Origin of the sequence: Streptomyces sp. NPDC051913 (assembly GCF_044593635.1) — a bacterium.
In the GTDB taxonomy this organism is placed as follows: Bacteria; Actinomycetota; Actinomycetes; order Streptomycetales; family Streptomycetaceae; genus Streptomyces.
The window spans coordinates 1-112971 of the sequence record NZ_JBIUCI010000006.1; the positions used below are offsets into that span (position 1 = coordinate 1).

General features: G+C 71.4%; 103 protein-coding genes, 1 rRNA gene and 2 pseudogenes (1 of these 106 only partly in view). 63 read left to right on the top strand and 43 right to left on the bottom strand.

The annotated features are described in order from the left end of the window. The 3 genes from rrf to ACIHIX_RS19335 all read left to right on the top strand — a co-directional run. Positions 1-92, top strand: a 5S ribosomal RNA gene (gene rrf / locus ACIHIX_RS19325); the annotation flags it as partial. Between the two features lie 190 nt (positions 93-282). Then, positions 283-1506 carry a hypothetical protein gene (locus ACIHIX_RS19330; protein WP_399958542.1) on the top strand — a complete coding sequence of 408 codons (1224 nt, stop codon included), beginning with the start codon at positions 283-285 and terminating at the stop codon, positions 1504-1506. After that, complete coding sequence (locus tag ACIHIX_RS19335; protein WP_399958545.1) at positions 1443-2246, top strand: tetratricopeptide repeat protein; 804 nt, start codon at positions 1443-1445, stop codon at positions 2244-2246. Before ACIHIX_RS19330 ends, ACIHIX_RS19335 begins: the two co-directional genes overlap by 64 nt. Before the next feature lie 55 nt (positions 2247-2301). Here the strand turns inward: ACIHIX_RS19335 and ACIHIX_RS19340 are convergent, their stop codons facing one another. Continuing rightward, positions 2302-3594, bottom strand: a complete 1293-nt coding sequence (locus tag ACIHIX_RS19340; protein ID WP_399957350.1) for a DUF1015 domain-containing protein — start codon at positions 3592-3594, stop codon at positions 2302-2304. A gap of 72 nt (positions 3595-3666) precedes the next feature. Between ACIHIX_RS19340 and ACIHIX_RS19345 the strand changes: the two genes are divergently transcribed. From ACIHIX_RS19345 to ACIHIX_RS19360, 4 genes are all read left to right on the top strand, one after another. Next, the gene (locus ACIHIX_RS19345) at positions 3667-4695 is read left to right on the top strand and encodes an HAD hydrolase-like protein (RefSeq protein WP_399957353.1); all 1029 of its coding nucleotides are present in this window, start codon (positions 3667-3669) and stop codon (positions 4693-4695) included. A 78-nt stretch (positions 4696-4773) separates the two neighbouring features. Next, complete coding sequence (locus ACIHIX_RS19350; RefSeq protein ID WP_399957356.1) at positions 4774-5817, top strand: FecCD family ABC transporter permease; 1044 nt, start codon at positions 4774-4776, stop codon at positions 5815-5817. Beyond that, positions 5814-6878, top strand: a complete 1065-nt coding sequence (locus ACIHIX_RS19355; protein ID WP_399957359.1) for a FecCD family ABC transporter permease — start codon at positions 5814-5816, stop codon at positions 6876-6878. The genes ACIHIX_RS19350 and ACIHIX_RS19355 overlap by 4 nt, the downstream gene beginning before the upstream one ends. Then, positions 6875-7753: an ABC transporter ATP-binding protein gene (locus tag ACIHIX_RS19360; RefSeq protein WP_399957361.1), complete on the top strand. Its 879-nt coding sequence runs from the start codon at positions 6875-6877 to the stop codon at positions 7751-7753. The genes ACIHIX_RS19355 and ACIHIX_RS19360 overlap by 4 nt, the downstream gene beginning before the upstream one ends. On the opposite strand, the gene ACIHIX_RS19365 is transcribed toward ACIHIX_RS19360, so the two are convergent. Further along, positions 7737-8084, bottom strand: a complete 348-nt coding sequence (locus tag ACIHIX_RS19365) for an SCP2 sterol-binding domain-containing protein (protein ID WP_399957364.1) — start codon at positions 8082-8084, stop codon at positions 7737-7739. The two genes, ACIHIX_RS19360 and ACIHIX_RS19365, sit on opposite strands and share 17 nt — an antisense overlap. A 42-nt stretch (positions 8085-8126) precedes the next feature. Here ACIHIX_RS19365 and ACIHIX_RS19370 point away from each other — a divergent pair, with 42 nt between their 5' ends. The 5 genes from ACIHIX_RS19370 to ACIHIX_RS19390 all read left to right on the top strand — a co-directional run bounded on the left by ACIHIX_RS19370 (position 8127) and on the right by ACIHIX_RS19390 (position 13399). Then, the gene (locus tag ACIHIX_RS19370; RefSeq protein WP_399957367.1) at positions 8127-8396 is read left to right on the top strand and encodes a hypothetical protein; all 270 of its coding nucleotides are present in this window, start codon (positions 8127-8129) and stop codon (positions 8394-8396) included. Between the two features lie 7 nt (positions 8397-8403). Beyond that, positions 8404-9219 (top strand): TlyA family RNA methyltransferase, encoded by an 816-nt coding sequence (locus tag ACIHIX_RS19375; protein WP_399957370.1) that lies wholly within the window; start codon positions 8404-8406, stop codon positions 9217-9219. Next, the gene (locus tag ACIHIX_RS19380; protein ID WP_079312609.1) at positions 9216-10121 is read left to right on the top strand and encodes an NAD kinase; all 906 of its coding nucleotides are present in this window, start codon (positions 9216-9218) and stop codon (positions 10119-10121) included. The genes ACIHIX_RS19375 and ACIHIX_RS19380 overlap by 4 nt, the downstream gene beginning before the upstream one ends. A gap of 156 nt (positions 10122-10277) precedes the next feature. Continuing rightward, entirely contained in the window at positions 10278-11999 is a 1722-nt protein-coding gene (recN, locus tag ACIHIX_RS19385; protein WP_399958548.1) for a DNA repair protein RecN, read from the top strand. 263 nt (positions 12000-12262) lie between these two features. Further along, on the top strand, positions 12263-13399 hold the full coding sequence (locus ACIHIX_RS19390; RefSeq protein WP_399957374.1) for a glycosyltransferase family 4 protein: 1137 nt from the start codon (positions 12263-12265) through the stop codon (positions 13397-13399). On the opposite strand, the gene ACIHIX_RS19395 is transcribed toward ACIHIX_RS19390, so the two are convergent. The 4 genes from ACIHIX_RS19395 to ACIHIX_RS19410 all read right to left on the bottom strand — a co-directional run bounded on the left by ACIHIX_RS19395 (position 13396) and on the right by ACIHIX_RS19410 (position 18928). Continuing rightward, complete coding sequence (locus tag ACIHIX_RS19395) at positions 13396-15027, bottom strand: PucR family transcriptional regulator (protein WP_399957376.1); 1632 nt, start codon at positions 15025-15027, stop codon at positions 13396-13398. The genes ACIHIX_RS19390 and ACIHIX_RS19395 overlap by 4 nt on opposite strands. A gap of 46 nt (positions 15028-15073) precedes the next feature. Continuing rightward, entirely contained in the window at positions 15074-16456 is a 1383-nt protein-coding gene (locus ACIHIX_RS19400; protein ID WP_399957379.1) for an FAD-binding protein, read from the bottom strand. A 101-nt stretch (positions 16457-16557) separates the two neighbouring features. After that, positions 16558-17703 carry an ArgE/DapE family deacylase gene (locus ACIHIX_RS19405; RefSeq protein WP_399957382.1) on the bottom strand — a complete coding sequence of 382 codons (1146 nt, stop codon included), beginning with the start codon at positions 17701-17703 and terminating at the stop codon, positions 16558-16560. Between the two features lie 163 nt (positions 17704-17866). Further along, positions 17867-18928 carry a pyridoxal-phosphate dependent enzyme gene (locus tag ACIHIX_RS19410; protein ID WP_399957385.1) on the bottom strand — a complete coding sequence of 354 codons (1062 nt, stop codon included), beginning with the start codon at positions 18926-18928 and terminating at the stop codon, positions 17867-17869. 95 nt (positions 18929-19023) lie between these two features. On the opposite strand from ACIHIX_RS19410, the gene ACIHIX_RS19415 reads away from it, so the two are divergent. Further along, complete coding sequence (locus ACIHIX_RS19415; RefSeq protein ID WP_399957388.1) at positions 19024-19959, top strand: LysR family transcriptional regulator; 936 nt, start codon at positions 19024-19026, stop codon at positions 19957-19959. Here the strand turns inward: ACIHIX_RS19415 and ACIHIX_RS19420 are convergent. After that, entirely contained in the window at positions 19910-21712 is a 1803-nt protein-coding gene (locus ACIHIX_RS19420; RefSeq protein WP_399958551.1) for a glycoside hydrolase family 15 protein, read from the bottom strand. The two genes, ACIHIX_RS19415 and ACIHIX_RS19420, sit on opposite strands and share 50 nt — an antisense overlap. Before the next feature lie 510 nt (positions 21713-22222). Here ACIHIX_RS19420 and ACIHIX_RS19425 point away from each other — a divergent pair. The 11 genes from ACIHIX_RS19425 to ACIHIX_RS19475 all read left to right on the top strand — a co-directional run bounded on the left by ACIHIX_RS19425 (position 22223) and on the right by ACIHIX_RS19475 (position 33934). Beyond that, the gene (locus tag ACIHIX_RS19425; protein ID WP_329340800.1) at positions 22223-23890 is read left to right on the top strand and encodes a CTP synthase; all 1668 of its coding nucleotides are present in this window, start codon (positions 22223-22225) and stop codon (positions 23888-23890) included. A gap of 86 nt (positions 23891-23976) precedes the next feature. Then, complete coding sequence (locus ACIHIX_RS19430) at positions 23977-24603, top strand: NUDIX domain-containing protein (RefSeq protein WP_399957391.1); 627 nt, start codon at positions 23977-23979, stop codon at positions 24601-24603. Positions 24604-24850: 247 nt separating this feature from the next. Beyond that, positions 24851-26914 carry a tetratricopeptide repeat protein gene (locus ACIHIX_RS19435; protein WP_399957394.1) on the top strand — a complete coding sequence of 688 codons (2064 nt, stop codon included), beginning with the start codon at positions 24851-24853 and terminating at the stop codon, positions 26912-26914. A gap of 144 nt (positions 26915-27058) precedes the next feature. Then, complete coding sequence (ald, locus tag ACIHIX_RS19440) at positions 27059-28174, top strand: alanine dehydrogenase (protein ID WP_399957397.1); 1116 nt, start codon at positions 27059-27061, stop codon at positions 28172-28174. 412 nt (positions 28175-28586) lie between these two features. Further along, positions 28587-29723: a ParA family protein gene (locus ACIHIX_RS19445; RefSeq protein WP_329340808.1), complete on the top strand. Its 1137-nt coding sequence runs from the start codon at positions 28587-28589 to the stop codon at positions 29721-29723. Next, a complete protein-coding gene (locus ACIHIX_RS19450) occupies positions 29708-30274 on the top strand; it encodes a hypothetical protein (RefSeq protein ID WP_399957400.1) in 567 nt (188 codons plus the stop codon). The genes ACIHIX_RS19445 and ACIHIX_RS19450 overlap by 16 nt, the downstream gene beginning before the upstream one ends. A gap of 18 nt (positions 30275-30292) precedes the next feature. Continuing rightward, on the top strand, positions 30293-31243 hold the full coding sequence (locus ACIHIX_RS19455) for a segregation and condensation protein A (protein ID WP_399957403.1): 951 nt from the start codon (positions 30293-30295) through the stop codon (positions 31241-31243). Continuing rightward, complete coding sequence (gene scpB, locus ACIHIX_RS19460; RefSeq protein WP_399957406.1) at positions 31240-31890, top strand: SMC-Scp complex subunit ScpB; 651 nt, start codon at positions 31240-31242, stop codon at positions 31888-31890. The genes ACIHIX_RS19455 and scpB overlap by 4 nt, the downstream gene beginning before the upstream one ends. Before the next feature lie 11 nt (positions 31891-31901). Continuing rightward, on the top strand, positions 31902-33032 hold the full coding sequence (locus tag ACIHIX_RS19465) for a pseudouridine synthase (RefSeq protein WP_399957409.1): 1131 nt from the start codon (positions 31902-31904) through the stop codon (positions 33030-33032). A 108-nt stretch (positions 33033-33140) separates the two neighbouring features. Beyond that, the gene (locus ACIHIX_RS19470) at positions 33141-33392 is read left to right on the top strand and encodes a hypothetical protein (protein ID WP_399957412.1); all 252 of its coding nucleotides are present in this window, start codon (positions 33141-33143) and stop codon (positions 33390-33392) included. Then, complete coding sequence (locus ACIHIX_RS19475) at positions 33389-33934, top strand: TIGR03086 family metal-binding protein (protein WP_399957415.1); 546 nt, start codon at positions 33389-33391, stop codon at positions 33932-33934. The genes ACIHIX_RS19470 and ACIHIX_RS19475 overlap by 4 nt, the downstream gene beginning before the upstream one ends. A gap of 408 nt (positions 33935-34342) precedes the next feature. Here the strand turns inward: ACIHIX_RS19475 and ACIHIX_RS19480 are convergent, their stop codons facing one another. Then, on the bottom strand, positions 34343-35236 hold the full coding sequence (locus ACIHIX_RS19480; protein WP_399958553.1) for a DUF72 domain-containing protein: 894 nt from the start codon (positions 35234-35236) through the stop codon (positions 34343-34345). A 102-nt stretch (positions 35237-35338) separates the two neighbouring features. Here ACIHIX_RS19480 and ACIHIX_RS19485 point away from each other — a divergent pair, with 102 nt between their 5' ends. Together ACIHIX_RS19485 and ACIHIX_RS19490 are read left to right on the top strand one after the other, a co-directional pair. Beyond that, positions 35339-36058: an NUDIX hydrolase gene (locus ACIHIX_RS19485; protein ID WP_399957418.1), complete on the top strand. Its 720-nt coding sequence runs from the start codon at positions 35339-35341 to the stop codon at positions 36056-36058. Continuing rightward, complete coding sequence (locus tag ACIHIX_RS19490) at positions 36055-37074, top strand: ADP-ribosylglycohydrolase family protein (protein ID WP_399957421.1); 1020 nt, start codon at positions 36055-36057, stop codon at positions 37072-37074. The genes ACIHIX_RS19485 and ACIHIX_RS19490 overlap by 4 nt, the downstream gene beginning before the upstream one ends. Before the next feature lie 9 nt (positions 37075-37083). Here ACIHIX_RS19490 and ACIHIX_RS19495 read toward each other — a convergent pair whose 3' ends face one another. Genes ACIHIX_RS19495 through ACIHIX_RS19505 form a run of 3 tightly spaced genes read right to left on the bottom strand, consistent with a single transcriptional unit; the run spans position 37084 to position 38758 of the window. After that, the gene (locus tag ACIHIX_RS19495) at positions 37084-37497 is read right to left on the bottom strand and encodes a Rieske (2Fe-2S) protein (RefSeq protein WP_399957424.1); all 414 of its coding nucleotides are present in this window, start codon (positions 37495-37497) and stop codon (positions 37084-37086) included. Then, the gene (locus tag ACIHIX_RS19500) at positions 37494-38075 is read right to left on the bottom strand and encodes a DUF6529 family protein (protein WP_399957427.1); all 582 of its coding nucleotides are present in this window, start codon (positions 38073-38075) and stop codon (positions 37494-37496) included. Before ACIHIX_RS19500 ends, ACIHIX_RS19495 begins: the two co-directional genes overlap by 4 nt. Before the next feature lie 26 nt (positions 38076-38101). Further along, complete coding sequence (locus ACIHIX_RS19505; protein ID WP_399957430.1) at positions 38102-38758, bottom strand: hypothetical protein; 657 nt, start codon at positions 38756-38758, stop codon at positions 38102-38104. Positions 38759-38910: 152 nt separating this feature from the next. Here ACIHIX_RS19505 and ACIHIX_RS19510 point away from each other — a divergent pair, with 152 nt between their 5' ends. The 6 genes from ACIHIX_RS19510 to der all read left to right on the top strand — a co-directional run bounded on the left by ACIHIX_RS19510 (position 38911) and on the right by der (position 43862). Then, the gene (locus ACIHIX_RS19510) at positions 38911-39315 is read left to right on the top strand and encodes a YidB family protein (protein WP_399957433.1); all 405 of its coding nucleotides are present in this window, start codon (positions 38911-38913) and stop codon (positions 39313-39315) included. Between the two features lie 99 nt (positions 39316-39414). Then, positions 39415-39783, top strand: a complete 369-nt coding sequence (gene aroH / locus ACIHIX_RS19515) for a chorismate mutase (protein ID WP_399957435.1) — start codon at positions 39415-39417, stop codon at positions 39781-39783. Then, positions 39780-40865: a prephenate dehydrogenase gene (locus ACIHIX_RS19520; protein ID WP_399957438.1), complete on the top strand. Its 1086-nt coding sequence runs from the start codon at positions 39780-39782 to the stop codon at positions 40863-40865. Before aroH ends, ACIHIX_RS19520 begins: the two co-directional genes overlap by 4 nt. 110 nt (positions 40866-40975) lie before the next feature. Next, the gene (gene cmk, locus ACIHIX_RS19525; RefSeq protein WP_399957441.1) at positions 40976-41662 is read left to right on the top strand and encodes a (d)CMP kinase; all 687 of its coding nucleotides are present in this window, start codon (positions 40976-40978) and stop codon (positions 41660-41662) included. Beyond that, complete coding sequence (locus ACIHIX_RS19530) at positions 41620-42303, top strand: lysophospholipid acyltransferase family protein (protein WP_399957444.1); 684 nt, start codon at positions 41620-41622, stop codon at positions 42301-42303. Before cmk ends, ACIHIX_RS19530 begins: the two co-directional genes overlap by 43 nt. Positions 42304-42383: 80 nt before the next feature. Next, the gene (gene der, locus ACIHIX_RS19535) at positions 42384-43862 is read left to right on the top strand and encodes a ribosome biogenesis GTPase Der (RefSeq protein WP_399957447.1); all 1479 of its coding nucleotides are present in this window, start codon (positions 42384-42386) and stop codon (positions 43860-43862) included. Positions 43863-43918: 56 nt separating this feature from the next. Here der and ACIHIX_RS19540 read toward each other — a convergent pair whose 3' ends face one another. Together ACIHIX_RS19540 and ACIHIX_RS19545 are read right to left on the bottom strand one after the other, a co-directional pair. Next, entirely contained in the window at positions 43919-44314 is a 396-nt protein-coding gene (locus ACIHIX_RS19540; RefSeq protein ID WP_399957449.1) for a hypothetical protein, read from the bottom strand. A 65-nt stretch (positions 44315-44379) separates the two neighbouring features. Next, positions 44380-45162 (bottom strand): hypothetical protein, encoded by a 783-nt coding sequence (locus tag ACIHIX_RS19545; protein WP_399957452.1) that lies wholly within the window; start codon positions 45160-45162, stop codon positions 44380-44382. 308 nt (positions 45163-45470) lie between these two features. On the opposite strand from ACIHIX_RS19545, the gene ACIHIX_RS19550 reads away from it, so the two are divergent. Continuing rightward, the gene (locus ACIHIX_RS19550) at positions 45471-46109 is read left to right on the top strand and encodes a transglycosylase family protein (protein ID WP_399957455.1); all 639 of its coding nucleotides are present in this window, start codon (positions 45471-45473) and stop codon (positions 46107-46109) included. Here ACIHIX_RS19550 and ACIHIX_RS19555 read toward each other — a convergent pair. The 3 genes from ACIHIX_RS19555 to ACIHIX_RS19565 are packed head-to-tail and all read right to left on the bottom strand — an operon-like array spanning position 46081 to position 49965. Continuing rightward, entirely contained in the window at positions 46081-46734 is a 654-nt protein-coding gene (locus ACIHIX_RS19555) for an ABC transporter ATP-binding protein (protein WP_399957458.1), read from the bottom strand. The two genes, ACIHIX_RS19550 and ACIHIX_RS19555, sit on opposite strands and share 29 nt — an antisense overlap. Beyond that, the gene (locus ACIHIX_RS19560; RefSeq protein WP_399957460.1) at positions 46731-49484 is read right to left on the bottom strand and encodes an ATP-binding cassette domain-containing protein; all 2754 of its coding nucleotides are present in this window, start codon (positions 49482-49484) and stop codon (positions 46731-46733) included. The genes ACIHIX_RS19555 and ACIHIX_RS19560 overlap by 4 nt, the downstream gene beginning before the upstream one ends. A 13-nt stretch (positions 49485-49497) precedes the next feature. Beyond that, a complete protein-coding gene (locus tag ACIHIX_RS19565; protein WP_399957463.1) occupies positions 49498-49965 on the bottom strand; it encodes a hypothetical protein in 468 nt (155 codons plus the stop codon). Between the two features lie 123 nt (positions 49966-50088). On the opposite strand from ACIHIX_RS19565, the gene ACIHIX_RS19570 reads away from it, so the two are divergent. The 4 genes and pseudogenes from ACIHIX_RS19570 (at position 50089) to ACIHIX_RS19585 (ending at position 53426) form a co-directional block, all read left to right on the top strand. Next, positions 50089-50640, top strand: a complete 552-nt coding sequence (locus ACIHIX_RS19570; RefSeq protein ID WP_399957466.1) for a hypothetical protein — start codon at positions 50089-50091, stop codon at positions 50638-50640. Next, positions 50609-51907: an ABC transporter substrate-binding protein gene (locus ACIHIX_RS19575; protein WP_399957469.1), complete on the top strand. Its 1299-nt coding sequence runs from the start codon at positions 50609-50611 to the stop codon at positions 51905-51907. Before ACIHIX_RS19570 ends, ACIHIX_RS19575 begins: the two co-directional genes overlap by 32 nt. 63 nt (positions 51908-51970) lie before the next feature. Further along, a pseudogene (locus ACIHIX_RS19580) lies at positions 51971-52315 on the top strand (hypothetical protein); the annotation flags it as partial. A 70-nt stretch (positions 52316-52385) separates the two neighbouring features. Then, positions 52386-53426 (top strand): helix-turn-helix transcriptional regulator, encoded by a 1041-nt coding sequence (locus ACIHIX_RS19585; protein ID WP_399957471.1) that lies wholly within the window; start codon positions 52386-52388, stop codon positions 53424-53426. 43 nt (positions 53427-53469) lie between these two features. Here ACIHIX_RS19585 and ctaD read toward each other — a convergent pair. Further along, positions 53470-55041, bottom strand: a pseudogene (gene ctaD, locus ACIHIX_RS19590) (cytochrome c oxidase subunit I); the annotation flags it as partial. 362 nt (positions 55042-55403) lie between these two features. Between ctaD and ACIHIX_RS19595 the strand changes: the two are divergent. Next, complete coding sequence (locus ACIHIX_RS19595) at positions 55404-55619, top strand: I78 family peptidase inhibitor (protein WP_307032708.1); 216 nt, start codon at positions 55404-55406, stop codon at positions 55617-55619. A gap of 87 nt (positions 55620-55706) precedes the next feature. Here the strand turns inward: ACIHIX_RS19595 and ACIHIX_RS19600 are convergent, their stop codons facing one another. Both ACIHIX_RS19600 and ACIHIX_RS19605 read right to left on the bottom strand, forming a co-directional pair. Beyond that, positions 55707-56702 carry a phosphatase PAP2 family protein gene (locus ACIHIX_RS19600; RefSeq protein ID WP_399957475.1) on the bottom strand — a complete coding sequence of 332 codons (996 nt, stop codon included), beginning with the start codon at positions 56700-56702 and terminating at the stop codon, positions 55707-55709. 237 nt (positions 56703-56939) lie between these two features. Further along, positions 56940-58157, bottom strand: coding sequence for a mannosyltransferase family protein (locus ACIHIX_RS19605; RefSeq protein ID WP_399957478.1), 1218 nt, complete (start codon positions 58155-58157; stop codon positions 56940-56942). 260 nt (positions 58158-58417) lie between these two features. Here ACIHIX_RS19605 and ACIHIX_RS19610 point away from each other — a divergent pair, with 260 nt between their 5' ends. Together ACIHIX_RS19610 and ACIHIX_RS19615 are read left to right on the top strand one after the other, a co-directional pair. Continuing rightward, positions 58418-60013: an MFS transporter gene (locus ACIHIX_RS19610; RefSeq protein ID WP_399957481.1), complete on the top strand. Its 1596-nt coding sequence runs from the start codon at positions 58418-58420 to the stop codon at positions 60011-60013. Between the two features lie 143 nt (positions 60014-60156). Then, the gene (locus ACIHIX_RS19615; RefSeq protein ID WP_399957484.1) at positions 60157-61347 is read left to right on the top strand and encodes an acyl-CoA dehydrogenase family protein; all 1191 of its coding nucleotides are present in this window, start codon (positions 60157-60159) and stop codon (positions 61345-61347) included. Between the two features lie 36 nt (positions 61348-61383). Here ACIHIX_RS19615 and ACIHIX_RS19620 read toward each other — a convergent pair whose 3' ends face one another. Next, a complete protein-coding gene (locus ACIHIX_RS19620) occupies positions 61384-61824 on the bottom strand; it encodes a cell division protein SepF (RefSeq protein WP_059196663.1) in 441 nt (146 codons plus the stop codon). 300 nt (positions 61825-62124) lie between these two features. Between ACIHIX_RS19620 and ACIHIX_RS19625 the strand changes: the two genes are divergently transcribed. Beyond that, on the top strand, positions 62125-63291 hold the full coding sequence (locus ACIHIX_RS19625; protein WP_399957488.1) for a DUF5685 family protein: 1167 nt from the start codon (positions 62125-62127) through the stop codon (positions 63289-63291). A 9-nt stretch (positions 63292-63300) separates the two neighbouring features. Here ACIHIX_RS19625 and ACIHIX_RS19630 read toward each other — a convergent pair whose 3' ends face one another. Further along, positions 63301-64245, bottom strand: a complete 945-nt coding sequence (locus ACIHIX_RS19630) for an ABC transporter substrate-binding protein (protein WP_399957491.1) — start codon at positions 64243-64245, stop codon at positions 63301-63303. A 379-nt stretch (positions 64246-64624) separates the two neighbouring features. On the opposite strand from ACIHIX_RS19630, the gene ACIHIX_RS19635 reads away from it, so the two are divergent. From ACIHIX_RS19635 to ACIHIX_RS19675, 9 genes are all read left to right on the top strand, one after another. After that, the gene (locus ACIHIX_RS19635) at positions 64625-65482 is read left to right on the top strand and encodes an amino acid ABC transporter permease (RefSeq protein ID WP_399957494.1); all 858 of its coding nucleotides are present in this window, start codon (positions 64625-64627) and stop codon (positions 65480-65482) included. After that, on the top strand, positions 65479-67254 hold the full coding sequence (locus ACIHIX_RS19640; protein WP_399957497.1) for an FAD/NAD(P)-binding protein: 1776 nt from the start codon (positions 65479-65481) through the stop codon (positions 67252-67254). Before ACIHIX_RS19635 ends, ACIHIX_RS19640 begins: the two co-directional genes overlap by 4 nt. Positions 67255-67324: 70 nt before the next feature. Then, a complete protein-coding gene (locus ACIHIX_RS19645) occupies positions 67325-68086 on the top strand; it encodes an amino acid ABC transporter ATP-binding protein (protein WP_399957500.1) in 762 nt (253 codons plus the stop codon). After that, complete coding sequence (locus ACIHIX_RS19650) at positions 68086-69141, top strand: LLM class flavin-dependent oxidoreductase (RefSeq protein WP_399957503.1); 1056 nt, start codon at positions 68086-68088, stop codon at positions 69139-69141. Before ACIHIX_RS19645 ends, ACIHIX_RS19650 begins: the two co-directional genes overlap by 1 nt. Beyond that, on the top strand, positions 69138-70430 hold the full coding sequence (locus tag ACIHIX_RS19655) for an NtaA/DmoA family FMN-dependent monooxygenase (protein ID WP_399957505.1): 1293 nt from the start codon (positions 69138-69140) through the stop codon (positions 70428-70430). Before ACIHIX_RS19650 ends, ACIHIX_RS19655 begins: the two co-directional genes overlap by 4 nt. A 5-nt stretch (positions 70431-70435) precedes the next feature. Then, complete coding sequence (locus ACIHIX_RS19660) at positions 70436-71206, top strand: DUF1684 domain-containing protein (protein ID WP_399957507.1); 771 nt, start codon at positions 70436-70438, stop codon at positions 71204-71206. 207 nt (positions 71207-71413) lie between these two features. Then, positions 71414-72316 carry a S1 family peptidase gene (locus ACIHIX_RS19665; RefSeq protein WP_399957509.1) on the top strand — a complete coding sequence of 301 codons (903 nt, stop codon included), beginning with the start codon at positions 71414-71416 and terminating at the stop codon, positions 72314-72316. 154 nt (positions 72317-72470) lie between these two features. Next, on the top strand, positions 72471-73328 hold the full coding sequence (locus ACIHIX_RS19670) for a slipin family protein (RefSeq protein WP_399958556.1): 858 nt from the start codon (positions 72471-72473) through the stop codon (positions 73326-73328). Between the two features lie 233 nt (positions 73329-73561). After that, the gene (locus tag ACIHIX_RS19675) at positions 73562-74644 is read left to right on the top strand and encodes a S1 family peptidase (protein ID WP_399957511.1); all 1083 of its coding nucleotides are present in this window, start codon (positions 73562-73564) and stop codon (positions 74642-74644) included. A gap of 114 nt (positions 74645-74758) precedes the next feature. On the opposite strand, the gene ACIHIX_RS19680 is transcribed toward ACIHIX_RS19675, so the two are convergent. After that, a complete protein-coding gene (locus tag ACIHIX_RS19680) occupies positions 74759-75808 on the bottom strand; it encodes a DUF3533 domain-containing protein (RefSeq protein ID WP_399957514.1) in 1050 nt (349 codons plus the stop codon). A gap of 133 nt (positions 75809-75941) precedes the next feature. Between ACIHIX_RS19680 and ACIHIX_RS19685 the strand changes: the two genes are divergently transcribed. Both ACIHIX_RS19685 and ACIHIX_RS19690 read left to right on the top strand, forming a co-directional pair. Beyond that, positions 75942-79364 (top strand): DNA polymerase III subunit alpha, encoded by a 3423-nt coding sequence (locus ACIHIX_RS19685; RefSeq protein ID WP_399957517.1) that lies wholly within the window; start codon positions 75942-75944, stop codon positions 79362-79364. Then, positions 79361-80329, top strand: a complete 969-nt coding sequence (locus tag ACIHIX_RS19690) for a DNA polymerase thumb domain-containing protein (RefSeq protein ID WP_399957519.1) — start codon at positions 79361-79363, stop codon at positions 80327-80329. Before ACIHIX_RS19685 ends, ACIHIX_RS19690 begins: the two co-directional genes overlap by 4 nt. 18 nt (positions 80330-80347) lie before the next feature. Here ACIHIX_RS19690 and ACIHIX_RS19695 read toward each other — a convergent pair whose 3' ends face one another. Next, a complete protein-coding gene (locus ACIHIX_RS19695; RefSeq protein WP_399957522.1) occupies positions 80348-80722 on the bottom strand; it encodes a cupin domain-containing protein in 375 nt (124 codons plus the stop codon). Positions 80723-80815: 93 nt separating this feature from the next. On the opposite strand from ACIHIX_RS19695, the gene ACIHIX_RS19700 reads away from it, so the two are divergent. Next, positions 80816-81259: a MarR family winged helix-turn-helix transcriptional regulator gene (locus ACIHIX_RS19700; RefSeq protein WP_399957524.1), complete on the top strand. Its 444-nt coding sequence runs from the start codon at positions 80816-80818 to the stop codon at positions 81257-81259. A 172-nt stretch (positions 81260-81431) separates the two neighbouring features. After that, positions 81432-82292, top strand: coding sequence for an esterase/lipase family protein (locus ACIHIX_RS19705; RefSeq protein ID WP_399957527.1), 861 nt, complete (start codon positions 81432-81434; stop codon positions 82290-82292). Positions 82293-82344: 52 nt separating this feature from the next. Here ACIHIX_RS19705 and ACIHIX_RS19710 read toward each other — a convergent pair whose 3' ends face one another. Further along, positions 82345-83349 (bottom strand): lytic polysaccharide monooxygenase, encoded by a 1005-nt coding sequence (locus ACIHIX_RS19710; protein ID WP_399957530.1) that lies wholly within the window; start codon positions 83347-83349, stop codon positions 82345-82347. Positions 83350-83489: 140 nt separating this feature from the next. On the opposite strand from ACIHIX_RS19710, the gene ACIHIX_RS19715 reads away from it, so the two are divergent. Next, positions 83490-83951 carry a GNAT family N-acetyltransferase gene (locus tag ACIHIX_RS19715; protein ID WP_399957534.1) on the top strand — a complete coding sequence of 154 codons (462 nt, stop codon included), beginning with the start codon at positions 83490-83492 and terminating at the stop codon, positions 83949-83951. A gap of 8 nt (positions 83952-83959) precedes the next feature. Here the strand turns inward: ACIHIX_RS19715 and ACIHIX_RS19720 are convergent, their stop codons facing one another. Further along, entirely contained in the window at positions 83960-84094 is a 135-nt protein-coding gene (locus tag ACIHIX_RS19720) for a hypothetical protein (RefSeq protein WP_020139373.1), read from the bottom strand. Between the two features lie 173 nt (positions 84095-84267). On the opposite strand from ACIHIX_RS19720, the gene ACIHIX_RS19725 reads away from it, so the two are divergent. Next, a complete protein-coding gene (locus tag ACIHIX_RS19725; RefSeq protein ID WP_399957537.1) occupies positions 84268-84891 on the top strand; it encodes a class I SAM-dependent methyltransferase in 624 nt (207 codons plus the stop codon). On the opposite strand, the gene ACIHIX_RS19730 is transcribed toward ACIHIX_RS19725, so the two are convergent. Then, positions 84888-85391 (bottom strand): DUF402 domain-containing protein, encoded by a 504-nt coding sequence (locus ACIHIX_RS19730; RefSeq protein WP_399957540.1) that lies wholly within the window; start codon positions 85389-85391, stop codon positions 84888-84890. The genes ACIHIX_RS19725 and ACIHIX_RS19730 overlap by 4 nt on opposite strands. Further along, a complete protein-coding gene (locus tag ACIHIX_RS19735) occupies positions 85372-86301 on the bottom strand; it encodes a GNAT family N-acetyltransferase (RefSeq protein ID WP_399957543.1) in 930 nt (309 codons plus the stop codon). Before ACIHIX_RS19735 ends, ACIHIX_RS19730 begins: the two co-directional genes overlap by 20 nt. 95 nt (positions 86302-86396) lie before the next feature. On the opposite strand from ACIHIX_RS19735, the gene ACIHIX_RS19740 reads away from it, so the two are divergent. Next, positions 86397-86768 carry a GntR family transcriptional regulator gene (locus ACIHIX_RS19740; protein WP_399957546.1) on the top strand — a complete coding sequence of 124 codons (372 nt, stop codon included), beginning with the start codon at positions 86397-86399 and terminating at the stop codon, positions 86766-86768. A 65-nt stretch (positions 86769-86833) separates the two neighbouring features. Here the strand turns inward: ACIHIX_RS19740 and ACIHIX_RS19745 are convergent, their stop codons facing one another. Next, positions 86834-87556 carry a DUF72 domain-containing protein gene (locus ACIHIX_RS19745; RefSeq protein WP_399957549.1) on the bottom strand — a complete coding sequence of 241 codons (723 nt, stop codon included), beginning with the start codon at positions 87554-87556 and terminating at the stop codon, positions 86834-86836. A 16-nt stretch (positions 87557-87572) separates the two neighbouring features. Continuing rightward, a complete protein-coding gene (locus ACIHIX_RS19750) occupies positions 87573-88667 on the bottom strand; it encodes a DUF5925 domain-containing protein (protein WP_399957552.1) in 1095 nt (364 codons plus the stop codon). Positions 88668-88825: 158 nt separating this feature from the next. On the opposite strand from ACIHIX_RS19750, the gene ACIHIX_RS19755 reads away from it, so the two are divergent. Then, positions 88826-90247, top strand: coding sequence for a xylan 1,4-beta-xylosidase (locus ACIHIX_RS19755; RefSeq protein ID WP_399957556.1), 1422 nt, complete (start codon positions 88826-88828; stop codon positions 90245-90247). Positions 90248-90268: 21 nt separating this feature from the next. On the opposite strand, the gene ACIHIX_RS19760 is transcribed toward ACIHIX_RS19755, so the two are convergent. The 7 genes from ACIHIX_RS19760 to ACIHIX_RS19790 form a co-directional block, all read right to left on the bottom strand. Beyond that, positions 90269-94090, bottom strand: coding sequence for a lipopolysaccharide biosynthesis protein (locus ACIHIX_RS19760; protein WP_399957558.1), 3822 nt, complete (start codon positions 94088-94090; stop codon positions 90269-90271). Further along, positions 94083-94874 carry a polysaccharide deacetylase family protein gene (locus tag ACIHIX_RS19765; protein WP_399957561.1) on the bottom strand — a complete coding sequence of 264 codons (792 nt, stop codon included), beginning with the start codon at positions 94872-94874 and terminating at the stop codon, positions 94083-94085. Before ACIHIX_RS19765 ends, ACIHIX_RS19760 begins: the two co-directional genes overlap by 8 nt. Continuing rightward, positions 94871-95857, bottom strand: a complete 987-nt coding sequence (locus ACIHIX_RS19770; RefSeq protein WP_399957564.1) for a glycosyltransferase family 2 protein — start codon at positions 95855-95857, stop codon at positions 94871-94873. Before ACIHIX_RS19770 ends, ACIHIX_RS19765 begins: the two co-directional genes overlap by 4 nt. Then, positions 95854-96675 (bottom strand): glycosyltransferase family 2 protein, encoded by an 822-nt coding sequence (locus ACIHIX_RS19775; protein ID WP_399957568.1) that lies wholly within the window; start codon positions 96673-96675, stop codon positions 95854-95856. The genes ACIHIX_RS19770 and ACIHIX_RS19775 overlap by 4 nt, the downstream gene beginning before the upstream one ends. Positions 96676-97051: 376 nt before the next feature. Continuing rightward, positions 97052-98149 carry a GNAT family N-acetyltransferase gene (locus tag ACIHIX_RS19780; RefSeq protein WP_399957571.1) on the bottom strand — a complete coding sequence of 366 codons (1098 nt, stop codon included), beginning with the start codon at positions 98147-98149 and terminating at the stop codon, positions 97052-97054. Between the two features lies 1 nt (position 98150). Further along, positions 98151-98585: a hypothetical protein gene (locus ACIHIX_RS19785; protein ID WP_399957574.1), complete on the bottom strand. Its 435-nt coding sequence runs from the start codon at positions 98583-98585 to the stop codon at positions 98151-98153. Positions 98586-98751: 166 nt separating this feature from the next. Continuing rightward, a complete protein-coding gene (locus ACIHIX_RS19790; protein ID WP_399957577.1) occupies positions 98752-99963 on the bottom strand; it encodes a S8 family peptidase in 1212 nt (403 codons plus the stop codon). 316 nt (positions 99964-100279) lie between these two features. Here ACIHIX_RS19790 and ACIHIX_RS19795 point away from each other — a divergent pair, with 316 nt between their 5' ends. Further along, positions 100280-101074, top strand: coding sequence for an SGNH/GDSL hydrolase family protein (locus ACIHIX_RS19795; RefSeq protein ID WP_399957580.1), 795 nt, complete (start codon positions 100280-100282; stop codon positions 101072-101074). A 3-nt stretch (positions 101075-101077) separates the two neighbouring features. Here the strand turns inward: ACIHIX_RS19795 and ACIHIX_RS19800 are convergent, their stop codons facing one another. The 4 genes from ACIHIX_RS19800 to ACIHIX_RS19815 form a co-directional block, all read right to left on the bottom strand. After that, positions 101078-102667 carry a serine/threonine-protein kinase gene (locus ACIHIX_RS19800; RefSeq protein WP_399957582.1) on the bottom strand — a complete coding sequence of 530 codons (1590 nt, stop codon included), beginning with the start codon at positions 102665-102667 and terminating at the stop codon, positions 101078-101080. Positions 102668-102751: 84 nt separating this feature from the next. After that, positions 102752-104308, bottom strand: coding sequence for a sulfite exporter TauE/SafE family protein (locus ACIHIX_RS19805; protein ID WP_399957585.1), 1557 nt, complete (start codon positions 104306-104308; stop codon positions 102752-102754). Beyond that, positions 104305-105774: a tetratricopeptide repeat protein gene (locus tag ACIHIX_RS19810; protein WP_399958558.1), complete on the bottom strand. Its 1470-nt coding sequence runs from the start codon at positions 105772-105774 to the stop codon at positions 104305-104307. The genes ACIHIX_RS19805 and ACIHIX_RS19810 overlap by 4 nt, the downstream gene beginning before the upstream one ends. Before the next feature lie 12 nt (positions 105775-105786). Further along, positions 105787-107322, bottom strand: a complete 1536-nt coding sequence (locus ACIHIX_RS19815; protein ID WP_399957588.1) for a DUF4331 domain-containing protein — start codon at positions 107320-107322, stop codon at positions 105787-105789. Between the two features lie 208 nt (positions 107323-107530). Here ACIHIX_RS19815 and ACIHIX_RS19820 point away from each other — a divergent pair, with 208 nt between their 5' ends. From ACIHIX_RS19820 to ACIHIX_RS19830, 3 genes are all read left to right on the top strand, one after another. Beyond that, on the top strand, positions 107531-108073 hold the full coding sequence (locus tag ACIHIX_RS19820; RefSeq protein ID WP_399957591.1) for a sigma-70 family RNA polymerase sigma factor: 543 nt from the start codon (positions 107531-107533) through the stop codon (positions 108071-108073). A 14-nt stretch (positions 108074-108087) separates the two neighbouring features. Beyond that, the gene (locus ACIHIX_RS19825; protein WP_399958561.1) at positions 108088-108900 is read left to right on the top strand and encodes an anti-sigma factor domain-containing protein; all 813 of its coding nucleotides are present in this window, start codon (positions 108088-108090) and stop codon (positions 108898-108900) included. Between the two features lie 126 nt (positions 108901-109026). Then, on the top strand, positions 109027-109296 hold the full coding sequence (locus ACIHIX_RS19830; RefSeq protein WP_399957594.1) for a hypothetical protein: 270 nt from the start codon (positions 109027-109029) through the stop codon (positions 109294-109296). A gap of 234 nt (positions 109297-109530) precedes the next feature. On the opposite strand, the gene ACIHIX_RS19835 is transcribed toward ACIHIX_RS19830, so the two are convergent. Further along, positions 109531-110313 (bottom strand): ABC transporter permease, encoded by a 783-nt coding sequence (locus ACIHIX_RS19835; RefSeq protein WP_399957597.1) that lies wholly within the window; start codon positions 110311-110313, stop codon positions 109531-109533. Further along, positions 110310-111260, bottom strand: coding sequence for an ATP-binding cassette domain-containing protein (locus tag ACIHIX_RS19840; RefSeq protein ID WP_399957600.1), 951 nt, complete (start codon positions 111258-111260; stop codon positions 110310-110312). Before ACIHIX_RS19840 ends, ACIHIX_RS19835 begins: the two co-directional genes overlap by 4 nt. 63 nt (positions 111261-111323) lie before the next feature. Here ACIHIX_RS19840 and ACIHIX_RS19845 point away from each other — a divergent pair, with 63 nt between their 5' ends. Further along, positions 111324-112040, top strand: a complete 717-nt coding sequence (locus tag ACIHIX_RS19845) for a TetR/AcrR family transcriptional regulator (RefSeq protein WP_399957603.1) — start codon at positions 111324-111326, stop codon at positions 112038-112040. On the opposite strand, the gene ACIHIX_RS19850 is transcribed toward ACIHIX_RS19845, so the two are convergent. Then, on the bottom strand, positions 112037-112971 hold the 3' portion of the coding sequence (locus ACIHIX_RS19850) for a type ISP restriction/modification enzyme (protein ID WP_399957606.1). It continues 220 nt past the right edge of the window; the window shows 935 of its 1155 coding nt (coding positions 221-1155); the start codon falls outside the window, past its right edge; its stop codon occupies positions 112037-112039. The two genes, ACIHIX_RS19845 and ACIHIX_RS19850, sit on opposite strands and share 4 nt — an antisense overlap.

Genomic DNA, 112971 nt, shown 5'->3' on the forward strand with positions numbered 1-112971 from the left:
CGCCCGGTTACATTCCGAACCCGGAAGCTAAGCCTTACAGCGCCGATGGTACTGCAGGGGGGACCCTGTGGGAGAGTAGGACGCCGCCGAACAATCTTTGGAAGGACCCCTGGTCCCAGCGTTCAGCTGGGACCAGGGGTCCTTTTGTTTTTACAATGCTTGCAGTACCGAGACAGGAGTCACCCATGTCCACCAACTCTCCCGACGATCGACCGGAGCGCGACCAGCGGCGACGGGACAGTGGTGACCGCGGCGATCGCGGTGACCGTGGCGGATACCGCGGTGGCGACCGGGGTGACCGCGGCGACCGTGGTGGCTTCCGGCGCGATGACAACCGCGGTGCCGACAGCCGCGGTGGTGGCTACCCCCGACGCGACGACAGCCGGGGCGACAACCGGGGCGGTGGCTACGGCCGGCGTGACGACCGGGGCGATCGTGGCGGGGACCGCGGTGGCTTCCGGCGTGACGACAACCGTGGCGGCGACAACCGCGGTGGCGGCTACCCCCGACGCGACGACCGGCGCGACGACCGGCGTGACGGTGACCGCGGGCCTCGTCCGGCCTTCCGACGTGACGACCGTCCGAGCGGGCCGCGCCGTGACGACCGTGACCGTGGCTTCCGCCGGGATGGTGACCGCCCTGCCTTCCAGCGGGACGACCGTGACCGCGGCCAGCGTCGTGACGACGACCGTGGGTCGCGTCCGGCCCCCCGTCGGGACGACAACCGAGGCGGTGGCTACGGCCGGCGTGACGACCGGGGCGATCGTGGCGGGGACCGTGGTGGCTTCCGGCGCGATGACAACCGTGGCGGCGACAACCGCGGTGGCGGCTACCCCCGACGCGACGACCGCCGCGACGACCGGCGTGACGACCGACGTGACAGCGACCGGGGTGGCTTCCGCAGGGACGACCGTGACCGCGACCGCGGCGGGTTCCGCAATGACGACCGTGACCGTGGTTTCCGGCGTGACGACCGGGGCGATCGTGGCGGGGACCGTGGAGGTTTCCGGCGCGACGACAACCGTGGCGGCGGATACGAGCGCCGCGACGACCGGCGGGATGACCGCCGTGGCGACGACCGTGGGCCGCGTCCGGCGTTCCGTCGGGACGACAATCGTGGCGACGACCGTGGGCCGCGCCCTGCCTTCCGCCGCGACGACAACCGTGGCGGCGACAGCCGCGGTGGCGGCTACCCTCGCCGTGACGACCGCCGTGACGACCGCCGTGACGACCGGCGTGACAACGACCGGGGTGGCTTCCGTGGCAGGGACGACCGCGGTGGACCTCGTCGGGATGACCGCGGTGGCCGCCCCGGTGGGTTCCGTGGGCGGGACGACCGGCGTGACGACAACCGTGGCGGCTATGGCCGTGACGACCGGCGTGGCGGCGGCCGTTTCCGGGACGACCGGGACCGGGACAGGGACCGTGAGCCGATCAAGCGGCTGCCGATCCCCGAGGACGTCACGGGCGACGAGATCGACGGCGACGTACGCCAGGAGCTGCTGAGCCTGCCGAAGACGCTCGCTGAGGACGTGGCCAAGAACCTGGTCATGGTCGCTCGGCTCATCGACGAGGACCCCGAGCGCGCGTACGCGTACTCCAAGATCGCGCTGCGACTCGCCTCGCGCGTGGCAGCCGTACGTGAGGCGGCCGGGTTCGCGGCGTACGCCAACCAGAAGTACTCCGAGGCGCTGGCCGAGTTCCGGGCCGCGCGGCGGATGACCGGCAGCGCGGAGCTGTGGCCGGTCATGGCCGACTGTGAGCGTGGGCTCGGGCGGCCGGAGAAGGCGCTGGACATGGCCGGGGCGCCCGAGGTGAACAAGCTGGACAAGGCCGGGCAGGTCGAGATGCGGCTCGTCGCGGCTGGTGCCCGGCGTGACATGGGGCAGCTGGACGCGGCCATCGTGACGCTGCAGAGCCCCGAACTGGCCGCCAACTCGGTGCAGCCGTGGACCGCGCGCCTGCGGTACGCCTACGCCGACGCGCTGCTCGCCGCCGGCCGTGAGGACGAGGCGCGGGAGTGGTTCGCCAAGGCCGTCGAGTCCGACAAGGACGGCAGCACGGACGCCTCGGACCGGCTCGCCGAGTTGGACGGTGTCGAGTTCGTCGACGCCATCGACGAGAACGAGAACGAGGGCGACAGCGAGGTCCGGAGCGGCGGGGACGTCGAGGTCGTCGAGGTAGTCGAGGCTGAGGACGACGAGGACGACGACGAGGACGAAGACGAGGACGACGACAAGGACTGACGTCCATGAGTGAAAGGGCGGGACCCCGGCACCGGGGTCCCGCCCTTTCACGTGTTCAGAGCTCCAGCGCGCGCAGGACCAGGCCCGACGCCGGCTTCGGGCCGAAGGACGTCGACTTGCGGGGCATCGTGACGCCCTGCCGGGCCAGGTCGCGGACGACCTCCTCGCGGACCGGGTGCAGGAGCACGGCCGTACCGCCGTCGCGTTCCGCCTTGCGGACGGTGGCGGCGGTGTCGTGGATGTAGGCGATGCGGGTGGGGTCGTCCTCGGGGATGCGCCAGACGTGGGCGAGGAGCGTGGCGTGCAGGACGGTCGCGTCCAGGGTGCGCCAGGCCGCGGGGCGGTCGGGTGGGATCGTGCGGGTGAGCAGGTCCGGGTCCGGGTGGTCCACGAGGTGGAAGGCGCCGTCGCCGGCGAGGAGGAAGGCGTTGCCCGCGCAGGCGGCGTCGGCCAGCACATCGAGTGCCTCGGGCAGAGGGACGTCGAGGCGTCGTACGCGGAACAGGCTGTCGAGTGAAGCCAGGGCGTCCGCCACCGGCAGGCCGTGCAGGAGGCGGTGGATGGCGCGGACGCGGAGCGGATAGCGGGCCGTGTCGACCAGGAGGACGAGGCCGTAGTCCCAGGGGCTGGGGGAGGGGTTCTCCGCGCGGAGGCGGCGGTATGTCGCCCAGCGGTGGTGGCCGTCGGCGATGAGGGCCTGGTGGTGGGCGAGGTCGGACTGGATGCGGGCCAGGTCCGCGGGGTCGGTGACGGACCACAGGCGGTGGCTGTAGCCGTCCTCGGTGGTGGTGGAGAGAAGCGGTTCCTGCCCGGCTGTACGTTCGACCACGGCGGTGGTGTCGGCGGTGGTGCCGTTGCCGCGGTAGGTCAGGAGCAGGGGCTCCAGGTTCGCGGAGGTGGCGCGCATCAGGGCCGCGCGGTCGGCGACGACGTGCGGCATGACGTCCTCGTGGGGCAGGACCACCTGGTCCGCGGGGTCCGAGACGCGCAGGGCGCCGATGATGCCGCGTTGCAGCAGGCCGGCGCCGTCGCGCTGCTCGTACACGTACAGGCCCGGCACCGGGTCGGCGGCGAGGACGCCGTCGGCGAGCCAGCGGCGCAGGGTCGCGGCGGCCTGTTCGTTGCGGGCGGCGGGGGTGGTCGCCTGGGGGAGGATCAGGCGGACGATGTTGTGCGGGTCGTTGGACTGCAGGTGGTAGAGGCCGTCGGGGCGTACGACGACGTCGTACGGCGGTGACGTCACGGCGGCCAGACTGCCGACCCGGTCGGGGTCGTAGCGAAGGCCTCGGAACGGGGTGAGTTCCAGGCCCCGGCGCGCCATTGCTTCCGAGTGACCTGCGGTGTTCATCCCGGCATCGTACGTGTGTCAGTGGCGTGCGAGATGATCGGGGGAAAGCCGTCGAGCGAGGAGCGATGTGGAATGAGCCAGAGCGTCAGGACGAGGCCCGAGGGCAGTGGCCAGGCCCTGAGCGAGGCGTACGACACCGCGCTGCTCGACCTCGACGGTGTGGTGTACGCGGGTGGGAACGCGATCGTGTACGCGGTCGATTCGCTGGCCACCGCTCGGGCCGGTGGGATGCACCTCGCCTACGTCACCAACAACGCGCTGCGGACGCCCGACACCGTGGCGGAGCATCTGACCGAGCTGGGGATACCGACCGGGGCCGATGACGTGATCACGTCCGCCCAGGCCGTCGCGCGGCTGATCAGCGAGCAGGTACCGGCCGGTTCGCGCGTCCTCGTGATCGGCGGGGAGGGGCTGCGGGTCGCCTTGCGGGAGCGGGGGCTCGTGCCGGTGGAGTCGGCGGACGACGATCCGGCGGCCGTGGTGCAGGGATTCGGTGGGCCCGATCTGCCGTGGGGGCGGTTCGCGGAGGCTTCGTACGCCGTCGCGCGCGGGGTGCCGTGGTTCGCGTCCAACACCGATCTGACGATTCCGAGCGGACGGGGCATCGCGCCGGGCAACGGGGCCGCGGTGGAGGTCGTGCGGATCGCGACCGGGGCCGAGCCGCAGGTGGCGGGGAAGCCGTTGCCGCCGATGCACCGGGAGACGATCCTGCGGACCGGTGCCGTACGGCCGCTGGTGGTGGGGGACCGGCTGGACACGGACATCGAGGGGGCGTTCAACGGAGAGGTCGACTCGCTGCTCGTGCTGACCGGTGTGACGGACGGGGCGCAGCTGCTGGCCGCGCCGCCCCAGCACCGGCCGACCTATGTCGACGCCGATCTGCGGGGGTTGCTGACCGGGCAGCCCGAGGTCGTCGAGGCGGACGGTGGCTTCCGGTGCGGGGGGTGGATCGCCACGGCCGCGGGCGAGCGGCTGGAACTGGCCGGTGACGGGGAGGCGTTGGACGGGCTGCGCGCGTTGTGTGCGGCGGCCTGGACGGCGGCGGGCGACGGGGCGTGCGAGCTGGACGGGGGGAAGGCGCTGGCGCGGCTGGGTCTCTGAGGCCCTTCGCGGGTGGGCTTCCTGTGAAGCCGGGCAGCGGGATCGTGGCCTGATCGGAGGGTAGGCTAACCTAACTGCGTGTTGGTCGACAGTCCTCCCGAACAGCGCGCGGAAACCGCCCCCGCGCCCCCAACCCGCCGGGCGATACGGGTCCTTGGGTTGCTCGTGTCCGTTGTGATCCTGGTGTTCGTCGCATTGGCGAGCATCGCGATCGGGGCGAAAGAGCTGTCCCTGGAGCAGGTGTGGCACGGCCTGTTCGAGGACTCCGGGACCTACGGCGACGTCGTGGTGACCGAGCGGCTGTGGCGAACCCTGCTCGGGCTGCTGGCGGGGGCCGCGCTCGGGCTCGCCGGGGCGGTCCTCCAGGCGCTCACCCGTAATCCGCTGGCCGACCCGGGGCTGCTCGGGATCAACGCGGGTGCGTCCGCTGCGGTCGTCACCGCCATGACGTACTTCGGGGTCACGAGCCTGAGCGGGTATGTGTGGTTCGCGTTCTTCGGGGCGGCCGCGGTCGGGGCGCTGGTCTGGTTCCTCGGGGGGAGTCGGGGGGCGACGCCGGTGCGGCTGGCGCTCGCCGGTACGGCGATCAGCGCCGCGCTCTACGGCTACCTCCAGGCCGTGATGATCACGGACGAGGCGGCGCTCGGCAAGATGCGCTTCTGGACCGTGGGTTCGCTGACCTCCGCGAGCGAGTCGACGATCCTTCAGGTGCTGCCGTTCCTCGCGGGCGGCACGCTCCTCGCCCTGGCGCTCGCCCGGCCGCTCAACGCCATGGAGATGGGCGACGACACGGCACGGGCCCTCGGCGCCAACCTCAACCGGACGCGGGCGCTGTCGATGCTCGCCGCCGTCGTGCTGTGCGGGGCGGCGACCGCGGCCTGCGGGCCGATCGTGTTCGTCGGCCTGATGGTCCCGCATGTCGTGCGCTCGTTCACCGGGCCCGACCTGCGCTGGATCCTGCCGTACGCGGCGATCCTGTCGCCCGTGCTGCTGCTCGGCGCCGATGTCATCGGCCGGGTGGTCGCCCGGCCCTCGGAGCTTCAGGTCGGGATTGTCACCGCGATCATCGGTGGCCCGGTCTTCATCTTTCTGGTACGACGGCGGAGGACGGCGCAGCTGTGAAGACCAACCGTGCCGAGCGCTCCCCTCGCGCCAACCGTGCCGTCAGGACGCCCGGCGGCCTGTCGTTCCGGCTCGACGTCCGGGCCCTCGTCGTCGTACTCCTTCTGCTGGCCGCCGCGCTCGCGGCGAGCGTCGTGCTGATCGGCACCGGCGACTTCCCGATCTCGGCCGGGGACGTGCTCAGGACGCTGATGGGCGACGGGAACGCGGGGCAGGAGTTCATCGTCAACGAGCTGCGGCTGCCGCGTGTCCTGGTCGGGCTGCTCGTGGGCGCCTCGCTGGGACTCGGCGGGGCGCTGTTCCAGGCCGTGTCGCGCAACCCGCTGGGCAGTCCGGACATCCTCGGGCTCGGGCAGGGGGCGACGGCCGGGGCGCTCACCGTGATCGTGCTGTTCTCCGGAAGCGCGGGCGAGGTCACCGTCGGCGCCCTGGTCGGCGGCCTCGGTGCGGGACTCGCCATCTATCTGCTCGCCTGGAAACAGGGGGTGCACGGATACCGGCTCGTCCTGGTCGGCATCGGCGTGTCCGCGATCCTCACGGCCGTCAACGGCTATCTGCTGACCAAGTCCACCATCACCGAGGCCGCCCAGGCCGTCGTCTGGATGACCGGCTCGCTCAGCGGGCGGGACTGGGAGCAGGTGTGGCCGCTGCTGTGGCTGTGCGCCGTGCTGGTCCCGCTGGTCCTCGGCAACGCGCGGGCGCTCAGGATGATGGAGATGGGCGACGACGTGTCCCACGCCCTCGGCGTGCGCGTCGAGCGCACCAGGGCGCTGCTGATGGTGGCCGCCGTGCTGCTCACCGCGACCGCGACCGCCGCCGCGGGCCCCGTCAGCTTCGTGGCGCTCACCGCGCCGCAGCTCGCCCGGCGGCTGACCCGCTCGCCCGGCCCGAACCTGCTGCCGTCGCTCTGCATGGGCGCGGCCCTGCTGGTCACGGCCGACTGGCTCTCGCAGAAGGTCTTCGGCGCCGACCAGATGCCGGTGGGTGTGGTCACCGGTGTGCTCGGTGGCGTGTATCTGCTGTGGCTTCTGGTCACCGAGCGGAAGGCGGGCCGGATATGAGCGCCGCCGACCGCGCCGACCGCACCCTGAACAACCGAAGGAGCACCGTGAACCGCCTCTCCGCCGAGGACGTCACCCTCGCCTACGACCAGCGCGTCATCGCCGAGCAGCTGTCGGTGGAGATCCCCGACAACTCCTTCACGGTGATCGTCGGCCCGAACGCGTGCGGCAAGTCCACGCTGCTGCGGGCGCTGTCGCGGATGCTGAAGCCGAGTCAGGGCCGGGTGCTGCTCGACGGGCAGGTCATCCAGTCGATGCCCGCGAAGAAGGTCGCGCGGACCCTGGGGCTGCTGCCGCAGTCGTCGATCGCGCCGGACGGGATCACCGTCGGCGACCTGGTCGGGCGCGGCCGGTACCCGCATCAGGGGCTGCTGCGCCAGTGGTCGACCGAGGACGAGAGGGTGGTCCAGGAGTCGATGGCGCAGACCGGCGTCGCCGAGCTCGCCGACCGGTACGTGGACGAGCTGTCCGGCGGTCAGCGCCAGCGCGTGTGGATCGCGATGGCGCTCGCCCAGCAGACGCCGCTGCTGCTCCTGGACGAGCCGACGACCTACCTGGACATCCAGCACCAGATCGACGTCCTGGACCTGTGTGCCGAGCTGCACGAGGAGCAGGGGCGCACGCTGGTGGCCGTGCTGCACGACCTCAACCACGCCGCGCGCTACGCCACCCACCTGATCGCCCTCAAGGGCGGCAGTGTCATCGCCGAGGGCGCACCGAACGACATCGTCACGGCCGAGCTGGTCGAGGAGGTCTTCGGGCTGCGCTGTCAGGTGATCGACGACCCGGAGACGGGGACGCCGCTGGTGGTGCCGGCCGCGCGCAAGGCACGCGCGCGGGACGAGGCGCGTGTGGCGGTCAGAGAAGCTTCCTGAGCTGGAACAGGTCGCGCAGACCGGCCTCCAGCTTCACCCGCCCCGAGCCCCAGGCCTTCGCGAAGTTCAGCTCGCCGTCCACCAGGGCGATCAGATCGTCGCCGGTCATGGTCAGCCTGATCTGCGCCTTCTCCTTCGGCGGGCCCTGGAGCGTGTCGTGCACGACGATCCGGCCGCCGGTCATCCTGCCGACGAACGTGACGTCCAGGTCGGTGATCCGGCAGCTCACCGAGCGGTCCAGGGCCGCCGCGGTCGCGGCGTCCCCCTCGGCGCGCTGCATGGTGTCCGAGAGCTTTTCGAGTGCGGCGCGGCACTCCTCGATCGTGGCCATCGCGATCGACGGTACAGCAGCCCTTCGGGGTAGCGTCGGGGCATGAGTGACGCAGCCCCGGAGACGGAGGCCCTCCAGGAGCCGGAGTACGACCCCGCCGCCCCGGCCCCCCTGAACGTCCCCCGCACCCCCACCGGCAACCCCGAGGTCGACGCCCAGCTGGAGCGGCTGGCCGATGCCGACCACCTCGCCACGGACGGACACGTCGAGGTGTACGAGGATGTACACCGGGGGCTGCGTGACGCGCTGACCGCGCTCGACGCCCGGCCGGGGCCTCCGGCGCCCTCATCGTCGTACGAACACAGGAGCTGAACCGAACGTGGCAGGAGTCGCACGTCTTCGTCTTGACGCGGAGCTGGTCCGGCGGAAGCTCGCGCGCTCGCGCGAGCACGCCAGTCAGCTGATCGCGGCCGGACGGGTCACCGTCGGCAGGACCGTCGCGACCAAGCCCGCCACACAGGTGGAGAAGGCGGCCGCGATCGTGGTTCAGGACGACGACGGCGATCCCGACTACGTGTCCAGGGGCGGGCACAAGCTCGCGGGCGCGCTGGCGGTGTTCGGGCCGCGGGGGCTCGTCGTCGAGGGGCGGCGGGCACTGGACGCCGGCGCGTCGACCGGCGGGTTCACCGATGTGCTGCTGCGGAACGGGGCCGCGCATGTAGTCGCCGTGGACGTCGGGTACGGGCAACTCGCGTGGACTCTGCGGAGCGATGAACGCGTCACCGTCAAGGACCGTACGAACGTACGCGAGTTGACGCTTGAAGCGATCGATGGGGAACCTGTGGATCTTGTCGTGGGGGATCTGTCCTTCATCCCGCTCGGGCTGGTGCTGCCGGCCCTGGCGCGGTGCGTGAAGCCGGACGCCGACCTGGTGATGATGGTCAAGCCGCAGTTCGAGGTGGGGAAGGAACGGCTGGGCAGTGGGGGAGTCGTACGGAGCACGCAGCTGCGGGCGGAGGCCGTGCGGGGAGTGGCCGAGAAGGCGTGGGAACTCGGGCTCGGGGTGAACGGGGTCACGGCCAGTCCGTTGCCCGGACCCTCGGGCAATGTCGAATACTTTCTGTGGCTGCGTGCCGGGGCGCCCGCCCTGGATCCGGCCGACGTTGACCGTGCAGTGGCGGAGGGGCCTCGTTGACACAGAACCGAGCTCGTACTGTTTTCCTGCTCGCCCACACCGGTCGGCCTGCGGCGATCCGCAGCGCCGAGCTGGTCGTGAAGGGGCTGCTGCGCGAGGGCATCGGCGTACGGGTACTGGAGTACGAGGCCGCCGACCTGCCGCTTCCGGAGGAAGTGGAGCTGGTCAAGGAGGCGACTCCGCAGTGCCTCGACGGGTGCGAGCTGCTGATCGTGCTGGGCGGGGACGGGACGCTGCTGCGCGGCGCCGAGTTCGCCCGGGCGTCCGGGGTGCCGATGCTGGGCGTCAACCTCGGGCGGGTGGGCTTCCTCGCCGAGGCCGAGCGGGACGACCTCGACAAGGTCGTCGACCGGGTGGTCACGAAGTCGTACGAGGTCGAGGAGCGGATGACCGTCGATGTCGTCGTGCACAGCAACGGGGACATCGTGCACACCGACTGGGCGCTGAACGAGGCGGCGGTGCAGAAGGCCGGCGCCGAGAAGCTGCTTGAGGTGGTCCTGGAGATCGACGGGCGGCCGGTCACCGGGTTCGGGTGCGACGGCATCGTCCTGTCGACGCCGACCGGGTCCACCGCTTATGCGTTTTCCGCTGGTGGGCCTGTGGTGTGGCCTGAGGTCGAGGCCTTGTTGATGGTGCCGATCAGTGCGCATGCGTTGTTCGCGAAGCCGCTGGTGACCTCGCCGGACTCTGTGCTGGCCGTGGAGGTTCTGCCGCATATTCCGCCGGGGGTGCTGTGGTGTGACGGGCGGCGGACGGTCGAGTTGCCGCCGGGGGCGAGGGTCGAGGTGCGGCGGGGGGCCGTGCCGGTGCGGCTTGCTCGGCTGCACCATGCGTCCTTCACCGACCGGCTTGTGGCGAAGTTCGCGTTGCCTGTTTCCGGGTGGCGAGGGGCTCCGCACTAGAGCTCGGGTGTTCGAGGTGCGTTGGCGGGTGCGGGTGGATCGTGGTTGCTCGCGCAGTTCCCCGCGCCCCTTCGGGGGCGCTTCCCTCCCCCGGGTGACAGGGCGCCTCGCACTCTCGCGCCCTTACCTCGTAAGGTCTTCACCGTGCTGGAAGAGATGCGGATACGGTCGCTCGGAGTCATCGACGATGCCGTCGTCGAACTGTCGCCCGGGTTCACGGCTGTCACCGGTGAGACGGGTGCGGGCAAGACCATGGTGGTCACCAGCCTGGGGCTGCTGCTCGGTGGGCGGGCGGACCCGGCGCTCGTGCGGATCGGGGCCGAGAAGGCGGTCGTGGAGGGGCGGATCACCGTCCCCGCGGGTGCCACGGCCGTCGTACGGGCCGAAGAGGCCGGGGCCGAGCTCGACGACGGGGCGCTGCTGATCAGCCGTACCGTTTCCGCCGAAGGGCGGTCCCGGGCGCACCTGGGCGGGCGGAGCGTGCCGGTGGGTGTCCTCGCGGAGCTCGCCGACGAGCTGGTCGCCGTGCACGGGCAGACCGATCAGCAGGGCCTGCTGAAGCTGTCCCGGCAGCGGCAGGCGCTGGACCGGTACGCCGGGGACGCCGTCGCCGTGCCGCTCGCCAAGTACGGCGAGGCCTACCGGCGGCTGCGGGCCGTCGCCGTCGAGCTCGACGAGATCACCACGCGCGCGCGTGAGCGGGCCCAGGAAGCCGACATGCTGCGCTACGGCCTCGACGAGATCGCCGGTGTCGAGCCGCGCGCGGGCGAGGACGCCGAGCTGGCCGAGGAGGCCGAGCGGCTCGGGCACGCCGAGGCGCTGTCGTCCGCCGCCACGGCCGCGCACGCGGCCCTCGCCGGGAACCCCGAGGACCCCGAGGGCATCGACGCCGCGACGCTGGTGGCGGGGGCCCAGCGGGCCCTGGACGCCGTACGGTCGTACGACCCCGCCCTCGCCGCGCTCACCGACCGGATCGGGGAGATCGGGATCCTGCTGGGGGACGTGGCCGGGGAGCTGGCGGGGTACGCCGACGATCTCGAAGCCGATCCCCTGCGGCTGGCGGCCGTCGAGGAACGGCGGGCCGCGCTCACGGCACTGACCCGGAAGTACGGCGAGGACGTCGCCGCCGTGCTGACGTGGGCCGAGCAGAGTGCCGCGCGGCTGACCGAGCTGGACGGGGACGACGAGCGGATCGGGGAGCTCACCGACGAGCGGGACGCGTTGCGGGCCGAACTGGGTGGGCTGGCGCAGGCGTTGACCGACGCACGGGCGGAGGCGGCCTCGCGGTTCGCCGCTGCCGTGACCGCCGAGCTGGCCTCGCTGGCCATGCCGCACGCGCGGGTGTCCTTCGACATCCGGCAGACCGAGGACGCGGAGGGCGTCGAGGTCGGCGGCCGGGCTGTCGCGTACGGCCCTTCCGGTGTCGACGAGGTGGAGCTGCTGCTCGCCCCGCACCCCGGCGCTCCGCCGCGGCCCATCGCCAAGGGGGCCTCCGGAGGTGAGCTCTCGCGCGTGATGCTCGCCGTGGAGGTGGTCTTCGCGGGGACCGATCCGGTACCGACCTATCTCTTCGACGAGGTCGACGCCGGTGTCGGCGGCAAGGCGGCGGTCGAGATCGGGCGGCGGCTCGCGAAGCTGGCCAAGTCCGCGCAGGTCGTGGTCGTCACCCATCTGCCGCAGGTGGCGGCCTTCGCCGACCGGCAGCTGCTGGTCGAGAAGACGAACGACGGGTCCGTCACGCGCTCCGGGGTGAAGGTGCTCGAAGGGGAGGAGCGGGTGCGGGAGTTGTCCCGGATGCTGGCGGGCCAGGAGGATTCGGAGACGGCTCGGGCTCATGCTGAGGAGTTGTTGGCGGCGGCGAAGGGGGACGGCGGGTAGGCCTTCCCGCCGCCCCGCGGGCCTTGGGGCGAGGCGGCCGTCGGCGGTGCCGGAGTACGGGCTTTTCTCACCCGTGTGAGTGACCCTCCCCACCTCCACCCCGAACCCGCACACTCCCGGCGTTCCCGGAACACCCGTGCGTACTGGCATCCTTGGGCCAGCACGCAGTACGCGTAGGAAGCGCGCGCGGTACACCCCTCCGCCCGACAGCTTCTGTACGTTTCCTCGTGACCGCCCGACGCCGAACCAGGAGCCCCGGCCACGTGAGCCACGTGAGCAGCCACTCACCGCACGGTCAGTCACCGCTGCGCACCGTGCAGGTGCTCGGCGGCGGCAACGCCGGCAGCAGCGCGCATGTGCGCTCGCTGACGTCCGGGCTCGTCGCGAGGGGCGTGAAGGTCACCGTGTGCGCCCCCGTCGAGGCGGATCGCCTCTACGACTTCACGGGCGCCGGTGCCGACCACGTGCACGTGCCGAGAAGCAGCGACCCCGGCTCCGTGTCCGCGCTGCGAGCGGCCTGCTCCGACGCCGATCTCGTCCACGCGCACGGGCTGCACGCTTCGTTCCGGGCCGTCCTCGCGCTGAGCGGGCGGAGTACTCCGCTCGTCGTGACCTGGCACGACCGGGCGCACGCGGAGGGCGCGCGGGCCCATCTCGTGCGGCTGCTGGAGCGGCGGGTCGTGAAGGCCGCGTCCGTGGTGCTGGGCGCGACCTCGGCCCTCGTCGACCGGGCCCGCACCACCGGTGCCCGGGACGCGCGCCTCGCCGCCGTCGCCCTGCCCGGTCCCCGCGGGGCCGTGCGGCTGGAGGACCCCGACCGGCCGCGGCCCAAGGTGCGGGCCGAACTCGGTGCCACCGGGCGGCCGTTGCTGATGGCTGTCGGATCGCTCGACCGGCATCGCGGCTACGACACCCTGCTCGACGCCTCGCGCGCGTGGCGGGCGCTCGATCCGGTGCCGCTCGTCGTGATCGCCGGGGAGGGGGCGCTGCGGGGCGAATTGCAGCGCCGGATCGAGGACGAGGAGCTGCCCGTCCGGCTGATCGGCCGACGCGACGACATCACCGAGCTGCTCGCCGCCGCCGATCTCGCCCTGGTGTGCAGCAGTTGGGAATCGCGCTCCCTCCTGGCCCAGGAAGCCCTCCACGCGCGCGTGCCGCTCGTCGCGACCGCCGTCGGCGGCATGCCCGAACTCGTGGGCGACGCCGCCGAGCTCGTGCCGTACGGGGATGTCCAGGCGCTCGCGGACGCCGTGGTGCGCTTGCTCGGTGATCCGGCGCAGTGCGAGGAGCTGCGGGGCAAGGGCGTACGGCAGGCCGCGACTTGGCCGACGGAGGACGAGACCGTCGCTCAAGTGCTCAGTGTGTACGACGAGTTGACCCAGCCGCGCCCGCTGGTCTAGAGGACGTGCCTGCGGGCTCGCAGGGCCAGGCTCAACGCCAGCACCGTCTGCGGGTCGTCGAGGTCGGTGCCCAGCAACTCGCCGATGCGGGCGAGGCGGTTGTAGAGCGTCTGGCGGTTGAGATGGAGCTCGCGTGCCGTCTCCGCCTTGCGGCCCGCGTGGGCGAGGTAGGTCTCCAGGGTCGGCAGCAGCGGCGGCTTGGAGCGGGCGTCGTGGTCCCGTACCGGGCCGATCGCGCGGTCGACGAAGGCCGCGAGGTCGGGATGGTCGCGCAGCCGCCACAGCAGCAGGTCGATGTCGAGGCGCCGGGCGTCGTACCAGGGGCGGTCCGACAGGCCCTGGGCCGCCGTCGCCGTCTCCGCCGCGTGCCGCAGCCCCGCCGAGGCCGCCGCCCAGCCGCCCGCCACGCCGACCACGACCACCGGTGGCTGGGCTCCGGGCCGCTGCATCCCGGCCCGCTCCACACCCGCCCGCAGCGCCGCCGCGACCCGGTCCGCGACCGCCGACCGCTCCGAATCCGAACGCAGGCCCAGCAGGACCAGGACACGGCCCTCGACGGGTCGTACGCCCAGCAGCACCGGAACGCCCACCGAGGCCAGCTCCTCCGACACCGCCCGGGCCAGCACCGCCCAGCCGCCGCCGGGGGAGAGGGTGTCGCCGAGCCGCATCACCACCGGCATCAACGGGCCGGCGCCCGGCTTGAAGCCCAGCACGCGCGCCTGCGCGGGCGCGTCCTCCGCGGTGATCCGGCCCTCGGCGAGGTCGGTCAGGAAGTCGCCGCGGCCCCGCGCGGCCAGCTCCTCCTCCTGGCGGGCCTGCATCAGGACGACGGCGAGGATGCCCGCGGCCCGCTCGGCCGCCATCCGGTGCACGGGGACCAGCGGGGCCCGGACGGGGAGCAGGACGAGCCGCGCCCGTACCGAACCCGTCCCCGGGCCGCCGCCGGGCACGTCCACCAGTACGGACCCGGCCGGCGGAGCGTCCTTGTGCTGGCCGCGCAGCCCTTCCCAGACCTGGAGCGGGTCCGCGCCCTCGGGCCCGGCCCCGGCCGCGTACAGCAGCTGGCCGTCGGTCGTCTCCAGGAAGACGGGGTTGTCGCTGAAGTCGGCCAGGATGCCCAGCACCTGGGGCACCCCGCCGCCGCCCAGCAGGGCCTCGGTACAGCGGCGGTGCACTTCCTCGGCGCGCTGGAGGAGGGCGTAGTGGCCGTTGACGATCTCGGTGTGGATCTCCTCCGTGACCGTCACGAACGGCACCTCGCGATGGAGTTGGACGAGGGGGAGGCCGGTCGTGCGGGCCGTGTCGACGAGGGCGGCGGGCAGCCGGGTGAAGCGGGGGCCGAGTTCGATGACGAGGGCCGCGATGCCGCGCTCGGCGAGCGTGCGGACGAACGCGCGCTGCTCGGCCGGACGCGTGCCGAGGCCGTAGCCGGTGGTCAGCAGGAGTTCGCCGCCTTTCAGCAGGGACGCGATGTTGGGCACCTCGCCCGCGTGCACCCAGCGCACCGACCGGTTCAGTCGGTCGGCGCCCGCGAGGATCTCGGGCAGGCCGCTGCGCAGGCCGGGCAGCTCCAGTGCCCGCTGAACGGTGATGCCGGCGGCGCCCTGGCGGTCGAATCTGCTGTCCATGAGCCGGACGGTACCCGCGCACATGCTTCGACGACATCTCCGCCGATCATGCCGGTCTGATGTTGTGGTTGAAGCGGAAGACGTTGTCCGGGTCGTACCGCCGCTTCAGCGCCGCCAGCCGCGCGGTGTTCTCGGCACCGACCCCGGCCACGACCCGCTCGTCGCCCTCGTCGCCGATGAAGTTCAGGTAGACCGCGCCGGTGCTCCACGGGCGGGCGTCCGCGCGGACGTCCCTCACCCACTGGATCACCCGCTCGTCGTCCGCCGGGTCCTCCCACATCGCGAAGGGATGCACGGCCCACGGCGCGTCCCGGTACGGCACCGGGTACTCACGCGGCCCGTCGGCGATCGCCCCGCCCTGCGGGAAGAGGACATGGATGGTGCCGGTCGGCACCGGCATGGACGCCGCCCGGGCGCAGAAGACGTCCAGGAACGCGTCCGGCGCCTCCCGCAGATACTCGGCCGACCAGTAGTTCCGCATCCCCGGTGGATCGTCGAGCATGCACTGGACGTCCGCGTACGGCATCGCCCCGACGATCTCCGTCTCGTGCGGCAGCGCCAGCAGGGGTTCGGCGACCTTGCGCATGTCCGCCTCGGACCCGGCGTACGTCAGCAGCGCACCGCACAGCAGCGTGCCGACCAGGTGCGGCGGTACGAACTCCTCGGGCGGGGCGGTGAGATAGATGACGCCGCCGCTCGCCTCGTTCGGGGCCGTGGCGATGATGTCGCGGTAGGTGCGGACGACCTCGGGGCCGTACTCCGGGAGGAACAGCAGGAACGCGATGGCGAACTCGGGCAGCTCGTGCAACCTGAGGGTGAGCGCGGTCGCGACGCCGAAGTTGCCGCCGCCTCCGTGCAGGCCCCAGAACAGCTCCGGGTTGTCGTCGGCGCTCGCGTGCACCTGACGGCCGTCGGCGGTGACCAGGTCGACGCCGAGGAGGTTGTCGACGGCGAGGCCGCACCAGCGGTCCAGCCAGCCGGTGCCGCCCCCGAGGACGAACCCGCCGACGCCGGTGGTGGAGGCCCGGCCGCCGGTGGTGGCGAGACCGTGTGGCTGGCAGGTCCGGTCCAGGTCGCTCATCGTGGCGCCGCCCGCGATCCGCACCGCCTGTGCGGCGGGATCGACGGTGACCTCCCGCATATGGCGCAGGTCGACGACCAGACCGCCGTCGTTCAGCGCCATCCCCGCCACACTGTGTCCGCCGCCGCGCACCGCGATCGGCAGATCCAGGTCACGGCCGAAGCGCACGGCCCGTACGACGTCGGCCTCGTCCACGCACTGGGCGATCACCGCCGGACGCCGGTCGATCATCGCGTTGAAGACGGTACGGGCCTCGTCGTAGCCCGAGTCCCCCGGGGCGAAGACGTCGCCGACCAGTTGTTCGCGGAGCGCGGTGAGTGCCGCGCCCGCCTTCGATGGGGAGGCCATGGGGCGCCCCCTTCCGTGCAGGGGCAGATGTTTACAGCGTAGGCGCGGTGGAGTCGGTGGTCCTGTCGGACGGTGGGACGTTCCTGAATGGTCAGAAACGTTCAGGAACAGAAATCGGTGAGGGTGGCGGTGAGGATCTCGGTGAGTCGGTCCAGCGAGGCCAGGTCGACGTACTCGGTGGCCGCGTGGGCGCCCTCGCCGTCGACGCCGAAGAGCAGACAGGGGATGCCGGCCCGGTCCAGCAGCGCGCAGTCGGTCCAGAAGGGCTCGGCGCGGATCACGGGAGGCCGGCCGAGGGCCCGCTCGGCATGCCGGGTGAGCGTGCGCACGACGACGGCCTCGGGGTCCGCCTCGAACGGCTCGCGGTGCAGACCGCGCGTGAGGCGGTGGCGGAAGTCGGGGACGGTGGCGGCGAGGTGGTCGAGGACGGCGGCCAGTTCGCGCTCGACGCCGTCCGCGCTCTCCCCGGGGACCGTACGGCGCTCCAGGGTGATCCGGCAGCGCGCCGGGTAGGTGGACGGCTCCTCGCCGCCCCGGACGACGGAGGCGTGGACGGTGCCGGTGCCGAGCAGGGGGTGGGCCGGGCCGTCGGTCAGACGCCGGCCCCACTCCTCCAGGGCGACCAGGAAGTGCCCGGCCTTGGCGATGGCGTCGATGCCGAGATCGGGCCGCGAGCCGTGCGCCGCCCGTCCCTCGATCTCCACGTCGAACCAGACGAACCCCTTGTGCGCGAGAGTGACTTCGAGGTGGCTCGGCTCGGTCACGATCGCCGCGTCGGCCGTGAAGGACTCCAGCACCTCCTCGGTGCCCAGGCTGCCGTGCTCCTCGTCGGCGACGCAGGCGACGAGCACGTCGCCGCGCAGCGGCCCTTCGGCGACGGCCCGGGCGGCGGCGGTCATCATGGCCGCGATGCCGCCCTTCATGTCGAAGGTCCCGCGGCCGTACATCCGCCCCTCGGCCACCCGCGGATCGAGCGGTTCGCCCTCGTATCCGGCGAGGCCGACGGTGTCGAGGTGCCCGTTGAGCATCAGCGAGCGCCCGCCGCCGGTGCCGCGCGCGACGGCGACGAGCGAGGGCCGGCCGGGACGCCGCTCCAGCCGGTGCACCTCGAAGCCCCGCGCCGCCAGCCACTCGCCGCAGTAGTCGGCGACGGCGGCCTCACCGGCGCCACCGGGCACCAGGTCCGGGTTGACGGAGTCGATGGCGATGAGCCGGGCCAGGAGAAGGGCGGGGGTCGACGCGGTCATGGGGATTCCTTCCAGACGTGGTAACGGCTCAGGAGTGGTGAATCGGTACTGGTGTCCGGGACGGTGAGCGTCTGCCGGTGCCGACACAGCGTCTGCAACCTCAGGAATACGAGCGCGCCCCATGTCAGCAGGCCCAGGACACCCACGGCGGCCCCCCAGTGGGTCAGCACGCGGGGGCGCCCTCGGTGCTCAGCAGCACGATGACGGAGTCCGGGCCGAGCCCGAGGGCCCTACGGCGTTCCTCCGCACCCGCACCGGCGAGCAGCGCGCGCAGCCCGGCGAGGGAGGCCGCCCCGCACGGTCCCGAGGAGACACCGAGGCCGGCGAGGTCATCGGCCGCGCGGAGACTCGCCGCGTCCGGGACGGCGACGGCGGCGTCGAGTCCGCCGTACAGGTAGGGCCAGGCGAGGCTGGACGGTGTGCCGCAGTTCAGTCCGGCCATCACGGTGTCGCCGGTCGGGACGCTGAGGGGCGTGCCGGCGGTGAGGCTCGCCAGGACGCAGGCCGCGGTCTCCGGCTCCACCGCCAGCAGCGCCGGGGCCTGCCCGGACGGCCGGCTGCGGTAGTGGGTGACGACGGCCTGGGCGAGCGAGCCCACGCCCACGGGGACGCAGACGAGATCGAGGCCGACCCCCGCCAGCTGCTCGTCGATCTCGGCGCAGAGCGTGGCGTAACCCTCGACGATCCAGCCGGGAATCTCCTCGTAGCCGGGCCAGGCGGTGTCCTGCACCAGGATCGCACCGGGCCGGTCGGCCGCCTCGGCCGCACGCCGTACGGCCTCGTCGTACGGGCCCGTGACCTCCGAGACCCGTGCCCCCTCGGCGGCGACGGCCGCCACCGCCCGCGCGGGCACACCCCGCGGTACGAAGACGTGGGCGTCCTGGCCGGCCAGTCGGGCGGCCCGGGCCACCGCGCGGCCATGGTTGCCGTCGGTGGCCGTCACCAGGGTGAGGGGACCCGGCCCCCGCTCGGCGAGGGCGCGATGGACCGCCCAGAACGCGCCCAGCGCCTTGAACGCGGGCAGGCCCAGGCGGTGTGACTCGTCCTTGACGAGAACCCTGCCGACCACCAACTCGGCCGCGAGGGAGGGGAGTTCGGTCAGGGGTGTGGATGCGTAGTCGGGGAGCGCGGCATGGAAGGCGCGCACCCCGGCGGGCGCGGGCGCGCATCGCCAGGTGCGTGCGCCGGGGCGCGTGAGCCAGAGCGGAGAAGGGTGCGTGGACACCGGATCAGCGTGCGCGGCCCGCCTACGATCGGTCCAGCGAATCTTTCCGACCTATAGTCGTCGGAAAATCCGATGACTCAGGGCTGGGGCCGCCGATGTTCGACCTCCACCGCCTCCGTCTGCTGCGTGAGCTCAAGCACCGCGGCACCCTCGCGGCTGTCGCCGCCGCCCTCTCGTACGCCCCCTCGTCGGTTTCTCAGCAGCTCTCCCAGCTGGAGGCGGAGGTCGGGGTGCCGCTGCTCGAACCGGTGGGGCGGCGGGTGCGGCTCACCGCGCAGGCCGAGATCCTCGTCGCCCACACCGAGGCGGTCCTCGCGCGGCTGGAGCGCGCGGAGGCGGACATCGCGGCCTCCGTGAGCGCGGGCGAGCTGACCGGCAGGCTGCGGCTGGCCTCGTTCCAGACGGCGGCGCTGGCCCTGCTCCCGGCCACGCTGAACCTGCTGCGGGACCGGCACCCCGGGCTGCGCGTCCAGGTCCGGCAGCTGGAGCCGGAGGTGGCGCTGCCCGCCCTCCAGGCCCGTGACTTCGATCTGGTCGTGGCCGAGGAGTACCCGGGCGACCCCGGCCCCCGGCCCGCCGAGCTGGAACAGCAGGACCTGCTCGACGACCCCCTGCGCCTCGCGCTGCCCCGCCCGGACGCGTCGCTGAGCTCGCTCGCCGAGCACCCGTGGGTGCTGGAACCCGAGGGCACGCCCGCCCGGCAGTGGGCCCTGCGCGAGTGCCGGTCGGCCGGCTTCGAGCCCGATGTGCGCTTCGAGACCGCCGACCTGCTGCTCCATCTGCGGCTCGTGGAGCAGGGACACGCGGCGGCGTTCCTGCCGGACCTCGTCTGGTGCGGGCAGCCGCCGAGCGTTCCGCTGCGGCAGCTGGGGCGCGCGCGGCGCGTCTTCACCGTCGTACGCCGTGGCCGGGGCACGCACCCGGCCATCGTGGCGTGCCGCGACGCCCTGCGACAGGCGGCGGCACGCCCGGATGAGGGAGTCAGCCCCCGTACGCCCCCGACGCCGTCAGGCGCAGCGCCGTGTCGATGAGCGGGACGTGGCTGAAGGCCTGCGGGAAGTTGCCGACCTGGCGCTTCAGATGCGGGTCCCACTCCTCGGCGAGCAGTCCGAGGTCGTTGCGCAGGGCGAGGAGCTTCTCGAACAGCTTGCGCGCCTCGTCCACGCGGCCGATCATCGCGAGGTCGTCCGCCATCCAGAACGAGCAGGCCAGGAAGGCGCCCTCGTCACCAGGCAGGCCGTCGACACCCTCGCTGTCGCCCTCGGTCGGGTAGCGCAGGATGAAGCCGTCCGGCGTGGACAGCTCGCGCTGGATCGCCTCGATGGTGCCGATGACCCGCTTGTCGTCCGGCGGCAGGAAGCCCATCTGCGGGATGAGAAGCAGGGAGGCGTCCAGCTCCCGCGAGCCGTAGGACTGGGTGAAGGTGTTGCGCTCCTTGTCGTAGCCCTTCTCGCACACGTCCCGGTGGATGTCGTCGCGCAGCTCGCGCCAGCGCTCCAGCGGGCCGTCCGCGTCACCGGACTCGATGAGCTTGATGGTGCGGTCCACCGCCACCCAGGCCATGACCTTCGAGTGCACGAAGTGGCGGCGCGGGCCGCGCACCTCCCAGATGCCCTCGTCCGGCTCGTCCCAGTGGTCCTCCAGGTAGCGGATGAGCTTGAGCTGGAGCAGGGACGCGTAGTCGTTGCGCGCCAGCCCGGTCATGTGGGCGAGGTGCAGGGCCTCGGTGACCTCGCCGTACACGTCCAGCTGGAGCTGGTGGGCCGCGCCGTTGCCGACCCGGACCGGGGCGGAGTTCTCGTAGCCCGGCAGCCAGTCCAGCTCGGCCTCGCCCAGCTCCCGCTCACCCGCGATGCCGTACATGATCTGCAGGTTCTCGGGGTCGCCCGCGACCGCCCGCAGCAGCCACTCGCGCCAGGCGCGGGCCTCCTCGCGGTAGCCGGTGCGCAGCAGCGAGGACAGGGTGATGGCCGCGTCACGGAGCCAGGTGTAGCGGTAGTCCCAGTTGCGGACGCCGCCGATGTCCTCGGGCAGCGAGGTCGTCGGGGCCGCGACGATGCCGCCGGTCGGGGCGTACGTCAGGGCCTTCAGCGTGATCAGGGAGCGGACGACGGCCTCGCGGTAGGGGCCGTGGTACGTACAGTGCTCGACCCACTCGCGCCAGAACTCCTCGGTGAGCTCCAGGGACTGCTCCGGCTCGGGCAGCGGCGGCGCGTCCTTGTGCGAGGGCTGCCAGGAGATGGTGAACGCGATCCGGTCACCCGGGGCGACCGTGAAGTCCGAGTACGTGGTCAGCGACTTGCCGTAGGTCTCGCAGTCGGTGTCGAACCACACCGAGTCGGGGCCCGCGACGGCGACCGTGCGCCCCTCGTGCTTGTGCACCCACGGCACGACCCGCCCGTACGAGAAACGCATCCGCAGGGCAGAGCGCATCGGGACGCGGCCCGAGACGCCCTCCACGATCCGGATCAGCTGCGGCGCGCCGTCACGCGGCGGCATGAAGTCGGTGATCCGGACCGTGCCGCGCGGGGTGTCCCACTCGGACTCCAGGATCAGCGAGTCGCCGCGGTAGGTGCGCCGGGCCGCGGTGGGCGGCTCGGCGTCGGCGGCATGCGCGGGCCCCAGGCGCCAGAAGCCGTGCTCCTCGGTGCCCAGCAGGCCGGCGAAGATGGCATGCGAGTCGAAGCGGGGCAGGCACAGCCAGTCCACTGTGCCGTCCCGGCAGACCAGGGCTGCGGTCTGCATGTCTCCGATGAGTGCGTAGTCTTCGATGCGCCCGGCCACGTGCAACTCCAGTCGAACGGCCACGTCACCCCCTGGGAAAAAGGGGGCTGTCGCTAGTGCGGTCAAGGGGTCGTTGTTATGCGTCGTTGAGCGATGAAGCAAAGCAGCCGCTGTGCCGCTGGGCAAAACGACGATCTCTTCTCAACGAACTGACGAGCTCACGTTGTTCCGGGGCTTACGGGCGGGGGGTGGTGCCGTGTTGCCGGCCGGGCTCGGCAGCGAATGTCCGAGCAGGATACGACGCACGTAGATGATCTGTGTGCCGCTCCGGGCAACGCGGGTGGGCCGAACGGGTGAGCAGTCGGTGAGAAACCCGTGACGGGTGTGAGTCCGTGTCGGTGTGTGCGCGGAGCGTGGCCGGAAGCCATCGCCCCGAGGCGCTGATACCCTGGTAGCCCGTGGACCGGTGGTGGACAAAACCCCCGACCGCAGCGACGGCGACGCCGGGAATCTCCGGTCACAGCGCCGCACCGCACTCCAGATCGCGACCACGGGAGCCCCCTCTTGGCCATGCCGACGCCCTCCTTTCGTTCGAGCACAGCTACGACGACCAAGCACATCTTCGTCACCGGGGGTGTCGCCTCCTCTCTGGGCAAGGGCCTGACGGCCTCCAGCCTGGGGATGCTGCTCAAGGCCCGGGGCCTGCGCGTCGTCATGCAGAAGCTCGACCCGTACCTCAACGTCGACCCGGGCACGATGAACCCCTTCCAGCACGGAGAGGTCTTCGTCACCAACGACGGCGCCGAGACCGACCTGGACATCGGACACTACGAGCGTTTCCTCGACCGTGACTTGGACGGCAGTGCCAACGTCACTACAGGCCAGGTCTACTCGACGGTGATCGCCAAGGAGCGGCGCGGCGAGTACCTCGGTGACACCGTGCAGGTCATCCCGCACATCACCAACGAGATCAAGCACCGCATCCGCCGTATGGCGACCGACGAGGTCGACGTCGTCATCACGGAGGTCGGCGGCACCGTCGGCGACATCGAGTCGCTGCCGTTCCTGGAGACGGTCCGCCAGGTCCGCCACGAGGTCGGCCGTGACAACGTCTTCGTCGTCCACATCTCCCTCCTGCCCTACATCGGCCCGTCGGGGGAGCTGAAGACGAAGCCGACCCAGCACTCGGTTGCGGCGCTGCGCAACATCGGTATCCAGCCGGACGCCATCGTGCTGCGCTGCGACCGCGAGGTCCCGACCGCCATCAAGCGCAAGATCTCCCTGATGTGCGACGTCGACGAGGCCGCCGTGGTCGCCTGTCCCGACGCCCGCTCGATCTACGACATCCCGAAGACCGTGCACGGCGAGGGCCTGGACGCGTACGTCGTCCGCAAGCTGGACCTGCCGTTCCGCGACGTGGACTGGACGACCTGGGACGACCTGCTCGACCGCGTCCACAACCCCGACCACGAGATCACCCTCGCCCTGGTCGGCAAGTACATCGACCTGCCCGACGCCTACCTCTCGGTCACCGAGGCGCTGCGCGCGGGCGGCTTCGCCAACAAGGCCCGCGTGAAGATCAAGTGGGTCACGTCCGACGACTGCAAGACCCCGGCCGGTGCCGCGGCGCAGCTCGGTGACGTGGACGGCATCTGCATCCCGGGCGGCTTCGGCGACCGCGGTGTGCTCGGCAAGGTCGGCGCGATCAAGTACGCCCGCGAGAACAAGATCCCGCTGCTCGGCCTCTGCCTGGGCCTGCAGTGCATCGTGATCGAGGCCGCGCGGAACCTGGCCGACATCCCGGACGCCAACTCCACCGAGTTCGACTCGGCGACCTCGCACCCGGTCATCTCCACCATGGCCGAGCAGCTCGACATCGTCGCCGGCGAGGGCGACATGGGCGGCACCATGCGGCTCGGCATGTACCCGGCCAAGCTGGCCGAGGGCTCGATCGTGCGTGAGGTGTACGACGGCAAGGAGTACGTCGAGGAGCGGCACCGCCACCGCTACGAGGTGAACAACGCCTACCGCGCGGAGCTGGAGAAGCAGGCGGGCATCCTGTTCTCCGGCACCTCCCCGGACGGCAAGCTCGTCGAGTACGTCGAGTACCCGCGCGATGTCCACCCCTACCTGGTCGCCACGCAGGCGCACCCGGAGCTGCGCTCGCGCCCGACCCGTCCGCACCCGCTGTTCGCCGGCCTGGTGAAGGCGTCGGTCGAGCGGAAGACCTCGAAGTAACACAACAGTTGTACGGTGGCCGGGGCGTTCGCACTCAACAGGCGGGCGCCCCGGCTTCTCTTTGAGCACGTGCGGAAGGACTGGGCATGACGATCAAGGACACCCCCGAGGAGTGGGAGATCCGGGCGACGGAGACCCCCTTCGTGGGCAACAAGACCTCCGTGCGCACCGACGACGTGGTCATGCCCGACGGCAAGGTCGTCCGCCGTGACTACCAGGTCCACCCCGGCTCGGTCGGCGTCCTCGCCCTGGACGACGACGGCCGGGTGCTGCTGATCAAGCAGTACCGCCACCCGGTGCGCCAGAAGCTGTGGGAGATCCCGGCCGGACTGCTCGACGTGCCCGGCGAGAACCCGCTGCACGCCGCCCAGCGCGAGCTGTACGAGGAGGCGCACGTCAAGGCCGAGGACTGGCGGGTGCTGACCGACGTCTACACCACGGCCGGCGGCTGCGACGAGGCCGTGCGGATCTTCCTGGCCCGCGATCTGTCGGAGGCCGAGGGCGAGCGCTTCGAGGTGGAGCACGAGGAGATCGACCTGGAGTACGCGCGCGTGCCCCTCGACGAGCTCGTACGGGGGGTGCTCGCGGGCGAGCTGCACAACAACTGCTTGGTCGTGGGCGTCCTTTCGCTGGTGGCGGCGCAGGCCTCCGGCGGTTTGGACAGTCTGCGTCCGGCGGACGCGGCTTGGCCGGCTCGACCCTTCGAGGCGTGACGTCAGCGGGTCGCGCCGCCGTCGAGCCGGTTCGTCGCGCGGTGCGGGTCGCGTGTGGCTGGTCGCGCAGTTCCCCGCGCCCCTTTGCCGCGTTGCCCATCCATCGGTCCTATGATCCGTTGATCCGATCGGGCGACCTGCCCGCCGCGCTCCACCAGGAACGTTGCAGAGCGTGAACTACGCTCTGTAAATGCCCGTTCGGAGTCCCGGCGGGCTTTGCGCGTGCGGTGGGACGGGAGTGTGGCCCGTGACGGATCAGGCGGTGGACACGAGCGGCGTTCAGCTGTCGGCCGAGGGTCAATTCCTGGGCCGGACCAGAGAGTTGAAGGAGCTCCGCGCCGACATCGAGCGGGCGGGCCTCGACACCCTCTCCGGCAAGAAGGCTCCCCGCGCGCGTGTGCTGCTCATCGCGGGCCGGCCCGGCTCGGGCCGCTCCGCACTCGCCGAGGAGCTCGTCCAGCAGGTCGCGGACCGTTACGACGACGGGGTGCTCCGGGCACGTCTCAGCGAGCCCGACGGCACCCCCGTCCCCGTCGAGCGCACCGCCCGTGAACTGCTTGCCGCCCTGGACCGCCCGACCCCGGCAGGCGCCGCCGAGGAGGACCTCACCGCGGCGCTGCGCGAGGCACTCGCCGACCGCGGCGCGCTGCTCCTGCTCGACGACGCCGTCACCGCCGACCAGGTCGACGCCCTGCTCCCGGACACCCCGGAGTGCCTGGTCGTCGCCGTGTCCGACGGCCCGCTCACCGGCATCTCCGACGTCCGCCCCTGCACTCTCGGCGGCCTCGACACCAAGTCCGCCCTGGAGCTGCTGACCCGGTACACCGGCTCGGTCCGCATCACCGTCGATCCGCGTGCCGCCGAGGGCCTCGTCGAGGAGTGCCAGGCCCACCCCGCCGCCCTGACGATGGCCGGCGGCTGGCTCGCCGCCCGGCCGAAGGCCGCCGTCGCCGACCTCGCCAAGCATCTGCACGCCGAGGGCGACGAGGGGACGCCGCTGAGCCGGGTCTTCCGTCTCGCCTACGGCTCCCTGCCCAGCCCCGCCGCCCGGATACTGCGCCTGCTCTCCCTCGCCCCGGCCGGCCTGGTCGACCCGCACACCGCCTCCGCCCTCGCCGGCTGCTCGGTGGGCGGCGCCCGCACCACCCTGGACGACTTCGTCGCCCTCGGCCTGCTGCACTCCGTGGAGTCCGCGCTGCCGCAGTACGAGGTGCCGGCCTGTCTGCACCCCCTGCTGAAGTCCCTCGCCGAGACCCAGGACCGTCCCGCCGAGCTCCAGCTGGCCCGCGCCCGGATGCTGGAGCGCACGGTACGGCTGCTCCAGTCCTGCCGCGCCATCACCGAGACGGACAACCCCGAGGCCCGCGAGAAGCTCCAGGGCATGCCCCGCTCCCTGCGCTTCCCCAGCCCCAGGGCCGCCGAGGACTGGTTGCGCATCCGCAGGCCCGCCCTGCTGGCCTCGGCGCGGCTCGCCGTCGCCGACGGGGAGCTCGACACCCTCGCCAGACGGCTGATGTCCCAGCTGGTCAGGGCGATGGTCGCGCACTTCGGCACCCAGGCCGCGGCCCCCGACCTGTACGGCCTGCACCGGCTCGTCCTCGATGTGGCCGAGCGCCGAAAGCTGCCCAGGGAGCAGGCGGCGGCGCTGCTGAACCTGGGCGACCTGGACGCCCAGACCGGGCGCACGGCTGACGCGCTCACCCGCTATCGGGCCGCGCTGGACGCCGGACGCGCGGCGAACGATCCGTATGCGACCGGCCGCGCGATGGAATCCGTAGGTGGTGCGCATCTGGAGCTCGGGGACTACGACCGGGCCGCCGACTGGTTCGGCCGTGCCCTCGCCCAGCGCCTGGCCCGCGACGAGCGCGCGGACGCCGCCCGGCTGTACGGCCGGATCGCCGCCGCCCACACCTACGCGGGCCGGTACGGCGAGGCGCTGCGGAGCTGGCGGGCCGCGGTCGCCGGGTACCGCAAGGAGGGCGATGTGGCCGCCCACGCACGGGCGTTGAGCGAGCTGGCGCGGGTCCAGGAGTACGCCGGACGGCCCGAGGAATCGCTGCGCACCTGCCAGGAGGCCGTCGAGTGGGCGCGGCGCGCGGAGGACGTACGGCTGCAGGCCGCGTTGCAGCTGAGGCTCGCCGACACCCTCGATCACCTGGGCGATCCGGCCGCCGCGACGCTGCACCGGGGGGCCGCCGAGCGGCTGCTGGGGGAGGAGTTTTCGGAGCCGGAAGCGGAACCGGAGCGGCCTGATCCTTCGAAACAAGACGCTGATGCCTGCGAAATCCGTAGTACACCCGCAGAAGATTGATGCAATGAAAGGCTAGACAGCGGGAACACCTTCATTAGACTGGCTCTGCCGCACCTTCTCCTGCGGTGTCTCCCGGTGTGCTCGTGCATGCCCGGGTATGTGTTCTATTGCCCCACATCCACTGAGCCAAGGACCGTGATCCACGTGAAGGTCGGCATCCCCCGCGAGGTCAAGAACAACGAGTTCCGGGTGGCCATCACCCCGTCCGGCGTGCACGAGCTGGTGCGCCACGGCCATCAGGTCGTCATCGAGCAGGGCGCCGGTGTCGGCTCGTCGATCCCGGACGAGGAGTACGTCGCCGCCGGCGCGCAGATCCTCGGCACCGCCGACGAGGTGTGGGCCACCGCCGACCTGCTGCTGAAGGTCAAGGAGCCCATCGCCGAGGAGTACCACCGGCTCCGCAAGGACCAGACGCTCTTCACCTACCTGCACCTGGCCGCCTCCAAGGAGTGCACCGACGCGCTCATCGAGTCCGGCACCACCGCCATCGCCTACGAGACGGTCGAGCTGCCCGCGCGCGCCCTTCCGCTGCTCGCCCCGATGTCCGAGGTCGCGGGCCGCCTCGCCCCGCAGGTCGGCGCCTACCACCTGATGCGCTCGGTCGGCGGCCGCGGTGTGCTCCCCGGCGGTGTCCCCGGCACCCAGCCCGCGCGTGCCGTCGTCATCGGCGGCGGCGTCTCCGGCTGGAACGCCACGCAGATCGCCGTCGGCATGGGCTTCCACGTCACGCTGCTCGACCGCGACATCAACAAGCTCCGCGAGGCCGACAAGGTCTTCGGCACCAAGGTCCGGGCGATCATGTCCAACTCCCTGGAGCTGGAGAAGGCCGTCCTCGACGCCGACCTCGTCATCGGCGCGGTGCTCATCCCGGGCGCCAAGGCCCCGAAGCTGGTCACCAACGAGCTCGTGGCCCGGATGAAGCCGGGAAGTGTCCTTGTCGACATCGCGATCGACCAGGGCGGCTGCTTCGAGGACTCCCACCCGACGACACACGCCGAGCCGACCTTCCAGGTCCACAACTCGGTCTTCTACTGCGTCGCCAACATGCCGGGCGCGGTGCCCAACACCTCCACCTACGCGCTCACCAACGCGACGCTGCCCTACATCGTCGAACTCGCCAACCGCGGCTGGGTGGAGGCGCTGCGCCGTGACCCCGCGCTCGCCAAGGGCCTCAACACCCATGACGGCAAGGTCGTTTACCGCGAGGTCGCCGAGGCGCACGGTCTGGAGCACATCGAGCTGGAGACGCTGCTCGGCTGACCCCCTGACCTCGCCGAACGGCTAAGTCACCTTTTCGTAAAGGCGATACGTCAACATGGCGTGTCAACGACGCGCACCCGGCCGGACCTTGCCCGACAAGGTCCGGCCGGATGTGTGTATGGTCACTTTGCGACTCTCGGTCAACTCGCCTCGAACGTAACCCTTTGGTCGATTCGCACACCCGTGAAACCTGCCGTGCGACGGCCGTACGCCCTTGACAGAGGGATGTTTCATTGCCGACACATCGGGCCGGGTCCGGCGGATTGTGTTGCTGCGGACGCCCGACACGCCATAGAGTCGCCGACTGTCGGCATGGTGCCACGCTGACCTGTCTAGAAGTTTCCTGGTCACCAAGGAGGTAAGACGACTTGTGAATGAGTCGACATTTTCTCCCGGGGGTGGTCAACCAGGAGTGCCGGTACGGGACCAGGGTCCCGCGGGGTTCGAGGCTGTCGGCTCCGTCGCGGTGCGCACCTTCGCAGCCCACCGGAGTCACCAGCAGACCCGCGTGACTCTGTCAGCACACCAGAGCATGGATGGCCATCACGTGAACGCCATGGCCGGCGACGGAAGTGGCGCGCCCCACAGCCAGTTCGCCGACTACGACGAACTGCCCGAGGGGCACTTCTACGACCCCGACGCCGAGTACGAGCCCGACCCCGAGTACGCGGCCACGCTCGCTCCCGACGCTGCCCGTCAGCGCCGTGAGCGCATCGGCCCGACCGGTCGCCCGCTGCCGTACTTCCCGATCCCCGGTCCGCTGACGGACCACGGGCCCGCGAAGATCATCGCGATGTGCAACCAGAAGGGCGGCGTCGGCAAGACCACGTCGACCATCAACCTGGGTGCCGCCCTCGCGGAGTACGGACGCCGGGTGCTGCTCGTGGACTTCGACCCGCAGGGCGCGCTGTCGGTGGGTCTCGGTGTCAACCCGATGGAGCTCGACCTCACCGTCTACAACCTGCTCATGGAGCGGGGCATGGCGGCCGACGAGGTCCTGCTGAAGACCGCGGTCCCCAACATGGACCTGCTGCCGAGCAATATCGACTTGTCGGCGGCGGAGGTCCAGCTGGTCTCCGAGGTCGCGCGCGAGTCGACGCTCCAGCGCGCCCTGAAGCCGCTCATGGCCGACTACGACTACATCGTGATCGACTGTCAGCCTTCACTGGGCCTGCTCACCGTCAACGCCCTGACGGCCGCGCACAAGGTGATAGTGCCACTGGAGTGTGAGTTCTTCGCGCTGCGTGGTGTCGCCCTGCTGACGGAGACCATCGAGAAGGTCCAGGAGCGGCTCAACCCCGAGCTGGAGCTCGACGGCATCCTCGCCACGATGTACGACTCCCGCACGGTCCACAGCCGCGAGGTCCTGGCCCGGGTGGTCGAGGCGTTCGACGATCACGTCTACCACACGGTCATCGGACGCACGGTCCGCTTCCCGGAGACCACGGTCGCCGGCGAGCCGATCACCACGTACGCCTCCAACTCCGTCGGCGCCGCCGCCTACCGCCAGCTCGCCAGGGAGGTGCTCGCCCGGTGTCACGCCGAGTGAGTCTGCCGGGGGCCGACGAACTCTTCCGTACGACAGGGGGAATGGCGCTCCAGCCGTCCACTCCACGACGGGGGGCCAACGGCGACGCCCGGGTGCCCGCGCCGGCCGGAGAGAGCGACGGGGCCGCGGCCGCGTCGTCCGAGGACGCGCCGCATTCGGTGCCCGCACAGGGCGGCGACGGCGACGGGGCGGAGCATGTCGCGACGGAGCCCGCCGCGGCCGGTGAGTCCCGCAGCCGGGACGCGACGGCCGAGCGCTCCGGGCGACGTCAGGACGCGCAGGAAGGTTCTGCCGCGCCGCGCAAGCAGCGCGGCGGGCGGGCGCCCTCGCGTCGCCCCAGCGGCCGGGAGCGGCACGACGAGAAGATCACCGTGTACGTCTCCGCCGAGGAGCTCATGGACCTGGAGCACGCGCGCCTGGTGCTCCGCGGCGAGCACGGCCTGGCCGTCGACCGCGGGCGCATCGTCCGCGAGGCGGTCGCCGTGGTGCTGGCCGATCTGGAGTCCCGCGGGGACGCGAGCATCCTCGTACGACGGTTGCGCGGGCGGTAGCGGTAGCCTGCGGAGGCCATGACCTCGAACGACGCTCCCGTCCCCGCCTCCGGCGCCGCAGCCGGCCGTCGGCGCGTGCTGGGGCGGGGGCCGGGGGCGCCCGAGGCACCTGAGGCGCCTGAGCCCGTCGTGGTGGAAGAGCCGGTCGCGGAAGAACCCGACGACGGCGTCTTCAAGGTCCGGCTCGCCAACTTCGAGGGGCCCTTCGACCTGCTCCTCCAGCTGATCTCCAAGCACAAGCTGGACGTCACCGAGGTCGCCCTGTCCAAGGTCACCGACGAGTTCATGGCGCACATCCGGGCGATGGGCCCGGACTGGGACCTGGACCAGACGACCGAGTTCCTCGTGGTGGCCGCCACACTGCTCGATCTCAAGGCCGCCCGGCTGCTGCCCGCCGCCGAGGTCGAGGACGAGGCCGACCTCGCGCTCCTGGAGGCCCGTGACCTGCTGTTCGCGCGGCTGCTCCAGTACCGCGCGTACAAACAGATCGCGGACATCTTCAACCGGCGCCTCGACGACGAGGCCCGCCGCTACCCCCGTACCGTCGGCCTGGAACCGCATCACGCGGAGCTGCTGCCCGAGGTCGTCATCAGCATCGGCCCGGAGGGGTTCGCGAAGCTCGCCGTGAAGGCGATGCAGCCCAGGCCCAAGCCGCAGGTGTACGTCGACCACATCCACGCGCCGCTGGTCAGCGTGCAGGAGCAGGCCGGGATCGTCGTCGCCCGGCTGAAGGAACTCGGCGAGGCCAGCTTCCGGGCGCTCGTCGAGGACACCGACGACACCCTCACCGTCGTAGCGCGATTCCTGGCACTGCTCGAGCTGTACCGGGAGAAGGCCGTCGCGCTCGACCAGGAGACGGCCCTCGGGGATCTGATCGTGCGGTGGACCGGTGGCGAGGGGGACGGGACGCCGAGGGTCACCGACGAGTTCGACCGACCGCCCGAGCCGCCCAAGGAGGACAAGGCGTGAGCGAGGAGACCACCGACGTCCCGGCCGGGCAGCGCACCGTCGCCGACCTCGATCTCAAGCCCGCCCTTGAGGCCGTCCTCATGGTCGTGGACGAGCCCGCGACCGAGGAGCATCTGGCGAAGATCCTCCAGCGGCCCAAGCGGCAGATCGCGGACGCGCTGCGGGCGCTGGCCGACGAGTACACCGTCCAGGGGCGCGGCTTCGAGCTGCGGCTGATCGCCGGGGGCTGGCGTTTCTACTCCCGGCCCGAGTTCGCGGCGGCCGTGGAGGGCTTCGTCCTGGACGGCCAGCAGGCCCGGCTCACCCAGGCGGCCCTTGAGACGCTCGCGGTCGTCGCCTACCGCCAGCCGGTCAGCCGCAGCAGGGTTTCCGCGGTGCGCGGAGTGAACTGTGACGGGGTCATGCGGACCCTCCTTCAGCGGGGTCTGGTCCAGGAGACGGGCACGGAACCCGAAACAGGTGCGATCCTGTACACGACGACGAACTACTTCCTGGAGCGGATGGGCCTGCGCGGCCTGGACGAACTCCCGGAGCTCGCGCCCTTCCTCCCCGAGGCGGAGGCGATCGAGGCCGAGACACTGGAAGGGGTTCCGTCGTTCGATCCGGACGCTCCTGACGCGCCGGACGGCCACGACGCAGACGACTAGACGGAAATGTGATGCGAAGCAGCAGCGGCAGGAACAGCAGCGGAAACAACGGCGGGAGCCGTGGTGGCAACAGCGGCGGCCGCGGCGGCAGCAGCGGCGGGAGCGGCGGTGGCCGCGGTAACTACCGCGGTGCCGGTAACTCCCGTGACGACAAGCAGGGCGGCCGGCCGAAGAAGCCCCGTCCCGAGGAGCGCCAGTACGACGTCGGTCCCGGTGCCTCTCCGCAGGGTCCGAAGTCGGGGCGCGGCGCCTCGGCGCGCGGTGGCGCCAAGGGTGGGCCCAAGCAGGGTGGCACCGGGCGCGGCCGTTGGGTGCCGGCGACCTCCCGTGAGTACGAGGCGCGTGCCGAGGAGCGCAACCGCGAGCGGTACGCGAACAAGAAGGACGTGAAGCTGCCCAAGACCTTCCCGGGCGCCGAGCAGGAGGGCGAGCGGCTCCAGAAGATCCTCGCGCGCGCGGGCTACGGCTCCCGGCGGGCCTGCGAGGAGCTCATCGAGCAGGCGCGGGTCGAGGTCAACGGCGAGATCGTCCTGGAGCAGGGCAAGCGGGTCGACCCGGAGAAGGACGAGGTCAAGGTCGACGGCCTGACCGTCGCGACCCAGTCGTACCAGTTCTTCTCGCTGAACAAGCCCGCCGGTGTCGTCTCCACCATGGAGGACAACGAGGGCCGGCAGTGCCTCGGCGACTACGTCACCAACCGGGAGACCCGGCTCTTCCACGTCGGGCGGCTCGACACCGAGACCGAGGGCGTCATCCTGCTCACCAACCACGGTGAGCTGGCGCACCGGCTGACCCACCCCAAGTACGGCGTGAAGAAGGTCTACCTCGCGCACATCGTGGGCCCGATCCCGCGTGACCTGGGCAAGCGGCTCAAGGACGGCATCCAGCTGGAGGACGGGTACGCGAAGGCGGACCACTTCCGGGTCGTCGAGCAGACCGGCAAGAACTACCTCGTCGAGGTCACCCTCCACGAGGGACGCAAGCACATCGTGCGCCGCATGCTCGCCGAGGCCGGCTTCCCGGTCGACAAGCTGGTGCGGGTCGCCTTCGGTCCCATCACCCTGGGCGACCAGAAGTCGGGCTGGCTGCGGCGGCTGTCCAACACCGAGGTCGGCATGCTGATGCAGGAGGTCGACCTGTAGGGCAGGGGCGCCTCGTACGACGGCCGGTTCCGGATATCTCTCCGGGGCCGGCCGATTCGTTTCCGCGCTCCCGCCGGTCTGTATCCCACACGGGTGAAGGGAGCGGACATGACCGCGACGGCGGACCGCGAGGAACGGGTACGGACGGTGGACTCGGCGGGCGGGACCGGCGGCACCGAGGATCCCCACAGCATGCGTCAGACGTCCTTGGAGAGCCGTATGCGGCCTCCGCTGCCCCCGAGGCTCCAGAGCCCGTCATGGGCGCCTGGGGAGCCGCTGAGAGACCCTGTGGTGGGCGTCCCGGCGCGTGGGCGGCTGCCGGGCGCGCCCTCCCTCGGCCTGCCGGAGGTGCTGTCGTGAACGCCGGGGAGCTGCTGGAGCGTGCGCTCGCCTACGCGCTGGGGAGCGTCGCCGAGGCCGAGAGCGCGGGCCTCGGCCGGATCACTCCGTGCGCCGAGTGGGACCTGGGGGAGCTGCTCGACCATCTCGACGACTCCCTGGACGCGCTGTACGAGGGGCTGACCGGCGGACGCATCGGGCTGCTGCCGCACGCCGACCGGGTCTGCGGGTTCCGCACCCGCGCGCGTGCGGTGCTCGGCGCCTGGGCGGCCGGACCGGGCGACGAGGTGCTGGTCGGTGAACGGCCGCTGGACGTGCGGGTCATGGGCGCGGTCGGCGCCGTCGAGATCGCCGTGCACGGCTGGGACGTCGCCCAGGCGTGCGGCAGGGCCCGCCCTCTCCCGGCCGCCCTCGCGGCCGAGTTGCTGCCGATCGCGCGGTGCGTGGTCGCGGTGGAGGACCGGGGCGTGCGGTTCGCCGAGCCGGTCGCGGTGGGCTCCCGCGCGTCGGCCGGGGTCCGGTTGCTGGCCTTTCTGGGGCGTCGCGACTGTCTTCCGGGATGACGGGGGGATCGGACGTCACTGCGTGTTGCGCGAGCCGGATGACGTCGAGTGGGGGGTGTGCCGGTGCTGGCATGCGCTGGGGTGGCGCCCGGTGTGTGGTCGCTGTGGAGGGGCGGGGGAGCCGGTCGTGGTGGGCTCCCGCGCACCGGCCGAGGTCCGGCTGCTGGCCTTTCTGGGGCGTCGCGACTGTCTTCCGGGATGACGGGGGGATCGGACGTCACCGCGTGCTGCGCGAGCCGGACGACGTCGAATGGGGGGTGTGCCGGTGCCGGCTTGCGCTGGGGCGACGTCCGGTGTGTGGTCGCTGTGGCGGGGCCGGGGGGGGGCTCCCGCGTACCGGCCGAGGTCCGGCTGTCGGCCTTACCGGGGCGCCGGGATTTCCCTGCCGGGATGACGTCGGCCCGGACGTCACCCCGTGCTGCGCGAGCCGGGTGAGGCCGGGGTGGGGGTCGGTTCGGTGGCGGTCAGCAGGCGTTTCATCGTTTCGGCGGCGTGGACGGCCGCGGTGCCGCAGCAGTTGTTGAACAGCACGTGGAGTTGGTCGACCCGCCCGGCCAGTGAACGCAACCGGGGCAGCCACTCGGCGAGTTCGGCCTCCCGGTACGCGTACCGGAACCGGTCCTCCTTGCTCCCGGCGCCCCATGAGGCGCTGCGTCCGTGGAAGCGGACGACGGACAGCCGCGGCGAGGTGACGGGAGCGACGGGCGGGATCGAGGAGGGGAGGGTCTGCGTCATGTCGACGGCCACGGCCGTCATGCCGTACCGGGCGAGCAGCGCGGCGGTCACATCCGCCCACTCCCTGCGCCACCAGCCGGGATGCCGGAACTCCACGGAGACCGGCCACCCGGCGGTCCGCTCGGCGCACTCGCGCAGAAACGTCCCGGCCCACTGCCCGGGCCGGAACCACGGCGGGAACTGGAACAGCACACCGCCGAGTCGCCCGGCCGCCCGCAGCGGCTCGATCCCCTCGGCGAAGCGTGCCCACACCGCGTCGAGCACGGCCGGGTCCCCGGGGTCGGCGGGCAGCCCGTCGGGCATCACGGAACTCCGGGTCGGATGACCTGTGAGCAGCGAGAACGCCTTCACGTCGAAGACGAAGCCGGGCGGGGTCCGCTCGGCCCACAAGGCGCTCGTGCGGGCGTCGGGCAGCGCGTAGTACGCCGAGTCGACCTCGACGACCGGGAACTGCCCGGCGTAGTGCCGCAGCCGTCCCTCGGCGTCCCGCCGCCCCGGCGGATACCAGCCGCTGCCGGTCAACGCCCGGTCCGTCCACGAACACGTGCCCACGAGGATCTCGCCCATGCGGTAGCGGTTACCCGGGTTGCGCGAACCCATTTACCCGGGTTGTGCGAACCCGCCCCGCCTCTTTATAGTCGTACTGACTATTAAGAGAGGGGGGTAGTTGTGGCCGACTACGACAAGCACGCCTACGAACCCTTCGCCGTCACCGTCGACCTCGCCGTCCTCACCCTGCGCGAGGGGGCCCTGCGCGTCCTGCTCGTCGAGCGCGGACAGGAGCCGTACGCCGGCCACTGGGCGCTGCCCGGCGGCTTCGTGCTGCCGGACGAGTCGGCCGAGACGGCCGCCCGGCGTGAACTCGCCGAGGAGACCGGCCTGTTCGACGTCTCCGGGCTGCACCTTGAGCAACTGCGGACCTACAGCGAACCCGACCGTGACCCCCGGATGCGGGTCGTCTCCGTCGCCTTCGCCGCGCTGCTGCCCGACGCGCCCGAACCGCACGGCGGCAGCGACGCGGCCGACGCCCGCTGGGTGCCGTACGACCAGGCCCGGCCGCTCGCCTTCGACCACGACCGGATCCTGGCCGACGCCCATGAACGGGTCGGCGCCAAGCTGGAGTACAGCCGTCTCGCCACCGCCTTCTGTCCGGCCGAGTTCACCCTCGGCGAGCTCCAGCAGGTCTACGAGACCGTGTGGGGCACGACCCTCGACCGGCCCAACTTCCGCCGCAAGGTGCTCGCCACGCCCGGCTTCGTCGAACAGGTCCCCGGCGCCGCGAAGTTGACCGGCGGGCGCGGCAAGCCTGCGGCGCTCTACCGCGCGGGACCCGCCACCGCCCTGCACCCGCCCCTGCTTCGACCGTCCCGGGAAGGACGCCCCACATGACCGCCACCACCGTCAGGAAGCGCGCCGCGACCGGCACGCTGATCGGGCTCGCCCTCGGGGACGCGCTCGGATTCCCGACCGAGTTCAACGACGTCCCGTCGATCCTCGCCAAGTGCGGGCCGTGGCGGGAGATGCGGCTGCCGGAGCGGGCGTTCGTGTCCGACGACACCCAGATGACGCTGGCTCTCGGGCGCGGGTTGCGGACGGCCATGGACCGTGGGCTGCTCGGGCCGCTGCGGCTGGAGCGGCCGCTGCGCGAGGAGTTCGTGGACTGGTACCAGTCGCCGGAGAACAACCGGGCGCCGGGGCGCACTTGTCTGACCGCCTGCAACCTGCTGAAGGACGAGCGTCGTCCCTGGCAGGACGCCAGCCAGATCGGATCCAAGGGCTGCGGTGCCAACATGCGCGTCGCGCCCATCGGGCTCGCCCCGGGCCTCAGTGACGAACAGCGTTCCGGCGCCGCCCAGTTGCAGTCCGCGCTCACCCACGGGCACCCGACCGCCCTCGCCGCGTCCGACCTCACCGCGCACGCCGTACGGCTGCTCGCACAAGGAGCCGAGCCGACCGGCCTGGTCGGGCTGCTGCGGTCGTACGCCATCGAGAACCGCACCCGGTATCACGAGCGTTGGCTCGGCGATCTGTGGACGCGGAGCCATGACCCCTCGGCCGAGCACTTCATCGCGCGCGGCTGGGACGAGTGCCTGGAGATCCTGGACCGGCTGCGGGACGCGGTCCGTACCGTGTCGCCGGAGACCGATCCGTGCCTCGCCACCGGCGAGGGATGGATCGCCGAAGAGGCCCTGGCGACCGGGCTGTTGTGCTTCCTGCTCTTCGTCGACGAGCCGGTGACGGCCCTGCGCAGGGCCGCCTGCACGTCCGGTGACTCCGACTCGATCGCCTGTCTGACGGGCGCGTTCGCAGGGGCGTACCACGGGGTCGACGCCTGGCCCGTCGAGTGGGCGGACCGGATCGAGTACCAGAGCGAGCTGGTGACCCTCGGCGCGCTCTGGGACTGAATGAACGGACTAGGCCAGCTGGATCGAGTCGCCGTCGACCGTGATCTTCTTCTCGGCCAGGGGCTGGGTGGCCGGCGGGTGGGCCACCGAACCGTCCTTGATGCTGAACTTGCTGCCGTGGCAGTTGCAGTTGATGGTGCCGCCAGAGACGCTGGCCACCGGACATTGCTGATGGGTGCAGATGTTGGTGAAGGCCTTGAACTCGCCCTTCTCCGGCTGGGTGACGACGACCTTCTCGTCCTTGAAGATCTTGCCGCCGCCGACCGGGATGTCGCTCGTCCTCGCCAACTCCGTACCGGCGGTCGCCTCGACCGTGTCGGAGCCGGAGTCGTTGTTGTCGCCGTACTCGCTGCACCCCACGGTGAACGCCGCCGCGCCCGTCGCGAGAAGCACCGAACGCCGCGTCGGGCCTTGCATCGTCATGTCGTCACTCCGAACGTACGGAAGAACCAGAGGGCGGACGTCAGCCAGATGATCGTCAGCACGGCGAAGACAAGGCCGCCGACGATCGGCAGCAGCCAGTTGGGAAGGCGCTCCGAGCGGAGCAGGAGCATCTTGGCACTGAAGGCACCGAAGAAGAAACAACCCAGGAGGGAGTGCCAGAAAACGCGCGTTTCGTACGTCTGATAGCCCAGCGCGTAGAGACAGTGGACCGCGACCGGCACCGCCACCAGGAAGGCCGCGCGGCCCGACCAGCGGTGCAGGGTCGAGGACCAGCTCGGGCCCGGCAGCCTGCCGTACATCATCAGCGCCGACGTGAGCTGCACCAGGGCGAAGAAGATCGCGACGGTGGCCAGCCAGGACTTCACGGCGCCCGTGCTGCTGAAGCCGGCGAGGTTGAAGGCGGTGCCCGCCGGGTCGTGCGTCTTGCCGTACACCCCGAGGCCGACCGCCACCGCCGCGGCGACCAGGGCCGGGAGCAGATAGCGGACCGGACTCGGCGGCCGTTCGGCGGGCGGCGGCGGGAATCCCTGGGTGGCGGCGTTCGGGTCGACGGTCATGGCGGCTCCCTTGTACGGACTGGAGTTCAGGGCGTGACAGGGCGGGCCGTGAGTTGCCGGCCTTCGATCGTCACCGCGCCCGTCTCCGGGTCGATCTCGGGGGCGGGGGAGGGCTTGCCGTTCTTGTCGAGGATGCCGACCTGGGTGCCGTCCTTCAGGACGATCCAGCCGCCGTCGAACTTCGCGTCGCGCACCGTGGCCGTCGCCCGGTAAAGGCCGGACGGCTTGATCGCCTTGTCCGCGGTGAACGCGTAGTGCCCGCCGCCGATGTCGACGGTGCCGCTGATCCGCTTGCCCGCCTTGAGCGTGCCGTTCAGCTCGGCGCCGCCCTTCCCGGTGAGCTTCATGGTGCCGTCGTCCTCGACGTCGCCCTTGAGCCACGACTCCTTGTCCCGGCCGTCGCAGAAGTACGCGATCGCCCGGCCGTCCCGCAGGGAGACGGCGACCGCGGAGGAGTCGTCGTCCGTACGGCCCGCGTAGTCGGCGTTGGGGATCGGCGACTTCGAGGGCGAGGGAGACGGGGACGGGGGCTTCGTCGTGGGCGGCGGTGACGCCTTGGGGCTCGGTGACTCCGTCACCGACGCAGACGATTTCTTCTCGCCTGTCGTCGCGTTGAGCGACAGCATGAACAGGCCTAGCAGCAGACCCGCGAGAAGGGTGAGCAGCGGTCCGGAACGCTTCATGAAAGGGCCTCCCCCGAGGCGAGCTTCCTGCCATGAGAGCGGAGACGGGGCCCCGAGTCCAGGGGCGCATCGGTGTGTTTTCTCCCCGAGTAGCGGAGCTGTGACATTCGGGTGACATTGTCAGGGTCCGTACTCCCGAAAGGCTTTTGATCATGGCGGGAAACGATCTCGGTGGCCTGCTGGGCAGCCTGCTCGGTTCGGGCAGCGGCTCCGGCGGGGGCAACATCCTGGGCGCGCTGCTCTCCGCCCTCGGCAAGCAGGGCGGCAACGGCGACAACCCGTTGGGCGGGCTGCTCGACACCCTCGCCAAGTCGGGTCTCGCCGAGCAGAAGGAGTCCTGGCTCGGCAACGGCGAGAACCAGGCGGTGACCGGCGCGCAGATCCAGCAGGCGCTGCCCGACGACACCCTTCAGGAGGTCGCCAAGGAGGCGGGCGTCTCCCCGGACCAGGCAGCCGACGCGCTCGCCCAGGAGCTGCCGCAGGCCGTCGACAGGATGACCCCGAACGGCGAGGTGCCGGCGTCCCTGGAGGAGCTCATCAAGCAGCAGTCCCTGTGAACGTCCCGGTGTCTCAGGGGGCGGGCGCCACGCACCCGCCCCCCGCGGTCTGACTAGGCTGGATGTACCAAGAGCCGTACATCAGCAAGGAGCATCGCCGTGGCGGTACGAGCGGTCCGGGGCGCCGTCCAGCTAGAGCGGGACGAGGCCGGTCACATGGACGAGCAGGTCGGAGCGCTGCTCACCGCCGTTCTGGAGCGGAACGACCTGACCGCCGACGACCTGATCAGCATCTGGTTCACGGCCACTCCGGACCTGCACAGCGACTTCCCGGCCGCCGCGGCCCGCAAGCTCGGCAGCGGCTTCGCCGACGTACCGCTGATCTGCGCCCAGGAGCTCGACATCGAGGGCGCCATGCCGCGCGTCGTGCGGATCCTCGCGCACATAGAGTCCGAGCGGCCCCGCGCCGAGATCAACCACGTCTACCTCGGTGCCGCCGCCGCTCTGCGCAAGGACATCGCCCAGTGAGAACCGCACTCGTCATCGGCACCGGTCTCATCGGCACCTCCGCCGCGCTGGCGCTCGTGAGCCGGGGCGTCACCGTCCACCTCGCCGACCACGACCCCGAGCAGGCCCGTACCGCCGCCGCGCTCGGCGCCGGCACCGACGAGGCGCCTCAGGGGCCCGTCGACCTCGCGATCGTCGCCGCCCCGCCCGCCCACGTGGCCGGCGTGCTCGCCGACGCCATGCGCCGGGAGGTGGCCCGGGGCTACATCGACGTGGCCAGCGTCAAGGGCGGCCCGCGCCGCGAGCTGGAGGCCCTCGGCCTCGACCTCTCCTCGTACATCGGCACGCACCCCATGTCCGGGCGGGAGAAGTCCGGCCCGCTGGCCGCCTCCGGCGACCTCTTCGAGGGCCGCCCATGGGTGCTGACCCCGACCCGGGACACCGACACCGAGGTGCTGAACCTCGCCCTGGAGCTGGTCTCGCACTGCCGCGCTGTGCCGGTGGTCATGGACGCCGACGCCCACGACCGCGCGGTGGCGCTGGTCTCCCACATGCCCCACCTCGTCTCCAACATGGTCGCCGCCCGGCTGGAGAACGCCGAGGAGTCCGCCGTACGGCTGTGCGGGCAGGGCATCCGTGACGTGACCCGGATCGCCGCCTCCGAGCCCCTGATGTGGGTGGACATCCTGTCCGCGAATCCCGGGCCGGTCGCCGACCTGCTCTCCGACGTCGCCGCCGACCTGCAGGAGACGGTGCAGGCCCTGCGTGGGCTGCAGTCCTCGGACGAGGCCGAACGCGGCAAGGGCGCGGTCGGCATCCAGGACATCCTGCGGCGTGGGAAGGCCGGCCAGGTGCGGGTACCCGGCAAGCACGGCTCGGCGCCCCGGTCGTACGAGATCGTGGCCGTCCTCATCGACGACCAGCCCGGACAGCTGGCCCGCATCTTTGCGGACGCCGGACGGGCCGGGGTCAACGTCGAGGACGTCCGCATCGAGCACGCGACCGGGCAGCAGGCCGGTCTGGTGCAGCTGATGGTGGAGCCGCAGGCCGCGCCCGTACTGACCGCGGCGCTGCGGGAGCGGGGCTGGTCCATCCGGCAGTGAGCGCCCCGGCCCTCCGCCCGTAAGGAGGCCGCCGACGAGCCAGTACCCTTGTGCGGGGCCCTCGCGCGCCCCGCACACCCCACCACACCGCACCAGGAAGGTGTCCCCCCGTGGAAAACGGCGCCGCCCAGCCCGTGATCGTCGCCATCGACGGTCCCTCCGGCACCGGCAAGTCGAGCACGTCGAAGGCCGTTGCCGCGCAGCTCGGTCTGAGCTACCTGGACACCGGCGCCCAGTACCGGGCGATCACGTGGTGGATGGTGACCAACGGGATCGACATCGAGGACCCGACCGCGATCGCCGCCGTGGCGGGCAAGGCGGAGATCGTCTCCGGCGACGACCCGGCCGACCCGACGATCACCGTCGACGGCACCGACGTCGCCGCCGCGATCCGCACCCAGGAGGTCACCTCCAAGGTCAGCGCGGTCAGCGCGGTGCCCGAGGTGCGGGCCCGGATCACCGAGCTCCAGCGCTCGATCGCCGCCGGCGCGGAGAAGGGCATCGTCGTCGAGGGCCGGGACATCGGTACGACCGTGCTGCCCGACGCCGACCTCAAGATCTTCCTCACCGCCTCGCCGGAGGCGCGTGCCGCCCGCCGCAGCGGTGAGCTCAAGGGCGCCGACGTCAACGCCACCCGCGAGGCCCTGATCAAGCGGGACGCGGCCGACTCCTCCCGCAAGACCTCGCCGCTCGCCAAGGCGGACGACGCGGTCGAGGTGGACACCACCGAGCTCACGCTCGCGCAGGTCATCGAGTGTGTCGTCACCCTCGTCGAGGAGAAGCGGGCCGGGAAGTGACCGCACCCTCCCTGCGGGGCGCCGAGGTCGGGCGGCGCATCGGCGTCGGCCTGATGTACGGGCTGTGGAAGCCGCGCGTGCTCGGCGCCTGGAAGGTGCCCGCGGCCGGGCCGGTGATCTTCGCCGTCAACCACTCCCACAACATCGACGGCCCGATGGTCATGGGCGTCGCGCCCCGGCCGACGCACTTCCTGATCAAGAAGGAAGCGTTCATCGGTCCGCTCGACCCGTTCCTGCTCGGTATCGGACAGGTCAAGGTCGACCGCTCGGGCACCGACCGCGGGGCGATCACCCAGGCCCTGGACGTGCTGTCCGCCGGCGGTGTCCTCGGCATCTTCCCGGAGGGCACCCGCGGCGAGGGCGACTTCGCCGCGCTGCGCGCCGGGCTCGCGTACTTCGCGGTCCGCAGCGGCGCTCCGATCGTCCCGGTCGCCGTGCTGGGAAGTTCCGAGCGGCGGGGACGGTTGATAAAGGCGCTGCCTCCGTTGCGCAGCCGCGTCGACGTGGTCTTCGGTGACCCGTTCGAGGCGGGCGACGGCTCCGGGCGGCGCACCCGCAAGGCGCTCGACGAAGCGACCGAGCGCATCCAGAAGCAGCTCACCGCGCACCTGGAAAACGCCAGGCACCTGACCGGGCGCTAGGCGACACTAAGTAGTGGATCAAACCGACAGAATCCGGTTGGTCCACCGATCACCACGATGAACGACGAGGTACGGACTTCATGAACGACCACATCGACTCCGAGGGCTCTTTCGCAGAGCACGACCACGGAGCGCTTGGCGATGCCGAGTACGCGGAGTTCATGGAGCTCGCCGCGGAAGAGGGCTTCGACATCGAGGACGTCGAGGGCGCGATCGAGGCGGCCGGTCACGGGCCGCTGCCCGTGCTCGCCGTCGTCGGCCGGCCGAACGTCGGCAAGTCGACGCTCGTGAACCGCATCATCGGCCGTCGCGAGGCCGTCGTCGAGGACAAGCCCGGCGTCACCCGCGACCGGGTCACCTACGAGGCCGAGTGGGCGGGCCGCCGCTTCAAGGTCGTCGACACCGGCGGCTGGGAGCAGGACGTCCTCGGCATCGACGCCTCCGTCGCCGCCCAGGCCGAGTACGCGATCGAGGCGGCCGACGCCGTCGTCTTCGTCGTCGACGCCAAGGTGGGTGCCACGGACACCGACGAGGCGGTCGTACGACTGCTGCGCAAGGCCGGCAAGCCGGTGGTGCTCGCCGCCAACAAGGTCGACGGCCAGAGCGGTGAGTCCGACGCCGCCTACCTGTGGGCTCTCGGCCTCGGCGAGCCGCACCCCATCTCCGCGCTGCACGGCCGTGGCACCGGCGACATGCTGGACGCCGTCCTGGAGGCCCTGCCGGAGGCCCCCGAGCAGACCTTCGGCACCGCCGTCGGCGGCCCCCGCCGCATCGCCCTCATCGGCCGCCCGAACGTCGGCAAGTCCTCGCTGCTGAACAAGGTGGCCAACGAGGAGCGGGTCGTCGTCAACGAACTCGCGGGCACCACCCGTGACCCGGTCGACGAGCTGATCGAACTCGGCGGCGTCACCTGGAAGTTCGTCGACACCGCCGGTATCCGCAAGCGCGTCCACCTCCAGCAGGGCGCCGACTACTACGCGTCGCTGCGCACCGCGGCCGCCGTCGAGAAGGCCGAGGTGGCGGTCATCCTGATCGACGCCTCCGAGAACATCTCCGTCCAGGACCAGCGCATCGTCACCATGGCGGTCGACGCGGGCCGCGCCATCGTCCTCGCCTACAACAAGTGGGACACCCTCGACGAGGAGCGCCGCTACTACCTGGAGCGGGAGATCGAGACCGAGCTCGGCCAGGTCGCCTGGGCGCCCCGGGTCAATGTCTCGGCGCGCACCGGCCGTCACATGGAGAAGCTGGTCCCGGCGATCGAGACGGCGCTGGCGGGCTGGGAGACGCGCGTCCCCACCGGCCGCCTCAACGCCTTCCTCGGTGAGCTGGTCGCCGCCCACCCGCACCCGATCCGCGGCGGCAAGCAGCCCCGCATCCTCTTCGGCACCCAGGCCGGCACCAAGCCCCCGCGGTTCGTGCTCTTCGCCTCCGGCTTCATCGAGGCGGGCTACCGCCGCTTCATCGAGCGCCGGCTGCGCGAGGAGTTCGGCTTCGAGGGCACCCCGATCCACATCTCCGTGCGGGTGCGCGAGAAGCGCGGCAACAAGAAGAAGTAGACGTACGGCACACGGAAGGGCGGCCCCCGCTGCGGGGGCCGCCCTTCCATGCTTCCTCAGAGGCCCCGGCGCGGGCCCGGCGGCAGGGCCGGCACATGCTGCACCATCGTGCCGTGCTGCCCGACCTGTCCGACGCGCTGCCACTGCGACTGCTGCTGGCCCACGCGGGCGCTGTGCGCGCCCGCGCTGTAGGCGCTGTACGAGCTGCTGAACGACCCCGGCCGGTGCCCGCCGTACGACTCCGCGCCCTGGGCGAGGTTCCCGAAGGCGACGAAGTCCAGCTCGTCCTCGCCGCTGCGGTCACCCGGCAGCGTCCGGAAGGACTTGACGTACTCGGCGTAGAGCGCGTCGTAGATCGGCGTGGCCGAGGGACCGCCGAGCGGGTCCGGAGTCGACCGCGACGAGGGGATCGACTGGAAGGACGGGCGGCGGGGAACTTCGTATGCGTGCACGTATGTCCAAACGACCGCAGTCTTCAGGGGATGCGGGCGCGTTCAGGTGCACAGGGGCGTCGGGGTCACGTCCCCGCGAGCGGCAGCGCCGAGGCGACCAACTTGCCGTTGGCCGCCGCCTTGTCGATGGCGTCCCGCAGCAGGTCCTCCCGCGGCTGACGGCCGATCGAGCCCACCGGCGCCGCGAACATCAGCACCTGCTGGTGCTTGTTGGCGGCGGCCCGCCAGCCCTCGGTGACCTGAAGCGGCTGATGCGCCTGCCACCAGGCCACCGGCTGACCGCCGTTGGCCGAGGGCTGGAGCACCGCGTGCAGCTGCCCCATGGCCAGCAACACCGACCAGCCGTGCAACACCGGCGGCACCTCGGACAGTTCGGTGACCGGCATGAACCCCTGCTCGATGAGGAGCGGCAGGAAGTCGTCACCGACGCCGGTCGCGCCCGGGCGCACGATCGGCCCCGTCGGCTCGACCACGAGCGCCGGGTGCAACTCCCCGGCGATCAGCACCAGTCCGCTGGTGACGCCGAGCACCGCCTGCTCGGGGACGACCTTGTCGGGGTCGAGGTCGACGGTGTCGCCGGTGATGGACCTGACCGCTCCCTGGAGCTGCTCCTCGGTGACCTGGACGACCTGCGAGGGCAGACAGGTGGCGTGGGCGAAGGCGAGGACGGCGGTCTCGTCACCGATGAACAGGACGGTGCTGGTGCGCTCCGCTTCGGAGTCGCCGGGGGTGCGGCAGGACGTGCAGTCGTAACTGCCGGGGGCGTTGTCTCCGGCGAGCAGCCGGTCGGCCTCTTCGTCGCCGATCTCGGCGCGAACTTCGTCGCTGACGTCGAGCAAGCGCGGCACGGGTGACTCCCTCAGGAAGCGGTGCCCGGGTGGGTCCCGGGCTCATGAAGAAGACAACGGGCGATCTGTGGCGGGAGTCACGCTCCAGAGCGAACGGAATCGAACCATGTGGCGCAACGGGCCACCACAGGGTGCGGGACAGGGCATTCATGATCAAGTCTGTGCAGATCCACGGACGTTGGTTCGTCGATCCCCGGGGTGGCGGCGCGCTGGGGCCCCGTCCGGCCGGTCCGCCGACCGGGTGGGGCCCGCGCCCGTGCCGGTCGCGTATCGACGGCGGCGGCGGACGCCCTGCTTAGCGTGAGCCGATGTACCGCACGCCGCTCAAGCTGCTCCTCGCCGTCTGTCTGCTCGCCGGGGCGGCTCCCGCCCTCGCACACGCGGCCCCGCCGCCCCCGTCCCCGGGCCCGCTCTCCTCGACGGTGCCGTACGACTGCGCCCGCGACGGCTGGCCCTGGAGCTGTGTCGCGGAGTGCGAGAGCAGCGGACGCTGGACCGCGAACACCGGCAACGGCTTCTACGGCGGGCTCCAGTTCTGGCAGCCCACCTGGAAGGAGTTCGGCGGGCTGAAGTACGCCCCGCGCGCGGACCTCGCGACCCGGGCACAGCAGATCGCCGTCGCCCAGGAGGTGCTGGCCGTGCAGGGCTGGGAGGCCTGGCCGGTCTGTTCCCGGCGGTACGGGCTCCAGGGCCGGATGCACACGGTGAAGGCCGGCGACACCCTCTCGGGGCTCGCCCGCAAGTACGGCGTCCAGGGCGGGTGGCGGGCGCTCTACCGGGCCAACAAGGACATCGTCGGGCGCTATCCGGACCGGCTGAACGTGGGGACGCTGCTGGTCATTCCGAAGAGCGCCAAGGGCGCGAAGGAAGCGAAGGGTTCGGGCCGGGCCGCGGTGCTGTTCGGGGCGCCGCTCGACCCTATGCCCGCTCGGCCGCCTCTCCGCTGAACACGACCTCGCCCCTGCGCAGTTCGTACACCACGACGGGGGAGACGGCCGTCGCCCGGTCCCGCAGGGCCGGTGGCAGGCGTTGTTCCGCTACGACCACACAGGCGTCGAGCCCGGCCAGCAGGGAGTACGTGCGGGCGGCGACCGCGGGGGACATGCCCTGTGTCGGCTCGTCGACGAGCAGTACGCGCGCGCGGGTCAGCAGGGCGCGGGCGAGGGCGAGCATGCGCTGCTCACCGCCGGAGAGGGTGCCGGCGCGACGGGGCATCAGGGCCTCCAGCTGGGGGTACGCGTCGAGGGCCGGGGTGGCGGCGGGCGCGGCCAGGTCGAGGTTCTCGCGGACGGTGAGGGAGCCGAACACCGCGCGGCTCTCGGGGACCAGGTGGAGGCCGCGGCGGGCGCGTTCGTGGGCGGGGACGCGGGTGATGTCGGCACCGTCCCAGACGACGGCGCCGCCCGAGAGCGGGACCGTTCCGGCGAGGGCGCGCAGGACGCTCGTACGGCCGGAGCCGTTGCGGCCCAGCAGGACGGTGAGGCCGGGGGCCGGGGCGGCGAGGGTGACGCCGTGGAGGGCCTCCAGGGGGCCGTAGCGCACGCGTGCGTGGCGCAGGGCGAGGGTCGTCATGCCGGGCTCTCCTGAGCGCCGAGGGTGTCGAGCACGTGCTCGGGCGGGCCGGAGGCGATGATGCGGCCCGCGGCCATGACATGAACGACGTCGGCGAGGTCGGCCACCAGGTCGAGATCGTGCTCGACGACTAGCAGTGCCGTGCCGTCGGCGGCGAGGGCCTTCAGGACGCGGGCCAGCGCGGCCACTTCGGCGGTGTCGAGGCCTGCGGCGGGTTCGTCGAGGAGGAGTACGCGGGGGTTGCCGGCGAGGGCACGGGCGAGTTCCACGCGGCGGAGGGCGCCGGTGGGGAGTCCTGCGGCGGGGAGGGCGCGGAGGGGGCCGTCCAGGGCGAGGAGTCTCAGGGCGTGGTGGGTGGCGGTTTCCGGGTCGGGGGCGTGTGTCTGTTCTGCGCCCACGCGGACGTTCTCGGCGACGGTGAGGGAGGGGAAGACGGCGAGTTGCTGGAAGGTGCGGGCGATGCCGAGGCGGGTGCGGGCGTGGGCGGGGAGGCGGGTGATGTCCCGGTCGGCGTAGCGGACCTGGCCGTGCGTGGGCCGGTGGGTGCCGGCGAGACAGTTGAAGAGGGTGGTCTTGCCGGCGCCGTTGGGGCCGATGACGGCGGTGATGCGGCCGGGGTGGACGGTGAGGTCGATGCCGTCGAGGGCGGTGAAGGTGTCGTAGCGGGCTGTGAGGTGGTGGGTGGTCAGCACGCGGCCTGCGGCCGCGCTGTGTTTCCCACCCGCGTCGCGCGTGCGGGTTTCGTGGTCGGGTGCGGGTGGCGCTTGTGGGGGGTGAGCGCCGTTGGCGGCTGCGGGTCGACTTTGTAGAGGTTGGGCGCCCTCGGCGGCTGCGGGTCGACTTTGTACAGGTTGAGCGCCCTCGGCGGCTGCGGCTGCGGCTGTCGTTCGGCGTTCGGGTGTTCTCAGGCGTCTGCGCACCTCCACCCCGGCCGGCGTCAGCCGCACCGCCCTCCGCGCGCGCAGCCGCCCCGCCCCCGTCAGCAGCGCCTCGTACGGTCCGCTGGGGAAACGGCCCACCAGTACCGCCAGCACCCCGATCAGGGCCGCCGCCACCCCGCCCCGCGCCCCAGCGTCCAGGCCCACCAGCAGGGCCGCCGCGGTCAGGGCGCCCAGGGTGCTGTCGGCGCCCAGGACCATGACCGCGGCGAACCAGAGCAGGCCGCGGACGGGATCGAAGGCGCCGGGGTCGAACGCGCGTACGCCCATGCCGAGCAGGCCGCCGCCCAGGGCCGCCAACGCAGCGCCCGCGACGAACGCCAGGAGCTTCAGGGACGGGACCCGGACGCCCGCCGCCGCCGCGCCCGCCTCGTGGTCCCTCATCGCCGCCAGGGCCCGGCCCGTACGGCCCGTGCGGAGCAGGCGGGTCGCCCACAGGGCCGCCGCCAGCAGCGCCAACTCCAGGACGTAGTAGGCGCGGTCACCCTCGAAGCCCGCCGGGCGGTCCAGGGACAGGCCCGCCGTGGCGTACGGCTGCGCGAAGACGAACCGGCTCACCCCCACGCCCACCGCGAAGGTCGCCAGCGCCAGGGCCAGGCCACGGCGGGTGATCGCCGGCCAGCCGGTCAGGAGGCCCAGAGGGGCGACCAGGAGGACCGCCAGGGCGAGGGCGGGGAGCTCGGGGAGTCGCAGCACGCCCGGAAAGCGGCCCGCCGCCAGCAGCGCCGTGAACAGGGCGCCCAGGCCCGCGTACGCCGCTTGGCCGAGCGAGATCTGGCCGCCCCTGCCCGTGACCACGACCAGGGACAGCAGCACCACGCCCAGCGCCGGCACCTGCACCGACGTATGGAGGTCCGAGCCCGCGAAACCGAGGGGGAGGAGGAACAGCACCACCGCCACGATCCACGCGCCCGGTGGCGTCGGCACGCGCGCGGTGGCCGTGCGCGGGAGGGCGTCCCGGGTGCCGACGCGGGGGAGGGCCAGGGCGGCGAGCAGCAGAGCCACCACGAAGAGGTTCGCGCCGACCGCCTGGAGCAGCGGTTCGGCCCAGCCGGGCGGGTGCAGACGGGTCAGCTGGCTCTGGCCCACCCCGATCGCCAGCGCGACCCCGATCGCCAGCGGCAGGCTGCGCATGCGGGCCGCCACCGCGACCGCCACCACCTCCATGACCAGCAGCGGCAGGCCGTACGGGTCCAGGCGCACGTACGGCGCCAGCAGCACGCCCGTCAGGCCCGCCGTGAACGAGCCGAACGCCCAGCCCGCCGCGGCCACCCGGTCCGCGTCGATCCCGCCGAGCACGGCCAGTTGGCGGTCGTCCACGACCGCGCGCAGCTCACGGCCGAAGCGCGTCCAGCGGATCAGCGCGCCCACACCCACCGCGAGGACCAGCACGACCGCCAACTGCCCCCAGGGGTCCGACGACACCAGCTCCGGCGCGTCGTCCCGCGCGCCCTGGCCCCACAGCAGCGCGGCCCCGCCCACCAGCAGCACGAACACCCCGATGGAGGCGACGAGGGTCTGCGCAGGGTCGCCGCCGAGTACGGACAGGGGCCGGAAGACCCAGCGTTCCAGGGCCACTCCGAGGGCCGGCGCCAGCAGCAACAGCGTCGCCGCCGCTCCCGCCCACAGGGGCCAGCCCCACTCGACCACGCACTGCCGCAGCACGTACGCGCACACCATGGCGATCGCCCCGTGCGCGAAGTTGAGGACGCCCGTCGCGCGGTACGTCACGATCAGGCCGATCCCGGTCAGCGCGGCGGCGCTGCCGACCGAGAGCCCGGCGAGTGTGAGGTCGTAGGTGAGGGACGACATCGGCCGCGGGGTCTCAGTCGGTCTCTTCGGCGGGTTCGCAGATGGGGCAGGCGCCCAGCTCACCACTGGCCACCAGCTTCCTGTCCACCGGCACGGCCTCCACCTTCCCGGCCACCAGCGGACAGTCCGCGCGGTGCCAGAGCGTGCCGCCCGGCACCATCAGCAGATCCCCGCTGAGCGCGAGGGGGGCCGTGGCCGGCTCCGCGGGGCTCTCCTGCTCGGCGGCCACCAGGAGGCCGTACAGTTCCGCCACGCGCGCGGCGGCGAGCGTGTCCCGGCCGTGCGCCAGCAGGACCGCGCCCGCGACGATCAGCGCGGCGCCGGGGACCGTGCAGGAGGCCAGATAGGGCAGCTGGCGTTCGGCGAACCGCTCGCCGGAGACGCCGTACCAGCCGAGGACGCACAGCACCGCGCCCGCGGCGAGCGCGGCCCAGCCGGCCCACTGGACGGGATGCACGGTCCGCAGTCGGGCTGTCCGCATCTCTGGCTCCCACATGTCGCATGCCTGTCCATGTCAGCCAATCTTTTGCACTATGCACTCTGGAAGCTGACCCTGAAAGCACCGGGCGCACATGGCCCGGACCGACACCCGGTGGTGAGCCAGATGGTTCTCGGGAGCGACCGCACATGGGGGAACGGCAGCCGAGGGCTGGTGGCGGTGGTGTTCGTCCTCGCCGCGTCCCTCACGGCGTGCAGCGACGACAGCGGCGGTGGCGGCGACAGTCCGCCGCCCAGCCCGGTCCCGGAGACGACGACGAGCGCGCCCGCGAGTCCGTCCGTGAGCGGGCCGGCCGACGAGGCGGCGGCCGAGAAGGAGGTCAAGGAGAACTGGCAGAAGTTCTTCGACCCCAAGACCTCCACGAAGGAGAAGCAGGCCGTCCTGGAGAACGGCGACAAGATGGGTCCCGTCCTGGCGGCCTTCAGCGGCGACGACCGGGGCGGACAGGTGAAGGCCGAGGTCACCGAGGTGGAGTTCACCGCGCCGACCGACGCGACCGTGACGTACACGCTGCTCCTGAACGGCGCGACCGCCCTGCCGGACGCCTCGGGGACGGCCGTGGAGCAGGACGGCACCTGGAAGGTGTCCGTCACGACCCTGTGCGCCCTGGTCCAGCTGAGCGGGAATGCGACGGCGTCCGCCCTGCCGGGCTGCTGAGGCCGCGGCCGTGGTGCTGCTGCTCGCCCTGACGACGGCGTGCGGCAGCAGGCTCCCGGAGAGCGACTTCGAGCACGGCGGACGGACCACGCCGGCCCAGGACACCGCACCGATCCGTGTCGGTATCGTCACCAGCGCCACCAGCCCGGTCGGCGGCGACGCCTTCACCGGACCCCGCGACGGCGCCAAGGCGTACTTCGACCGACTCAACGCGCGCGGGGGCGTCGACGGCCGCCCGGTCGAGGTGCGGGAGTGCGACGACGGCGGCAGCGGCGTCGGCAACAACACCTGTGTGCACCGGCTGATCGACGAGGAGAACGTGGTGGCCCTGGTCGCCACCACCTCCCTCGACTACGCGGGCGCCTCCCGCGTCTCCCACGCGCGCGTGCCCGACATCGGCGGCCAGCCCATCGGCAACGCGTACGACACCTGGCCGCACCTGTACGGCATCTACGGCAGCCTCGCGCCCCGCGACGGCACCACCGGCTGGGACGGACGGCAGTACGGCGGCACCGAGGTCTACCGGTACTTCAAGCGCGAGCAAGGGGCCCGTACGGCCGCCGTCGTCTCGTACAACCAGGCCGCGTCCGCCGCCTACGCCCGGCTCGTCGTCCAGGGGCTGAAGGCCGAGGGCTACGACGTCGTGACCGAGCAGGTCGACTTCGCGCTGCCCAACTTCCGTGCCGTCGCTGCCGATCTCAAGGACCGGGGCGTCGACCTCGTGTTCGACGCGATCGACGCGCACGGCAACGCCCGGCTGTGCAAGGCCATGGACGACGTGGGCGCCCGGGTCACCGCCAAGGTCACCAACGTGCAGAACTGGACCTCCGCCGTCCCCGACGAGTACAAGGACTCCCCGCACTGCCGCAACGCCCTGTGGGCCACCGGATCCAGCCGGAACTACGAGGACACGGGCGAGGCGGCGGTACGGGAGTTCAGGGACGCCACCGAGGGACTCGAGACGCACTCCCAGTGGCAGCTGGAGGGGTGGGCGGCCGCCATGTGGTTCACGGACGCGGCCACCGCGTGCGCGAAGGCGGGGAGCGGTGTCACGCGCGCGTGCGTCGACGGGTTCATGAACCGCGGCGAGGACTACACCGCCGACGGGCTGCTGCTCCCGGTCCGGTTCGAACGGCTGGCCGAGCCGCCGAAGACCCGCCGGACCTGTCTGTCCGTGGCCCGCTGGCAGGACGGGAAGGGGTGGGTCTCGCAGGGGGAGATGAACGACACCTGCTTCGAGGTGCCCCAGCTTTCCTATCGCCAGTAAGGCAACCAAAAGGCAAAGCCGCGGGTCTCACCAGGAAGCAGAGCCAGGAAGGATCCGTACCGCATGACAACGTTGGCCCGGCCGACGGCACCCCTGCGTGCCGACTGCATCGCCGACTCCGCGGGCGGGCTGACCTTCGACGTCACCGTGGACGGGCAGGGCGGCGCCGCCCATCTCGTGCTGCGCCGGCGCGACGGGCACGAGGAGGTGTTCCTGCCGCTGACCCCGGCCGCCGACGGCCGGCTGCGCGCGGCCCTGCCGAGCAGCGTCGGCCTCCCGGAGGGCTGCTGGGACGCCTACGCGCGCGTGGACGACGGTGAGCGGCGGCTGATGCCCGGCCTGATGGACCTGCGGGCCGCCGACGGCCGGGTCCCGTACGAGACCCGGCACGGCAACCTCAGTCTGCGCTGCGGGAAGTAGCGGGAGCAGAGGGCATTGCGGACCGTGGCTGTCCGCGAGCGCTGGCAGACTCGGCCCCATGTTGGAGACCTCGGCACGACTTCTGCGCCTGCTCTCGCTCCTCCAGGCCCACCGCGAATGGTCCGGCGCCGATCTCGCCGACCGCCTCGGGGTCACCCCGCGTACCGTGCGCCGGGACGTGGACCGACTGCGTGAGCTGGGCTACCCCGTCAACGCCAGCCCCGGCACGGGCGGCGGCTACCAGCTGGGCGCGGGGGCCGAGCTGCCGCCGCTGCTGCTGGACGACGACGAGGCCGTCGCCGTGGCCGTCGGTCTGCGCACGGCCGCCGGGCAGGGCATCGAGGGCATCGGCGAGACGTCGGTACGGGCCCTCGCCAAGCTGGAACAGGTCCTGCCGAACCGGCTGCGCCGCCGCGTGGGCGCCCTGAACGCCTTCACCGTGCCGATGCTGCGCGGCCCGCAGCCCGGTGCCGTCGACCCGGCCGTGCTGACCGAGCTGGCCCACCTCTGCCGGGACGCGGAGCGGCTGCGCTTCGAGTACAGCGACCACGAGGGCACTCCGACCCGTCGTACCGTCGAGCCGCACCGCCTGGTCTGCACCGAGCGCCGCTGGTACCTGGTCGCCTGGGACCTCGACCGCGACGACTGGCGGACCTTCCGCGTCGACCGCGTCACGCCCAGGCCGCCGCACGGGCCCCGCTTCACCCCGCGCACCCCGCCCGCCGAGGACCTCGCCGCGTATGTCTCCCGGGGCGTCTCCACGCGCGCGTACGCCGCCCATGCCGTCGTCAGGCTGCTGGTGCCCCTCGCGGAGGCCGCCGAGCGGATCTCACCGAGCGCCGGACAGCTGGAGGCGGACGGACCCGACGCCTGCATCCTGCGCACCGGGGCCGCGAGCGTCGACGTGATGGTCATTCACGTGATGATGACGGGCTTCGAGTTCGAGGTGCTGGAGCCCGCCGAGCTGACGGAGGCGATCAGGACGGCTCACGGCCGGCTTGCTCGCTCGCTGGCTCGGGCTGGGGAGCGAGCGCCGCGTACTGCGGATGGTGCAGATCGAACGCCGGGGACTCGGAGCGGATCCGCGGCAGCGTCGTGAAGTTGTGCCGGGGCGGCGGGCAGGACGTCGCCCACTCCAGCGAACGGCCGTAGCCCCAGGGGTCGTCGGTCTCGACCTTCTCGCCGTACTTGGCGGTCTTCCAGACGTTGTAGAGGAACGGCAGCGTCGAGATGCCGAGCAGGAACGCGCCGATCGTCGAGACGGTGTTGAGGGCGGTGAACCCGTCGGCGGCGAGATAGTCGGCGTACCGGCGCGGCATGCCCTCCGCGCCCAGCCAGTGCTGCACCAGGAACGTGGTGTGGAAACCGACGAACAGCGTCCAGAACTGGATCTTCCCGAGCCGTTCGTCGAGCATCTTGCCGGTGAACTTGGGCCACCAGAAGTAAAAGCCGCCGAAGATCGCGAAAACGACCGTGCCGAACACGACGTAGTGGAAGTGCGCGACGACGAAGTACGAGTCGGAGACATGGAAGTCCAGCGGCGGGGACGCCAGGATCACCCCGGTCAGGCCGCCGAACAGGAACGTCACCAGGAAGCCGCACGACCACAGCATCGGGGTCTCGAAGGACAGCGAGCCCTTCAGCATGGTGCCGATCCAGTTGAAGAACTTCACGCCCGTCGGCACGGCGATGAGGAACGTCATGAACGAGAAGAACGGCAGCAGCACCGCGCCGGTGACGAACATGTGGTGCGCCCACACCACGATCGACAGACCGGTGATCGCCATCGTCGCCCCGATCAGCGTCAGATAGCCGAACAGCGGCTTGCGGCTGAAGACAGGCAGGATCTCCGTGATGATCCCGAAGAACGGCAGCGCGATGATGTAGACCTCGGGATGCCCGAAGAACCAGAACAGGTGCTGCCACAGCAGCGCCCCGCCGTTGGCCGACGCGAACACCTGCGAGCCGAACCGGCGGTCCGCCTCCAGCACCAGCAGCGCGGCCGCGAGCACCGGGAACGCCATGAGGATCAGGATCGACGTGAACAGCGTGTTCCAGGTGAAGATCGGCATCCGGAACATCGTCATCCCGGGCGCGCGCATCCCGATGATCGTGGTGATGAAGTTGACCGCGCCGAGGATGGTGCCGAAGCCGGCCAGCGCCAGCCCCATGATCCACAGGTCGGGGCCGACGCCGGGGGAGCGTTCCATACTGTTGAGCGGTGCGTAGGCGAACCAGCCGAAGGCGGCGGGCCCGGACGGCACGAGCAGCGAGCCCAGCACGATGAGCCCGCCGAACAGGAAGAACCAGTACGACAGCATGTTCAGCCGGGGGAACGCCACGTCCGGCGCGCCGATCTGCAACGGCATCAGCTCGTTGGCGAAGCCCGCGAAGCTCGGCGTTGCGAACAGCAGCAGCATGATCGTGCCGTGCATGGTGAACAGCTGGTTGAACTGCTGGTTGTCGAGGAGCTGCAGGCCCGGCCGGGCGAGTTCGGCGCGCATCAGCAGCGCCATGACCCCGCCGATCAGGAAGAACACGAACGACGTGATCAGGTAGAGGTGACCGATCTTCTTGTGGTCGGTGGTGGTCAGCCAGTCGACGACGACCTTGCCGTGGTTCCTGGTCCGCACGGGTCGCTCCGCCGTGTGCACGGTCTGGGTGCCCATCGCTCGCTCGCCCCTTCGCTCGTCGCGTCCCGGGTCAGCCGTCATGATGCTCGCGTCGCCGCGCACCGCGACAGGGGGCGTGCGGGGGTTCTGTGCGGGAAGCGTGTTTTTCCTATGTGGCGTCAGCTTCCGTGGCGCTGTGCCGAATCGGAATGGAAAGGCCCCGGAGGCGCGTCCACCGGAACCTTTCCGCACCTTTCCGTCTCGTTATTCGGGGAGCGATCACGACACGCGGGAATTCCGTTCGATTGCGCGCGGAAGGCGTAGGGAACCGCCCGTTCGTGTGACACCGGCCGAGGGAAACGACTGTCGGGATCCTGTGACAGAAGCGTGACCGGAGAGGGATCAGCTACCCACCGTGTCCTGTTCTCTGGCCCCGGCGCGCGCCCAGGCCCTAGCGTGGCCGTATGGCACCGATACCGAAACCGCCCGCCGAACCACACGACAATCCGGACGCCTACGTGGGCCTGGAACAGGCCCGGGCCGAGCGGCTCGCGCGCGAGAAGGGCTGGTCCACGGTCCGTTCGCTGCCGCCCGGAGCGATCATCACGATGGAGTACCGCAGCGGTCGGCTGAACTTCGAGGTGAAGGACGGGCGAGTGGCGCGGTCCTGGAAGGGCTGACACAGGGCGACGGCCCCCGCTCCGTGGAGCGGGGGCCGTCGCCGCGGGGTGGGTGTGTGCGTACCGTCCCCGCTGTCCGCCGGTGGCCTATCCGCCTGTCAGGGGGCGGGCCGCCGAGGTCGTGCCGCGGGCGACGCGGTCGGGATGGGGTGGCCGGCGCGGGCCGACCGGGGTGACCGGGGTGCGCTCCGAGCGGGCCGTGTGCGGGCCCGGCGCCAGATAGGCGGGCGCCCGGGTCGAGCGGGCCGCGGGCTCGCTCTGCGGAGCGGTGCGCGGCTTGAGCGGCACCGGGACCTCGACGGGCTTGACGGCCGTGGGTACGGCGCGGCGGGCCCGCCAGCGGTCGCGCAGGTCGAAGAGCGCGGTCTCGGTGCGGGTGATGAGCGGCTCGCACCAGGGCAGGGCCAGCAGGACGAGCAGGCCCGCGGTCCAGCCGAGCATGACGTCACTCAGCCAGTGCGTACCCAGGTAGACGGTGGCGAGGCCGACGCCGAGCGAGGTCACGGCGGAGACGGCGGACAGCCATCTGCGGGCTCTCGGGGTGGAGGCCAGATAGGCCAGGATGCCCCAGGTGACCACGGCGTTCGCGGTGTGGCCGCTGGGAAATATATCGCCGCCCAGACCCATCTCGTTCGCGCCGATGGTGGTCGCGTAGTGCGGACCGAGACGGCCCATGCCGAGCTTGGCGGCGCCGACGGTGAGGTTCAGCAGCAGCAGCGAGGCGCCCAGCGTGAGCATCGGGCGCAGCGTGTGCTGTCGCCAGGAGCGCCAGCCCAGCCAGGCCGCGACCATCACCGCGGTCGGGCCGCGCTGGCCGAGCACCACGTAGTAGTCGACGAACCAGTGGATCTCCTGCCACTGCTGGTACGGCCGGAAGAACATGACCTGCCAGTCCAGCCGGACCAGCCACGACGTGTCCACCACGAGCCACACGATCGCCAGGTAGAACAGCAGGGTTCCGGCGAGCAGCGCGACCCGGTGCCGGGACATCTTCGGCACGTCGAGGTGAGCCGGTCGTTCCGGCTCACGGTCCAGTCTGGCGAACACCCGGTCCAGACGGGTGAGGTTTCGTTCGGTACGCACCCAATCGACGTTACAGCGAGTGAGCTCAGTTCCCGGTCGAATCCACGGCTTTGTGATGACGATGTGATGTGGGATTCCTCTCAGGGAGAGGTTTATTTCCGAGGAATCCACAATCGGGTCGGGCTTGCCCCTTCAATTCCTTTGATCATTTCGGGGCGCGGTTTATTGCCGCTTATGAATTCGTTCACCGAATCATGGGGCGGAATTCTCCCGGTGCTCATCGGACCCGCGAGTCGATCATGGCGGGCCCGAGCCGTTCAGCCAGAACGCCCCGTACACCGCCGACGCCAGGGCGACACCGGCCGTCACCAGGGCCGACCTGGACGTCCGCAGCCGGGCCAGGGCCAGGGCGAGGGGCAGCAGCAGGGGGAAGGCGGGCAGCAGAAGGCGTGGTTTCGAGCCGAAGTAGCTCGACGCGCACAGGGCGAGGGCGGTGACGACACCGGCGTACACCAGAAGCGGCAGCGGCTGGCCCTGTCGTACACAGACGACGTACAGCCACACCACGAGCCCGACGCCGACGATCAGGCCGAGGCCCGCGAGGGCCGAGGGGAACGAGGTGAACTTGTCGGCGACGAAGCGGGCGAAGGCGTAGCCGCCGTCGAAGCCGTTGCGCCAGCCCGCCTGGACGTCGAGATAGCCGAGCGGGCCCTTGCCGGTGCGGTGGCCGACCCACAGGACGTAGCCGGCGGCGCCGAGGGGGGCGAGGAGCATGCCGAGGGCGCGACGCCAGGCCGGTGCGCCCCCTCCGGCCCTGTCGGCGGGGGTGGAGGGGGCGTGTTCCGGGTCCCGGGCGCCCTGCGCGGGGGCCGTGCTTCGGTTCCGCACGAACGAGGCAATACCTGTGACCCACACCGCCGCGACCACCGCGAGCCCCACCGGCCGGGTCAGGCCCGCCAGGGCCGCCAGGGTGCCCGCGGTCAGCCAGCGGCCGGTCAGGACGGCGTACAGCGACCAGGCGGCGAGCGCGGTGAACAGTGACTCGCTGTACGCCATCGACTGCACGATCCCGACCGGCAGCAGCGCCCAGACCAGCACGGCGCAGACCCCGGCCCGCCGGCCGTACACATGGTCCGCCACCGCGAAGATCCCCCAGGCCGCGGCGAGCGAGGCGAGCAGGCTGACGGCGAAGCCGGCGTCGGCGTACGACAGGGGAGTCACCGCCGCCGCGCCCCGCTCCAGCCAGGGCAGCAGCGGGAAGAAGGCCAGGTTCGAGTGCACGTCGCCGTTGGGGAGGCGGACCTCGTAGCCGTATCCCAGCTCGGCGACCCTCGTGTACCAGAGGGAGTCCCAGCGGGCCGTCAGCAGCGTGTACGCGCTCTTGTCCCGCGCCGCGCTCCACAGGGCCAGCGCGAGCAGCCCCAGGGCGCGGACGGCCGCGTACCCGAGGAGGGCCGGGGCCGCGCGGCGCAGGGCGTTGCCGGGCGGCGCCGCGCGCGTCTCAAGATCGGTCACGGGCCTGATTATCGAACGCCCGGTGAACCGCGAGCGCCGCAGGGGCGTGTTCGCGGGGGAGGGGCAGTGGCGTACGCCACACGTGTTCTCCGCGGAGTCTGAGAGGTCCACCACTTGGCCGAGGCGCGAACTCGCGTACGCTGACGTGTCACTCGCCTTCGTTGCGCGGGCCGGAGACCACCGCTCCTCCGGCCGAGATCATGGGGAGTCCCCACCCCGTGTGCCCGCCGATCGCGAGGGAACATCTGGGAGGTACGTACATGTCCGGGACGACCACGGCCGCCGCAGCGCTGCGCCGTCGGGCGGCCGGGGCCGGTGCCAACCGCTGGGTCGTCCTCGTCGTCCTCTGTGTGAGCCTGCTCCTGGTCGCGGTCGACGCGACCGTGCTGCATGTGGCGGTCCCCGCCGTCACCGAGGACCTCAAGCCCGGCGCGATAGAGCTGCTCTGGATCGTCGACGTCTACCCCCTCGTCTGCGCCTCGCTGCTGATCCTCTTCGGCACGCTCGGCGACAGGGTCGGCCGCAGACGGGTCCTCCTGCTCGGGTACGCCCTCTTCGGCGTCGCCTCGGGTCTGGCCGCCCTCGCCGACAACGCACAGGTGCTGATCTTCGCGCGGGCGCTGCTCGGTGTCGGCGGCGCGATGATCATGCCCGCGACGCTCTCCATCCTCCGCCAGGTCTTCCCCGACCGGCGCGAGCGGGCGCTCGCGATCGGCATCTGGAGCGCGGTGGCCGCGGTGGGCGCGGCGGTCGGTCCCCTGCTCGGTGGCTTCTTGCTGGAGCACTTCTGGTGGGGCTCGGTCTTCCTGGTCAACATTCCGCTGATGCTGGTCAGCCTGCCCGTCGGCCGGCTGCTGCTGCCCGAGTCGAAGGGCAGCGGCCAGGGCCCGTGGGACGTGGTCGGCGCGCTGATGGCGGCGGCCGGTCTGTTCGGGCTCGTACTGGGCGTGAAGCGGCTCGGCGGCGGCGAACTCGACGAGATCACCGCGGTGCCGCTGGTGCTGGGCGCCGTGCTGCTGGTTCTTTTCGTACGACGACAAAGGCGCCGTACGCATCCGCTGGTGGACCTGCGGATGTTCGCGCGGCCCGCCTTCTCCACCTCCGTCTGCTGCATCGTGCTGGCGATGCTCGCGCTGGTGGGCCTTGAGCTGATCGCGGCGCAGTATCTCCAGCTGGTGCTGGGGCTCTCGCCGCTGGAGACGGGGTTGCGGCTGCTGCCGTTGACCGTCGCGGCGATGGCGTCCGGGCTGGCCGGGGCGCGGATGCTGCGGCGGTTCGGGCCGCGGCGGATGGTGTGCTTCGGGTTCTGTCTGACCGCGGTCTCGGTGCTGACGCTGCTCGCGATGGGCGGCGAGGACAACGCGCCGCTGCTGCTGTTCGGGTTCGTGCTGCTCGGGTTCGGGCTGGAGACGACGCTGTTCGGGGCGTACGAGTCGATGCTGAGCGAGGCTCCGGTGGAGCAGGCGGGCGGAGCGGCGGCGATCGGGGAGACGTCGTACCAGTTGGGCGCGGGTATCGGTATCGCGCTGCTCGGCAGTGTGATGAACGCCGCGTATACGCCTGGACTGTCGTCCGTGCAGGGGGTGCCGGCGTCGGCTTCGGCTGCGGCGGGGCATTCGCTGGGCGAGGCGTACGAGGTGGCGGGTCGGTTGGGCGGGTCCGCCGGTGAGACCCTGCGTCAAACGGCTCGGGACTGTTTCGTGCACGGGCTGCATGTGACGTTGCTGGTGAGTGCGGGGCTGTTGCTGCTGGGGGCGGTGATGGCGTTGCGGTTGCCGCGGGTCATGCAGTGCGAGGCGATGCCGGTCGAGGTTCCGGCGCCGAGGGACGTCATGGAGTCCCGCGTCTCCGCGTGAACCTCCGACCCGCGCACCGCCCGGGACTGTTGGCTGGAGGATGGGCGTTTCCCGTGGGGGTTTCGCGTCGTTGGCGGCTGCGGGTAACGTCGGGCCCCAGCACTGATTAGCAGCGCTAGTTTTCTGTGTCGGAGGGTGTTGCCATGTCTGGGGCCTCGAAGCCGCCGCCGTTCGATCCCGCCGATCCGCTCGGTATCGATGATCTGCTGGAGCCTGAGGATCTGGCCGTTCGCGACACCGTGCGGGCCTGGGCCGCGGACCGGGTGCTGCCCTATGTCGCGGAGTGGTACGAGAGCGGCGAGCTGCCCGGGATCCGCGAGCTCGCCCGGGAGCTCGGCGGGATCGGGGCGCTCGGGATGTCGCTCGACGGGTACGGATGCGCCGGGGCCAGCGCGGTGCAGTACGGGCTCGCCTGTCTGGAGCTGGAGGCCGCCGACTCGGGGATCCGCTCCCTTGTCTCCGTGCAGGGCTCCCTCGCCATGTACGCCATTCATCGGTTCGGGAGCGAGGAGCAGAAGCAGGCCTGGCTGCCGCGCATGGCCGCCGGTGAGGTCATCGGCTGCTTCGGGCTGACCGAGCCCGACCACGGGTCCGACCCCGCCTCCATGCGGACGCACGCCAAGCGGGACGGCTCGGACTGGGTGCTCAACGGGCGCAAGATGTGGATCACCAATGGCTCGGTGGCGGGCGTCGCCGTGGTGTGGGCGCAGACGGACGAGGGGGTGCGCGGGTTCGTCGTGCCGACTGACAGTCCTGGGTTCTCCGCGCCCGAGATCAAGCACAAGTGGTCGCTGCGGGCGTCCGTCACCAGTGAGCTGGTCCTCGATGACGTACGGCTGCCCGCGGACGCGGTGCTGCCGGAGGTCGTCGGGCTCAAGGGGCCGCTGAGCTGTCTCTCGCACGCCCGGTACGGGATCGTGTGGGGCGCGATGGGGGCCGCGCGGAGCTGTCTGGAGACCGCTGTCGCCTACGCGAAGACGCGGGAGCAGTTCGGGCGGCCCATCGGCGGGTTCCAGCTGACCCAGGCCAAGCTCGCCGACATGGCGGTCGAACTGCACAAGGGGATTCTGCTCGCCCATCATCTGGGGCGGCGCATGGACGCCGGCCGCCTGCGTCCCGAGCAGGTCAGCTTCGGCAAGCTCAACAACGTACGTGAGGCCATCGAGATCTGCCGGACCTCGCGGACCATCCTCGGTGCCAACGGGATCTCCCTCGAATACCCCGTGATGCGGCACGCGACGAATCTGGAGTCGGTGCTGACGTACGAGGGGACCGTCGAGATGCACCAACTGGTACTGGGCAAGGCGCTCACCGGGCTGGATGCCTTCCGGTGAACCCTGCGCGGGGCAGGGCCGGTGAGCGGCCCTGCCTCAGCTCTGGTTGAAGAAACCGTCCGTGCGGTGCGCGGCCGGGTCGCCGTTCACGATCTCCGTGTTGGCGGGGGTCAGCAGGAAGACGCGGGTCGAGACACGCTCGATCGAACCGCGCAGTCCGAAGATCAGGCCGGCCGCGAAGTCGACGACGCGCTTGGCGTCGGCGGCCTCCATCGCGGTCAGGTTCATGATGACGGGAACCCCGTCCCGGAAGAGCTCGCCGATGGCGCGCGCGTCCCGGAAGCTGTCCGGGGTGACCGTCCCGATGCGACGGCCCTTCTCCTCGGCCACGTCCGAGGCCACCTTGACCCGGGGGTCGGTGACCCAGGCATCCCCGGCCTCGGTCCCTTCGGAGTATCCGTCGTCGTCGTAGTAACGCTCGTCATCGTTGTCGTCAACGAGGCCCAGCCAGGCACTCGCCTTGCGCACCGATCCCATGGACGCCTCCTCTCACAGCGGTCTGTTTTGCTTTCCGCATCCCTATGGTCATCCATGATGCGGACGTCACGCCAAGTGGATAGACGCCGCGCGGGGGGTTTGTGACGGTACTGGTGCACAGCGAATCCGTACAGAGCCCGGGTGCCCCAAGGGTCGTTTCCCATACGGCTGCTGACTGTGAGTGAAATATGATTCTTCACGGCGTATGGGTGATGTGCGGGGCGTACGGGTGAACGAGCCGGCCGGTTCGAGTCGATACGATGCCGCCGCTCAACGTCGTACGAACCACGGGGGATCGTCTTGTTCGGAATCGTCAGGCCCTGCCGTCATCGGCTCGGTGAGAGTCTCAAGACCCAGTGGATGGCGCATTTGTGCGGGCTGTGCCTCGCGCTGCGCAAGGATCACGGGCAGTTCGCGCGGATCGTCACCAACTATGACGGTCTGCTCATATCGGTTCTGACGGAGGCTCAGGCCGCCGGGGAGGGCAGCGGCAGGCGTACGGCGGGGCCCTGCCCCTTGCGTGGCATGCGTACCGCCTCCGTCGCCAACGGTGAGGGGGCGCGGCTCTCCGCCGCCGTCTCGCTGGTGCTCGCCTCGGCCAAGGTCCGGGACCATGTCGCCGACGGGGACGGGCTGCTGGCCCGCAAGCCGGTCGCGCTCGCGGCGCGCCGGGTGGCGGCCGGATGGGGTGCGGCCGGGGCGCGCAGTGGGTCCGCCGTCGGGTTCGACACCGCCGTGCTCGTCGACGCGGTCGACCGGCAGCTCGGCATCGAGACGCTCGCCGGGCTCGGGACGCCGATCCTGACCGTGACCGAACCGACCGAGACCGCGACCGCCGCCGCCTTCGCGCACACGGCCGTTCTGGCCGGACGGCCGGGCAACGCCGCACCGCTCGCCGAGGCCGGGCGGCTCTTCGGGCGGCTCGCGCATCTGCTGGACGCCGTGGAGGACAGGGAAACTGACGCCACGTCGGGCGCCTGGAACCCGCTGACGGCCACGGGGACGTCCCTGACGGAGGCGCGACGGCTCGCCGACGACGCCGTGCACGGGATCCGGCTGGCGTTGCGGGAGGTCGAGTTCTCCGACGCCAAGTTGGCCCATGTGCTGCTCGTGCACGAGCTGCGAGGGTCCGTGGACCGGGCCTTCGGGTCGTCCTCGTGTGGGCACGGCGCCGTGATGTCCTCGCCCTACGCGCCTGCGGGCCCCGGTGGTCCCGGAGTCCCGCCGCCCCCGGAGCCGCCCCGCCGGGACCGGCGTGGGCTGCTCGCGGGGTGTGCGGTGTGGATGGGGCTCGCGTGCACCTGCCAGATGTGCTGCGGGACCTTCGAGGACCCGTGGAGCCGGCAGCGGCGGGAAGGGCTGTGCAGCGGGTCCGACTGCGGGGACTGCTGCGACTGCTGTAGTTGCTGCGAGGGCTGCGGCGACTGCTGTGACGGGTGCGACTGCGGCTGCGACTGCGGGTGTTGAGGCCCGTCCTCAGTCCTTGAGCTCCGGCGGTGAGATCTCCGACTTGGTGATCGCCGAGCCCGAGGTTCCCCACTTCTTCAGGATCTTGGCGTACGTACCGTCCTCGATCAGCTTGTTCACCGCCGCCTGGAACGCCGGTGTCAGCTTCGTGTCCTTCTTGAAGGCGAAGCCGACGTCCAGGCGGTGGTACTCGTTGAGGAACTTGACCCCGCTCTGGTGGGCCACGGCGTAGCGCAAGCCGTTGATCGTGGACATCACGACGTCGCTTCGGCCCTGCTGGAGCGAGGACCAGATCGCGCCCTGCTCGTTGTACGTCTGCACCTTGTACGCCTTGTCGCCGGCGTCGGTGCACAGGTGCTTGTTCTCCTCCAGCGTCGCCTCGAAGGTGGTGCCCGCGCCGGTCGCGACGTTCAGACCGCACAGCTGCTTGAGGTCGGTGACCTCGGTGAGCTTGCTGTCCTTGCGGGTGGCGAAGCCCTGGCCGTCGTTGATGTAGGTGACGAAGTCGATCGTCTTGCGGCGCTCGTCGGTCACGCCGAAGTTGCCGACGCCGAGGTCGTACTTGCCGCTGTCGAGGGCCGGGAGGATCGCCTCGAAACTGGCCTGCTGGGTCTTGAGTCCGATGCCGAGCACCTTGGCGACGGCGTTCGCGAAGTCGACGTCCTGGCCCGCCAGGGTCTTGCCGTCGTCCAGGATCGAGGTGCCCGGGGGCTGGCCGGAGACGCTGACCGCGAGGGTCAGGCTGGTGGTGCCGGACGGCAGCAACTTGGCCGCCGCCTCGTCCTTCTTGATGGGGGAGACGACGTCCGTGGTGGGGATCCCGTCCGACTTCGCCGCGGCGTTCACGGCGTCGTCGTCGGTGCCTGAGCCGCAGGCGGTGAGGAGCAGCGTCGCCGCGGAGATCGCGACAAAGGGAACGACAAGTCTATTTCGGGCGCGCGAAGGCGTACGCATGGCGGGACTGTCTCCTGTGAGCGAGGAAAGCGCTGACTGAGGGGAGGGCGCGTGTGAAGGCGAGGAAGGAGAAAGGAAGAAGGTGGAGCGGGTGAATGCGCAAAAGGCGCCCCGGTCACCGGGGCGCGCAGGGGGTCAGCTCAACAGGAAGAGGACCACACGCGACCGAGGTCGATGTGGGAGCGCTTGACCAGCCACTGCTGTGGATGCATGGGCCAAGTGGAACAGGCATCCGGTTGTGCGTCAACTGACCTGAGACGTACGGCTCACAGTGTGGACAGCCTTGACAGTGTGGGGAAACCGCACCGTAGTCTCGAAAGGCGGCCCTGCTGAGGGGCTCGGCCGTATGTGAAGGCGCCCGTCCACACGGAGCTTTCGCATGTCCTCCGACACCCTCGCCAAAGCCCCCGCCACCCCGGACATACCCGAGGACGCGGATTCCCTGCGGATCGTCCCGCAGCGCCGCCCCGGTCAGTGGGCGGCCGCCGTCGCCGTACTGGTGCTGCTCGCTCTCGCCGTCAACTCGGTCCTGCGCAACGACGCGTTCCAGTGGGACGTCGTCGCCGAGTACTTCACCTCGCGGTCCGTGCTGCGCGGTCTGTGGCTCACCCTCTGGCTGACCGCCGTGGTCATGGTGCTCGGCTTCGCCCTCGGCACCCTGCTCGCCGCGGCCAGACTCTCCGCCAACCCGGTGCTGAGAAGCGTCAGTTGGGGATACGTCTGGCTGTTCCGGTCCATCCCGATCCTGGTGCAGCTGCTGCTGTGGTTCAACATCGGGGCGCTGTACCCGCAGATCCTCGGCGTGAAGACCGTCGATCTGCTCGGGCCGATCACCGTCGCCGTCATCGGGCTCACCCTGCACGAGGCCGCGTACGCCGCCGAGGTCGTGCGCGGCGGCATCCTCTCCGTCGACCGGGGGCAGGTCGAGGCCGCGCAGGCGCTCGGGCTGAGCCGGTTGCGGCGCTGGCGGCGGATCGTGCTCCCGCAGGCGATGCGCTCCATCGTGCCGCCCGCCGGGAACATGCTGATCGGCACCCTCAAGGGCACCTCCATCGTCAGCGTCATCGCCGTGCAGGACCTGCTCTACTCGGTGCAGCTCGTCTACCACCGCACCTACGAGGTCATCCCGCTGCTGATGGTGGCCACCGTCTGGTACACCGTCGTCACCTCGGTGCTCAGCGTCGGCCAGTACTACGTCGAGCGGTACTACGCGCGCGGCTCGGAGACGGCGCGATGAGCCGGGGCACGCTGGTGATCGTCGGGGCCGGTCCGCGGGGGACCGGTCTGATCGAGCGGATCGCCGCCAACGCGCCTGAGCTGTATGCCGGTTCGGGCCTGTCCGACGAGGGCTTCGACATTCATCTGGTGGACCCGCACCCGCCGGGCGCCGGGCGCATCTGGCGGGCGGCCCAGTCGCCGCTGCTGTGGATGAACTCGCACGCCGAGGACGTCACCATGTTCACCGACGAGACGGTGACCATGGAGGGCCCCGTGCGCTCCGGGCCCACCCTGCACGAGTGGGCCGGCATCGACGGCTCCACCTTCGCCGACCGGCAGCTCCAGGGCTCCTACCTGCGCTGGGTGCACGAGCGGGCGGTGGCGGACCTGCCGGACGGCATCCGCGTCCACCACCACCCACGGCGTGCCCTGCGGATCGGCGGTCCACGCGAGGGACGTCAGCAGGTGTGGCTGGAGGGCCGTCCGCGCCCGCTGCTCGCCGACCTGGTCGTGCTCTCCCTCGGCCATCTGGACGCCGAACTCGACGATGAACAAAGTGACTTGGCTGCCTACGCCGGGGAACACGGCCTTGTCCACCTCCCGCCCGACTTCACCGCCGACAGCGACCTGTCCGCGCTCGCGCCCGGCGAGCCGGTCCTCGTCCGGGGCTTCGGACTGGCCTTCGTCGACCTGATGGTGCTGCTCACCGAGGGGCGCGGCGGACGCTACGAGGGGGACGCGTATGTGCCCTCGGGACGGGAGCCGGTGCTGTACGTCGGATCGCGGCGCGGAGTGCCGTACCACTCGAAGATCGGGTACGAGTGGACCGGCGACCGCCCGCCGCTGCCCCGCTTCTTCGGGCCGGCCGAGGTGGACGAACTGCTGGCGCGCCCCGGTGGGTTCGACTTCCGGCGGGACGTGTGGCCGCTGGTGGAGAAGGAGCTGGGGTTCGCCCACTACCACCGGCTCTTCGACGTCCACCCCGAGCGGACCTCCGTCGCCTGGGCCGACTTCGAGGAGAAGTACGCGGCGGCCGAGGGAGAGGCGGAGGTACAGGCGCTGGTCGCGTCCGCCGTGCCCGATCCCGCCGACCGGCTGGACCTGACGGCGCTCGACCGGCCGCTGGAGGGGGTGCGGTACGGGTCGTACGAGGAGTTCCAGGAAGGACTTCGGAGGTATGTGGAGCGGGACCTGAGCCGACGTCATGATCCGTCGTACAGCCCCGACTTGGCGGTCTTCCTCGGGCTGCTCTCCGTCTACGGGCAGCTGATCCGGCTCGGTGGTGTCCCGCCCTGGTGGCACGGGTTCTTCAGTTATCTGGCGTCCGGGCCGCCCGGGCCACGGCTGCGACAGCTGCTGGCGCTGTCCCGGGCCGGTGTCCTGAAGTTCGTGGGCGCCGACATGAGCGTCACCGCCGCGGGCGGGGTGTTCCGGGCGTCGAGCGCGACCGTGCCGGGGGCCTTCGTCGAGGCGCGGGCGCTGGTCGAGGCGCGGCTGCCGGAACCCACCGTCGGGCGGGCCAGGGACACGCTGCTGCGGGAACTGCACGCCGACGGGGCCGCCGAGACGCCCGACGGGCTGCTCCGGGTCGACCCCGCCGACGGGCGGATCCTCGACCGGAACGGCCGGCCGCACCCCCGGCGCTTCGCCCTCGGCCCCTACACCGACGGCCGTACCCCCGGCGCCTTCACCCGGCCCCGCACCGGCGGGCCCGCGTTCCGGCAGAACGACGCGACCGCGCGGGCGGCGCTGCAGTTCCTGGGCGCACTGGCCGGACGGGCGGCGGCATGAGCACCCGGGCCCGCTGTACGAGCGGTCCGCCCCAGACCCCCCACCCCTACGTTCGCGAGGAACCCCACCCATGACCGTCATGGTCGACATCAGGTCCGTCCACAAGAGCTTCGGCTCCCTCGAAGTGCTCAAGGGCATCGACCTCACCGTGCGCGCCGGCGAGGTCACCGTGATCCTCGGTCCGTCCGGCTCCGGCAAGTCGACGCTGCTGCGCACCATCAACCACCTGGAGAAGGTGGACGGCGGCGCGATCAGCGTGGACGGGGCTCTGATCGGCTACCGGCGCTCGGGCGACCGGCTGTACGAGCTGCCCGAGCGCGAGGTGCTGCGGCAGCGCACGCGGATCGGCTTCGTCTTCCAGAACTTCAACCTCTTTCCGCACCTCACCGTGCTGGACAACGTCATCGAGGCGCCGGTCTCGGCGCTGAAGCGTCCCCGCAAGGAGGCCGTCGAGAGCGCGCGCAAGCTGCTCGACCGGGTGGGGCTCGCCGAGAAGGCCGACGCCTACCCCCGGCAGCTGTCCGGCGGACAGCAGCAGCGGGTCGCCATCGCGCGGGCGCTGGCGCTGGCGCCGAAGCTGCTGCTGTTCGACGAGCCGACGTCCGCGCTCGACCCGGAGCTGGTGGGTGAAGTCCTCGACGTGATCAAGGACCTGGCCCATCAGGGCACGACGATGATCGTCGTCACCCACGAGATCGGATTCGCCCGGGAGGTCGCCGACACGGTGGTGTTCATGGACGACGGACGGATCGTCGAGCAGGGCCCGCCGGGCGAGGTGCTGGACCACCCGCGGCACGACCGCACGCGGGCCTTTCTCTCGAAGGTGCTGTGATGCTGCATCTCTCCGCCGCCGTCGACCAGTCCGCCGTGTACGACGCCGCCTCCTACGTCGACCTGGCCCGCCTCGCCGAGCACGGCGTCCTCGACTTCGTGACGCTGGACGACACCTTCGCCCGCCCCGGCCCCGACGCCCTGTCCGTGCTGTCGCGGGTCGCCCCCGCCACCAGCCGCGTCGGCCTCGTCCCGACCGTCACCACCACACACACCGAGCCCTTCCATGTGCAGGCCGCCGTCGCCACCCTCGACTGGGTCAGCCGGGGTCGGGCGGGCTGGCGGCTCGATGTCTCCACCACCGAGGGCGAGGCCCGGCTCTTCGGCCGCCGGCACGCCGCCCCCGCCGAGGAGCTGTGGCGGGAGGCCGGTGAAGTGGCCGACGTGGCCGCGCGGTTGTGGGACAGCTGGGAGGACGACGCCGAGATCCGCGATGTGCCGACCGGCCGCTTCATCGACCGGGACAAGCTGCACCACGTCGACTTCGAGGGCTCGGGCTTCTCGGTCAGGGGCCCCTCCATCGTGCCCCGGCCCCCGCAGGGCCACCCCGTCCGGGTCGTCGACGCCACCGAGGGCCACGCCCGGCGCACCGCCGCCCGGTACGCCGACGTGGCGCTGGTGCGGGTGGCGAACGCCGCGCAGGCCGGTGCCGTACGTGACCAACTCCGCAAGGACGCCGGTCGGTTCGGTAGGAACCCGGACGAGCTGCGGGTTCTGGTGAGCCTCCTCGCCGACCTCGGTGACGGGGAGCACGCGGCCGAGCCGGGCCATGGCGGGGGCGGCCCCCGGCAGACCGCGCAGGGCCCGCTGTACCGGGGCGGTCCCGTCGACCTCGCCGAACTGATCGCCTCCTGGCACGCGGCCGGTGCCGTGGACGGCTTCCACCTCACGCCCGCCGCACCCCGCCGCGACCTGGAACGGCTGGTCAACGGCACGGTTCCGCTGCTTCAGCACCGGGGTCTGTTCCGCACCTTCTATCCGGGCAGCACGCTCCGGGAGCACCTGGGACTCGCCCGGCCCGCCAACCAGTACGCGAACGCGGGGGACGCCTCATGACGAAGCAGATCCATCTCGCCGCCCACTTCCCGGGCGTCAACAACACCACCGTGTGGGCCGATCCGCGGTCGAGGTCCCAGATCGAGTTCTCCTCCTTCGAACATCTCGCCCGCACCGCCGAGCGGGGTCTGTTCGACTTCTTCTTCCTCGCGGAAGGCCTGCGGCTGCGCGAACACAAGGGCCACGTCCACGACTTGGACGTGGTCGGGCGGCCGGAGTCGCTCGCCGTGCTGAACGCGCTCGCCGCCGTCACCGAGCGGCTGGGGCTCGCCGCGACGGTCAACGCGACCTTCAACGAGCCGTACGACCTGGCCCGCCGCCTGGCCACCCTCGACCATCTCAGCGGGGGACGGGCCGCCTGGAACGTGGTGACCTCCTCCGACGCCTTCACCGGCGAGAACTTCCGGCGCGGCGGCTTCCTCGACCGGGCCGACCGGTACACGCGCGCCGCCGAATTCGTCGCCACGGCACGGGAGTTGTGGGACTCCTGGACGCCGGACGGGGTGTCCAGGCCGTTCGCCCACCGGGGGCGGCACTTCGACATCGCGGGCGAGTTCGGCGTGCCGCGCTCGCCGCAGGGGCATCCGGTCGTCATCCAGGCCGGGGACTCCGACGAGGGGCGGGAGTTCGCGGCGGCCACCGCCGACGTGATCTTCACGAGGCAGAGTTCGCTGGAGGCCGGGAAGGCCTTCTACGCCGACGTGAAGAAGCGGCTCGCCAAGTACGGGCGCACGCACGGCGACCTGAAGATCCTGCCCGGCGTCTCCGTCGTCCTCGGTGACACCGCCGCCGACGCGCGGGAGAAGGCCGCCGAGATCCGGCGCCAACAGACCTCCCCGCAGACCGCTTTGCTCACCCTGGAGCAGATCTGGGGCACCGACCTGTCCGCGTACGACCCCGACGGGCCGCTCCCCGACCTCGACCCCGTGCCGGACTCCGGTATCACCCAGGGGCGGACCCGGCGCGGCGACACCGTGGCGATCGCCGAGAAGTGGCGGGCGCTCGCGGCGGAGAAGGGGCTGTCGATCCGGGAGACCGTCATCGAGGCGGGCGGCCGGCAGTCCTTCGTCGGCACCCCGCAGGCGGTCGCCGCGGAACTCGACGCGTTCGTGCAGGCCGATGCCGCCGACGGCTTCATCCTCGTACCGCATCTCACCCCCGGCGGACTCGACGACTTCGTGGACCGGGTGGTGCCGCTGCTCCAGGAGCGCGGGGTCTTCCGCACGGAATACGAGGGCACCACCCTGCGCTCCCACCTCGGGCTCGCGGAACCGGCATGGAAAGGCTGACCAGGATGACAACGGACGCGTTCGACGCGTGGAAGCAGTGGCACGAGGACCGTGTCGAGTCGGTGTCCGCGCCCTACGGACCGCTCTCGCTCACTGGCACGTACTGGCTGGAGGACCACCCGGACGGCCGGCTCCCGGGCATCCCCGGGAGCTGGCGGATCGACGGCGACGCGGTGCTGCTCACGGCCGACGAGGCCGACGGGCTGACCCTGGACGGGCGGCCGCTGAGCGGTGAGACACGGCTCGCCGCGGACGGGGGCCACCTCACGCTGGGGGAGCGGCAGTTGGTGGTGCTGGTCCGCGAAGGGGTGTGGGGCGTACGGGACTTCGACCCCGCCTCCGAGGCGCGCCGCGCCTTCCGGGGCATCGAGGCCACGCCGTACGACCCGCGCTGGTCGGTGCCGGGGCGCTTCACCCCGTACGACGAACAGCGCACCGTGCGCGTGCCGAACGCCGACGGACGGGAGCGCGGGCTCGGGCTCGGCGGGGAGCTGGCGTTCACCCTCGACGGGCGGGAGCGGACGCTCCAGGTGACCGTCGAGGCGGACGGCTCGCTGTGGGCTGTTTTCGGCGATACGACGAGCGGGACGAGCAGCTTCCGCTTCCGGTTCCTGCGGCCCGCCGCACCGGACGCCGAGGGGCGGACGACGGTAGACCTCAACCGTGCGCTGCTGCCGCCGTGCGCCTTCGCCGACCACTTCATCTGCCCCTTCCCGCCGCCGGGCAACACCCTGGACACGGCCATCGAGGCGGGGGAGCGGAACCTCGGCCGATAGATGGCCAACTCTTGGCCAGGTCATGGGTGGTTCAAAGGTTGACGGCCGAAAGGCGCCCTTGCGTCTACCGGTCGTTCGGCCGAATACTCCCCCTCAGCGCTTGTCAGGGGCACGGCGTGTTCGGAATCCGGACCTCGGGGCCCCTGGCTGCGCCTCACGGGCCCCGACCCCACGCGGGCCCCCGACCTCCCTGGGAGGGAACGAAAAGTGAGGATCAAGCGCACCACCCCCCGCAGCGGCATCACGAGACGGACCCGGCTGATCGCCGTTTCCACCGGACTCGTGGCCGCCGCCGCGATCGCGATCCCCAACGCGAGCGCCTCGGACGTCTCCACGTTCAGCACCGCCCAGCTCAAGAGCGCCAACAACTCGGTGCTCAAGGCCGACATCCCGGGTACCGCCTGGGCGGTCGACAGCAAGACCAACCGGGTCGTCGTCACCGTCGACAGCACGGTCTCCAAGGCGGAGATCGCCAAGATCAAGCGGCAGGCCGGCGCCAACGCCGGTGCGCTGACGATCAAGAAGACCGCGGGCAAGTTCCAGAAGCTGATCTCCGGCGGCGACGCCATCTATGCGAGTAGCTGGCGCTGCTCGCTGGGCTTCAACGTCCAGGACAACAGCGGCAACTACTACTTCCTGACCGCCGGTCACTGCACCGACGGCGCGGGCACCTGGTGGTCGAACTCGTCCCACACGACCACGCTCGGCAGCACCGCGGGCTCCAGCTTCCCGACCAACGACTACGGCATCGTGCGCTACACGAACACCTCGGTCACCAAGTCGGGTGCCGTGGGCAGCCAGGACATCGCCAGTGCCGCCACGCCCTCCGTCGGCACCACGGTGTACCGGCGCGGCTCCACCACGGGCACGCACAGCGGCCGGGTCACCGCGCTGAACGCGACCGTCAACTACGGCAGCGGCGACATCGTCTACGGCATGATCCAGACCACGGTCTGCGCCGAGCCCGGCGACTCCGGCGGCCCGCTGTACGGCGGCAGCGTCGCCTACGGTCTGACCTCCGGCGGCAGCGGCAACTGCACCTCCGGCGGTACGACCTTCTTCCAGCCGGTCACCGAGGCGCTGAGCGCGTACGGAGTCCACGTCTACTAGACACCGGACCCCGGTCGGCAGTGTCACCCGGCGTTCACGAGCCCCCGTACGCGACTCGCGTGCGGGGGCTCCCCCTTGGTCGTACGACGGCGTTACCTTCGTAGTGCAGGCAGTACTCCCTTGTGGACGCCCACGACGGACCCTGGGGGCCGTGATGGTCGAGGAGCTGGTGGCGGCCGGAGTGACGCTCGCGTCCGCCGGGGTGGTGTACGCGATGGCCGCGGCGCGGGTCGTCAAGCAGTACGAACGGGGCGTGGTGTTCCGCCTCGGAAGGCTCCGGCCGGAGGTGCGCGGGCCCGGGTTCACCATGGTCGTCCCGGGGATCGACAAGCTCCGTAAGGTCAACATGCAGATCGTGACCATGCCGGTGCCCGCGCAGGAGGGCATCACCCGGGACAACGTCACGGTGCGGGTCGACGCCGTCGTCTACTTCAAGGTGACCGCGCCGGCCGAGGCGATCGTGCGGGTCGAGGACTACCGGTTCGCCGTCTCGCAGATGGCGCAGACCTCTCTGCGGTCCATCATCGGCAAGAGCGAGCTGGACGATCTGCTCGCCGACCGCGAAAAGCTCAACCAGGGGCTGGAGTTGATGATCGACAGCCCGGCCGTGGAGTGGGGCGTGACGATCGACCGGGTCGAGATCAAGGACGTCTCCCTGCCCGAGACCATGAAGCGCTCCATGGCCCGGCAGGCCGAGGCCGACCGGGAGCGGCGGGCCCGGGTCATCAACGCCGACGCGGAGCTCCAGGCGTCGAAGAAGCTCGCCGAGGCCGCCAAGGAGATGTCCGAACAGCCGGCGGCCCTCCAACTGCGGCTGCTCCAGACGGTGGTGGCGGTGGCGGCAGAGAAGAACTCCACGCTGGTGCTGCCGTTCCCGGTGGAGCTGCTGAGGTTCCTGGAGAAGGCGCAGCAGGGGCATGCCGTGGCGCCGCAATCGGTGCAGGAGCAACGGCCGTCCCCCGCGCCCCGTTTGGATCCAGGCCAAGAAGGGTCGAATTCCGGACAGGACTAGACCTCACGGGTTGGTGAGGGGTTACTCGCTCGTAGTGTTTGCAGTGTGAATTCCCCTGGTCTGACTGTCCGCGGTCAAGGTGAGGGGGGCGTGCAATCGCGTTCTACGCGCGTCCGGAAGTCAACCTTGTGCACTCCCTGTGGGGTTCGGAAGAGTAGGCGCTCGTCAACCAGCCTTCCGGCCCACGAGGTCCCCACAACCGACCGGGCCGACCCCCCACAGGAGGACGCGAGTTGAAGCACCGACGCATACCCAGGCGGCGGGCGATCGCGGCAGGTGCGGGCATCGCCGCACTGGTCGCCGCGGGAGTCACCTTCCAGACTGCGAACGCCAGTGAGCCCGCGAACAGCCCCGGGCCGAAGGTCCTTTCGGCACTCGCGGCCGGAAACCTCGCCTCGACGCTCGACAAGGAACTCGGCACCGACGCGGCGGGAACGTACTACGACGCGAAGAGCAAGGCCCTCGTCGTCAACGTCCTCGACGAGACCGCGGCCTCGCTCGTCGAGGAGGCCGGCGCGAAGGCGCGGGTCGTGGAGAACTCCCTCGCCGAGCTCAGAGGAGCCCGTACGACCCTCAAGGACGACGCGACCATCCCGGGCACGTCCTGGGCGACCGACCCGACCACGAACAAGGTGGTCGTCACCGCCGACCGCACGGTCTCCGACGCCGAGTGGGCCACGCTCACGAAGGTCGTCGACGGGCTCGGGGCGACAGCGGAACTCCAGCGCACGAAGGGGGAGTTCAAGCCCTTCATCGCCGGTGGCGACGCCATCACCGGCGGCAGCGGGCGGTGCTCGCTCGGGTTCAACGTGAGCAAGGGCGGCGAGCCGTACTTCCTGACGGCCGGGCACTGCACGGAGGCGATCACGACCTGGTCGGACTCCAGCGGTACGCAGATCGGTACCAACGAGGTCTCCAGCTTCCCTGACAACGACTTCGGGCTGGTCAAGTACACGGCCGAGGTCGATCACCCGAGCGAGGTGGACCTCTACAACGGGTCCGCGCAGGCGATCACGGGCGCGGCATCGGCGACGGTCGGGATGAAGGTCACGCGGAGCGGGTCGACCACGCAGGTTCATGACGGGACCGTCACCGGGCTGGACGCCACCGTGAACTACGGCAACGGGGACATCGTCAACGGGCTGATCCAGACCGATGTGTGCGCGGAGCCGGGGGACAGTGGCGGGTCGCTGTTCTCGGGGAGCAACGCGATCGGGCTGACGTCGGGGGGCAGCGGTGACTGCACCTCCGGTGGGGAGACGTTCTTCCAGCCGGTGACGGAGGCGTTGTCGGCCACGGGGACTTCTATCGGCTGACCGTGCGCAGTGGTGCGGGTGGTTTGTTCTCCCGCTCGCACCACCCGTACAACTCTCGTCGTCGAGTGCGGGTGGCCCCTGCGGGGGTCGCCCGCCGTCGGCGGCTGCGGGGGTTCACGGTGCCTGGGTCGGCAGGGGTTCGCCCTCGCGCCGTGCGCGGAACACCGACGCCCCCAGCGTGATCGCGATCCCGGCCGCCGCCCAGGCCGACAGGACCAGCAGGGCGCCGGTCGTGTCGTTGCCCTTGAAGTACGCGATCGAGCGGGCCGTCCAGGTGCCCGCGCCCGGCGGCAGTGCCGGGCCGATCGCCTTCCAGAACGGCGGCAGCATCGGCAGCGGGAAGGCGCCGCCCGCGCTCGGGTTGCCGGCGATCACCACGAGCAGGATCGCCAGGCCGATGCCGACCACCCCGAAGACGCCCTGGAGAGCGAGGGTCGCCGCTCCCACCGCGAAGGTGACCAGCGCGCCCAGCCCCCAGAGGGCCATGACGCTTCCCGGCAGCGCGTCCAGGATCGGCCCCACGATCACCGCGCCGCCGAGCCCGCCGACGATCGACACCAGTGCCATCACGACCAGCCGGATCACCGCGCGGCGCGGGTTGGCGGGCCGGGCGCCGGTGCTGATCGCCAGGATCGAGGCGGTCAGATAGCCGCCGACGCACCAGCCGACCACGACATAGAACGACGAGAGGCCGTCGAAGTCGGTGGGGGAGGCCGGGGCCACGTCCACCGTCCGGATGCTCCGCTGCTGGGAGGCCTCCAGGGCGGTGAGGTACTTCTCCAGGGTGGTGGCGAGGACGGTGCCGCCGCCGCTCGCGACCAGGAGCGTGTCCTTCACCCCGGTCGGGTCGATGATCAGCGCCCCGTCGATGTCCCGGTTCATGATCTGCTTCCGGGCCGTCGCCGCGTCGGCCACCGTGCGCGGGTCCAGGGGTGAACCGGGCAGCTGCTCCAACCGGGTCACCGCCTGCTGGGCGGCGGCCTGTGGTGCCACCACACCGAAGGGCACGTCCTTCGGCTTCGGATCGTGCAGGGCCCCCACGTACGAGGCGATGAACAGCAGCTGGAGGGCGAGCACGCCGAGGACGAGCAGCGTGGCCCGTGGCGTGACCGCGTCCTTCACCTCGGCGAGAAAACCGCCGTTCTGGGTGCTGTTCTGTGTCATGTCCCCACAGTCCGAGGTGGGAGGCGTTTCCGCAGGTGGGAGGCGGCCGAACGGTTGTCGTACACGGGTTCGATTTTTGGTCTATGGTGGGGGTGAGGCAGTTGGGAACTGATGTTCGAAAATGGAGGCGCGGGTGTCAGGGTTCACGCATCTGCACACCGTCTCCGGGTTCTCCCTGCGCTACGGCGCCTCCCACCCGGAGCGGCTCGCCGAGCGTGCCGCCGAGCGGGGCATGGATGCCCTCGCCCTCACCGACCGCGACACCCTCGCGGGCACGGTCCGCTTCGCCAAGGCCTGCGCCAAGGAGGGGGTGCGGCCGCTGTTCGGCGCCGAACTGGCCGTCGAGGAGTACGAGCCGGTACGACAGGAGCGGCGCCGTGCCCCCGTCCGTGGCGGCGCCTTCATCGACGAGTCGACACCCCGCGTCACCTTCCTCGCCCGGGACGGCGCCCGCGGCTGGGCCGACCTGTGCCGGCTGGTGACCACCGCCCACACCGCCGCCGACACCCCCCTGCTGCCCTGGACCGAGAACCACGGCGACGGCCTGACCGTCCTGCTCGGCCCCGACTCCGACGTCGGCCGCGCCCTCGCCGCCGGACGCCCCGACCGGGCGGCCCGGCTGCTCGCCCCCTGGCGGGAGCGGTACGGCGACGCCCTGCGTCTGGAGGCCGTCTGGCACGGCCGCAAGGGAACCGGCCCCGGCTCCCTGCGCCTCGCCGCCCGCACCGTCGGCTTCGCCGCCGAGCAGCGCGTACGTCCCGTGCTCGGCAACGCCGTCCGGTACGCCGACCCCGGCCAGGGCCCGGTCGCCGACGTCCTGGACGCCGCCCGCCGGCTCGTCCCCGTGGGTGCGGGCAAGGAGCTGGACTCCGGCGAGGCCTGGCTCAAGGACGCGTCCGCCATGCTGGCGGCGGCCGAGCGGATCGTGGAGGCCGCGGGCTTCAGGCGCGACACCGCGCACCGGCTCCTGGAGCAGACGCGGGCGACGGCCGCCGAGTGCCTGGTCGACCCCGAGGACGACCTCGGCATCGGCACCGTCCACTTCCCCGAGCCGCACCTCGTCGGCGCGGGCCGCCGCACCGCCCAGCGCACCCTCGCCTCCCGGGCGGCGGCCGGGATGGTGCGGAAGGGCTACGCCGGCCGGTACGCCTACTGGGAGCGGATGCACCAGGAGCTGGACATCATCGCCCACCACGGCTTCGCCTCCTACTTCCTGACGGTCGCTCAAGTGGTGGACGACGTGAAGGAGATGGGTATCCGGGTGGCCGCGCGCGGCTCCGGTGCGGGGTCGCTGGTGAACCACCTCCTGGGCATCGCCCACGCCGACCCGGTCGAGCACGGGCTGCTGATGGAGCGGTTCCTGTCCAAACGGCGGCTCGTGCTGCCCGACATCGACATCGACGTGGAGTCCGCGCGCCGCCTGGAGGTCTACCGGGCGATCATCGGCCGGTTCGGCACCGAGCGGGTCGCGACGGTCGCGATGCCGGAGACGTACCGGGTGCGGCATGCGGTCCGGGACGTGGGTGCGGCCCTGTCCATGGACCCCGCCGACATCGACCGCATCGCCAAGTCCTTCCCGCACATCCGGGCCCGCGACGCCCGCGCCGCGCTGGAGGAGCTGCCCGAACTGCGGGCCCTGGCCGGGGAGCTTCAGCGGGAAGGGGAGAAGTACGGGCGGCTGTGGGAGCTGGTCGAGGCCCTCGACGCCCTCCCGCGCGGCGTCGCCATGCACCCGTGCGGGGTGCTCCTGTCCGACGCCTCCCTGCTGAGTCGTACGCCGGTCATGCCGACCAGCGGCGAGGGCTTTCCCATGTCGCAGTTCGACAAGGACGACGTCGAGGACCTCGGGCTGCTCAAGCTCGACGTGCTCGGTGTGCGGATGCAGTCCGCGATGGCGCACGCGGTCGCGGAGGTGGCGCGGGCGACGGGGGCGGAGGTCGACATCGACGCGATCGCTCCCGGTGACCCGGCGACGTACCGACTCATCCGGTCCGCCGAGACGTTGGGCTGCTTCCAGATCGAGTCGCCGGGTCAGCGGGACCTGGTAGGCAGGCTCCAGCCGGCCACCTTCCATGACCTCGTCGTCGACATCTCCCTCTTCCGGCCGGGGCCGGTCGCCGCCGACATGGTGCGGCCGTTCATCGAGGCGCGGCACGGGCGGGCGCCCGTCAGGTATCCGCACCCGGATCTGGCCGAACCGCTGAAGGGGACGTACGGGGTCGTCGTCTTCCACGAGCAGATCATCGACATCGTCGACATCATGACCGGCTGCGGACGCGGCGAGGCGGACCAGGTGCGGCGCGGGCTGTCCGACCCGGAGTCGCAGGGGCGGATCAGGTTCTGGTTCGCGCAGCACGCGGCGGCCCGGGGCTATGACGCGGAAACGATTCAGCGGACCTGGGAGATCATCGAGGCCTTCGGCTCGTACGGCTTCTGCAAGGCGCACGCGGTCGCCTTCGCCGTACCGACGTATCAGTCGGCGTGGCTGAAGGCGCACCACCCGGCGGCCTTCTATGCCGGGCTGCTCACCCACGACCCCGGGATGTATCCGAAGCGGCTGCTGCTGGCGGACGCGCGGCGGCGCGGGGTGCCGATCCTGCCGTTGGACGTGAACCGGTCGGCGGTCGCCCACCGTATCGAACTGGTGTCTGATTCTGGGGTGTGGGGGCTGCGGCTGGCGCTCTCCGACGTGCACGGCATCAGTGAGGCCGAGGCGGCACGGATCGCGGAAGGGCAGCCGTACGCCTCGCTGCTCGACTTCTGGGAGCGGGCGCGACCCAGCAGGCCCCTCGCCCAACGGCTGGCGCAGGTCGGCGCCTTGGACGCCTTCGGTGCCAACCGCCGTGATCTGCAACTGCACTTGACCGAGCTGCACCGGGGCGCGCGAGGTGGAGGTGGCGGCCAACTCCCGCTGGCCGGCGGGCGGAAGACCGCGTCCGCCGGGCTGCCCGACCTCTCCTCCGCCGAGAGGCTCAGCGCCGAGCTGGGTGTCCTGTCCATGGACGCCTCGCGCAACCTCATGGACGACCACCGGGAGTTCCTGGGCGAGCTGGGCGTGACCGACGCGCGTCGGCTGCGGGAGGCGCGGCACGGGGAGACCGTCCTCGTCGCCGGCGCCAAGGCGGCCACCCAGACCCCGCCGATCCGGTCCGGCAAGCGGGTCATCTTCTCCACCCTGGACGACGGCACCGGCCTGGTCGACCTCGCCTTCTTCGACGACTCCCACGACGCCTGCGCCCACACCGTCTTCCACTCCTGGCTGCTGCTGGTGCGCGGCACGGTGCAGCGGCGCGGGCCGCGCAGCCTCAGCGTGGTGGGCACCGCCGCCTGGAACCTCGCCGAACTCGTCGAACTCCGCGCCGAGCAGGGCCTGGACGCGGTGGCGGCCCGCCTGGCGGAGCCGGTGCCGGAAGCCGGCGGGGATTCCACCGGCGGCCGACGCATCCATATGCCGACGGGATACGAACTGCATCCGTGGGCCGATCTGCGGCCTGCGGGTCAAGAGCCTTCACAGGTAAGGAAGTTGTGGCACCAGAGTCCGGGGAGTGCGGGATGACCATCCTCTGCGTACGTTTCCAGCTGCCGCCGGCGCACGAGGCGGCCCTGCCGGGGCTGCTCGGCCTGCTCGAGGACTTCACGCCCGTCGTGGAGGCGCTGCCACCGGACGGGGCGCTCGCCGATCTGCGGGGCGCCGAACGGTACTTCGGGCGCGACGCCGTCGAACTGGCCTCGGTCATCCGGGTCCGCGCCCTCGCCCATCACGGCGTCGACTGCGTGATCGGCGCCGGTCCCGGCCCGATGCTGGCCCGCATGGCGCTGCGGGACGCCCGGCCCGGGGTGACCCGCGCGGTGGCCGAAGGGGAGGTGGCCGACTTCCTCGCCGGGAAGCCGGTGGCCGCGCTCCCCGGCGTCGGCACGGCCACCGCCCGCACCCTGTGCGAGTACGGCCTCGACACCCTCGGCCGGGTCGCCGCCGCCCCCCTGTCCACCCTCCAGCGCCTGGTCGGCGCGAAGGCGGGCCGCGAACTGCACGAGAAGGCGGGCGGCGTCGACCGCGGCCGGGTCGTGCCGAACGGCGTCTCCCGCTCCCTGGCCACCGAACGGCCCTTCACCCGAGACGAGTTGGACCCCGACCGGCACCGCCGCGCCCTGCTGGCCGCCGCCGGTGAACTGGGCGCCCGGCTCCGCGCCGTCGACAAGGTCTGCGGCACCCTGACCCTCACCGTGCGCTACGCCGACCGCTCCTCCACGACCCGCACCCGCACCCTGAAGGAGCCCACCGCCCACTCGGCCGCGCTGACGAGGACGGCCTACGAGATGTACGAGGCGCTCGGTCTCCAGCGCGCCCGGGTCCGCGCCCTCGCCCTGCGCGCCGAAGCCCTCGGCCCCGCCGAACAGGCCTCCCACCAGCTCACCTTCGACCCGGTCGACGAGAAGCTCCGCCGCATCGAGGAGGTCGCGGACCGGGCGCGGGCCAAGTTCGGGCCGCACGCGGTGATGCCGGGGACGCTGGCGGCGTGACGCCCCTCGCGGAGGCGGTCAGTTGGCCCAGGGCGGGGTGATGACCGAGCCGTCGGCCATCGTCGCCGACAGACCGATGGACGTGGTGACCCAGGTGACGGCGGTGTCGTCGGTCGGGTTCTCCACGCTCAGCGTCGCGCCGGGGTTGACGATCACCGTGTCACCCGGGGTGACCCGGTGGGTGTCGCCGTCGAGGGTGATCAGGAGCTCGCCGGCGAGGAGGTGGAGGATCTCCTCGCGGTTCACCGTGTGCGCGGGCGCCTTGGTCCCCGCCGGGATCTCGCCGCGCCAGGCGCACAGCTCCTTGCTGCCGGTGAGGGGAGTGGCGTACGAGACGAAACGGGCGCCGTGGATCTCATGGGTGACGGCTTCGGACGGGTGGATGACAGGCATGGGTACCCCCGGAGTAGATGGTCAAGCAGCTTGACTATGTGTTCCTATGGTCAAGCCGCTTGACCATTTCGTCAAGGGTGTTTCAATGCACCCGTGCAGAACTCCGAAGCCCTCGCCCTGACCGCCGTCCTGCTCGCCGCCGCGGGTGATCTGACGCAGCGCATCAATGACGGTGTCGTCGCGCGCGGGTTCGACGCGCGGCCCGCCTACGGGTTCGCGTTCACCCGGCTCTCGGCCGGCGGCGCCACGGCAACCGAGCTCGCCGCACACCTCGGGGTGACCAAGCAGGCCGCCAGCCAGCTCGTCGACGACCTGGTGCGCAAGGGGTATGCGGAGCGGCGGGCGCATCCCGGGGACGCGCGGGCCCGGCTCGTCGTGCTGACCGAGCGGGGCTGGGCGTGCACGCGGGCCGCCGAGGAGGCCGCCGCGGACGCGGTCCGGCCGTGGGTCGAACTGCTCGGTGAGGGTGAAGTGCGGGCGTTGCGTGATCAATTGGCGCGCATCGCGCCCTATGGTCCGATCAGGCCCACCTGGTGATGGTTCCTCTGCAGTCCCGCTCGTCTCCGGCTAGCGCTGGAAGTTTTTACTGGCGCGTAACTTCACAACTGCACTACCCGTCCGTAACTTGACGAGTGAACAGCATCCTCGTGATCCGGATCACAGGGCGTAAGGCCATCGCAACTCCCTTGAGCCGCAAGGAGATCACTCGATGCTGCCCTGGAAACGACTGCTCAGACCCCTGATCGCGCTGCTGCTGACCGCCGCGGTCGCCGTCGTCCCCGCCACCGCCGCCCACGCCGCCGACGCCCCCCACTCCGGCTGGAACGACTTCTCCTGCAAGCCCTCCACCACCCACCCCCGCCCCGTCGTCCTGGTGCACGGCACCCTCGGCAACTCCGTCGACAACTGGCTCGGCCTCGCGCCCTACCTGGAGAACCGCGACTACTGCGTCTACTCCCTCGACTACGGCCAACTCCCCGGCGTCCCCGTCTTCAACGGTCTCGGCCCCGTCGACAAGTCGGCCGAGCAGCTCTCCGCCTTCGTCGACAAGGTCCTCGCCGCGACCGGCGCCGCGAAGACCGACGTCGTCGGCCACTCGCAGGGCGGCATGATGCCCCGCTACTACCTCAAGTTCCTCGGCGGAGCCGCCAAGGTGAACGCCCTCGTCGGCATCGCGCCCAGCAACCACGGCACCACCCTCAACGGCCTCACCCACCTGCTGCCGTACTTCCCCGGCGCCGCCGACCTGCTGTCCGCCAACACCCCCGCCCTCGCCGACCAGGTCGCCGGCTCCCCCCTCCTCACCAAGCTCAACGAGGGCGGCGACACCGTCCCCGGCGTCACGTACACGGTCCTCGCCACCAAGTACGACGAGGTCGTCACCCCGTACCGGAGCCAGTTCCTCAACGGCACCGGCGTCCGCAACGTCGTCCTCCAGGACCTGTGCCCGCTCGACCTCTCCGAGCACGTGGCGATCGGCCTGTTCAGCCTGATCGCCTTCCACGAGGTCGCCAACTCCCTCGACCCGGCCCACGCCACACCGACGACCTGCGCCTCGGTCCTCGGATGACACACCGGGGTCTGTCCGACCTGAGCCGCCGGACAGACCCCGCCCCCCGTGGCTAGCGCCTGCCGCTCACCGCGCGCCGCCGCACCGACCCGAAGAGGATCGCCGCGCCGGCCGCCAGGACGGCCGCGCCGCCCATCGCGACGTACGCCGTGCTGCTGTCGCCGCCTGTCTCGGCGAGATCCTGAGTGGCACCGGCCGCCTTCACATCGGTGACCGGGGTCGACTCCGCGGCCGTGGTCGGCTCTGCCGAGGTGGACGCGTCCTGGTCGCCGTGCCCGCCGTGCTCGACCGTCGACTTGTCCGCGCCCTCCTCGATCTGCTCCTCGGACGGGGCGGAGGCGCTGGGAGCGGGCGACTCGGTGCTTCCCGAACCCGAACCCGAACCCGAACCCGAACCCGAATCCGAACCGGCGCCGGCGCCGCCGCCGTACGTCACGTCCGAGCAGGAGTAGAACGCCTCCGGGCTGTCCGAGCGCTGCCAGACCGCGTACAGCAACTGGGCGCCGGAGCGCTCGGGGAGGGTGCCGGAGAAGGTGTAGTAGCCGTTCGCCGCGACCGGGTCGGTGGCCGTCGCCACCGGGTGGGCCAGGTCCAGGTCGTCCCAGGCGAGCGGCTGCGTCGGGTCGTAGCCCTGCTGGGTGACGTACACCTTGAAGGTGCCCTTGTGCGGGGCCGTCACGCGGTACTTGAAGGTGTACGACCCGCTGCTCACGCTCGTCGCCGGCCAGTCGGCGCGGGCCAGGTCGAGGCCCTTGAACTCGTCGGCGTTCGCGCTGCACAGCTTGCCGTCCGGGATGAGGGCCTGGTGCTGTCCGTTCGCGTCGCCGATGCGGACGCCGTTCCAGTCGTAGAGCGCCTGGGTGCCGCCCGCCGCGACCGCGGCCTTGCAGGCGTCCGACTTCGGGCTCTCGGGGCCCTCCGCGTAGCACTGGGCGACCCGGCTCACCGGATCGCCGAGCGTGCCGTGCGCCGACGCGGGCGCCGCGGCGAGCGCGGTGAGGGCGAGCGGGGTCAGGCCGAGCGCGGCGACGATGGCGGCCGTGCGGCGTGCGGGCATGGCGGGACTCCTCGGAAGCGGTACTGACGGGTGCCGGATCCAAGAAACCGTGAAATCCCGAGCTTGTGGCGGTCGGGAACGATCTTTATGGCCCTCTTAAGGGACTGCTGAGACTGAGATCAGGTAGGTAGCGTGCGCGCATGACCAACGAGGACATACGGCTCGCCGGCCCGGCCGACGTGGCGCGCGTGAAAGCCGTCACCGACGCCGCCTACCACCACTACATCGAACGCATCGGCGTGGTGCCGCAGCCCATGGAACGGGACCACGCGGCGGCCGTGGCCGCGGGACAGGTGTTCGTCACGGGCGATCCCGTCATCGGCCCGGTGGTCGGCCTCGTGGTGATCGAGGAGCGCGCGGACCATCTCTTCCTCGACAACATCGCCGTCCACCCCGACGCCCAGGGAACGGGCGTGGGAGGACGGCTGTTGCGGTTCGTGGACGCACACGCGCGTGCGCTGGGGCTCACCGAGGTGAGGCTCTACACGAACGCGCTGATGTGGGAGAACCAGAAGATCTATCCGAAGTACGGCTACGAGGTCGTGGAACGGAAGGTGGACGGGCCCTATGACCGCGTCCACTACCGCAAGCTGCTGGGCTGAGCCCGCCGTCAGCCATCCGGCCACCAGGTGCGCGCGATGTCCTTTCGCACCTCCGGGCGTCCTGCGGGGCGCTCCTCGGCCTCCTCGCGGATCCGACGGGCGTCCGTCCTCTTCAGGGGCTTCTGCACGGTTGTACGGCGCATGGCTGCCTCCTTCAAGGCCTACCGAGTTCCGCGTTCTCACGGAGGTAGACCCTTTCGGGGAGAGTTACTCATCGACGGCGATCTGTCAGTGGCGGTCATCACGATTTCGACTGACTTTCGAGCCGGGTTCCAGGGCCGTCTGATTGTCAGTGGCGGGTGCCAGTCTGGTGACCATGACCGATCACAGTGGATTCGAAGCCGACGCGGGTACGGATGGGTTGGATTGGAACGCGCAGGCCGCCTCCTTCGACGAGGAGCCGGACCACGGCCTGCGCGACCCGCGGGTGCGGGACGCCTGGGCCGAGCGGCTGCGCTCCTGGCTGCCCGGCCGGTCCTGTGACGTACTCGACCTCGGCTGCGGCACCGGCAGCCTGTCGCTCCTCGCGGCCGAACAGGGACACCACGTGACCGGCGTCGACAGCGCCCCGGCGATGGTGGACCTCGCCCGCGCGAAACTCGCCGGACGTGACGCCGCGTTCCTGGTCGGTGACGCGGCGGTACCGCCGGTGGGGGAGCAGCGCTTCGACGTCGTCCTCGTCCGGCACGTGCTGTGGGCGCTCCCCGACCCCGGCCGCGCCCTGCGCCACTGGCGCGAGCTGCTGCGCCCAGGAGGCCGACTGGTCCTCGTCGAGGGCGTCTGGGGGGCGGTCAGCCCGGTCGGCATACCCGCCGCCCGCCTCACCGCCCTCGTCGCACCGCTCGCCGGGCAGGTGCGCGTGGAGCGGCTGTCCGACGATCCGGTGCTGTGGGGGAGGGCGGTGGAGGACGAGCGGTATGCCGTGGTGGCGGCTCTTTAGGCCAGGAGCGCCGCGATGCCGCCGTCGGCCCGGGCGTGCACCTCCAGCTCGTCGAGAGCCGTGACGGCGCGGGCCGCCGCCTCGGGGTCCCGCTCCGCCAGACCGCTCTCGGCGAACTCGTCCTCGTCCAGGCGCAGTACGTCGGTGCCGTCGGCGGAGCGCCACAGGTCGAGGTCGAGATCCTCCACGACCAGCTCGGCGCCGTCGAGCACGGCCGGGCGGGTCACGTCGCAGTACCAGCCCTTGAGCGTGCCGTCGCCGGCGCGGACCTCCTTCACCGCGTACCAGCGGTCCCGCCAGTAGTGCTCCGTGAACACGTCCCCGGGCTCGAAGCGGACGAAGCCGAAGTCACGGACGCCCTCGCCCGCCCAGGGCGCGCGGACGGTGACGTGGTTGCCGTCGTCCCGCAGCAGCTCGCTCCGGTAACGGATCTTCGTACGGCCGGCCTTGACCAGGACGACCTCCAACTCACCTGTCTGTTCAGCCGAGTTCACGGACATATCGAACCTCCGTCGCTGCCGTGCGGTATCCGAACCACTGGTTGATCGCGATCATCGGGCCGTTGCCGGCGTCGTTGCCGGTCACGGCCTCCGTGAAACCGGCCGCGCGAGCGCGGTGCAGGGAGTCGTTCTTGGCGAGCTTGGCCAGGCCCTTGCCGCGGTGGGCACGGGCCGTGCCGGTCATCACGGTGCCGTAGCGGGTGCGTCCGTCGGTGCGGGCCAGACTGAAGGCGGCGAGTTGGCCGTCGACGACGGCGACCGAGGTCAGCTCGTGGTTCACCAGCGGGTGGTGCCAGGTCTCCCGCAGCCAGGCCTCGTAATCCGTGAACGCGTTGTCGACATCGCTGGGTTCGTCCGCCACCGTGGCCGCGTCCAGCTCGAACAGCGGGCGCGGATCGGCCTCGAAGTCGGTGCCCGTGCGCAGTTCGACGCCGGGCGGCGGAGTCGCCGGCGGGGGCAGTGTGCCGCCCGCGAGGTCCAGGTGGAGGAAGTGCGCGGAGCGGCTCGCGCGGTAGCCGCGGCGTTCGGCGAAGGCGCGGTTGGCCGGCTCGTCCAGCACCCACGTGTACAGCTTGCTCGCGCCGAGCCCGGCGAGATGCTCCTCGGCGGCGCTCACCAGCAGCGTGCCCGCGCCGCGGCCGGTCCGCTCCGGGTGCACGTACACATTGACGTAGCCCTGGCCGGGCTCCGGGCTGTCGTACACGAGACCCACCTGGGCCGTGCCGATCACCTCGCCGTCCGCCTCCGCGACGAGGGGGCGGTAGTGGGCGTCGGGATGCATGTGGGTGAGGTCGTAGGCGAGGGAGTCCGGGGAGTACAGCATGAACGGGAGGGCCAGGTCGCGTACCCGGACGTAGGCCTCCAGGTCGGCTCGGGCGTCGGCGCGCAGCTGGCGCACGGTCACAGTCATGTGAGCGGACGCTACGGGGGAGGCGCGCCGGGCTGCCTCCCATTTTCCGGCGGGCTTCCAGCGGGGTGGCGGGCCGGTGCGGGAGAATCGGGGGCGTGACCTTGAAGATCGACATCGACGACAGCGCGCCGCCGTACGAGCAGGTGCGGACGCAGATCTCCGAGCAGGCGCGGTCGGGGGTGCTGCCGGTCGGGTACCGGCTGCCCACGGTGCGGGGACTGGCGGAGTCGCTGGGGCTCGCGGCGAACACCGTCGCCAAGGCGTACCGGGCGCTGGAGGGCGACGGGGTGATCGAGACGCGGGGGCGCAACGGCACGTTCGTGGCGGCGGCGGGCTCCGCCGCGGAACGGGAACTGGCGTCGGCGGCCCAGGCGTACGTCGAGCGGGCCCGGCGACTGGGAGCGGACCGGGAGACCGCGCTGGCCGCGGTGCGGGACGCGTTGCGGGCGGGATACGGGGAGCGCTGAGGGGGATTCGGCACCGCCGGGACACGCCGCCGCGGCTGTCCGCCGCTGCCACGGAAAGCCGAGGATCACCGGACCAGGGCTTCGAAGGTCCGCGCGTTCTCCACCGCCGCCGCGTTCGGGTCGTTGTTGAAGTACGCGTACACGTCGTCCTCGGCCGACCAGGTGTCCTTGAGGCGGGCCGCCCAGGTCTCCAGTGACCGCCTGCCGTAGCGCGGCCAGTCCTTCGCCCGGCCCTCGTGGAAGCGGACGTATCCCCAGTCCGTGGTGCGCCACAGCGGCGTGACCGGGCGGGCGCGGACGTCGGCCCAGCACAGGGCTGCGGAGCGGGACCCCAGGACCTCGCGGATCTCCGGCGTCCACCAGGACGCGTGCCGGGGTTCGACGGCCACCCGCGTCCCCGGAGGGAAACAGGCGAGGCAGGCGTCCAGGAGTGCCGCGTCGGCCTTCAGGGTCGGCGGGAGCTGGAGGAGGACCGGACCCAGCCGGGCGCCCAGGCCCTCGGCGTGGGTCATCAGACGGCGGACCGGCTCCTCGGGGTCCTTCAGCCGCTTGATGTGGGTGAGGTACCGGCTCGCCTTCACCGCGACCACGAAGTCCGCCGGCACCCGCTCCCGCCACGCCTCGAAGTTCTCCCGGGACGGCAGCCGGTAGAAGGCGTTGTTGATCTCCACCGTGGAGAAATGGGCGGCGTACTCCTCCAGCCAGAGCCGCGTCGGGCAGCCGGCCGGATAGAAGGCGCCGCGCCAGTCCTTGTACTGCCAGCCCGACGTACCGACGTACCGGGTCACACCTCCATGGAACCACTCACAGGTACAACCCCGCGTCCACCCCGTCCCGCGGCTCCGGCAGCGCGGTCGGGGACGTGCCCCGGCGCAGCGCGTACAGCTCCGCGAGGGTGGAGCCCTCGCGGCCGACCCCCTCCTCCGTGCCCAGCCAGCCCACCGCCTCGCTGCGGGTCAGACGGCCCACCTCGATACGGGCCAGACAGCGGCCGGGACGGACCACCGCCGGGTGGAGGCGCTCCAGGTCCTCGTTGGTCGTGACACCCACCAGGACGTTGCGCCCCTGGCCCAGCAGGCCGTCGGTGAGGTTCAGCAGCCGCGACAGCGCCTGGCCCGCCGTGTGCTTGGCCTCGCCGCGGATCAGTTCGTCGCAGTCCTCCAGGAGCAGCAGCCGCCAGCGGCCCTTGCCCGACGAGTCGTCCTCGCCGATCGCGATGTCCATCAGATAGCCGACGTCGGAGAAGAGCCGCTCGGGGTCGAGCACGCAGTCCACCTGGCACCAGTCCCGCCACGAGCGGGCCAGCGTGCGCAGCGCCGAGGTCTTGCCGGTGCCCGGCGGGCCGTGCAGAAGGAGCAGCCGGCCCGCGATGTCCTCCGGCGTCGTCTTCATCAGGCGGGTCATCGCGTCCGCGACCGGTGCCGTGTAGTTGGCCCGGACCTCCTCCCAGGTGCCCGCGGAGATCTGCCGGGTGGTGCGGTGCGGGCCGCGCCGCGGGGAGACGTACCAGAACCCCATCGTCACGTTCTCCGGCTGGGGTTCGGGCTCGTCGGCCGCGCCGTCCGTGGCCTCGCCGAGCACCTTCTCGGCCAGTTCGGCGCTGGTCGCCGTGACGGTGACGTCGGCGCCGCGGCTCCAGCGGGAGACCAGCAGGGTCCAGCCGTCGCCCTCCGCGAGCGTCGCGCTGCGGTCGTCGTCGCGGGCGATGCGCAACACCCGGGCGCCGTCCGGCAGCAGGGACGCCCCGGACCGGACACGGTCGATGTTGGCCGCGTGCGAGTACGGCTGCTCGCCCGTCGCGAAGCGGCCGAGGAACAGCGCGTCGACGACATCGGACGGTGAGTCGCTGTCGTCGACGTTGAGCCGGATCGGCAGAGCGTCGTATGGGTTCGCAGACATGCGGCCATGATCCGACACGGGGACGCCGATCGCACCCGGTTTCCGTAGTGCGTCCGGAGTGTCGGATGGGACCTTTTACGGCCGCTCCGTCCTGTTACAAGGCTGTGCATCTTCAAGACCTGCCCCAGGCGTGCTTCCCGCGTCTACTGTTGCCCTTGATGGGACGTCATGGGTGGAATTCGGGGGCACTGCGGTGGCGGCTCACCGCACTGCTCGGTGTGGGTGCGGCGGCTCTGGCGCTGGTCGTGACCCTCCTCAACACGCTGCCCGGTGACGGGGCGAGCACCGACGGCACCACGAGCAACGGCAGCAGGGCGCACGGCACCCCCACCAGCACACCGGACGCCCGGACCCCGGACGTCGGCTGGGGCTTCACCCACACCCAGTACAGCGCCGACGAGGGCAGCTCCACCGCCGTCGAGCGGGTCGAGGGGCGGATCGCCGACGTCGGCGGGCTGCCGCAGAACCAGCACCTCATGGGCTGGGGCGCCGACAACCCGGAGCCGGTCGAGGGGCGTTACGACTTCGAGGACATGGACCGGCGCATCGACTTCATTCGCGCCTCCGGCTCCACCCCGGTCGTCACCCTGTGCTGCGCCCCGGACTGGATGAAGGGCGGCGAGCCGGGCGTCGGCAACACCGACTGGAGCCAGTCCGCGCTGGAGACCGCCCCGGAGCCCGCGCACTTCAAGGACTTCGCCGCGCTCGCCGCGACGGTCGCCAAGCGCTATCCGGACGTCCGCCACTTCATCGTCTGGAACGAGTTCAAGGGCTTCTGGAACAACTCCGAGGCCCGCTGGGACTACGAGGGCTACACGAAGCTCTACAACCTCGTCTACCAGGCGCTGAAGAAGGTCAACCCGGACATCATGGTCGGCGGTCCGTATCTCGTGATGGACAGCGTCGATCCCCGCTCGGGGGACGCGTCCAAGACCTTCAAGGGGCCCTGGGGCGCCATGGACCAGCGGATCCTCGACGCCTTCGACTACTGGAACAGGAACAAGGCCGGCGCCGACTTCGTGGTCGTGGACGGCTCCAGCTACACCAACGACGACGAGCTGCTGCCCGACGAGTTCGCGGCGACCGACAAGTTCACCGCCGTCAGCCGGTGGGTGCGGCAGCAGACCGGCGACCTGCCGCTGTGGTGGGCCGAGTACTACGTCGAGCCCGCCGACGCCCAGGACGAGCGGGAGGGCTGGTCCGAGAGCCGCAGGGTCGCCGTCCAGGCCGCCGGCATGATCGCCCTCGCCAAGGGCGGCACCACCTCCGCGCTCTACTGGAACCCGGAGAACGAGAAGGGCACCGACTGCGCGGGCTGTCTGTGGACGCCGACCGGCGGGAAGGACGGCGGGCAGAAGCTGCCCATGTTCGACCTGGTCAGCCGGTTCAGCAAGGCGTTCGGCCCCGGCACCGCCTACACGACGGTGTCCGTCGCCGCCGACGACGTGCCCAACGTGCGCGTCCTCGCCACGGACAAGACCGTCCTGGTGGTCAACACCCTGGACCGGCAGATCAGCGCGAAGATCGACGGGAAGACCTTCGACATGGCGGCGTACGAGGTCAAGTGGCTCACCCGGTGAGCCGGATGAGCCACTGAGACCTCACTTCATGGTCAGGAACCGCTGCACCAACGAGGCGAACAGCACCGCCAGCAGCGGCAGCGAGAACCAGAAGCTGCCCTGCAACCAGCGCAGTTGCCGCACCCCTGGCCGCACCGCGACCCGGACCAGCTCACGCGCGGTCAGCAGCACGATCAGCGCCAGCGCCGCGAGACCGCCCACCACCGACCACGGCGTCCAGGTCACCTGCGGCCCGATCGGACCCGGGTCCGCCTTCGCGACCTTGCCCGCGGGCTCCTTGGCCAGCGCGTACATGGTGACGTCCGCGTTGACGAAGACCTTCTTCAACTCCGCCCGCTTGTCCAGGTTCTCGATCAGCCGCGGCTGCCAGGACTTCGTGTAGCCGACGTCCATCTCCAGATACGTGACCTGACTGCGGTTGATCATCAGATACGAGTTCGGGCCCGCGTCCTTCAACGCCTTCACCAGGCTGGACACCAGCACCGGGTCGGTCGGCGCCAGCGTCGGCACATAGGAGACCTTCTCCATGTCCCGCGCGCCCCACGGCATCGCCGGTGTCACGTTGTCGACCGTGTCGTTGCTCAGCCACAGCAGCCTGACCGTCGGGTCGTCATGGGCGTACACGTACTCCATGGCGGCGACCTCGCCGGGCCGGATCCGCTCGAACGGCTCGTTGCCCCAACGGGCCACCAGGAAGCCGAACATGAGCAGCAGACCCGCCAGCACCGCGGCCATGGGCGCCAGACTCGCCCGGTCCTTGTCGCGTTCCTTCGCGGTGAGCCCGGTGCGCGGGAACAGGGCGAGCCCCATGAGCAGCGCGGCACCCGGCAGCGCGAACATGAAGACCCGCAGGGCCATCTCGCCGCCGTACGACTGCATGCCGAAGCCGAGGAACGGCACGAAGGTGAGGACGAGCAGGGAGCGCTCCCGGTAGTGGTGGTCGCGGCGGCGCCACCAGCCCCAGCAGGCGAAGGCCATCACACCGCCGGCGAGCAGCACCCGGGTGTAGAGGACGAGCTTGTGTGTGGAGCTGCCGCCCTCGATGCGGCCCGACACCGACGAGGACACGTTGCCGCCGACGCCGCCGACCCCGCCGAACAGGTCGTCGAAGTGCCCCGACCAGTACGGCTCGGCCATGAAGCCCACCCACACCGCCACCAGCACGGCGAACAGGATGGGCAGGCCGCGCAGTTCGGACTTGCCGATCAGGACCAGGGCCGCCAGCACGCCCAGCATCACGAACGGGGTGAGCTGGTGGGCCGGGACGCTCGCCGCGAACAGGCCTATGACCACCATGAGCAGGACGGCCCGCTGGCGCCTGTCGGTCGGCTCGACCTCCACCTCGCCGGGGCGCTTCCTCGTCCAGATCACACGCGGGGCACGGAAGTAGACGAGCAGGATCGCCGTGAAGACCAGATAGAGGAGGTAGGTGAAGCCCTGCGGGGAGAAGTAGTCCTGGCCGACCCAGCCGGACAGCACGAACACCCACAGACCGGTCCACTTGGCCTTCCAGCTCGCCCGCATCGAGCGCACCAGCAGGAACATCGGTGCCAGATAGAGGAGTTGGATGGCCAGCGGCCACCACCGGATGAGCTCGGTGAGGTCCGTGACCCCGCAGGCCTGGGCGACGAACGCGGCCGCCGCGAAGAACCCCGGCCAGCTCCAGCGCGCGTCCAGGTCGGGCACGGCCGACCCGGTCCGGTCGATGTAGTCGAGGAAGCCGAGGTGCTGCCAGGCGGTGGCGAACCGGGGTTCGGTCTCGATCACCGCGGGCAGCGCGTGCAGCGACACCACGGTCGCGAGCAGCGCGATCAGCAGCAGCGCCTTGTGCTCGCGGTCCAGCCACAGCAGCGAGCCGAAGGACAGCACGAGCAGAGCGGCGCCGACCAGGGTGGGCAACGGCAGCACCGAGATCAGCCCGAGCCCGCCCATCCGATCCAGGTCGGTCTCGCCGAGCCGCAGCGCGGGCACCCAGTAGAGCAGGAGCGCGGCGGTCAGCAGACAGCCGAGGATCACACCGACCCTGGTGGGGTGGAGCCGGTCACGCCAGGAGAGTTCGGGCGGCTCATCAGGTTCCGGTTCCTCGTCGGGCCTGCGCGGGCCCGCCCCGAGCCGTACGGTGCCCTCCTCCCGTACCGCCGTCTCGTACGGTTCGAACGGCGCGTCCACCTCCGGCTCCGATGTCTCCACCGGCCCGAGCGATGCCTCCGACCCCGGTTCCCGTGCCTCCACCGGCAGCCCCAGCTCGGGCAGTTTCTGCGCCCAGGTGGGCCGGTGCGGTTCCGGGCGGACGACGGGCATGCCGGTGGGCGGGGTGCCGGGACCCGGGCGGACATCCGGGCGGCGTTCCAGGTGGTCGAAGTCGACGTGGATGCCGAGGGCCAGGGTGTCCTGGTCGAGCGCCCAGGCGGGCCCGCGCCGACGGGCACCCGCCGGGGCCTCGCGCGCGCCCAGGTCGGCGAGGTCGCCGTCGGGTGCCGCGTCCTCGGGGACGGCGTCGCCGGGCGCGGCCCGGACGGTCCTGTACAGCTTCGGCGCGGCGATCGCCACGATCACCGCGAGCGAGGAGATCTCGGCGACACCGGCACCGGTCAGCCCCATCCGGGGGAGGAGGAGCAGCGTCAGACCGAGCACCAGGGCGCACAACAGGCCCTGCAACCAGGCGAGTCCCGCGGTGCGGCTCTGCGCGCGCAGGACCGCGAAGTACGTCTCCATGACGACCCGCAGCACCGCGCCGACCGCGAACCAGCGCAGCAGCGGGGTGGCCGCGTCGGCGTACCCCGAGCCGAAGACACCGAGGATCCAGGGCGCGCCGAAGAAGAGCACACCGGCCACCGGCAGCATGATCCGCGCCATCCGCCGGAGCGCCGCGCGGGTGTTGGACGCGAGCCGGGTCGGGTCGTGCGAGCCCTCGACGGTCAGCGAGGCGCCCATGTTGATGGCGAGCAGGTTGCAGGTGCCGCCGATGGTGGTGGTGATGTAGAAGTACGCGTTGTCCTCGGAGCTGACCTGCGAGGCCACGATCACCGGGACGAGATAGACCACGGCCAGCGAGAACAGCGAGCCCGTGTAGTCGCCCGCGAGGAACCTGCCGACCTCCCTGAGCGTCGGCGGCCGGGCGTGGTCCTCGGTGGCCTTCACATGCCGGGGCACCAGCCGCCGGAACACCAGCCAGCCCAGCGGCAGCACCGACACCGCGATCGCGGCGACCCAGGACACGAAGACACCGGCCGTCGGAATGGCCACCGCGAACGCGACCAGCAGCCCCAACTTCACCGCCGAGAACACGGTGTTGCCGAACGGCACCCAGATCGCGCTGCGCAGCCCGGTCAGCACCCCGTCCTGGAGGGTGAGCAGGTTCCAGGCGACGACAGCCGCGATGAAGCCGAGCCCGTTCACCGTCCCGTGCAGGAACCGGTACGAGGGCCCCCACGCGTCCAGCGTCAGCAGGAAGACACCCGCGGCGAGCGCCACCAGCACCGAACTGCCCGCGTAGGTACGGAAGATGAGCCGCCCGGTGGCGCGGCCGGAGACCGGTATGAAGCGGGCCAGGGCGCCGGTCAGGGTCACCGCGGTCAGGCCGGCGAGGAACTTCATCGCGGCGATCGCGGCGGAGCCCTGACCGACGGCGGACTCGGAGTAGTAGCGGGCCGCGGCCAGCCAGAAGCCGAGGCCGAGCACGGCGGAGATGCCCGTGTTCAGCATCAGGGCGTAGGCGTTGCGGAACAGCTGGCTGCCGCCGGACGAGCGCCCCAACCCGGGCAGGCGCAGCCGGCGCCCCGACTGCCCGGGCGCCTCGGTCACGGGCTCGGTCGTCTCGGTCGTGGTCGTCGTGTCAGACACGGGAACGGATGGCCTTCCGGCGGACCTGTCGTGCTCTTCGGACCATGGCGTATCCCTTGGTGAACGCGCGGTCCCGGGCGAAGGTGCGGGCGATGGCCCGGCCTTCGATCAAGCGCTGGAACTCCTCGACGCCGGTGCTGCGGCGCACGGTGACCCGCAGCAGCGCGTACGGCCCCTGCCGGCGCCGCGCCAGTGCGTTGCCGACGGCGAGGGCCTGGGCGTACCCCGTCTCGCGGACCTGCTCGCGGACCCGGCGGCTGGAGTAGCCGTAGGGGTAGGCGAACGAGGCCGGGGCGGTGCCGAGTTCGTCGGTGACGATCTCCTTGCAGAGGATCAGTTCGCGGCGCAGGGTGTCGTCGTCGAGCTGGTCGAGCTGCGGGTGGGTGTGGCTGTGCCCGCCGATCTCCACGCCCTCGGCGGCGAGTTCACGCACCTGCGGCCAGTCCAGCATGGTGTCCAGCGCGTTGCCGTTGTCGTGCGGGCCGCGCAGCCACGCGGTCGACACGAACAGGGTGGCGGCGAAGCCGTGCTTGGCGAGCACGGGCAGCGCGTGCCGATGGACGCCCTCGTAGCCGTCGTCGAAGGTGATCAGCACCGGACGCTCGGGCAGCGGGCGACCGTCGCGCCAGTGCGCTGCCAGCTGGGCCGTGGTGACCGGCGTGTGCCCCAGGTCGCCTATGAGGGCCATCTGTCGGTCGAAGGCCTCCGGCGTCACCGACAGCTCGCGAGTGGCGTCGTTCGGGTCGGCCGCGACGGCGTGGTACATCAGAATCGGCACGGTCATCCGGGTTCCCCCTCGATCGGCGCCACCTGGAACGTGGCGCCCCCCTTGCGCGCCCGTACGCTCCCCACCACGTACCCACCGGCCGCCGTCAGCACCCCCGCGACGATCGCGCCCGCACGCCCCGCGCCCCCCGGCCGGGCCAGCGCGGCGTCCCGCAGCCCGCGCGCCACCCCGGCGGGCAGCACCCGGGTGGCGTACCGGCGCTCGGACTCAAGTCCCTTGTCGGCACCGACACTTCGGGCCACCAGCGCCTTCGACAGACCCTCGGCGTAGGCACGCGTGCGGAAGTACCCGAAGTGCTCACGCGCCGCGGGCACGCGGTGGTGGATCACCGCGCGGTCGTCGATCAGGAGCACGGCGTCCGGCCTGGCCCGGGTGAGGCGGATGCACAGCTCCGTCTCCTCACAGCCCAGCGGCCGTTTGTCATCGTCGCGCCCGATGCCGGTGGCGAATCCGCCGGCCGCGTCGAACGCCGTACGCCGGAACGAGGCGTTGCCGCCCAGGACGTTGCGCACCCGCGTCAGACCCCGCGGCAGACCTCTGTAGGTGCAGCCCACCACCCAGTCGAACTCCTCCGGGAACCACGCGGGACGGCGCCCCGAGGCCCAGATCGGCAGCGTGCGCCCGCCGACGGCCATCACCTTCGGGTCGGCGTACCCGGCGGCGAAGTGGCGCAGCCAGTCGCGCTCGGCGACGGCGTCGTCGTCGAGGAAGGCGATCACCTCGCCGTACGAGGCGGCGATGCCGGTGTTGCGGCCGGCCGACAGACCGCGGGGGCCCGCGTTGGCGAGCACGCGCACGTCCGCGGCCTCTTTGTACTCCTTGGCCAGCCGGTCCAGGAGCGCCGGATTGTGGTCGACGACCAGCAGTGTCTCCCGCGCCGGACACGACTGCGCCCGCACCGAGGAGACCGCCGCGAGGATGTCCTCCCAGCGGTCCTCGGTGTAGACGCAGATCACGACGGAGATGTCGGGACCGCTCAAGACACCTCTCCCCGGACCGAGTCGAGCAGCGGGGAGTGATGGGCCTGACGGCGCAGCTCACGCCGGTTGGAGCGCTCGCCGAGGATCACCTTGAGCACCCGGAACCCGTCGCGCACGGCCCGCAGATTGCTCGCGCCGTGGATGCGGAGGTACTCGTAACTCGGTATCTCCTGCACCTTGAGCCCCGCCTTGACCACCCTGATGTTGATCAGGGTCTCGATCTCGAAGCCCGTGCAGTCGAGGTCGATCTTGTCGAGGCAGTGCCGCCAGAACGCGTTGTATCCGTAGCAGAGATCCGTGTAGCGGGCGCCGAACTTGCGGTTGACGATGGTGCACAGGGCCCAGTTGCCGAGCTTGCGGATGAAGGTCATGTCGTCCGTGCCGCCGCCGTTCGCGAAACGCGAACCCTTGGCGAAGTCCGCGCCCGAGACCAGGGCGGAGACATAGCTGAGGATCTCGTGCCCGTCGGCCGAGCCGTCCGCGTCGACCATCACGATGATGTCGCCGGTGCAGGCCTCGAACCCGGTGATCAGCGCGTCGCCCTTGCCCTTGCCGGACTGCCGGACGACCTTGACCTCCGGCCACAGCTCCCGGGCCACCTCGACGGTGTCGTCGGTGGAGTTGCCGTCCACCAGGACCACTTCGTGGATCCAGTCGGGCAGCGTCTTGAAGACGTACGGAAGATTCTCCGCCTCGTTCATGGCGGGGATCACGACACTCACCGGCGGTGCGATGGCCAGGTGAGTGGAGACAGGCCGGTACTTGCCGGCCGTGGACGGATCCTGGCCCGTTGCCGCCGGGCGCAGAACAGAGCTCATGAGTCTGGTTCCCTCTCGTCCGGTCGGACCGCCCGCCCCTGGGCGGCCCGGCTTCGTGTCCGGTTCGAAAGGGGGGTTTGTCACCTACGGCATGACGAAATGGATCTCCGAGCATGCCCGGGTGAGCTGGCATAGCTGGCCGACAGCCGAAAACGGCCGCCGGTCGCGCGGCACGACCCGGTCACCCAAGCGGTCACCGAGCACGGCACCCCCCTACCGCGCCCCGCGCCGGTCTGTCGCGGTCCTTGAGCCCTCCCCTAGTACCGCTGACGACGGACCGATGCGGGTGAGATGTACGACGGTATTGACGATTGAACCCGTATGGCAAGACCTGGAACCAGGCCTCACGTTTTTGTTGGTTTGACCGTTACGGAACCTATTGGTTGTACGAACGGAGCCTTCCCATTTTCTTGAGCATCCGGTCCGCCGGCGCGAACAGCTCCGGCCGGGACTGGACGGTGTTGCGCAGCGCCCGGACCGGGGCGCGGCGCGCCCGGTGCCCGATCGCGACCGGGTGACGCCGGGTCACCCACCCCTCCGACACGGTGATCTCCCGTGTCTTCAGGGAGTCCTTGTACTCCTTCTGCCCCCGGCCGAGATCGAGGTACGCGATCCCGTCGGCGGCGGCCGCCTCGGCCATCCGCAGATGCAGGACCAGCCCGGGGGAGTACTTCGCGTACTCCGGGTCGTACGCCGGGAACCAGCACGCGAGGATCCGCTCGGTGCGCAGCCCGAAGTGCGCCGCGATCGGTTGCTCGCCCGCGTAGAGCACCGACAGGATGCCCGCGAACGGCTCGGAACGGGTGTGGAACAGCTGCTGCACCAGCTGGCTGATCCAGTCGTGGGCGAAGCGGTCGCTGCGTCCGGTCCTGCGGTACTGCGCGGACTTCCAGCCCATCAGGGTGCGCAGCATCGCCGGATCGCGCTCGTCGTGGACGTAGCGCACCTCGCCGGCGTCCCGGCCGAGCCTGCGTTCCTTGGCGAGCGTGGTCCGGGTGAACTTCGGTGCCTGGGAGCGCAGATGACGCAGATAGACGGCGTACCCCTGGTCCACGTCCATGACCGGGGACGGGAAGCCGGCCCGGGCCCCCGCGGCGAACGGCTCCTGGCCCTGCACCAGGTGGTCGAACTCCCAGACGGCGAGCCCGCAGGCGCGCAGCAGGTCCTGTGCGTCCCAGTCGAAACCGGGCCGGTGCACCAGTCCCTGGGCGTCGGAGACGCCGAGGCCGACGGCCCGGCCGACCCCGGTGGCGCTGCGCTGGAACGGGAAGAACGCGGCCGGCTCCCCGTCCTCCCGCACGACCGCGATCCGCACGCCCCTGCGGCACCGGCCCACGGCGAGCGCGAACTCGGGGGACAGGAACGGGTTCGCCAGCTCGGGCGAGCCCTGCAGATGCGCCTTGGACTGAAGGGACGTCCACGCCGCCCGGTCGGCCGCGCTCAGCTCGCCGGGGCGGTACACACCGATGTCCACGTCAGCGAGTCCGTCCCGTCGTGGTACGGCCGCGCCGGCGTATCCGGAGCAGCAGCAGGAGCAGTGCGCTGATCGTGGTCACGGCCACGACGCCGCCCCGGTAGGACCAGCGGTGCACGGCGAGCATGCCCTGGGCCACCAGCATGTTGACGACGACCGAGCCGGCCAGGGCGGTGATCACCCGGGCGAGCGGCGCGAGGCCGTGCAGCGCGGCGGCGACGGCGACGGCGGGCGCCGCCAGCAGGAAGAACAGCGTGAACGGACCGCGCAGCGGCGAGTCGGAGCCGGTCAGCGCGAGGAGCGCGCCGAATCCGCCGACGGCCGTCGCGGCCCCCGCGAGCAGCGGCGACAGATCTCGCTCCGCGCCTCTCCCCGCCCCTGGTCGCGTGCCCTCGGCACGGTCCCTTGAAGATGTCCTGATACGTATGGTCTGCATTGGCGACTTTGCCCCCCGAAGCGCCGGATGCCGGGCTTCAATGTGACTCAGCCCCGTGGCGGCCGTCAAGAGCCGGAGGGCCCTGTGCGGGGGATGGTACGGACAAGCGGACAAGTGTTCCCCGGAGGCGGAAGTCGCCTCCGGGGAACGGCCGTTCAGGTGCGTGCTACGGGACGAGCTTCAGGAGCTTGTTGGGCGAGCCGGTGCCCGCGCTGGTGACCACGCCGGAGGTGGCGCCGTTCACCAGGGCCGAGGCGACCGTGGCCGGGGTGGCCGAGGTGTGGCCCGCGAGGTAGACGGCCGCGGCGCCCGCGACGTGCGGGGTGGCCATCGAGGTGCCGGAGAGCGTGGCGGTGGCGGTGTCGCTGGTGTTGTAGCCCGCGACGATCGACGAGCCCGGCGCGAAGATGTCCAGCGTGGAGCCGTAGTTCGAGTAGCTGGCCCGGGCGTCCGTGCTGGTGGTGGCGCCGACCGTGATCGCGGTGGCGACGCGGGCCGGGGAGTACGAGGAGGCGTTGGCGGAGCTGTTGCCCGCCGCGACCGCGTAGGTCACTCCGCTCGCGATGGAGTTGGCGACCGCCGTGTCCAGCGAGGTGGAGGCGGAGCCGCCGAGCGACATGTTGGCGACCGCCGGGGTGGTGTGGTTGTTGGTCACCCAGTTGATGCCCGCGATCACCCCGGCCGTGGTGCCCGAGCCGCTGTTGTCGAGCACCCGCACCGCCACGATGTTGGCCTTCTTGGCGACGCCGTAGGTGCTGCCCGCGATCGTGGTGGCCACATGGGTGCCGTGGCCGTTGCCGTCGGAGGCGGTGGTGTCGCCGTCGACCGCGTCGTAGCCGTACGAGGCACGGCCGCTGATCTGGGTGTGGGTGATGCGTACGCCGGTGTCGATGACGTAGACCGTCACGCCGCTGCCCGCGGTGTCCGGGTAGGTGTACGTGCCGGAAAGCGGAAGCGCGGCCTGGTCGATGCGGTCGAGGCCCCAGGGGGCGCTGGACTGCGTGGTGTCGGCGAGCTTGACGACCTGGTTCTGCTCGACGTGGGCCACGGCCGGGTCGGCCGCGAGTCTCCTGGCCTCGGTCGCGGAGAGGGTGGCCGAGTAGCCGTTGAGCACGGTGCCGAACGTCTTCCCGACCGTGCCGCCGTACTCCTTGACCAGGTTCTTGCCCGCGCTCGACGACGCCTTCAGGCCGGCGGATCCCGTCTTGAGCGTGACGATGTAACTGTCCTTGACCGCGGTGGGGGAGTCGGCGGCGAGGACCTTGCCCTCGGCCGGCGCGGCCTGGGCGGGAAGTGCGGTGAGCCCACCGACGAGGGCGGCGGTCGCCAGGCTGGTTATCGCGGCGAACCGGAGCTTCTTGCTACGCAGTTGTGCCATTACGAGGGAGTCCTCCTCATAGGCGACGCGCACCGGGGTCGGGCGCGCGTCAGTGGGGGGTGCGCGCGTGATCGCGCACACGACCCGGAACGTCGCGTTCCCGTCTCGGGCTGAGTAAAGAGTGGGTCATCTACGGGGGTTGCTCAAGGGAGTTGAGCACCCGTCAACAAACCTGTCATGCGCACGTAATCAAACACACTGCGAACACACAGGGTCGCGGTGTGTAAGCCCTGAAAAGTCTTGGCATGGACACTTCCCGTCAACACGCGTAGTTGCTACGACGGTTGTGGCAGAGATCCTGCTAAAGGGAGGTTCCATGAGACGTTCCCGACTTGCCGTATACGTCACCTCACTCCTCCTCGCCGCCGGCGCCGCGCTCTTCGGAGCGACCCCGGCCCAGGCGGCGACCGGCCCCTACGTGGCCCTCGGCGACTCCTATTCGTCCGGGGTCGGAGCCGGCAGCTACATCTCCTCCAGCGGCGACTGCAAACAGAGCACGAAGGCCTACCCCTACCTCTGGGCCGCCGCCAACTCACCCTCGTCGTTCAGCTTCAAGGCCTGCTCGGGCGCTCGAACGGGTGATGTTCTGGCGAACCAGCTCGGCACCCTCAGCACCGGCACCGCACTCGTCACCATCAGCATCGGCGGCAACGACGCCGGCTTCTCCGACGTCATGACCACCTGCGTCCTTCAGTCCGACAGCGCCTGTCTGTCCCGCATCAACACCGCCAAGGCGTACGTCGACTCGACGCTGCCCGGCCAGCTCGACAACGTCTACTCGGCGATCAGCAGCAAGGCCCCCAACGCCCATGTGGTCGTCCTCGGCTACCCGCGCTTCTACAAGCTCGGCACCACCTGCGTGGGCCTCTCCGAGACCAAGCGCTCGGCGATCAACGGCGCCGCGGACTACCTCGACGCCGCCGTCGCCAAGCGCGCCGCGAACCACGGCTTCACCTGGGGCGACGTCCGCTCCACTTTCACCAACCACGAGATCTGCTCCGGCAGTTCGTGGCTGAACAGCCTGAACTGGCTCAACATCGGCGAGTCGTACCACCCCACCGCGGCCGGCCAGTCCGGCGGCTATCTGCCCGTCCTGAACAGCGCGGCCTGAGCCCTACTCGGTAGGAGTGGGAGAGGGGGAGGCCCCGCCGGTCGGGGTCTCCGTCTCACAGGTCACCGAGAACGGCACCGAGTTGGACGTCGTCTTCGCGGGGTCGCGGACCTCGACACTGATCTCGTTCCGGTACGTCCCGCTGTCGTCGTACGTCGTCACGAACGCCGTGTCCTGCCTGGACTTCCCGCCCCCCTCCGGGAACGACAGCGTCTTCCACCCCTGGTCCATGACCTTCCCGTCCTTGGACTTCCAGCGGTACGTCACCTGCGCCGGCAGCCGGCCCACCGTGATCGTCGCCGTGAAGGAGGGCGCCTCGGCCTGCGCCGGCGGACAACTCCCCGCGTACTCCGTGTGGGCACCCGTCAGCACGGCCTGCACGGTCTGCGGCGGCGGTGCGCTGGTGGTGGGGGTGCTCGGACCGGACGAGGAGGGCGGCGGCGCCTCGGTGTCCTGGTCCGTCCTGCTCGGCGTGGTCCCGCCCCGGCTGGTGCTGCTGCCCGTGTTGGCGTCGCCAGCGCCGTCGTCCCGGTTGAGCAGCGCGTACGTCAGCCCCGCGATGGCCAGCGCCAGGGCCGCGAGCCCGGCGATCAGCACGACCGCGGCACGGCGGTTGCGGTCGGGGGGCTGGGGCTGCGGCGTTGTGGGGGTGGTGGGACCGGTGGGACGGGTGGGGATCGGCGCGGTCGGCGGCTCCTCGCGGTACCCGGCGGTCGTCGGTGCGTACGGGAAGGGAGCGGGTGGGAGCGCGTCCGTACGCAGGGTGCCCCCCGCCCCGACGATCCGCAGATCCTGCTCGGCACGGTCCGCGGACAGCCGCTCGGCCGGGTCCTTGCGCAACAGCCCCTCGATGACGGGGGCGAGCGGCCCGGCCCGGTGCGGCGGCGGCAGCTCGTCGTCGACGATCGCGCGCAGGGTGTTCAGCGGGGTGTTCTGACGGAACGGCGAGTTGCCCTCGACCGCCGCGTACAACAGCACACCCAGCGACCACAGGTCCGACTCCGGACCCGGCGTACGCCCCAACGCCCGCTCCGGCGCCAGGAACTCGGGCGAGCCGATCACCTCGCCGGTCATCGTCAGCGCGGAACTGCCCTCGACCATGGCGATACCGAAGTCGGTGAGTACCACTCGGCCGTCGTTCGACAGCAGCACGTTGGCCGGCTTCACGTCCCGGTGCAGTACCCCCGCCTCGTGCGCGGCCCGCAGCGCGGCGAGCACCTCGGCACCGATGTGCGCCGCCCGCTGCGGCGACAGCGGGCCCTCCGCGTCCAGGACATCGGCGAGCGACACGCCCCGGACCAGTTCCATGACGATCCAGGGCCGGCCGTCCTGCGTGGCCACGTCGTACACCGTCACCACGTTGCGGTTGGCGACCCGGGCGGCGGCCCACGCCTCCCGCTCCAGGCGGGCGTACATCCGCTCCACCTCGGACCCGGCCAGGCCGGCGGGCGCCCGCACCTCCTTGACGGCGACCTCGCGGTGCAGCACCTCGTCACGGGCGCGCCACACGGTTCCCATGCCACCCTCGCCGAGCGGGGACAGGAGGCGGTAGCGGCCGGCGATCACACGTTCACTGCCCGGTTCTTCGGACACGGGCGCCCCCTCTTCGCAGCAGGCGCGGCCTTCGCCGCGTTCGCGACTCCGCATGACTTCGCGTGATTTCTCCCCAAAAGTAGCTCAGCCGAGTGCGGATGCCGCCCCCTTGAGCACCAATCCAGCCCCGAGCGCCACGACGAGCAACGCCGACATCAGCGGCGCGTGGCGACGCACGAGGGCCGTGACCGGATGCGTGGTCCAGCGGGGGCGCCGGTCCAGCAGCCGATTCATCCCGGTACCCAGCCTGACGACGGCGAACCCCGCCGCGGTGAGCGTGAGGGCGAGTCCCACGCCGTACGCCACGACGAGCAGGAAGCCGAACCACGCCTGCCCGAGCGCCATCGCGCCCACGAGCACGACGACCGCGGAGGGGCTGGGGACGAGCCCGCCGGCGAAGCCGAGGAGGATCGTGCCGCGGAGGGTGGGGGCGATGGAGTGGCTGTGGGTGAAGCCACCGTGGGTGTGCGTGTGGGTATGCGCGTGCGAGTGATCGTGATCGTGGCCATGTTCATGTTCATGGCCATGAGAGTGGCCGTGGGGGTGGGCGCCGACCAGCGCCAACTCGCGCTTGGGGGCCGCGGCGGACACCTGCGCGTGCGCATGTCCGCGCTGGTGCCAGGCCCGTCGTACGAGGGTCAGGCCCGCCCCGATCACCAGCGCGCCGCTCGCGACGCCCAACCAGGTGATCACCGAGGGCGCCGCCCCCGAGCCCGCCGTGACCAGGAGGCCCAGCGCGACCACGCCGAGGGTGTGGGTGACCGTGACCGACGCGGCCAGGGGCATGACGTCCTTCAGGCGGGCCTTGCCGCCGCGGGCGGTGGCCACCGCGGCCATCAGGGTCTTGCCGTGGCCCGGGGCGAGGGCGTGCAGGGCGCCGAGAGCGACGGCGATGAGCAGGGCGAGGGCGGCGAAGCCCACGGTGAGGTCGTGGCGGGCGACCAGGGAGTCCAGCGCCCGCGTCCAGCGGTCGGCGCCGCGCGGGAGGACGGAGGCGGCGGGGGCGTCGGCACGGTCCTCGGCGAGGGCGGGGCCACCGGGGCGGACGCGCAGCGTCGCGGTGGTGGTGTCGGCGGGGGAGGAGAGCAACTCACCCGGATAGGTGGTCAGTTCGCGGGAGACCGAGGTCTTCGGTACGTCCGAGGCCGTCAGCGTCGTCCGGTCGCCGCGCGCGGTGATCTCCCGCCAGCCGGGGCCGGAGGCCGCGCCCGCGCTGCGGAAGCCCAGGGAAACGGCCGCGTCCTCGGGGAGCGGTGCCGTCAGTTCGCACTCCACGCGCAAGGTGTCCAGCCCGGCCTGACCGGGCCGTACCGCCGCCTTGCTGCTCCTGACGCTCAGGGTCGCCGCCCTGCCGTCGACCGTGACCTCGCTGCCTCTCGCCGCCGTCTCGCAGCGCTCCCGGGCCCATGCGCCCATGCCCAGCTTCTCGATGTCCGGCTTGGCCTGGGTCGCCGGGATCTCGGCGAGGTCCTCGACATGGTCGACCCGGAGCTGCCCGGGAGCGGTGACCAGTCCGTCGTAGCGGTTGACGGTGAAGTTGCCGAGGGGGTGCGCGCTCGCACCGCCGGAGGGGACGAGCACGAGCGCGCACACGGCCGTCAGGACGGCCGCACCGGAGGCGAACAGACGACGGGTCCTCACTTGGCCGCCTCCAGCGTCTTCAGTGCCTTACGGGCCTCGGCGGCGCCCAGGGGCGAGAAGCCGGGGTTCAGTTTCAGGGCCGCGGCGAGATGGGCGCGGGCGTCCTCGGCGTGGCCGGTGGCGCGCTCGATCATGCCGCGGTGGTAGAGGAACGCGGCGCTGCGGTACCCGGTGGCGGTGGCCTCGCGGGCGTAGGGCAGGGCTTCGGCGTCCTTGCCGTTGACGTGCAGGGCCCAGGCGAGGGCGTCCGCGGTGTGCACGGTGTGCCGGCGGGCCCACTCGGCGCGGGCCGCGCGCAGCGCCGCGGCCTTGTCGCCGTGGTCGGCGGCGGCGAGGGCGGTGTCGAGGTCGGCGTTGACGCCGTTGGCGCGGGCGAGGGCGGTCCAGGCGTCGACGAGGGCGTACTGGTCGTCGGCCTTCGCCCGCTCGCCCTCCCGCTCGTACAGCTCACCCAGCTCGACCAGCGGTCCCGGCAGCGGATAGCGGGCGACCACGTCCTCCATGTTCTTGAGGGCGGTGGCCCGGTCGCCGCTCGCGGCCTGCGCGCGGGCGCGTCCTTCGAGGGCGGGGATGTAGTCCTCGTCGGCGGCGAGCGCACGGGCGTAATAGGTGAGGGCCGACTTGTAGTCGCCCTGGTTCCAGGCGAGTTGGCCGAGCTGGGCGGCCACGTACGCCACGTCGCCCGGGGTGGTCGCGGAGCCGAGCGCCTGCTTCAGCACCCGCTCGGCGGTCGTGACGTCACCGCGCAGCTCCCGGACGTACGCGTACCGGGTGAAGACCGGGACGCCGGGCTTGCGGGCGTCGGCCGTGTCGGCGGCCTTCGCGGCGTCGGCGTAACGGCCGAGCTCGACAAGCGCGTCGACCCGCGAGGAGAGGGCCCGCTCGTTGTAGGGGTTCTGCTTCAGCACCTGGTCGGCGTACTTCAGGGCGTGGCCGAAGTCGTGCCGGGCCGCGGCGAGGGCGGCGCGCCCGGCGAGGGCCTGCTCGTTGTCCGGTTTCAGCTTCAACGACCGGTCCAGGGCCTTGTCGGCCTGCGGATAGCGGGAGGGGTCGCCCTTGGTGCGGGCCTGCTCGACATAGGCGAGGCCGAGGGTGGCCCAGCCGCCGTAGTCCTTCGGCTGGGAACGGAGATGGTCCTGGAGAGAGGCGATGCTCGTGTCGAGGTCTCCGTTGGAGAGCAGCGCCGGTGACATGGCGCTCGGCGCGGCGGCGGCACTCGTACCGCCGCCGTCCCGCAGGGCGCCGAAGGCGATGGACCCGCCGGTGAGCGCGATGGCCAACAGCACGGCGGAGCCGCTGAGTTGAACGATCCGCCCCCAGCGCCTTCCCGGCGGGTCGTCATGCGTTTGCGAGGCCATGCCCTCTCCTAGATATGTCGAACAGTGCGGCGCGACCCGCGCCGTGGGGGATGAGTACGCGCGGGTCGCGCCAGACAAGGGGATGTCAGCCGCAAGGGCCACTCGCAGCCGAGAGACGACCTAGTACGGCCGAGTCCTCATCCGCCGCCACCACATGAGGCCGGCGCCCACGAGGGCGATACCGGCTGCGCCCGCACCGGCGCTCGCGGCGATCAGCGTGGTGTCGTCCATGCCCCCGGAGGTCCCGGCCGGCTGCAACGCGTCACCGAGCTGGTTACGGACGTCGTTGCCACCACTCGTGCCCTTGGCCAGCGCACCCCGCGAACCCGCCGTCGGGTTGGCCAGGTACGGGAACGACTTGCCGAACTTCTTGTCGTTCTTGTCGACCGCGTCACCCAAGTCGTTCTTGGAACCGACCAGTTCACCCTCGACGACCTGGAGCGCCGCGTCGAGCACGTCGTCGGAGAGCCGACGCCCGTTCGGGAAGCCCGCGTTGTCGCCGTCGAGCACCCCGAGCCGCTTGGGATCATGCGTCGGCTTGATGGACGTGTTGAGGCGCAGCTCCTCCGCCGGCCGCACGTGCGGCGGCTGGTTGAGGCCCTCGACGCCCTTCAGGAAGACGTCGACCAGGTCGTTGCGAGGCTCGGCGGGCGCCTTGATCTTGTAGATCGCCTCGATGAGCTTCGGCAGCTCCGGGTTGGTCACGTTGTCCAGGAAGTCGGCGTCGTTCCAGGGCGCGGACGCGTTGAACTTGTCCTTGTCCTCGATGGGGTTGACGACCTCGTTCACCAACGGGTTGCCGAGGCGGGAGACCTGGGAGTAGTAGCCCTGGGCGTTCTTGCGCTGGGTCGTCGACCAGATGCCGACGATCGGCTGCTCCGCGGACTCCGTGATCATGTCCGTCGGCACCTGGAGGGCTATGGAGTTGACGTTGTAGCCCTTGAGCGTGTCCCGGCCGACCTCGGACAGGTTCCCGCCGTACAGCAGGTCGAAGACGCGCAGGTCCAGGAAGAACGGGTCGTCGGCCTGGCCGGCGAACGTCGTGGCGCCGCTGGACAGTTCGTGGATCGCCTCCTTGCGCAGCTTGCCGTAGTTCGGCATCGACGCCTTGCCGACGTTCGACGGGGCGACGGGCACGTCGTCGGCGAGCTTCGTCTTGGAGACGACCCTCTGGTTGTGGAGCTTGAACAGCTCCAGGTCGTACGACTGCGTGACGTTCAGGTCGGGGTCGTCGAGGCTCTCGACGGCACCGGTGTTGTAGAGGAACGTCTTCTTGTTCTTCGTGTGCGTCTTGAAGGTGTAGCGGAAGAGCAGCTCGCCCTGCGCGTCACCGTTGTTGTCGACGTGGATGTCGTACTGAGCGTCCTCGGCGAACGTGTAGAAGTTCGGGCCGCCCGCCGGGTCCTCGAAGGGGATCCAGTTGGCGATGATCGTCGTCGTGTCCGGCTTGTCCGGGCTGACGAAGGCGTACACGTCCGTGTTGTCGTACTGCGGGTCGCCCGAGATCAGCGGGGCCTCCCGGTGACTGGAGGCGGAGGCCGCCCCCGGTTCCAGCGTGGCCACGCCGGCGGCTGCGAGCCCCCCGGCGGCCAGCGCACCACATACGAGGGTCACAAGGCTCCTGCGCCCCGCACCGCTCTTGGAGATAGGTGTCATGCCGTCCGTCCTCAGTCCAACTTGCCTGACGCTGGGAGATTCGGAGCAGGGGGCGGGCCGGATTGGTCGAACCTGAAAACTTATTTCCTCGCAGCTCGACCCGCGTTTTCGACGTTCTGATCCGTAACCCCATCCGGAGGTGTGTTCGTTGCGAATACCTCGTGGGAAAGGACGACCCGGGTGCGGGTTCGCGGGAGGGGGAGACGAGTTGGAGGCGGACGAGCTTCTGGTACTCGTGGCCGGCGGTGACCAGAAGGCATTCGAGATGCTGTACGGACTGGTGTCCGGGCCGGTGTTCGGGCTCGTACGACGGGTCGTGCGCGATCCGGCGCAGTCCGAGGAGGTGGCTCAGGAAGTGCTGCTCGAACTCTGGCGCTCCGCCGCGCGGTTCGACCCCGGCCGGGGCAGCGCCCTGTCCTGGGTCCTCACCCTCGCCCACCGGCGGGCCGTGGACCGGGTGCGCAGCGCCCGCGCGGCCGGCGAGCGCGAGCAGCGGGAGGCCCGCCGGGCCCACCACACCGCCTTCGACCAGGTGACCGAGGAGGTCGAGGCGGGACTCGAACGCGAGTGGGTGCGCCGCTGCCTGGATCGGCTGACCGACCTCCAGCGCCAGTCCGTCACCCTCGCCTACTACGACGGCTACACGTACCGTGAAGTGGCCGAGCGGCTCTCGCTGCCGCTGGGCACCGTCAAGACCCGGATGCGCGACGGACTGACCCGGCTGCGCGAGTGCCTGGGAGGTGTGGCGTGAGCCTGCTCGACAAGATGCTGCGCCGCGACGACCCGCACTCGCTGGCCGCCCCCTACGCCCTGGACGCCCTGGAGCGGGCCGAGCGGACCCGCTTCGAGAAGCACTTGAGGAAGTGTCCGGTCTGCGCCGCCGAGGTCCGCGCCCTGACCGAGGACGCCGTCCGGCTGGCCTGGTCGACGGCGGCCCCGCCGCCGCCCGCGATGCGTGACCGTGTGCTGGCCGCCGTCCGCACCACGGCGCAGGAGCCGGCCCGGGCGCGCGAGCCCGAGGCGCGCGCCCGGACAACGCAACTGCCGCCGCACGTCTGGGGCACGCAACCACTGCCGTCGCGCTCCCACGCGCCCCGTGCGCGCCGCCCCCTGTTCGTGCCGTTCGCCACCGCCACGGCCGCCGCCGCGCTCGTCGTCGCCTCCCTGTTCGCCGTACAGGCGAACCAGACGCAGGACCAGCTGAACGCCGAGCGTGCCCAGGCGCGTGAGATCGCCCACGTTCTCGCAGCTCCGGACGCCCGGGCCAGTACGGGAAAGGACGCGGACGGCCGCAGCATCGGCGTGATCGCGTCCGCGGCGGAGGGGCAGGCGGTCATCACGTTGCGCGGATACGACGACGTCCCGAGCGGCCGCGTGAACCAGTTGTGGCTCATGCGCCCCGGCGCGCAACCGCGCTCCCTCGGGCTCTTCGAGGGCGACACGCCCTTGGTCGCGACCGGTCTCGACAAGGCGGCCACATCACTCGCTGTGACCGTCGAGCCCGACGGAGGGTCACCGCAACCCACCAGCCAGCCAGTTGTCCAACTCGCCCTGAAATCGGTTGGATTCGGAGAGTAATCAAGGAGGGGTCGTCAACACCCTTACGGGGAAGGTGAATCCTGTGACCGCGATACACGAGTGCCCCGTGGGGGCGATAGGGTTACCCTGCCCGGGCCGGGTGGACTCGTACGGGTGGGGAGTGACATGGAACAGATAACAGTGCGCAGCAGGGCCAGGGTCCCTGCGATCACCTGCGGGAGCAGCGCGACCAGTTCGCGTCTCGACCGCCATCTCGCGGTGCTCGGGGGTCCCGTGGTGCCGCAGCAGAAGGCTGCCGAGGCCACCACGCTGATGCGTGAGCTGACAGCGCGTGAGCCCGTGCGCAACCAGAGCGACCAGAAGGCGCGGGTCCGTCGGGTCTCGCTCTTCGCGCCGCTGCGCCGACTGCGTCGATCGCTGTTCGGCGGGCGCTGAGCTCCCGACTCGCGCTCGGGCGGTCACACCGGTCCGGCACGGCGCCGCGAACCCGTCGTCCGTCATCCCCACGGCATGCGGCACCCTCCGGGTGCGGCCGCCCGGCGCGAGTACGCACCTCCCCCCGCTCCGCATGAACTCGTCCGCGACGCCCACCCGTTGACGAAGAAGCCCCGGGGCACCCCGGGGCTTCCGTAAGCCTGGCCGTTCAACTCACCTCTCGCGCGCCGGAGTTCACCCCTCGCCGCGCGCGTACCGGCGTACCCCCAGCGGCACGAACACCGCCAGCAGCACCGCGCACCACGCCAGCGACCCGGCGACCGGATGCGCCACCGGCCACGCGGCCCCCTGCGGGACGGGCGCGTTGCCGAACAGCTCCCGCAGAGCCGTGGTGAGCGCGCTGATCGGGTTCCACTCGGCGATCGCCCGCAGCCAGCCCGGCAGGTTGCCGGTCGGGATGTAGGCGTTGGACAGCAGCGGCAGCATGAAGGTCGCGCTGCCCAGCTGACCGGCCGCCTCCTCGCTCCGCGTCAGCAGCCCGAGGAAGATCCCGGCCCAGGTGCACGCGAACCGGAACAGCAGCAGGAGCCCCACGGCCGCGACCGCCTCCGCCGCGGACCCCTCGATCCGCCACCCCACCGCGAGCCCGACCAGCAGGAACGGCACCGTGCCCACGGCCGTGACCACCAGATCGGCGACCGCCTGGCCCACCGGCACGGCGGCCCGGCTCACCGGCAGCGTCCGCAGCCGGTCCGTGACCCCCCGGTGCACGTCCTGCGCCGCCTGGAACATCCCGGTCATGATCCCGTTGGCGGCGGTCGCCACCAGCAGCCCCGGCACCAGGAACGAGCGGTACTCCGCGCCCGGCATAGCCAGCGCGCTGCCGAAGACGTAGCCGAAGAACAGCAGCATGCTGATCGGCATGGTCTGGGTCAGGATCACCAGCGCCGGGTTGTTGCGGACCCGCAGCAGCTGCCGGCCCAGCATGGCCGTGCCGTCGTGGGTGAGGGTGCTCATGCGGCTACCTCCTGCTCCCGCTCGGCCGTCAGACGCAGGAACACGTCGTCCAGCGTGGGTGGTCTGAGACTCGCGTCGAGCAACGGCACTCCCGCCGCGTCGAGTTCCCGCACCAGGCGCGGCAGCGTGAGCGTGCTGTCCCGGGTGACCGCGCCCACGGCCACCCGCTCGTGGTCGAACGAGGGCTGCCCGCCGGTGAGCCGGTCGAGCACACCGGCCGCCTGTACGAGCACGTCCGGGTCCGCGACGACGACCTCTACGTAGGTGCCGATCACCGCCTTGAGCTGGGCCGGTGATCCGGTGTGGGCCACCAGGCCCCGGTCCACCAGGGCGATGTCGTCGGCGAGCTGGTCCGCCTCCTCCAGGTACTGGGTGGTCAGCAGGACCGTCGTGCCGTCCCGCTTCAGCTCCCGCACCGCGTCCCAGATGTCCCCGCGGCTCGCCGGGTCGAGGCCGGTCGTCGGCTCGTCCAGGAAGAGGACCTCGGGGCGGCGGACCAGGCTCGCCGCGAGGTCGAGACGGCGGCGCATCCCGCCCGAGTAGGTGGACGCGGGCCGGTCGGCGGCCTCGGCCAGCCCGAAGCGCTCCAGCAGCTCGCCGGCCCGCTCGTTCGGCGCCCGCATCCGGTGCAGCCGGGCGAACAGCCGCAGGTTCTGCCGGCCGGTGAGGTCCCCGTCGACCGACGCGTACTGCCCGGTCACGCCTATGGCGCGCCGTACCGCCGCGGCCTCGCGGACGAGGTCGTGCCCCGCGACCCGCGCCGACCCCGCGTCCGGGCGCAGCAGCGTCGTCAGCAGCCGTACCGCCGTCGTCTTGCCCGCCCCGTTCGGTCCGAGCACCCCGCAGACCGTGCCCCGCGGAACGGCCAGGTCCAGCCCACGCAGGGCACGCACCTCACCGAACCGCTTCTCCAGACCCTCACTAAGTACAGCGTACGTAGTAGTCATGGGTTGACCATAGCGCACTACGTACGCTGTACGTAACTAGGATGGTGGCCGAGGTGATGACCGATGGCGGGCCGAGCGGCCGTACCCGAAGTGATCTGGGCGCGCCCCGAGCGTGCGGGGCGTGGGCCGAAGCCGGCGTACACGCGCGCCGACATCGCGGCCGCGGCCGTGCGGATCGCCGACACCGAGGGCCTGGACGGGCTGTCGATGCGGCGCGTCGCGGCCGAGCTGGGCTGCGGCACGATGTCGCTGTACAACTACGTCCCCCGTAAGGAGGACCTGTACGAGCTGATGATCGACGCGATCGGCGGGGAGCACGAGATCCGGGAGCCCTCGGGCGACTGGCGTGCCGACATGCTCCGCAACGCGATGGAGACCCGAGGGATCATGCACCGGCACACCTGGGTGCCGCGGCTGATGTCAGGGGTCTACGGCTTCAGCCCCAACAGCCTGCGCTATCTGGAGCACTGCCTGGACTGTCTGGAGCCGCTCGACCTCCCGTACGCCACCAAGACGGAGCTGGTCGCGCTGCTCAACGGGGTGGTGACGACGTACACCGCGAACGAGATCGCGACGGCCGAGCGGACGCGGTCGATGCCGTGGTCCGAGGAGGAGGAGAACGCGGTGCGGATCGCCTACCTCGGAAGTCAGGTGGCGACCGGGGCGTATCCGAGGCTGGCGGCGGCGTTCATGGAGCAGAGCGGGCCGATCGATCTGGAGGGTGTGTTCCGGCGGGCGTTGGAGCGGGTGCTGGACGCGTTCGATCCGCAGCGGCGTTAGATCAGGCCCAGTTGCCCTTCCGGGCCTTCCTCGTGGTGGTCGAGAACCGATGCCGGGCGCCTTGCCGAGTCCGGCACCGGCAGGACGCCCGCCTTGCGCAGGTCCGTCGTTCTGATCCTCGACGTCAACTCGTCCTGAAGCGGGCCCACCTCCGCCAGCAGCGCCAACACCGTGATCAGCTCCAGGAGTTCCGACGTCCATGTCTGGGTCCAGGTCGCCGGGCGGATCGCTGCCAGGGTGCCCGGCTCGGGTTCTGCCGTGCGCGCCGTGAACCACTCCTCCAGGACCCTCACCCCGGCCACCTCGTAGTCCCACGCCTCCGGTGGCACCGGGGAGATGCGGCCCTCGTCGAGGTGCAGGGCCTCCTCGTCGCGGTCGTAGTGGAGGGTGAGGGGACGGGAGGGGAGGGGGGCTCTGACGTAGGGGCGACGGCCTCCCGGCAGCTTGGGGCGGTCGCCGTCGCGGCGCATCAGCCACAGCAGGCGGTGGCCCGACCCGACGCCCCGCGCCCAGAGCTCGGGGTTGTCGGTGAGCGGGACGGTCAGGTCGGGGCGGACGGCCGTCATGATCCAGGCCAGCACGTCCAGCGGGGACGGGGCCAGGCCCAGGCGTTCGCCCAGGACCTCCAACAGGCCCGGAGCCAGGTTCGGTTCACCGCCTCCCGGGCGGCGGTACAGCGGGCGGACGCGGCCCGGCCGCAGCAGCGGGAACAGTGACGTGGCGACCAGCAGCGGGCCCGCGCCTCCCCCCGCCGTCTCCGCGACGAACACCTGGTCGTCGTCCGCCACCCGCCACAACTCCGGGCGGGCGGTGTCGATCAGACGGTGATCGGGGATCAGCCACTGTTCGTCGAAGGGGGCGGACAGGACGCGGACGGGCTCCGGGCAAGGACCGGTCGCCCGGACCAGCTTCTCCGTACCACCGGTCCGGC

Excerpts from the sequence above, each read along its gene's own strand:
- ACIHIX_RS19340 (WP_399957350.1), bottom strand. The coding sequence starts at position 3,594 with ATGAACACCGCAGGTCACTCGGAAGCAATGGCGCGCCGGGGCCTGGAA.
- ACIHIX_RS19345 (WP_399957353.1), top strand. The coding sequence starts at position 3,667 with ATGAGCCAGAGCGTCAGGACGAGGCCCGAGGGCAGTGGCCAGGCCCTG.
- ACIHIX_RS19360 (WP_399957361.1), top strand. The coding sequence starts at position 6,875 with ATGAGCGCCGCCGACCGCGCCGACCGCACCCTGAACAACCGAAGGAGC.
- ACIHIX_RS19365 (WP_399957364.1), bottom strand. The coding sequence starts at position 8,084 with ATGGCCACGATCGAGGAGTGCCGCGCCGCACTCGAAAAGCTCTCGGAC.
- ACIHIX_RS19370 (WP_399957367.1), top strand. The coding sequence starts at position 8,127 with ATGAGTGACGCAGCCCCGGAGACGGAGGCCCTCCAGGAGCCGGAGTAC.
- recN (WP_399958548.1), top strand. The coding sequence starts at position 10,278 with ATGCGGATACGGTCGCTCGGAGTCATCGACGATGCCGTCGTCGAACTG.
- ACIHIX_RS19395 (WP_399957376.1), bottom strand. The coding sequence starts at position 15,027 with ATGGACAGCAGATTCGACCGCCAGGGCGCCGCCGGCATCACCGTTCAG.
- ACIHIX_RS19400 (WP_399957379.1), bottom strand. The coding sequence starts at position 16,456 with ATGGCCTCCCCATCGAAGGCGGGCGCGGCACTCACCGCGCTCCGCGAA.
- ACIHIX_RS19405 (WP_399957382.1), bottom strand. The coding sequence starts at position 17,703 with ATGACCGCGTCGACCCCCGCCCTTCTCCTGGCCCGGCTCATCGCCATC.
- ACIHIX_RS19415 (WP_399957388.1), top strand. The coding sequence starts at position 19,024 with ATGTTCGACCTCCACCGCCTCCGTCTGCTGCGTGAGCTCAAGCACCGC.
- ACIHIX_RS19425 (WP_329340800.1), top strand. The coding sequence starts at position 22,223 with ATGCCGACGCCCTCCTTTCGTTCGAGCACAGCTACGACGACCAAGCAC.
- ACIHIX_RS19430 (WP_399957391.1), top strand. The coding sequence starts at position 23,977 with ATGACGATCAAGGACACCCCCGAGGAGTGGGAGATCCGGGCGACGGAG.
- ACIHIX_RS19455 (WP_399957403.1), top strand. The coding sequence starts at position 30,293 with ATGACCTCGAACGACGCTCCCGTCCCCGCCTCCGGCGCCGCAGCCGGC.
- ACIHIX_RS19465 (WP_399957409.1), top strand. The coding sequence starts at position 31,902 with ATGCGAAGCAGCAGCGGCAGGAACAGCAGCGGAAACAACGGCGGGAGC.
- ACIHIX_RS19470 (WP_399957412.1), top strand. The coding sequence starts at position 33,141 with ATGACCGCGACGGCGGACCGCGAGGAACGGGTACGGACGGTGGACTCG.
- ACIHIX_RS19480 (WP_399958553.1), bottom strand. The coding sequence starts at position 35,236 with ATGGGCGAGATCCTCGTGGGCACGTGTTCGTGGACGGACCGGGCGTTG.
- ACIHIX_RS19490 (WP_399957421.1), top strand. The coding sequence starts at position 36,055 with ATGACCGCCACCACCGTCAGGAAGCGCGCCGCGACCGGCACGCTGATC.
- ACIHIX_RS19495 (WP_399957424.1), bottom strand. The coding sequence starts at position 37,497 with ATGACGATGCAAGGCCCGACGCGGCGTTCGGTGCTTCTCGCGACGGGC.
- ACIHIX_RS19500 (WP_399957427.1), bottom strand. The coding sequence starts at position 38,075 with ATGACCGTCGACCCGAACGCCGCCACCCAGGGATTCCCGCCGCCGCCC.
- ACIHIX_RS19505 (WP_399957430.1), bottom strand. The coding sequence starts at position 38,758 with ATGAAGCGTTCCGGACCGCTGCTCACCCTTCTCGCGGGTCTGCTGCTA.
- ACIHIX_RS19510 (WP_399957433.1), top strand. The coding sequence starts at position 38,911 with ATGGCGGGAAACGATCTCGGTGGCCTGCTGGGCAGCCTGCTCGGTTCG.
- der (WP_399957447.1), top strand. The coding sequence starts at position 42,384 with ATGAACGACCACATCGACTCCGAGGGCTCTTTCGCAGAGCACGACCAC.
- ACIHIX_RS19550 (WP_399957455.1), top strand. The coding sequence starts at position 45,471 with ATGTACCGCACGCCGCTCAAGCTGCTCCTCGCCGTCTGTCTGCTCGCC.
- ACIHIX_RS19555 (WP_399957458.1), bottom strand. The coding sequence starts at position 46,734 with ATGACGACCCTCGCCCTGCGCCACGCACGCGTGCGCTACGGCCCCCTG.
- ACIHIX_RS19560 (WP_399957460.1), bottom strand. The coding sequence starts at position 49,484 with ATGTCGTCCCTCACCTACGACCTCACACTCGCCGGGCTCTCGGTCGGC.
- ACIHIX_RS19565 (WP_399957463.1), bottom strand. The coding sequence starts at position 49,965 with ATGCGGACAGCCCGACTGCGGACCGTGCATCCCGTCCAGTGGGCCGGC.
- ACIHIX_RS19570 (WP_399957466.1), top strand. The coding sequence starts at position 50,089 with ATGGTTCTCGGGAGCGACCGCACATGGGGGAACGGCAGCCGAGGGCTG.
- ACIHIX_RS19575 (WP_399957469.1), top strand. The coding sequence starts at position 50,609 with ATGCGACGGCGTCCGCCCTGCCGGGCTGCTGAGGCCGCGGCCGTGGTG.
- ACIHIX_RS19585 (WP_399957471.1), top strand. The coding sequence starts at position 52,386 with ATGTTGGAGACCTCGGCACGACTTCTGCGCCTGCTCTCGCTCCTCCAG.
- ACIHIX_RS19595 (WP_307032708.1), top strand. The coding sequence starts at position 55,404 with ATGGCACCGATACCGAAACCGCCCGCCGAACCACACGACAATCCGGAC.
- ACIHIX_RS19610 (WP_399957481.1), top strand. The coding sequence starts at position 58,418 with ATGTCCGGGACGACCACGGCCGCCGCAGCGCTGCGCCGTCGGGCGGCC.
- ACIHIX_RS19615 (WP_399957484.1), top strand. The coding sequence starts at position 60,157 with ATGTCTGGGGCCTCGAAGCCGCCGCCGTTCGATCCCGCCGATCCGCTC.
- ACIHIX_RS19620 (WP_059196663.1), bottom strand. The coding sequence starts at position 61,824 with ATGGGATCGGTGCGCAAGGCGAGTGCCTGGCTGGGCCTCGTTGACGAC.
- ACIHIX_RS19630 (WP_399957491.1), bottom strand. The coding sequence starts at position 64,245 with ATGCGTACGCCTTCGCGCGCCCGAAATAGACTTGTCGTTCCCTTTGTC.
- ACIHIX_RS19635 (WP_399957494.1), top strand. The coding sequence starts at position 64,625 with ATGTCCTCCGACACCCTCGCCAAAGCCCCCGCCACCCCGGACATACCC.
- ACIHIX_RS19640 (WP_399957497.1), top strand. The coding sequence starts at position 65,479 with ATGAGCCGGGGCACGCTGGTGATCGTCGGGGCCGGTCCGCGGGGGACC.
- ACIHIX_RS19645 (WP_399957500.1), top strand. The coding sequence starts at position 67,325 with ATGACCGTCATGGTCGACATCAGGTCCGTCCACAAGAGCTTCGGCTCC.
- ACIHIX_RS19650 (WP_399957503.1), top strand. The coding sequence starts at position 68,086 with ATGCTGCATCTCTCCGCCGCCGTCGACCAGTCCGCCGTGTACGACGCC.
- ACIHIX_RS19655 (WP_399957505.1), top strand. The coding sequence starts at position 69,138 with ATGACGAAGCAGATCCATCTCGCCGCCCACTTCCCGGGCGTCAACAAC.
- ACIHIX_RS19660 (WP_399957507.1), top strand. The coding sequence starts at position 70,436 with ATGACAACGGACGCGTTCGACGCGTGGAAGCAGTGGCACGAGGACCGT.
- ACIHIX_RS19670 (WP_399958556.1), top strand. The coding sequence starts at position 72,471 with ATGGTCGAGGAGCTGGTGGCGGCCGGAGTGACGCTCGCGTCCGCCGGG.
- ACIHIX_RS19680 (WP_399957514.1), bottom strand. The coding sequence starts at position 75,808 with ATGACACAGAACAGCACCCAGAACGGCGGTTTTCTCGCCGAGGTGAAG.
- ACIHIX_RS19690 (WP_399957519.1), top strand. The coding sequence starts at position 79,361 with ATGACCATCCTCTGCGTACGTTTCCAGCTGCCGCCGGCGCACGAGGCG.
- ACIHIX_RS19695 (WP_399957522.1), bottom strand. The coding sequence starts at position 80,722 with ATGCCTGTCATCCACCCGTCCGAAGCCGTCACCCATGAGATCCACGGC.
- ACIHIX_RS19705 (WP_399957527.1), top strand. The coding sequence starts at position 81,432 with ATGCTGCCCTGGAAACGACTGCTCAGACCCCTGATCGCGCTGCTGCTG.
- ACIHIX_RS19710 (WP_399957530.1), bottom strand. The coding sequence starts at position 83,349 with ATGCCCGCACGCCGCACGGCCGCCATCGTCGCCGCGCTCGGCCTGACC.
- ACIHIX_RS19715 (WP_399957534.1), top strand. The coding sequence starts at position 83,490 with ATGACCAACGAGGACATACGGCTCGCCGGCCCGGCCGACGTGGCGCGC.
- ACIHIX_RS19720 (WP_020139373.1), bottom strand. The coding sequence starts at position 84,094 with ATGCGCCGTACAACCGTGCAGAAGCCCCTGAAGAGGACGGACGCCCGT.
- ACIHIX_RS19725 (WP_399957537.1), top strand. The coding sequence starts at position 84,268 with ATGACCGATCACAGTGGATTCGAAGCCGACGCGGGTACGGATGGGTTG.
- ACIHIX_RS19730 (WP_399957540.1), bottom strand. The coding sequence starts at position 85,391 with ATGTCCGTGAACTCGGCTGAACAGACAGGTGAGTTGGAGGTCGTCCTG.
- ACIHIX_RS19735 (WP_399957543.1), bottom strand. The coding sequence starts at position 86,301 with ATGACTGTGACCGTGCGCCAGCTGCGCGCCGACGCCCGAGCCGACCTG.
- ACIHIX_RS19750 (WP_399957552.1), bottom strand. The coding sequence starts at position 88,667 with ATGTCTGCGAACCCATACGACGCTCTGCCGATCCGGCTCAACGTCGAC.
- ACIHIX_RS19755 (WP_399957556.1), top strand. The coding sequence starts at position 88,826 with ATGGGACGTCATGGGTGGAATTCGGGGGCACTGCGGTGGCGGCTCACC.
- ACIHIX_RS19765 (WP_399957561.1), bottom strand. The coding sequence starts at position 94,874 with ATGACCGTGCCGATTCTGATGTACCACGCCGTCGCGGCCGACCCGAAC.
- ACIHIX_RS19775 (WP_399957568.1), bottom strand. The coding sequence starts at position 96,675 with ATGAGCTCTGTTCTGCGCCCGGCGGCAACGGGCCAGGATCCGTCCACG.
- ACIHIX_RS19785 (WP_399957574.1), bottom strand. The coding sequence starts at position 98,585 with ATGCAGACCATACGTATCAGGACATCTTCAAGGGACCGTGCCGAGGGC.
- ACIHIX_RS19790 (WP_399957577.1), bottom strand. The coding sequence starts at position 99,963 with ATGGCACAACTGCGTAGCAAGAAGCTCCGGTTCGCCGCGATAACCAGC.
- ACIHIX_RS19795 (WP_399957580.1), top strand. The coding sequence starts at position 100,280 with ATGAGACGTTCCCGACTTGCCGTATACGTCACCTCACTCCTCCTCGCC.
- ACIHIX_RS19815 (WP_399957588.1), bottom strand. The coding sequence starts at position 107,322 with ATGACACCTATCTCCAAGAGCGGTGCGGGGCGCAGGAGCCTTGTGACC.
- ACIHIX_RS19825 (WP_399958561.1), top strand. The coding sequence starts at position 108,088 with ATGCTGCGCCGCGACGACCCGCACTCGCTGGCCGCCCCCTACGCCCTG.
- ACIHIX_RS19830 (WP_399957594.1), top strand. The coding sequence starts at position 109,027 with ATGGAACAGATAACAGTGCGCAGCAGGGCCAGGGTCCCTGCGATCACC.
- ACIHIX_RS19835 (WP_399957597.1), bottom strand. The coding sequence starts at position 110,313 with ATGAGCACCCTCACCCACGACGGCACGGCCATGCTGGGCCGGCAGCTG.
- ACIHIX_RS19840 (WP_399957600.1), bottom strand. The coding sequence starts at position 111,260 with ATGACTACTACGTACGCTGTACTTAGTGAGGGTCTGGAGAAGCGGTTC.
- ACIHIX_RS19845 (WP_399957603.1), top strand. The coding sequence starts at position 111,324 with ATGGCGGGCCGAGCGGCCGTACCCGAAGTGATCTGGGCGCGCCCCGAG.